General features: G+C 63.4%; 76 protein-coding genes and 1 riboswitch. Of the genes, 29 read left to right on the forward strand and 47 right to left on the reverse strand.

The features are described 5' to 3' along the window. Positions 1–7: 7 nt before the first annotated feature. Positions 8–436 carry a PaaI family thioesterase gene (locus tag ASU23_RS23410; RefSeq protein ID WP_003945020.1) on the forward strand — a complete coding sequence of 143 codons (429 nt, stop codon included), beginning with the start codon at positions 8–10 and terminating at the stop codon, positions 434–436. An 83-nt stretch (positions 437–519) separates the two neighbouring features. Here ASU23_RS23410 and ASU23_RS23415 read toward each other — a convergent pair whose 3' ends face one another. Further along, the gene (locus ASU23_RS23415; RefSeq protein ID WP_003944885.1) at positions 520–1,935 is read right to left on the reverse strand and encodes an NAD(P)/FAD-dependent oxidoreductase; all 1,416 of its coding nucleotides are present in this window, start codon (positions 1,933–1,935) and stop codon (positions 520–522) included. Positions 1,936–2,346: 411 nt separating this feature from the next. On the opposite strand from ASU23_RS23415, the gene ASU23_RS23420 reads away from it, so the two are divergent. After that, positions 2,347–3,144 carry a metalloregulator ArsR/SmtB family transcription factor gene (locus ASU23_RS23420; RefSeq protein WP_082661450.1) on the forward strand — a complete coding sequence of 266 codons (798 nt, stop codon included), beginning with the start codon at positions 2,347–2,349 and terminating at the stop codon, positions 3,142–3,144. A gap of 451 nt (positions 3,145–3,595) precedes the next feature. Here ASU23_RS23420 and ASU23_RS23425 read toward each other — a convergent pair whose 3' ends face one another. Further along, positions 3,596–3,841 carry a hypothetical protein gene (locus tag ASU23_RS23425; protein WP_058038791.1) on the reverse strand — a complete coding sequence of 82 codons (246 nt, stop codon included), beginning with the start codon at positions 3,839–3,841 and terminating at the stop codon, positions 3,596–3,598. A 52-nt stretch (positions 3,842–3,893) separates the two neighbouring features. On the opposite strand from ASU23_RS23425, the gene ASU23_RS23430 reads away from it, so the two are divergent. The 5 genes from ASU23_RS23430 to galE all read left to right on the forward strand — a co-directional run bounded on the left by ASU23_RS23430 (position 3,894) and on the right by galE (position 9,290). Next, complete coding sequence (locus tag ASU23_RS23430; RefSeq protein WP_047270411.1) at positions 3,894–5,981, forward strand: glycosyltransferase; 2,088 nt, start codon at positions 3,894–3,896, stop codon at positions 5,979–5,981. A gap of 46 nt (positions 5,982–6,027) precedes the next feature. Then, a complete protein-coding gene (locus ASU23_RS23435; protein ID WP_007732082.1) occupies positions 6,028–6,300 on the forward strand; it encodes a PqqD family protein in 273 nt (90 codons plus the stop codon). 64 nt (positions 6,301–6,364) lie between these two features. Continuing rightward, complete coding sequence (locus ASU23_RS23440; RefSeq protein WP_042450933.1) at positions 6,365–7,186, forward strand: hypothetical protein; 822 nt, start codon at positions 6,365–6,367, stop codon at positions 7,184–7,186. Continuing rightward, positions 7,165–8,295 carry a nucleotidyltransferase family protein gene (locus ASU23_RS23445; RefSeq protein ID WP_042450935.1) on the forward strand — a complete coding sequence of 377 codons (1,131 nt, stop codon included), beginning with the start codon at positions 7,165–7,167 and terminating at the stop codon, positions 8,293–8,295. The genes ASU23_RS23440 and ASU23_RS23445 overlap by 22 nt, the downstream gene beginning before the upstream one ends. After that, positions 8,292–9,290 carry a UDP-glucose 4-epimerase GalE gene (gene galE, locus ASU23_RS23450; protein ID WP_047270556.1) on the forward strand — a complete coding sequence of 333 codons (999 nt, stop codon included), beginning with the start codon at positions 8,292–8,294 and terminating at the stop codon, positions 9,288–9,290. Before ASU23_RS23445 ends, galE begins: the two co-directional genes overlap by 4 nt. A gap of 7 nt (positions 9,291–9,297) precedes the next feature. Here galE and ASU23_RS23455 read toward each other — a convergent pair whose 3' ends face one another. Next, positions 9,298–10,281 (reverse strand): hypothetical protein, encoded by a 984-nt coding sequence (locus ASU23_RS23455; RefSeq protein WP_058038792.1) that lies wholly within the window; start codon positions 10,279–10,281, stop codon positions 9,298–9,300. Positions 10,282–10,690: 409 nt separating this feature from the next. Between ASU23_RS23455 and ASU23_RS23460 the strand changes: the two genes are divergently transcribed. Continuing rightward, positions 10,691–11,935: a diguanylate cyclase gene (locus ASU23_RS23460; RefSeq protein ID WP_253741443.1), complete on the forward strand. Its 1,245-nt coding sequence runs from the start codon at positions 10,691–10,693 to the stop codon at positions 11,933–11,935. Here ASU23_RS23460 and ASU23_RS23465 read toward each other — a convergent pair. The 4 genes from ASU23_RS23465 to ASU23_RS23480 form a co-directional block, all read right to left on the reverse strand. Further along, a complete protein-coding gene (locus tag ASU23_RS23465; protein WP_003945009.1) occupies positions 11,924–12,397 on the reverse strand; it encodes a DUF5709 domain-containing protein in 474 nt (157 codons plus the stop codon). The two genes, ASU23_RS23460 and ASU23_RS23465, sit on opposite strands and share 12 nt — an antisense overlap. 73 nt (positions 12,398–12,470) lie before the next feature. After that, on the reverse strand, positions 12,471–13,676 hold the full coding sequence (locus tag ASU23_RS23470; RefSeq protein ID WP_030536368.1) for a lipase: 1,206 nt from the start codon (positions 13,674–13,676) through the stop codon (positions 12,471–12,473). 80 nt (positions 13,677–13,756) lie between these two features. After that, positions 13,757–40,333: a non-ribosomal peptide synthetase gene (locus ASU23_RS23475; RefSeq protein ID WP_058038858.1), complete on the reverse strand. Its 26,577-nt coding sequence runs from the start codon at positions 40,331–40,333 to the stop codon at positions 13,757–13,759. Between the two features lie 294 nt (positions 40,334–40,627). Beyond that, positions 40,628–40,984, reverse strand: a complete 357-nt coding sequence (locus ASU23_RS23480) for a hypothetical protein (protein WP_042450945.1) — start codon at positions 40,982–40,984, stop codon at positions 40,628–40,630. A gap of 189 nt (positions 40,985–41,173) precedes the next feature. Here ASU23_RS23480 and ASU23_RS23485 point away from each other — a divergent pair, with 189 nt between their 5' ends. Then, a complete protein-coding gene (locus ASU23_RS23485; RefSeq protein ID WP_003944971.1) occupies positions 41,174–41,512 on the forward strand; it encodes an RNA polymerase-binding protein RbpA in 339 nt (112 codons plus the stop codon). A 444-nt stretch (positions 41,513–41,956) separates the two neighbouring features. On the opposite strand, the gene ASU23_RS23490 is transcribed toward ASU23_RS23485, so the two are convergent. The 6 genes from ASU23_RS23490 to ASU23_RS23515 form a co-directional block, all read right to left on the reverse strand. Further along, positions 41,957–43,135: a PrsW family intramembrane metalloprotease gene (locus ASU23_RS23490; RefSeq protein WP_042450947.1), complete on the reverse strand. Its 1,179-nt coding sequence runs from the start codon at positions 43,133–43,135 to the stop codon at positions 41,957–41,959. Beyond that, a complete protein-coding gene (locus ASU23_RS23495) occupies positions 43,132–43,785 on the reverse strand; it encodes a hypothetical protein (RefSeq protein WP_228232700.1) in 654 nt (217 codons plus the stop codon). Before ASU23_RS23495 ends, ASU23_RS23490 begins: the two co-directional genes overlap by 4 nt. Positions 43,786–43,921: 136 nt before the next feature. After that, positions 43,922–44,752, reverse strand: coding sequence for a hypothetical protein (locus ASU23_RS23500; RefSeq protein ID WP_047270554.1), 831 nt, complete (start codon positions 44,750–44,752; stop codon positions 43,922–43,924). Positions 44,753–44,844: 92 nt separating this feature from the next. Next, the gene (lnt, locus tag ASU23_RS23505) at positions 44,845–46,413 is read right to left on the reverse strand and encodes an apolipoprotein N-acyltransferase (protein ID WP_058038859.1); all 1,569 of its coding nucleotides are present in this window, start codon (positions 46,411–46,413) and stop codon (positions 44,845–44,847) included. A gap of 37 nt (positions 46,414–46,450) precedes the next feature. Beyond that, positions 46,451–48,085 carry an amidohydrolase gene (locus tag ASU23_RS23510; RefSeq protein ID WP_003944830.1) on the reverse strand — a complete coding sequence of 545 codons (1,635 nt, stop codon included), beginning with the start codon at positions 48,083–48,085 and terminating at the stop codon, positions 46,451–46,453. Positions 48,086–48,097: 12 nt separating this feature from the next. Then, the gene (locus ASU23_RS23515; protein ID WP_003944915.1) at positions 48,098–48,658 is read right to left on the reverse strand and encodes an FxsA family protein; all 561 of its coding nucleotides are present in this window, start codon (positions 48,656–48,658) and stop codon (positions 48,098–48,100) included. Positions 48,659–48,908: 250 nt separating this feature from the next. On the opposite strand from ASU23_RS23515, the gene ASU23_RS23520 reads away from it, so the two are divergent. Then, positions 48,909–49,568: a hypothetical protein gene (locus ASU23_RS23520; protein WP_003944837.1), complete on the forward strand. Its 660-nt coding sequence runs from the start codon at positions 48,909–48,911 to the stop codon at positions 49,566–49,568. 37 nt (positions 49,569–49,605) lie between these two features. On the opposite strand, the gene ASU23_RS23525 is transcribed toward ASU23_RS23520, so the two are convergent. Together ASU23_RS23525 and ASU23_RS23530 are read right to left on the reverse strand one after the other, a co-directional pair. Continuing rightward, entirely contained in the window at positions 49,606–50,265 is a 660-nt protein-coding gene (locus tag ASU23_RS23525) for a response regulator transcription factor (RefSeq protein WP_003945024.1), read from the reverse strand. A gap of 57 nt (positions 50,266–50,322) precedes the next feature. Then, positions 50,323–51,450, reverse strand: coding sequence for a sensor histidine kinase (locus ASU23_RS23530; protein ID WP_082661459.1), 1,128 nt, complete (start codon positions 51,448–51,450; stop codon positions 50,323–50,325). A gap of 74 nt (positions 51,451–51,524) precedes the next feature. Between ASU23_RS23530 and ASU23_RS23535 the strand changes: the two genes are divergently transcribed. From ASU23_RS23535 to ASU23_RS23550, 4 genes are read left to right on the forward strand one after another with little or no spacing between them, the layout of a single operon-like run. Beyond that, a complete protein-coding gene (locus ASU23_RS23535; protein ID WP_030536361.1) occupies positions 51,525–52,292 on the forward strand; it encodes a TSUP family transporter in 768 nt (255 codons plus the stop codon). Between the two features lie 30 nt (positions 52,293–52,322). After that, complete coding sequence (locus ASU23_RS23540) at positions 52,323–53,843, forward strand: TldD/PmbA family protein (RefSeq protein WP_003944822.1); 1,521 nt, start codon at positions 52,323–52,325, stop codon at positions 53,841–53,843. Continuing rightward, positions 53,840–55,198, forward strand: a complete 1,359-nt coding sequence (locus ASU23_RS23545) for a metallopeptidase TldD-related protein (protein WP_058038795.1) — start codon at positions 53,840–53,842, stop codon at positions 55,196–55,198. The genes ASU23_RS23540 and ASU23_RS23545 overlap by 4 nt, the downstream gene beginning before the upstream one ends. Then, complete coding sequence (locus ASU23_RS23550) at positions 55,198–56,103, forward strand: TIGR01777 family oxidoreductase (protein ID WP_058038796.1); 906 nt, start codon at positions 55,198–55,200, stop codon at positions 56,101–56,103. Before ASU23_RS23545 ends, ASU23_RS23550 begins: the two co-directional genes overlap by 1 nt. A gap of 7 nt (positions 56,104–56,110) precedes the next feature. Here the strand turns inward: ASU23_RS23550 and ASU23_RS23555 are convergent, their stop codons facing one another. Beyond that, the gene (locus ASU23_RS23555; RefSeq protein WP_058038797.1) at positions 56,111–56,491 is read right to left on the reverse strand and encodes a PPOX class F420-dependent oxidoreductase; all 381 of its coding nucleotides are present in this window, start codon (positions 56,489–56,491) and stop codon (positions 56,111–56,113) included. A gap of 203 nt (positions 56,492–56,694) precedes the next feature. Between ASU23_RS23555 and ASU23_RS23560 the strand changes: the two genes are divergently transcribed. Then, positions 56,695–58,350 (forward strand): GMC oxidoreductase, encoded by a 1,656-nt coding sequence (locus tag ASU23_RS23560; RefSeq protein WP_082661451.1) that lies wholly within the window; start codon positions 56,695–56,697, stop codon positions 58,348–58,350. Positions 58,351–58,389: 39 nt separating this feature from the next. Here the strand turns inward: ASU23_RS23560 and ASU23_RS23565 are convergent, their stop codons facing one another. Next, positions 58,390–62,010 carry a cobaltochelatase subunit CobN gene (locus tag ASU23_RS23565; RefSeq protein WP_058038798.1) on the reverse strand — a complete coding sequence of 1,207 codons (3,621 nt, stop codon included), beginning with the start codon at positions 62,008–62,010 and terminating at the stop codon, positions 58,390–58,392. 63 nt (positions 62,011–62,073) lie between these two features. Further along, positions 62,074–62,159: riboswitch (cobalamin riboswitch) on the reverse strand. A gap of 74 nt (positions 62,160–62,233) precedes the next feature. On the opposite strand from ASU23_RS23565, the gene cobG reads away from it, so the two are divergent. From cobG to ASU23_RS23600, 7 genes are all read left to right on the forward strand, one after another. Further along, the gene (gene cobG, locus ASU23_RS23570) at positions 62,234–63,376 is read left to right on the forward strand and encodes a precorrin-3B synthase (RefSeq protein ID WP_058038799.1); all 1,143 of its coding nucleotides are present in this window, start codon (positions 62,234–62,236) and stop codon (positions 63,374–63,376) included. Between the two features lie 19 nt (positions 63,377–63,395). Then, a complete protein-coding gene (locus ASU23_RS23575; RefSeq protein ID WP_007729839.1) occupies positions 63,396–64,022 on the forward strand; it encodes a precorrin-8X methylmutase in 627 nt (208 codons plus the stop codon). Continuing rightward, a complete protein-coding gene (cobJ, locus tag ASU23_RS23580) occupies positions 64,019–65,506 on the forward strand; it encodes a precorrin-3B C(17)-methyltransferase (RefSeq protein ID WP_029255380.1) in 1,488 nt (495 codons plus the stop codon). Before ASU23_RS23575 ends, cobJ begins: the two co-directional genes overlap by 4 nt. A gap of 26 nt (positions 65,507–65,532) precedes the next feature. Next, positions 65,533–65,892, forward strand: coding sequence for an HNH endonuclease (locus tag ASU23_RS23585; protein ID WP_080961183.1), 360 nt, complete (start codon positions 65,533–65,535; stop codon positions 65,890–65,892). Continuing rightward, positions 65,889–66,293 (forward strand): hypothetical protein, encoded by a 405-nt coding sequence (locus ASU23_RS23590; RefSeq protein ID WP_007729842.1) that lies wholly within the window; start codon positions 65,889–65,891, stop codon positions 66,291–66,293. Before ASU23_RS23585 ends, ASU23_RS23590 begins: the two co-directional genes overlap by 4 nt. Continuing rightward, a complete protein-coding gene (locus tag ASU23_RS23595; protein ID WP_007729843.1) occupies positions 66,290–66,529 on the forward strand; it encodes a PLDc N-terminal domain-containing protein in 240 nt (79 codons plus the stop codon). The genes ASU23_RS23590 and ASU23_RS23595 overlap by 4 nt, the downstream gene beginning before the upstream one ends. Positions 66,530–66,606: 77 nt before the next feature. Continuing rightward, positions 66,607–67,197, forward strand: coding sequence for a dihydrofolate reductase family protein (locus ASU23_RS23600; RefSeq protein WP_042450962.1), 591 nt, complete (start codon positions 66,607–66,609; stop codon positions 67,195–67,197). A gap of 445 nt (positions 67,198–67,642) precedes the next feature. Here ASU23_RS23600 and ASU23_RS23605 read toward each other — a convergent pair whose 3' ends face one another. The 9 genes from ASU23_RS23605 to ASU23_RS23645 all read right to left on the reverse strand — a co-directional run bounded on the left by ASU23_RS23605 (position 67,643) and on the right by ASU23_RS23645 (position 74,936). Further along, positions 67,643–68,425 carry an alpha/beta hydrolase gene (locus tag ASU23_RS23605; protein WP_058038800.1) on the reverse strand — a complete coding sequence of 261 codons (783 nt, stop codon included), beginning with the start codon at positions 68,423–68,425 and terminating at the stop codon, positions 67,643–67,645. Between the two features lie 201 nt (positions 68,426–68,626). Further along, positions 68,627–69,142, reverse strand: a complete 516-nt coding sequence (locus tag ASU23_RS23610; protein ID WP_007729847.1) for a DUF1990 family protein — start codon at positions 69,140–69,142, stop codon at positions 68,627–68,629. Next, positions 69,142–69,501, reverse strand: a complete 360-nt coding sequence (locus ASU23_RS23615) for a VOC family protein (RefSeq protein WP_019748498.1) — start codon at positions 69,499–69,501, stop codon at positions 69,142–69,144. Before ASU23_RS23615 ends, ASU23_RS23610 begins: the two co-directional genes overlap by 1 nt. Before the next feature lie 10 nt (positions 69,502–69,511). Continuing rightward, positions 69,512–70,153 carry a ScbR family autoregulator-binding transcription factor gene (locus ASU23_RS23620; protein WP_019748499.1) on the reverse strand — a complete coding sequence of 214 codons (642 nt, stop codon included), beginning with the start codon at positions 70,151–70,153 and terminating at the stop codon, positions 69,512–69,514. A 159-nt stretch (positions 70,154–70,312) separates the two neighbouring features. Then, the gene (locus ASU23_RS23625; protein ID WP_225320034.1) at positions 70,313–71,212 is read right to left on the reverse strand and encodes a HAMP domain-containing protein; all 900 of its coding nucleotides are present in this window, start codon (positions 71,210–71,212) and stop codon (positions 70,313–70,315) included. Positions 71,213–71,378: 166 nt separating this feature from the next. Further along, on the reverse strand, positions 71,379–72,152 hold the full coding sequence (locus ASU23_RS23630; protein ID WP_058038801.1) for a cobalt-precorrin-6A reductase: 774 nt from the start codon (positions 72,150–72,152) through the stop codon (positions 71,379–71,381). Further along, the gene (cobM, locus tag ASU23_RS23635; RefSeq protein ID WP_003944967.1) at positions 72,149–72,898 is read right to left on the reverse strand and encodes a precorrin-4 C(11)-methyltransferase; all 750 of its coding nucleotides are present in this window, start codon (positions 72,896–72,898) and stop codon (positions 72,149–72,151) included. Before cobM ends, ASU23_RS23630 begins: the two co-directional genes overlap by 4 nt. Continuing rightward, on the reverse strand, positions 72,895–74,178 hold the full coding sequence (locus ASU23_RS23640) for a bifunctional cobalt-precorrin-7 (C(5))-methyltransferase/cobalt-precorrin-6B (C(15))-methyltransferase (RefSeq protein WP_058038802.1): 1,284 nt from the start codon (positions 74,176–74,178) through the stop codon (positions 72,895–72,897). Before ASU23_RS23640 ends, cobM begins: the two co-directional genes overlap by 4 nt. Further along, positions 74,175–74,936 carry an SDR family NAD(P)-dependent oxidoreductase gene (locus tag ASU23_RS23645; RefSeq protein WP_051649467.1) on the reverse strand — a complete coding sequence of 254 codons (762 nt, stop codon included), beginning with the start codon at positions 74,934–74,936 and terminating at the stop codon, positions 74,175–74,177. Before ASU23_RS23645 ends, ASU23_RS23640 begins: the two co-directional genes overlap by 4 nt. 30 nt (positions 74,937–74,966) lie before the next feature. Between ASU23_RS23645 and ASU23_RS23650 the strand changes: the two genes are divergently transcribed. Continuing rightward, complete coding sequence (locus ASU23_RS23650) at positions 74,967–75,392, forward strand: PPOX class F420-dependent oxidoreductase (RefSeq protein ID WP_058038803.1); 426 nt, start codon at positions 74,967–74,969, stop codon at positions 75,390–75,392. On the opposite strand, the gene ASU23_RS23655 is transcribed toward ASU23_RS23650, so the two are convergent. Next, positions 75,393–76,529, reverse strand: coding sequence for a Xaa-Pro peptidase family protein (locus ASU23_RS23655; RefSeq protein ID WP_058038804.1), 1,137 nt, complete (start codon positions 76,527–76,529; stop codon positions 75,393–75,395). Between the two features lie 37 nt (positions 76,530–76,566). On the opposite strand from ASU23_RS23655, the gene ASU23_RS23660 reads away from it, so the two are divergent. Next, positions 76,567–77,532, forward strand: a complete 966-nt coding sequence (locus ASU23_RS23660) for a 5'-3' exonuclease (protein ID WP_058038861.1) — start codon at positions 76,567–76,569, stop codon at positions 77,530–77,532. 4 nt (positions 77,533–77,536) lie between these two features. Here the strand turns inward: ASU23_RS23660 and ASU23_RS23665 are convergent, their stop codons facing one another. The 7 genes from ASU23_RS23665 to pafA all read right to left on the reverse strand — a co-directional run bounded on the left by ASU23_RS23665 (position 77,537) and on the right by pafA (position 86,142). Next, positions 77,537–78,361 (reverse strand): DUF4333 domain-containing protein, encoded by an 825-nt coding sequence (locus ASU23_RS23665; protein WP_003944884.1) that lies wholly within the window; start codon positions 78,359–78,361, stop codon positions 77,537–77,539. 52 nt (positions 78,362–78,413) lie between these two features. Next, positions 78,414–81,125: an RNA helicase gene (locus tag ASU23_RS23670; protein WP_003944907.1), complete on the reverse strand. Its 2,712-nt coding sequence runs from the start codon at positions 81,123–81,125 to the stop codon at positions 78,414–78,416. Between the two features lie 48 nt (positions 81,126–81,173). Continuing rightward, positions 81,174–82,202, reverse strand: a complete 1,029-nt coding sequence (gene tatC, locus ASU23_RS23675; RefSeq protein WP_058038805.1) for a twin-arginine translocase subunit TatC — start codon at positions 82,200–82,202, stop codon at positions 81,174–81,176. Between the two features lie 73 nt (positions 82,203–82,275). Beyond that, on the reverse strand, positions 82,276–82,551 hold the full coding sequence (tatA, locus tag ASU23_RS23680) for a Sec-independent protein translocase subunit TatA (RefSeq protein ID WP_003944836.1): 276 nt from the start codon (positions 82,549–82,551) through the stop codon (positions 82,276–82,278). A 134-nt stretch (positions 82,552–82,685) separates the two neighbouring features. Next, entirely contained in the window at positions 82,686–83,663 is a 978-nt protein-coding gene (locus tag ASU23_RS23685; RefSeq protein WP_030536343.1) for a YafY family protein, read from the reverse strand. Continuing rightward, positions 83,663–84,673, reverse strand: a complete 1,011-nt coding sequence (locus ASU23_RS23690; RefSeq protein WP_003944939.1) for a YafY family protein — start codon at positions 84,671–84,673, stop codon at positions 83,663–83,665. Before ASU23_RS23690 ends, ASU23_RS23685 begins: the two co-directional genes overlap by 1 nt. 110 nt (positions 84,674–84,783) lie before the next feature. After that, the gene (pafA, locus tag ASU23_RS23695; protein ID WP_007729869.1) at positions 84,784–86,142 is read right to left on the reverse strand and encodes a Pup--protein ligase; all 1,359 of its coding nucleotides are present in this window, start codon (positions 86,140–86,142) and stop codon (positions 84,784–84,786) included. A gap of 144 nt (positions 86,143–86,286) precedes the next feature. Here pafA and ASU23_RS23700 point away from each other — a divergent pair, with 144 nt between their 5' ends. Further along, entirely contained in the window at positions 86,287–87,705 is a 1,419-nt protein-coding gene (locus tag ASU23_RS23700; protein WP_172827081.1) for a bifunctional phosphatase PAP2/diacylglycerol kinase family protein, read from the forward strand. Between the two features lie 37 nt (positions 87,706–87,742). Here the strand turns inward: ASU23_RS23700 and prcA are convergent, their stop codons facing one another. The 4 genes from prcA to dop form a co-directional block, all read right to left on the reverse strand. After that, positions 87,743–88,510 carry a proteasome subunit alpha gene (gene prcA, locus ASU23_RS23705; protein WP_003945006.1) on the reverse strand — a complete coding sequence of 256 codons (768 nt, stop codon included), beginning with the start codon at positions 88,508–88,510 and terminating at the stop codon, positions 87,743–87,745. Then, positions 88,507–89,385, reverse strand: coding sequence for a proteasome subunit beta (gene prcB, locus ASU23_RS23710; RefSeq protein WP_058038807.1), 879 nt, complete (start codon positions 89,383–89,385; stop codon positions 88,507–88,509). The genes prcA and prcB overlap by 4 nt, the downstream gene beginning before the upstream one ends. After that, positions 89,382–89,576: a ubiquitin-like protein Pup gene (locus tag ASU23_RS23715; protein WP_003944925.1), complete on the reverse strand. Its 195-nt coding sequence runs from the start codon at positions 89,574–89,576 to the stop codon at positions 89,382–89,384. The genes prcB and ASU23_RS23715 overlap by 4 nt, the downstream gene beginning before the upstream one ends. 148 nt (positions 89,577–89,724) lie before the next feature. Next, positions 89,725–91,224 (reverse strand): depupylase/deamidase Dop, encoded by a 1,500-nt coding sequence (gene dop, locus ASU23_RS23720; RefSeq protein WP_003944852.1) that lies wholly within the window; start codon positions 91,222–91,224, stop codon positions 89,725–89,727. Between the two features lie 58 nt (positions 91,225–91,282). Here dop and ASU23_RS23725 point away from each other — a divergent pair, with 58 nt between their 5' ends. Continuing rightward, complete coding sequence (locus tag ASU23_RS23725) at positions 91,283–91,840, forward strand: NUDIX domain-containing protein (RefSeq protein WP_007729886.1); 558 nt, start codon at positions 91,283–91,285, stop codon at positions 91,838–91,840. Positions 91,841–91,875: 35 nt separating this feature from the next. On the opposite strand, the gene ASU23_RS23730 is transcribed toward ASU23_RS23725, so the two are convergent. Next, on the reverse strand, positions 91,876–92,553 hold the full coding sequence (locus tag ASU23_RS23730; RefSeq protein ID WP_003944961.1) for a TIGR00266 family protein: 678 nt from the start codon (positions 92,551–92,553) through the stop codon (positions 91,876–91,878). Positions 92,554–92,671: 118 nt separating this feature from the next. Next, positions 92,672–94,447: a proteasome ATPase gene (gene arc, locus ASU23_RS23735; protein WP_003944870.1), complete on the reverse strand. Its 1,776-nt coding sequence runs from the start codon at positions 94,445–94,447 to the stop codon at positions 92,672–92,674. A gap of 195 nt (positions 94,448–94,642) precedes the next feature. On the opposite strand from arc, the gene ASU23_RS23740 reads away from it, so the two are divergent. Beyond that, a complete protein-coding gene (locus tag ASU23_RS23740) occupies positions 94,643–95,167 on the forward strand; it encodes a hypothetical protein (protein WP_003944789.1) in 525 nt (174 codons plus the stop codon). Positions 95,168–95,231: 64 nt separating this feature from the next. On the opposite strand, the gene ASU23_RS23745 is transcribed toward ASU23_RS23740, so the two are convergent. Continuing rightward, positions 95,232–96,206 carry a tRNA (adenine-N1)-methyltransferase gene (locus tag ASU23_RS23745; protein ID WP_218960111.1) on the reverse strand — a complete coding sequence of 325 codons (975 nt, stop codon included), beginning with the start codon at positions 96,204–96,206 and terminating at the stop codon, positions 95,232–95,234. On the opposite strand from ASU23_RS23745, the gene ASU23_RS23750 reads away from it, so the two are divergent. Together ASU23_RS23750 and ASU23_RS23755 are read left to right on the forward strand one after the other, a co-directional pair. Next, positions 96,123–97,184, forward strand: a complete 1,062-nt coding sequence (locus ASU23_RS23750) for a RecB family exonuclease (protein WP_116058139.1) — start codon at positions 96,123–96,125, stop codon at positions 97,182–97,184. The genes ASU23_RS23745 and ASU23_RS23750 overlap by 84 nt on opposite strands. A gap of 1 nt (position 97,185) precedes the next feature. Continuing rightward, positions 97,186–97,995, forward strand: coding sequence for a thioesterase family protein (locus ASU23_RS23755; protein WP_003944950.1), 810 nt, complete (start codon positions 97,186–97,188; stop codon positions 97,993–97,995). A gap of 46 nt (positions 97,996–98,041) precedes the next feature. Here ASU23_RS23755 and hisG read toward each other — a convergent pair whose 3' ends face one another. The 6 genes from hisG to metH form a co-directional block, all read right to left on the reverse strand. Further along, positions 98,042–98,893 (reverse strand): ATP phosphoribosyltransferase, encoded by an 852-nt coding sequence (gene hisG, locus ASU23_RS23760; RefSeq protein WP_003944905.1) that lies wholly within the window; start codon positions 98,891–98,893, stop codon positions 98,042–98,044. 97 nt (positions 98,894–98,990) lie between these two features. Next, positions 98,991–99,254 carry a phosphoribosyl-ATP diphosphatase gene (locus tag ASU23_RS23765; RefSeq protein ID WP_003944933.1) on the reverse strand — a complete coding sequence of 88 codons (264 nt, stop codon included), beginning with the start codon at positions 99,252–99,254 and terminating at the stop codon, positions 98,991–98,993. A 59-nt stretch (positions 99,255–99,313) separates the two neighbouring features. After that, positions 99,314–100,228 carry a pseudouridine synthase gene (locus ASU23_RS23770; protein ID WP_007729895.1) on the reverse strand — a complete coding sequence of 305 codons (915 nt, stop codon included), beginning with the start codon at positions 100,226–100,228 and terminating at the stop codon, positions 99,314–99,316. 3 nt (positions 100,229–100,231) lie between these two features. Further along, positions 100,232–101,092 (reverse strand): rhodanese-related sulfurtransferase, encoded by an 861-nt coding sequence (locus tag ASU23_RS23775; protein ID WP_058038808.1) that lies wholly within the window; start codon positions 101,090–101,092, stop codon positions 100,232–100,234. Between the two features lie 12 nt (positions 101,093–101,104). Next, positions 101,105–101,803: an HAD family phosphatase gene (locus ASU23_RS23780; RefSeq protein WP_042450985.1), complete on the reverse strand. Its 699-nt coding sequence runs from the start codon at positions 101,801–101,803 to the stop codon at positions 101,105–101,107. Continuing rightward, positions 101,796–105,084: methionine synthase (gene metH / locus ASU23_RS23785; protein ID WP_058038863.1), on the reverse strand; the 3,289-nt coding region annotated here is incomplete at its 5' end. The genes ASU23_RS23780 and metH, both read right to left, overlap by 8 nt.

Genomic DNA, 105,084 nt, shown 5'->3' on the forward strand with positions numbered 1-105,084 from the left:
AGATGGCATGGTCGACACTGCTGAGACCGCAGAGATGATGAAACGGCTCGGAACGGGCTTCGACGCCACCATCGGCCTGGAATACACCGAACTGAGCCCAGATCGCGTGCGGGCGCAATGGACCGTCAAGCCCACGCTGCACCAGCCCGCCGGGATACAGCACGGGGGTGTGTACTGCTCGGTGGTGGAGTCTCTCGCCAGCGTCGGTGGCACCGTGTGGCTGGGTGAGCGAGGACACGTGGTCGGAGTCAACAACAACACCGACTTCCTGCGCGCAACGCGGGAGGGCACTCTCACCGCTGAAGCCACCCCGATTCATCGCGGACGCACCCAGCAACTCTGGGAAGTTCGCATCACCGACGAGAACGACCGACTCGTTTCCAAGGGACAGGTTCGCCTCGCGAACATCACCGAGGTGGCGAAGATCGGAAACTGACAACACGGCAGTCGATCGAATGACGGAGGGCAGCTGTGGAGTTGAACTCCACAGCCGCCCTCCGCCGGTCACTCAGGTGTTGATCAGCCGGCGGCCTTCTGCTGCTTGCCGGCAGCCTTCTTGGCTTCGCCATTCGAAGCGCTGCCGGACTCCGTCGCTTCCTTGTTTTTCTTCTCCAATTCGCCCATCGCGTTTCGCGCGAAGACCTGCTGCTCGGTGGACGCCATCTGAGCACGGCCACGCCCGAAGAACGTCACCGCCCATGACAACAGCGTCGAGGCACGGGAACGGAATCCGACGAGGTAGAGGAGGTGAATTGCCAGCCAGGCAACCCACCCGATGAAGCCGCTGATCTCGAGCTTGCCCACCTTGGCTACCGCGCTGAAGCGCGAGATCGTTGCCATACTGCCCTTGTCGAAGTACTTGAACGGAACTCGTTCCGACGGGGACTTGCCGTCCAGTGACGCTTTGATCTGCTTGGCCGCGTACTTGCCACCCTGCATGGCAACCTGAGCCAATCCGGGCAGCTTGTCGAGCGACATCATGTCGCCGATGACAAAGACGTTGGGGTGCCCGGGCAGAGACAAGTCGGGATTGACCATGACGCGGCCAGCGCGGTCGGTTTCTCCGCCGCTCTGTTCTGCGAGCTGCTTGCCGAGGGGGCTGGCCTGCACGCCGGCGGACCACACCTTGCACTGCGACTCGATACGGCGAAGCGTGCCGTCCTTCTCCTTGATGATCAGACCGTCGTTGTCCACGTCGGTGACCATCGCGTCGAGCTGGATCTCGACGCCGAGCTTCTCGAGCGTCTCGGCAGCCTTGCGGCTGAGCTTCCCGCCGTACACGGGCAACACGGCAGGGGCGCCGTCGAGGAGCACGACGCGCGCTTCACGAGGATCGATCTTGCGGAACGCGCCGTCCAGCGTTCGACGGGAAAGCTCGGCGATCTGCCCGGCCAACTCCACGCCGGTGGGGCCGGCGCCGACAACGACGAAGGTGAGCAAGCGCGCACGCTCGGCGGGATCGTCCGACAGTTCGGCCTGTTCGAAGGCCCCGAGGATTCGTCCGCGCAGTTCGAGGGCGTCGTCGATCGTTTTCATTCCGGGGGCGAACTCCGCGAACTGGTCGTTGCCGAAGTACGACTGACCGGCACCGGCTGCCACGATCAGACTGTCGAACGGCGTAACAGTGACGCGTTCGAGCAGGCGCGAGGTCACGGTCTGATTCTCGAGATCAATGGTCTCGACCTCACCGAGCAGTACCTGTGCGTTCTTCTGCTTGCGCAGCACCAGTCTCGTGGCGGGAGCGATGTCACCGACCGAGAGGATGCCGGTCGCAACCTGATAGAGGAGCGGCTGAAACAGATGGTGGGTTGTACGCGCGATCATCGTGATGTCGGCATCGGCTTTTTTGAGAGCCTGAGTGCCGAACAATCCTCCGAAGCCGGAACCGATCACCACTACGCGGTGGCGGTGCGGTTCAACCGACTGGATGCTCATTCCGTACTCCTCGAGTTCTAGGCGACAGTCCTACGGTAGTCCCACCGCGGCCGAGCTTCTCTGCGAGCAGTTCGACGCGCGCCGGTGTGTCCGAATCGATCAAGCGGCCTCGAGGGTGATCACTCCCGAGGTGATCGGCTTGGCCGGACCCCGGGGTGATCACCACTTTGTCGAGGTGTCGGCTACTGGCGGACGGACAAGATGAACAGTGCGATGCACCCGCCGACGAAAACCAGGATCGACAGGGCCACCGAGGCATACCCGACACCCACTCCAATTGCTGCCCAGTCCATGTGCCCAACCTCTCTTACGGTGTAATCCGGGATTCAGATCACATCTGCCTAGAGACATCACACCTCATCTGTCCCAACTTTCGAAACCCGGCACGCCCAACCGTTGACATGCAAGTAAATGCTTGCATATTGTGAAGTTGTGAACGACCGGATGAATGCAGCCTTCAAAGCACTGGCCGATCCCACACGAAGGCTTCTCCTGGACCGCTTGTTCGTAGCCAACGGTCAGTCGCTCGGCGAGCTGTGCGACAGCCTCGACATGAGTCGGCAAGCTGTCACTCAACACCTCACCATGCTCGAGGACGCCAATCTGATCAGCACGGTCCGACAGGGGAGGGCAAAGCTTCACTATCTCAATCCCGTTGCGCTCGAGGAGATTCGAGAGCGGTGGATCAACAAGTTCGAGGTACCGCGCCTTCGTGCGCTCAGTACCGTCAAAAAAATCGCGGAGGAAGCCATGACCGACAAGCCCAGTTTTGTGTACGTCACCTACATTGCGAGCACGGCGGACAACGTCTGGAAAGCGCTCACCGACGCACAGGCCACCGCAGAGTATTGGGGACACAGCAACGTCTCCGACTGGCAGCCGGGATCGACCTGGGAGCACCGCCGGATCGACGGTTCGAACATTGCCGATGTAGTCGGCACCGTAGTCGAGAGCAACCCTCCGTCGAGGTTGGTCACCACCTGGGCTGATCCGAACGGCGAACCGGGCGTCGACATCTCTCGGGTGAGTTTCGACATCGAAGCCTTCGGCGCGATCGTGCGACTGACCGTCAAGCACACCGATTTGGCGGACGAATCGGCTCGCATGGAGGTGGCCGGCGGATGGTCGGCGGTGCTGTCGAATCTGAAGTCCTACCTCGAGACCGGAAATACTCTTCCGGTGGCGCCGTGGGAGATGCCGGTCGGTTGACGGTTGTCGACCGGGACAAACGAGTCCCCTGAACAGGAGGAGATCGCCGTACGTTTGTCCGAACAGTCGGCCCAGTCCGGACTCAAATTCGCATAACCGTCAAATATCGGCGCGTTCAGTCTGTAAAGTTGCCAGAAGGATGCTAGCGTTTTGCCCGACATCGAGTGAGGACGACCTCGTCTCGGACGCATGGGAGAAACGCTATGGGCGGCGACGCTTTTCAGAATGTTCCAGTTGATCGACGCAAGTTCGTCAAGACAGTTCTAGCGGCCTCGGCGGTAACTGTGCCAGTCGTGACGTCGATCAGCCTCGGTGGTGCGGCGCCGGCCTTCGCAGCCGGTGACACGCCGAATCTTTCCGGAGCGCCAAGTCGTGGCCAGCAGAATCCGAATCAACCAGGCGGCGAGCAACCAGGCGGGAATCAGCCCGGTGGTAATACTCCGGGAGGGAATCAGCCGGGCGGAAACGAGCCGGGCAATCCCGGATCATCGGGAAGTTCGGGACCGTCCGGAAGTTCCACAGGTTCCGGATCAACCGGTAGCTCGTCAGGTTCGGGTGGAACGACGACCGCCAAGCCCACCGGGCCGACAGCGCCGACGGAGCCGACCGTCCCGACTGTGCCAACCGTACCGACGGTACCGACCACTCGCACCGAGCCGACCTTCCCGACCCCTCCGACCCAGCCGACGAATCCCACGGAACCTACGTAGCCGACACGACGCGACTGGTTCCGAGGGGGAACACCGACGATGACAGAGTTCGACGTCGCGCTACACCGCGCTCTGAAGAAGTTTCAGAGCGCGGGGTCGGTTCAGGTGAAGGAGACTCCGCCACACGGAGAACCGGCCGATCTGACTGTCGCTATCGCGACCTACGACGATTTCGACGGCGCGTACTTCACGATCCACTCGATCTTGGTCCATCATCGCGAGGTTCTGGACAGAGTCGAATTCGTCTTGTTGGACAACAACCCCGAGGGGTTGCCGGCGCCGATGCTCGAATCGTTTGCCGGTTACATCGGTCGGTTCCGCTACATCCCGTTCACCGACGTTCGATCGACTGCGGTGCGGGACGTCCTGTTCCGCAAGGCCACCGGAAAGTATGTCCTTGTCCTCGACTCTCACGTGATCTTGGCACCGGGATCGTTGTCGGCGTTGCTGGCGTATTTCGATGCGGACCCGGAAACCGACGATCTGATCCAGGGACCGATGCTCTCCCAGGATTCCTCGCACATCGCGGCCACCCACATGGACCCCAAGTGGCGCAACGGGATGTTCGGCTCGTGGGGAGTTGATCCGCGAGCGAAGCAACACCCTGACGTGCCTTTCGAGATCGTCATGCAGGGCCTCGGCTCATTTGCCTGCAGGCGTGAGGCATGGCCGGGATTGAACTCGCACTTCACCGGATTCGGCGGTGAAGAGGGATACATCCACGAGAAGTTCCGGATCAACGGCGGAAAGGTCGTCTGCCTTCCGACATTTGGTTGGCACCATCGATTCGAGCGCCCGGCCGGTGTCCCGTATCGAATAAACTGGGAAGATCGTGTTCACAATTACCTGCTCGGTTGGAGTGAGGTCGGATGGGATCTCGACTCACTCCATCGTCAGTTCTCCAGGTACCTCGGTGATTCGTATCCCGAGATTCGTCACCGTGCCGAGCTGAGCGTCCAGCGACCCGAGTTGGTCTTCGGTGGGGTGGTCGTTCTCAGCGACGACGGCCGAGTCGCTCCGTGGCGTTCATGCCTGGCGGAGGCCGAGTCGATCGAACTGACCGTTCACCGTGCCATTCCGGCGGAGGACGACGGTCCGGATGGGTGGAGGACGGCCTCTGCGTTCGTCGCCGGACTCGACAAGGCAATTCTGCTGGGCTGGAAGTCGGTGGTTTTTCTGGACGAGGCGCGCGTGATCGAACCCGCGGTTATGTACAAGCTACGGAACATCGTCGACGACCTCCCCGCCGAAGCCGATACGGCTGTCATCCACGCACACGGCGAAGATCTGGTCGGAGCTGCACTGATTGTTCGCGCGGCGACATACGGAACTTTGCGAGACGAACTCTCACGAAGGATCAACGGACCCGTGCCGTCCGACTTCTCACTGGCGGCTTATCTGCTCGAGCGAGGCGCAGTCGACGTTGTGCTCGATCGCCCACTGTCGCCTGTCCGAGTAGGGGGAGAACCCAACCCCGTTGTCGAGGATTCTCAGTCGGACCTCGGTGTTGCCGTCGTGAATCTCGATCTTGACATCGACAGATGGAAAGCGTCCTGGCATAGATTCATTCGCTTACCGCGCGTAACAGCGGTGGAAAGAGTGTCGGCTTTCGAGGACGCGATGAATCAGGACGCGGCCTTCACCGTCTCGTGGCGTCGTGCGCTCGCTCGGGCGACTGAGAAGGGCTGGGATTCGGTCCTCATCGCTGCTGACGACGTCAGTTTGCTGGATGCCGCCGCATCGATCCTTGGCCATGCCCGCGAAGAGTTGGATCACGGCGATTGGGATGTCGTCCACCTCGGACACGACCCGAAATCGAGGGACGGAGCTCTGCTCGACGGTTCGGCACTCTTGCGCACCAGTCCTGAGAACTGTGGCGTCCACGCCGTTCTCGTACATTCGCGCGCCTTCGAGCGAATTCTCGATGAGATTGCGGATCCGGAGTCAGATCCCGAAGCATTCGGACAATGGGCGGGTCACTACCGAACTCTGGGCGACTACCTGGTGGATGCGAGTGCCGGGGGAGCGCTCACGTGCCTGACGCTGTCGCCCGGCATCGCCTCCACACGCAGCCTGATTCGTTCGGGCGCAATCGAATCCGAATACTCACGACGCTTCGCACTGTGAGACCACCACCGAAACGAAATCGGATTCGCTGAATCAAGGAGATATCTTGACCGAACTACTCGAAGGTGTGAGACCGCAACGCTCTCAGACGGTGGAGAGCAACGATCTCACCGACGGTGTTGTGCTGTACGACAGTTCCAGCGAGGTTGCCCATCACCTCAACCCGGTCGCGACGTTGGTGTGGGAACTGTGTGACGGCCGGACCGTCAGCGAAATTGTCCAGGCCGTGGCAGAAGTGCTCGAGATCCCTGACGACGAGGCGAAGTCGGTAGTCAACGAGACGTACGGACAGCTGAGCACCTCTCGTCTGCTGGTGTGAGAATTCCGTGACAGGCAACCACGTACCACAATTCCGGGCGCATTACCTTTGGGTTGACGCGATTGTGCGCGGTTTCCGCATACCCGAGGTCGGTGTCGTCGAGCATCGGATTGCCAGCCCGTGGCCTGCGGACAACAACGTCGAAGTTCGGATTCAGCGGAATCGAGCGACATTCGGTCGCTGGGACGTCACCATCGAATCGACCATCAGCGGCAGCCGTGAAACGCTGATCGGTCTGGACGGTCTCCAGCTCGCGGAGAGCGTGTACCGCACGGTGCACCGGGATGTCATGACGGCCGCGCACGCCCGACATTGGACACGCCTGCACGCCGCTCTGGTCGACTGCAACGGTGTGAGAGTGGCGATCGCCGGGCATTCCGGGGCGGGCAAGACCACCTTGGCGCTCGCCCTTGCCTTACGGGGTGCACAACTGCGTGCTGACGAAGGCGTCTTCATTCGTGGTACCGAAGCTGTGGGCTTACCACGGCGGGTCCACCTCAAAGCCGGTACGTTCGACGTCCTCCCGGAGATCAAAGCGCACGATTCGCTGTATCTTCCGTACGCCCCGCCGGTGTGGGCGTTGGACCCGTCAACCTTGCCTGCTGAACGAAACGTCAGCTCGGCGGTTCGCGGAATCGATCTGGTGCTGATCCTCGATGGATGGGACGAGGGGCCGACTCGACTCGCTCCGATGCCCGTACCCCAAGCGATACAGTCGCTAGCCGAGCAATCCGCACTGTGGTCCGACAACCACGGATTGACCCTGAGAAACATCGCTGCTCTACTCTCGAATGCCCCGTGCTACAGACTGATTCGACATCACGGCGATACCGGCGCCGACACCGTGGAGGAACTGGTGGCGTCATGCGTGACACCCGGTACCTGATTTCCATGTTGAAACCCGAGTGTGGGGCCGACGTCATCCGCTTGTGTTCGCAGCAGGATTGGCCCAGAGTCATCGACGCCGCTGTAAGGCACAAGGTATTGCCGCTGCTCGCCTCCCGAGCGGTCGAGGCCGGCTTCGCATCGGTCCTACCTGCGAGCTTCGCGGAAATGCTGTCGGAATCCTCGGCCACCGCATCGAGTCCGGAATTGACGCTGAGCCTTGTCCATCACCGAAACACCATAAGGATCTCGGACCTCGACGCGCAGCGAGTGGAACTGCAAGAGTTGTTACACAGCAACGGATTTCCGACGGTTGCACTGAAGGGTGCCGCCCTTCTCGAGCGAAAAATCTGGCCGAACCCGGCAGCTCGACGGATGACGGACATCGACCTTTTGGTCGTCGACCCTGCACATGCCGTTCCGGCCAACGACGCGATCCTCGATTTCGGCTACCGAATGGTCCGCCCCGACGAAGTGGACTCCGACTCCATCGATCACGACGATCATCAGGAACCGGCACTCCTTCGCGACGACCGTCATGGCTCCGTCGAAATCCATTCGCACTTACTTCCGAGGTTCGCCCGTCACGCGCTGACCCGGGAGGCCGCAGTCCGAGGAATCAGCGCGGAGGCGGAAGAATCCCGCCTTGCGATGGCCGACGTGACGCTGCACGTCATCGCTCACGCGCGGCTTGCCGATCGGGCCTTGATTCGAGCCGATTTGTCGTTGAACAGTGTCTTCGACGTGGGGTACCTGCTCACTTCCGAACCGGAACTCGCTGTGACGCTCTCCAGACGCCAGTTGCCACGCGATGTCCGTCGGGCGGTGAACGTCCACTGGGCGGCGGTGGAATCGATCTTCGGCGTCAGTACCGGAATGACGACCATCTCGGCGCGTTGGTGGTGGCGATGGACGCTGTGGTTGGCGGATCGCCCACGCCTGCACTCGCTCTACCGCGATCTGGTCATGGTGCCGCTCTTTCTCGACCGTGATCGGCTTTCCATCCGGGACGGGCGCGACCTACGTGGATGGGACTTGGCCCGCTCACGCGTGTCCCACTTCGTCCGTCGTGCGAGGACTGCCGTCGAAGATGCCGGGGGAGCGGCGTGAAAGTACTGATCACGGGCGGAGCGGGATTCATCGGAAGCACCGTAGCGTCGAAGTGCGTCGACGCCGGGATCGATGTCGTGATTCTCGACAACCTGCTGACCGGCCGCGCCGAATTTGCGCACAGATTCCCGTTCTACTGCGGCGACATCGCGGACGAGAAACTGCTCGACAAGGTATTCGCAGATCATTCCGATATCGATGCGACAGTTCACTGTGCGGCCTTGATCGTGGTCGGAGATTCCGTGAGTAGCCCGGCACGGTACTACGAGAACAACGTATCCAAGTCGCTGACGCTGGTATCGAGTGTCCTTCGGAACGGGTGTGAGCGCTTCTTGTTCAGTTCCTCTGCGGCGGTGTATGCGCCGAGCGACGGTGGGTGTGTCGACGAACGCTGGGGGATCGCACCGCAGAGTCCCTATGCGCACAGCAAGGCTCAGTTCGAAACGATGCTCGACGACATTGCGGCGGCCACTGAATTATCGGCGATATCTCTACGCTACTTCAATCCGGTCGGGGCAGATCCGGAGCTGCGAAGTGGTACACCATCGGCACACCCGACCCACGCACTCGGAAAGCTGTTCGAATCATATTCGACAGGAACGCCTTTCAGGGTTACGGGAACGGATTGGCCGACGCGCGACGGATCCGGAGTGCGTGATTACGTTCATGTCTGGGACCTTGCAGACGCTCATGTTCGAGCACTGGAAAGGTTCGACCGGGTCACCGCTGAATCATCACGCATGACTGTGGTCAATCTGGGCAGCGGGCGGGGGACGACGGTGTGGGAATTGGTACACACATTCGAGAACGTGCTCGGTGAAGATATCGACGTGGTCGCTGCCGGCCGACGCACCGGTGACACTGCCGGCGCTTATGCGTCGAACGATCGTGCGTTGCGACTACTCGGGTGGGTTCCGACATTCACCCTGGAACAGGGGATCGAGGACACCGCGCGGTGGCTGGCAGTGCGGCCGCACCTGCTCAACTCGGTGTAGCCGAACGTCAGCCCGTCGGGTCGTCGTCAACGGTGATGTTGTTGCTACGTAGCCAGAAGGTGGCGTCCGGATTCCACCCGGCGAGCACAGTGGCCCCCGCGTTGGCCGAAAACGGGATCGCGACACCTGGCGTGGTCAGATAAGCCATCATGGTCAGGTGCACGGCGTCGTAATCCGCGGACACCGAAACCCAGTCCGGAATGAACCAGTCACGGTATTCACCGGTCGTGTCGTACCACACGGAGCGACGTGAAGCGGGCACTGGCAGGGGATAGGTATCGACCAGATTCGCCCAGTCCTGCGGACCGGTGATCTCGTAGATCCGGGGCGCGCCGTAGATCCTTACCGGCTGCACCCGCGCCTCGTTCGAGGAGCTGTCTTCTTCGAGAAACACCCCGAGGGCCCCGATACCGTCGCGGGCCCTGGTTGTTTCGGTTGTGCCGTTGGCAAACGGGATAGACCACCATTCGCCTCCGATGTGACGGTCCGGATCTTCGATCTGGTATTCCAGAAACCGGCGTTCGTAGTCGAGTGCCTCAGCACGCCACTGTTCGAGGCCGTCCTCTGCACGGTAAATCCGCAAGGGAAGGTCCGACCAGCCGTAAATAGGGTTTCGCTTTTCAACCAGATTCTGGTTCAGAAGGTCAGCAGGCTCGGCCCACCAGGCAGTGTGTGGCGAGTCGAGTAGTGCTTCGGCAATCGGTCGCAATGCCGCGATCACCTCAGGGCGGACGAAGATCAGATCTTCTTCGTCCGGCGGCTCCCAGTAGCGTGCAAAATCTACGGCATACGCAAGACAGTGCAGAATCTCGAGTTCGGACATCTCGCCGATTGCCCGGATATCAACAGCGCCGAGAACTTGGAGCGCATCGTCCGGCGATTGAGGCCAGTGTCCACCGGATGTGCGTGCGCCGGCGCGGCATGCGTAACCGACGTTCGCACAGAAGCGACGGCCACGTGGTGAACCGAGGACGAGTGCAACGGAATCCATGTGGGTAAAGCTAGCGGACAAGCTGACGGGGGACGTTCGAATATCCATTACTTGACATAATGTAGATTATCGGCAAATTCTCGACCTGGCGATATCCGGCTCACGCCTTGTTCGTGCAACCTTCCTTGTTTCCGCCCACCTATGTCTGTCTGCCGGTACATTTGCCGGCTTTCCTGCGTTTCCGTCCGAGATCTGCGACCGGCTTGCGCGACTCGACTATTGCGACTCCGCGATCGCCGGCTGAATTGCTGCCGATCACCGCCTGGCCTCGCCGGCGACTGCGGCTACGCCGCGCGACCTGGACATCAGGAACGACCAATAAGTGCTCTGATGTGGATTGATGCCGATAAACACGTCTCACCGACTTCCCGGCTACCCCACCTCAATTCGTCACTGTGACGTATTATGGTTGACAGGCTGGAGGCGAGTTCAGTTCCATTGTCATCGCCACGGACTACTATCGCCGCATGTGTTGTATTCGACCGGCCGCTTCTCATGGTCAGTGGCCGCGATGAGCGACACACCCAAGGTCGTGCATCGCTGGCTCGCAGTGCCAGACCAGTTTGACCGATTCACGCGATTCTTGCGCGACAACGGAATTCTCATGCCGACTCGGATAGGCATCGGCGTATTGGTTTTCCTCCTGGGTATCACGATTCTGCTGAAGCGACTGGGCACTCATTCGGTACAGACCATCGGATTTCCGTTGGACGTCGTCGTCGCAGTGCTTGTGATGATCGGCGGAATTGCCTTGCCTGTCATAGCGACCACCCGTGAAAGGTCGTATTTCTTCGTCGTTGCCGGGGACTTCGCTGTTGCGGTGATCGTGCTGGCCGAGGCGAATCCGGATCAGAGATTGCTTGGATGTCTCGTCTTCGGGCTCGTCGGCTCGTACATAGCCTTCTTTCACAATCTTCGAACTCAGCTGTGGCACCTGCTGTTTTCCGGGGCGGTCATCGTTGTTGCCAGCATCGGCGTGTTCACCGATGTACCTTCTGGCCTTCCAGACGTCCTGGGACGCATTGCCTTTGCCATTCCTGTCATCACTGTCATACCGGTGGTCACGCAGATTGCTCTGGCGCTCCTGAGCAACGACGCTCAAAGCTCAGAACTCGATCCGTTGACGGACCTGCTGAATCGGCGCGGACTCGCACGGCGGACTTCCGAATTACTACAAGCGAAATCCAGCCTCGACCAGTCCTTGCTGGTGGTGGTGATCGACATCGACAATTTCAAACACTTCAACGACACCTACGGTCACGACGTCGGCGACCGAGTCATACTGCGCACGGCCTATCGACTACACGACTGGGCCAGATCGGACGCGGCGATAGCGCGCATCGGCGGTGACGAGTTCGTCGTCGTTCAGATGATGCCGTTGCCGTACGTCGGCGATCTACTGGCCCGGATCGCGCCCATCATGAACTCCCCTACAGGCGAACCAATCTCGACGACAAGCATCGGCATAGCCATCCACAACGGCGCCTGGCCGGACGTACAAGCAGCAGAAAGTGGCGTTCACGATCTACATCGCCTCGCCGATTCGGCGATGTACGAAAGCAAGAGAATGGGTGGAAATCACGTCCACTCCATCGTTCTCACCGATCAACAGCTACAACAGCCACAACAGTCAGGCGGTCGTTCAGTCCTCTGAATCGTCGATCAGATGCATCGCGGCTTCCTCTGCCGACGCTGCGCCGCCGTCGATTCCGACGTCTCCGGCAATGAGTTCACTTTCCTCGTCCTCGTATCTGCCCTCGTCTTCGGCAACGAGACGCCCGACCCGACGGTTACCCACTTCGTCACCGTTCGGGAATTCTTCTTCCCGTTCGAATTCGTCGGCATCGGCGGGATCCTTCAAAGGATCTCCGAGCGACGCGTACGGATCGGGTTCTTCTTCGGCCAGGCGCTCGTCGAGGGTCTCCCCCGCTGATTCCTCGCTGCCGGTCAACCCGTGGGCATCAAGTCCCAGTGGGCGTTCCGGTGGTGAGATTCCCTCGTCGAGAATGTCGTCGACGCCTCGATCGATCAGAGTGTCTTCAGGTTGAAGCTGGTCGTCGGGATCGAGACTGTAATCGCCATTGCCGGCCGCGCCGGTGTCATCCGTGTCGCTCATACGATCAACGATGCCACGGGCACACCGAGTTGGCCATGTGCCGCGCCTGCTCGATACGTCACTCCGGAGACATTCAGCACGAACGCGGGGCCGGCACTCCGTCGAATCGGTCCTGTAGGTACTCGAATGCGGTGGGCAGACCGAGGACCGCAGTGGTGAGGTGGTCCGGGCTGGGGAACAGTTGGGATTGAATCGTGGCTCCGGCGGCGCAGTACCGCGAAATCGTGTTGACCACCGAATCGATGGGGATCAGAACGTCGTCGGGCGTGTGCCATTCGAACACCGGGGCAGTCGGCACACCCGGATAGAGTTCGACGCTGTTGTCGTCCATCACCTTTCGCACTTCAGGGCTGGACAGCAAGGATGTCGACGTCGACACCTGAGAGGCACTGCGCCCGGCACCGACCCTGAGGATGTCGTTGGTGCACGCGTTGGTGAGTTCGGCCCGCATCGACCGTCCGAGGTCGTTGAGTTGGTTGCTCAGCGGCAGTAGGTCGGGATACTCGCGTTCGAGGCCCATGGCTGCGGCGAAGGCGAGGCCGAATGCCGGGTGCGGATCCTGTCCGAGGCCGTTTGCCATCTTGGACAGATTCATCGGGACGCCGCCCTCGGCTACACCGACAAGGTTGACCTCGGGTGCGTAGCTCGGGGCCAGTGCGGCCGCCCACGCGGTGGCCATGCCGCCGCCGGAGTAGCCGGCAATACCGACAGGGCTGGCGCCACTACGCAATTCGGGGACTTTCTGAACGGCGCGGATACCGTCGAGCGTGATCTGTCCGCCCAGGCGCGCGGCGCCGTACGCACTGTTGGGTCCGAGATGGTCGGGAAGGGCAATGGTCCATCCACGTTGCAGCGCGACGTTGAGGATGGGCGCTTCACGGATGACGATGTTGGGATCCGATGCGTAAAGCGCGCGAGACGGCGCACATCCCGTACCGAGTGCATTGACGATGTGCTGATACGAGAGCAACGGGCCGTCTTGTGCTTGATTCGGCGGGACCAGGATCGTGCTGACCGCGGCAATAGGCTTGTTCTCGGAGTTCGTGGACCTGTAACTGACCTGCCAGATCGCGACGCCGGGAAAGGTCATCAGGTCAGGGGCCCGGCGCACGGAGATCGGCGTGCCGGCGGTCCCCTCGGCCGCTGCTTGCGAATAGAACGGGTCCGGGTCCGGTGCCGGATATGCGGGATCGGCCTGTGCAGTCCCCCCGGAGAGCAATGCGGCAGTCAGTGCAGCGGCAGTCAGCATCGATCCGGTAAACACGCGTGTGGTTCGCAGTTTCAACGTTTTCCCCTCGTCCGGACCCACCCGGGGTCCATCACCCTGTGTGTTTCACTCATACCCATGTCGAACCTGGTTCAGACACCCCACTGAGCGATAACTTCTCGCAATCGTACAGCTATGGTTGCCGCCGGACCCGGTTCGATCATCTGGTTGTGTTCGCAATCGACTACGGTGACTCGGATGTCCCCTTCTACAAACCTTCGCCATTCGGCGACATCGTGTCCGTTCTCCGTAGATCTTCCGGCTACGAAGAACTCGATGGCTCCAACGTGGACAGGCGGTTGGTGCCGATTCGTCAATTCGACGGAGTGGGAGTAACCGCGACTGATCCCCGCCAGATGCTCCGCTTCGATTCCGATTCCGGCACCCAGGGTCTGCTCCAGCAATTCCGCCGCTTCTTCGAAGGTCTCGACCGTCTTGGATCCCGCCGGCATCGCGAGCCCGGCCAGTAGTTCGGAGACCGAGAGTTCTGCGGGCTGATCGGAATCCGACGACGGATAGCTGTCGAGTATCGACAGAGTCACGTCACGTCCGCTCCGAGTGAGGCTGTGTGCCACGGCGTGTGCGATCACGCCGCCGAGCGACCAGCCGGCCAGATGGATCGGGCCGGTCGATGCCACGGCTGCAATGCGATTCGCGTAGTCGTCGGCGAGTTCGGTCAGCGAGTCGAAGCTGGGCCCGCCGCTCAGGGACGGTAGCTGAAGACCGTAGACGGGTTGATCCAGCTCGAGATGCTTGACGAATTCTGCGTAACCCCAGGACAATCCGATACCCGGATGGACGAAGAACAGTGGTGCACGATCGGATCCGGCGCGCAGCGTGATCATCGGGGCGAGAAGATCCGACGAATCGTCCGGCGAGTGTGCGTCCATTCCGTCGGCAGCCCGGGCGACTCCGGCAGGTGTCGGGTCCAGGAAAAGCGATTGCAACGGCACTCGCATCCCGAGACGCTTCTCGAGTTCGATGGTGATGCGAGTGGCCACGATCGACGTTCCGCCCAGTTCGAAGAAGTCGTCGTCGACGCCGATGTGCTCGTGCCCGAGCACGGTCTCGAAGATGTCGACGACCGTTCGTTCGGTGTTGTTTGTCGGCGGTGCGTACGGGACCGTGCGTCGCTCGAAGCTCGGGGTCGGCAGTGCCTTGCGGTCCAGCTTGCCGACCGGTGTCACCGGAATGCGGTCGACGACGACGATCGCGCCGGGAACCATGTGCGCGGGCAGGCGAGAAGACAGATGGCGGCGAAGCTCCCAGTCGTCGACGATCTGTCCTTCCACGGGCTGGATGTAGGAGGCGATCATCGTCTCCCCCGACGGCGCTTCGTGCCCGAGTGTGGCGGCGAAGTAGACGGATGGGTGTGCCATCAGGACAGAGTCGATTTCGCCGAGCTCGATGCGGAATCCGCGGACTTTGATCTGGAAGTCGCTGCGGCCCAGGTATTCGAGGGTGCTGTCGGAGCGCCAGCGCACCAGGTCGCCCGTGCGGTACATCCGCTGGCCTGGTTCGCCGAACGGATCGGCGACAAATCGGTCGGCGGTGAGGTCGGGACGATTGTGGTATCCGCGGGCGAGTCCGGGGCCGGTCACGTACAGCTCCCCGATGACTCCCACCGGCACGGGCTTGAGGTGCCCGTCGAGGACCAGTCCGGCGAAGCCGATGGCCGGTCGTCCGATGTTGATGTCCTTGCCCGGCCGCATGGGTTCACTGACGCTGGCCTGGATGGTGGATTCGGTGGGTCCGTATCCGTTGAACATGCGACGGTCGCGGCCCCAGATGTCCACGAGTTCGGGTGGGCAGGCTTCGCCGCCGACTGCGAGTACGCGGAGTTCGGGTAGCGCGGAGCTTTCGATCGAGCTGAGCGCGGTCGGAGTGATGAACGCGTGTGAGACGTGTTCGTCGGCAAAGATTTCGGCCAACTCGGATCCGCCGAAGACCGTCGGTGGGATGACGACCAGGCACGCTCCGCTGCCGAACGCCATCATGAGTTCGAAGACCGAGGCGTCGAAGCTCGGTGATGCCAGGTGAGAGATCCGCGAATAGGGCTGGACGTTGAATCTCTGATGTTCCTCCGCATTGAGGTTTGACAACCCGAGGTGGGTGACGATGACGCCCTTCGGCTTCCCGGTTGAACCCGAGGTGTAGATCAGGTACGCGGGATGCCCGTGATGCAAGGGGATCGTGCGGTCGCGATCGGTGATCGCGGCTGCGCTCTGGGCGTCGATCTCGTCGACGGTCTCGGCTTCATCGAGGACCATCCACTCGACCGTGTCGGGAAGTTGACTGCGGTGAGCGTCGTCGGTGATGCCGAGTACGGCCCGCGAATCGTCGAGCATGTGGTTGATGCGATCGTCGGGATAGTTCGGGTCGACCGGCAAGAATGCTGCACCGGTTTTCGTGACCGCCCAGATCGCGACGATCTCCGCGGTGGACCGCGGCAGACCCAGCGCCACAAAATCTTCGGGACCGACGCCGCGCCGACACAGCGCGCGCGCCAGCTTCGTCGATTCCTCGTCGAGCTCGCGGTAGGTCATCGACCTCTCGCGACTCGAGAGGGCTGGGGCATCCGGGTTCGAGGCGACTGCTTCGGCGAGGATCTCCGGCCACACCCGCGCTCGAGTCGCGGCGGCACCGGATGCCGGCACCAGGGCAGCTGTTTCGTCGGCGCCGAGGATGCCGATGTCGGCGATACGTGTTGCGGGTTCGCGTCCGACAGCGTCCAGGATCAGGCGCAGTCGGTCGGCAAACCGACGAATGGTGGCGGGTTCGAAGAGATCGGTTGCGAAGTCGAAGGCTGCGGACATCCCAGCCGGGATGCCGAACTCGTCGAATTTCTCGTCGACGATCAGCTCCAGGTCCTCCTTCGCGAATTTGGTTTCCACGGTCAGTCCGTCGATGTCGAGGCCGGGTAGGTGGAAATGTGCGGGTTCGTTGTTCTGAAGTTCGAGGGCGACCTGGAACAACGGTGAGTACGACGTGGATCTGGTTGGGTTGATGACGTCGACGAGCCGTTCGAATGGCAGGTCCGAGTTCTGGAATGCGGCCAGGTCGATTTCCCGGACGTGCTCCAACAGGTCGGCAAACGTGATGTCGGGATCGACGCTGGTTCGCAGGACCAGTGTGTTGACGAACATTCCGACGAGATGGTCGAGCGCTGCCTGACCTCGGCCGGCGATCGGTGTGCCGATGGTGACTTCGTCGGCGCCCGACAACTTGGACATCAGCACTGCGAGCGCGCCGTGCAGCGCCATGAACATCGTGACACCGTTTGCCCTGGTGAGGTCCGCGAGGGCGCGGTGGGTGTTCGCGTCGATGTCGAAGGTGAATCGGTCACCGTGGAAGGTCTGTTGCACGGGTCGCGGGTGGTCGGCGGGCAGTGCGATGACGTCGTCGAGTCCGGCGAGTTGCTCACTCCAGTAGTGCAATTGGCGACTGATGACGGATTCCGGGTCGTCTTCCGATCCGAGGACGCGATGCTGCCACAACGTGAAGTCTGCGTACTGCACCTCGAGTGGCGCCCACGTGGGCTCGGTCCCTGCCGTACGCGCCAGATAGGCCGTCATCACGTCGCGTGCGAGCGGCGCCATCGACGATCCGTCGGCGCAGATGTGATGGACCACGACAAACAGAATGTGAACGGGTTCAGCGGTGTCGAGTCGGAACAGTGCCACGCGCAGCGGCAGGTCCACCGACACGTCGAAGCCGGTCGTGGCGAGTCGTTGCATGCGCTCCGCGAGCTCGTCCTCCCCCAACGTCATTTCACGGACCGGCGGTACTGCCTCGTCGACGGTGAGCACTTGCTGAATCGGATCGCCGCCGACGGCGGGGAACACCGTCCGCAGTGTTTCGTGCCGCTCGACGACGTCGGCGATGGCCTGTTGCATGGCCGTGACGTCGAGGTCACCGGTAAGGCGAACAGCTAGTGGGATGTTGTACGCGGCTGAGCGTGTGTCGAATTGGTTCAGGAACCACATGCGCTTCTGCGCCAACGAGAGCGGGACGCTGCCACTGCGCTCCATGGGAGTGAGCGGCACAGCGCCGACGGCAGTGACAGCGCTGGAGAGCCGTTCGGCGAGCTGAGCCGTCGTCGGTGCCTCGAACAGCACGCGCACCCCGACGTCGATGTTCAGTGCGGAGTTGAGCCGCGAGACCACGCGAGTGGCGATCAGCGAGTTGCCGCCGAGCTCGAAGAAATTGTCGTCGACGCCGACCCGTTCGACGCCGAGTACGTCGATGAACGCATCGGCGATCCGACGTTCGAGGCTGGTGCCGGGCGCCCGGAATTCCACACCGGTTCCGGTGAACTCCGGCGTCGGCAACGCTTTTCGATCGAGCTTGCCGACCGCGGTGCGCGGTAGCTCGTCGACGATCATGATGCTGGCCGGAACCATGTGCGAGGGAACACGTCCGGCGAGGTGCGCGGTGATCTCTGCCCCGGTCAGCGTCGATCCTTCCTCGACGGTGAGGTAGGACGCGAGAACTGTGGCGCCGGCCGGTCCGTCGACGCCGAGTGTCACGCAATTCGTGACACTCGCCATTGCGGTGATCTGGGCGTCGACCTCGCCGAGCTCGATGCGGAATCCGCGAATCTTGACCTGGAAGTCGCTGCGCCCGACGTATTCGATGGTGTGATCGCTTCGCCAGGAGACGATGTCGCCCGTGCGGTACATCCGGTCGCCTGGCTTGCCGAAGGGGTCGGCGACAAATCGCTCGCTGGTCAGGCCGGGACGCCGGTGGTATCCGCGAGCCAGGCCGATGCCGGCGATGTACAGCTCACCGGGAGCTCCGACGGGTACGGGTTGCAGGCGCGAATCGAGGATCATCTCGTGCACGCCGCGGATCGGTCCACCGATCGTGATGGGTGCGCCCACTGTCATGGGTTCGCTGATGTCTGCCATGACGGTTGTCTCGGTCGGGCCGTAGGCGTTGACGAATTCTCGTCCGGGAGCCCAGAGGCCGACGAGATGCGGCGGTAGTGTCTCTCCCCCGACGACGACGTGCCGGAACTCGTCCAGGCCGGCCGGGTCGACGGTGGCGAGCGCTGCCGTGGTGACGAACGCGTGAGTGACGTGTTCGCGGCGGATGAGACTTGCCAGTTCGGCGCCGCCGTAGATGTCGGTCGGGACGATCACCATGGTGGCTCCGACACCGAATGCCTGCAGGTACTCGAAGACGGCTCCGTCGAAGCTGGGGGTGGCGAAGTGCAGGGTTCGAGAGTGGTGATCTGCGTGGAATCGACGCTGCTGGTCGAGTGCGAAGCTGTCGAGTCCGGTGTGGGTGACGACAACTCCCTTGGGTCGGCCGGTGGATCCCGAGGTGTAGACCACGTAGGCGGCGTTGTCCATGACCACCGGTGCACGCCGTTCGTCCTGGGTGATCGGCAGCGTGCAACTGGTGGCGACGTCGTCGTCGAATGCCTCTTCTCCGAGCACCAACCAGGACACGATGGGTGGAAGTGTGTCGATGGCGTCGACGACGGTCAACCCGAACAACACCTCGGAGTCGCTGAGCATGTGTTCGATTCGGTCAGCCGGATAGGTGGGGTCGACGGGGACGAACGCTGCGCCGGTCTTGGCCACCGCCCACACCGCGAGTACGGATTCGACGGACCTTTCGATGCCGATGGCAACCGACGTCTCGGGCCCGGCGCCGCGGCGAATCATGGCTCTGGCCAACTGGTTCGAGCGCCGGTCCAGTTCGGCGTAGGTCATGGAACGGCTGCCGGCCGAGAGCGCGATGCGGTCGGGATAGGTGGCAGAGACGTCGGCGAGAATCTCTGGGAGCGTTCGCGCGGAGCGCCCCGGGGAGCCGAAGACCGGCGCAAGATCACGGCTCTCGAACTCCGTGAGAACCTGCAGACGGGCCAGCGGCTGATCCGGTGCCGAGGCGAGTTGCCCGAGGACGATGCCCACGCGCTCGGTGATCTTGGCGACTTCGCGGGCGGAGAAGTGCGTCGGCAAGTACTCCATCTTCAGATTCAGCGTGTCACTTTCGGACGCCACCACGGCAATCGGATAGTGCGCCGAGTCGCGTCCGTCGATGCCGAGAACGTGCATTCCCGCGATGTCGGTTTCGGCGGTCAGGGCTGTCTCGTCGACGGGATACGACTCGAATACCGTCAGGGTGTCGAAGGAACCGGCGGCGCCGACTGCTCCGGCGATGTCCGACAGTCCGATGTGGTGGTGGTCGAGCAATGACGCTTGCTCGGATTGGATGCGAATGGCCAGTTCGGCGAGGGTTTCTCGGGCGTCGAGGCGGACTCGGACAGGCACCGTGTTGATGAACAGGCCGACTATCGATTCCACGCCGGGCACCTGTGGTGGGCGTCCTGAGACCGTTCCGCCGAAGACGACGTCGTCGCGTCCGAGAAGTTCGGCGAGCACGATTCCCCATGCCACCTGTACCAGGGTCGCCATGGTCAGACCGCGGCTTCGCGCGAACGCCCGAAGAGTCTCGGCTCGTTCGGTCGGCAGCGAGTACGAGTGGATTTCACTTGCCACGGTTTCGGCGGCGGTGTCTGCCCTCGAGAGGTGGGTGGACGTGTCGACGCCCCGTAGCGCTTCTTGCCACGCCCGTAGCGAAGTCTCGGGTTCTTGCTTCGAGATCCAGGAGAGATAGTCGCGATACGACTGAACTCGGGGCAGAATCTCGGGGTCACCGTCGGTTGCGTAGAGAGTGAGCAGGTCTCGAAGCAACAGCGGGGTGGACCAGCCGTCGAGCAGGATGTGGTGGTTCGTCACGACGAGGCGTGCTGTGTCCGGTCCGATTCGCACGAGCATGAAGCGGATCAACGGGGCTGTTTCCATGTCGAAACGATGAGCGCGATCGCGTTCGAGCAGCTGACCGAACGCGACTTCGCTGTCTTCGGCTCCGGACAGGTCGATCTCGGCCCAGCCGATGTCGACACCGGAACGGATCACCTGCAGTGCCCGCCCTCCCGGTGCGGAGACAAATCCCGCGCGCAGGCTCGGATGACGATCAACCAAGGCCTGCGCGGCGCGGCGCAGGCGCGGCGCCTCCACCCGACCCCCGAGCTCGAGGGTCAGTTGCACCATGTACGGGTCGATTTCGGTTTCGTCGAACTGGGCGTGGAAGAGCATGCCCGACTGCAGAGGTGACAGTGACCAGATGTCGGTCAGGTCGGGGAATCTGCGCTCGAGCTGTTCGATGCTCTGTTGATCCGCGGTGACGAGATCGAGATCGGTGGGCGTGAGCTCGCGCTCGGAGTGTTCCTCCACGTATTCACTCAGTGCGCCCAGTGCTCGGGCCCAGAGCTCCGCCAGTTCGGTGACTTCGGCCTCGCTGAGAATGCCGCGGGGGAAGGACCACGTAGCGCGCAGAATCGGACCGTGTGCGGTATCGGTCGTGACGGCGTTGATGTCGAGCACCGACGCGGCGGCCAATTCGCCGCTGTGCGCTTCGTCGAGGGTCACTTCCGAGATCGGCAGCCACGGCACTTCGCCGTGCTCGGGATCCGAGCCGGCAAATCGTCCGAGGTAGTTGAACGAGATCTGCGGCGTGGGCAGCTCACGAAGTTCCTCGTTTCGATCGAGGTACTTCAGGATGCCGAACCCGATTCCGTTGTCGGGCAGGCCGAGCAGCGTTTCCTTGACGAGTTTCACGGCGGAGGCGGCGGTTGATCCCCCGGCCAGTGCATCGACGACATCGAGTCCGGTGAGATCGATCCGGACGGGGAACAAGGTGGTGAACCAACCGACCGTGCGCGAGAGGTCGGCGCCCGGTACGGCGTTCTCCTCGCGGCCGTGCCCTTCGAGGTTGACGAGCACGTCCCCGCTGCGCTGTCCGCGCGATCGACGCCAGGCGGTGACGGCAATCGCGAGAGCAGCGAGCAGCCCGTCGTTCACCGAGCCTCCGAAATGCTGAGGCACCGTCGAGATGACGTTCTCGGTCACGGAGGTCGGAACGTCGACGCTGACGCGGTCGACGGTGGCTCCGACATCGACGGCTGGGTCGAGCCCGCGTGCCCCGAGCAATGGCTCGTCGGTCCGCATTCTCGACCACAGGTCGATCTCGTCGCGTCGCTGCGCAGCGGTCTCGGCGAGCGCTGTCGCCCAGCGACGTATCGACGTTCCACCCGGCGGAAGTATCGGTGTTTCTCCGTCGAACGCCGAGGCATAAGCAGTGACCAGGCCCGGGACGAGCATGCGCCAGGACACACCGTCGACCGCGAGGTGATGAAGGACCAGGAGCAACCGTCCGGCTTCGGCCCGGTTGCCGTTCGAGCTGACGGGATCCAACCAGACTGCGCTGATCATCTTCCCGTGCTCGGGATCGAGGCGGCTGGATGCGTCCTGCATCGCGGTTTCCGCAGCGGCGACGAATTCTTCGCCGCTGGTGGACACGATGGGGGTTCGGCGCAGGATGTCGGGGGCGGTGATGCTCCCTGGCTCGCGGATCTCGAGTTGGTGAGTCGCGGCGTCCAGGCGCGCCCGCAGCACGTCGTGACGATCGAGGATCGTTTGCAATGCTCGTTCCAGCGCGGGGCCGGAGACATCCGCGGGCAGTGCGATCAGCGCACTCTGGCTGTAACTGCGGATCGTGCTCAGGTCACCGCGACTGCGTTCGACGAGCCACTCCATGATCGGCGTGAGCGGTAGCGGGCCGGCTCCCCCGCCGGGTAGCTCCGTGAGAACCGGTGCCGTTTCCGATGATTCGATGAGGAGCACCTTGGTGAGGCCGGCCACGGTCTTCGCTTCGAAGACGTCCCGCGGAGTGAAGACGAGGCCTGCGGACTTCGCCCGTGAGACGAGTTGGATCGACATGATCGAATCGCCGCCGAGACCGAAGAAGGAATCGTCCACTCCGATACTGCCCCGACCCAGCACCTCCGCGAAGAGGTCCGCGAGGACCGCTTCGGTAGCGGTGGCCGGCGCCCGCGTCGCCTCGGTTGTTCCCGTGACGGTGAAGTCCGGAGCCGGGAGGCTGCGTCGGTCGAGCTTTCCGTTGACCGTCAGTGGAAGCGATTCGAGGACGACGATCGCGGTGGGCACCATGTACTCCGCGAGTTCGGCGGCGACGAAGTCGGTCACCGTCGCTGAATCGACGGTACTGCCTGTTTCGGCGACCACGTACCCGACGATCCGCGGTGACGCTCCCTCCGTTCGAACAAGTGCTACCGAGGCAGCGACGCCGGGGCAGCGGAGCATTGCGGCTTCGATCTCTCCGAGTTCGATGCGGAAACCACGCACCTTCACCTGGAAATCACTGCGGCCCACGTACTCCAACTGCCCCGCGTCGTTCCACCTCGCCAGGTCCCCGCTCCGATACATTCGATCCCCCGAACTACCGAATGGATCGGGAAGGAACCGCACCGAAGTCAATGCGGGTTTCCCGAGGTATCCCCGAGTCACCTGATCACCGGCGACGTACATTTCGCCGACGACACCTGGTGGTACCAAGTTCAGTCGCCGATCGAGTACGTAGACGGACAATCCCGGTACTGCTCGCCCGATGATGCTCGCCGACGCGTGCTCGCTGTCGTTGCGGTCGAGTGCGATTCGACTGACGTGCACTGTCGTCTCGGTGATCCCGTACATGTTGACCAACGTCGGAGCCGTGTCGGCCCGCCTGTCGTACCACTTGCGCAACTGCCCGAGGTCGAGCGCTTCGCCACCGAAGACGACGTAACGCAGTGCAAGGTCGGGACCGGTGCCGTTCGGTGAGTACGCACGGTCGGCTTCGGCGAGTTGGTAGAAGGCGGTGGGCGTTTGGTTCAGGACCGTCACTCGCTCACGGCGGAGCAGTTCGTGGAACATGTCCGGTGATCTGGTCGTGTAGTAGTCGACGACGACCAGTCGGCCGCCGTGTAGCAGCGGCCCCCACAACTCCCAGACGGAGAAGTCGAATGCGTACGAGTGGAACATCGTCCACACGTCCGTGTCGTCGAACCCGAACGTCGGGGCGGTGTTGTCCATCAGAGTCAGGACGTTTCGGTGGCTGACCTGGACACCTTTGGGGCGCCCTGTGGATCCGGACGTGTAGATGATGTACGCGATCGCGTCGGGCAGAAGTGGTGTCGTCCGGTCCGCGTCGGTGATGCGATGGGGCGCGGAGTGATCGAGGCGTACCGCGATCTCCGGCGATCCGAGTTCGACGACGTCTATGCCGGATTCGATGATCTCCGAAGGTAGGTCGCTTCGGAAGTCTCCGGTCGTGACCAGGCATACCGGCCGCGCGTCGTCGAAGAGGAACCGCATGCGCTCGGCCGGGTAGGTGATGTCGACCGGCAGGTATGCCGCTCCGGTTTTGATGACGGCGACGAGGGCGAGCACGAGATCGGTGGTTCTGGGCATTGCAACGGCAACCACGGATTCCGGACCGATACCGCGGCCGATCAGGAGTCGGGCCAGGCGGTTAGCGCGCCCGTCCAGTTCGGCGTACGTCATGGCGCCGTCGCTGTCGTTGACCGCGGTCGACGACGGATGTGCTGCAACAGCCTCGAAGAATCGGTCCGCGATGTTGTCCGCTGGAGCCGGTTCGGCGTGAGTGTTCCACTCGGTCAGCATCTGTCGACGCTCGTCGGCGCTCACGACGTCGATGTCACCGGTAGGAGTTGACGGCTCTCGGGAGACCGCCTCGAGGATGGTGAGCAGTCTGCGTGAGAACGAATCGATCAAGTCACCGTCGAACAGGTCTGTGGCGTAGATGAATTCGGCGTCGATGCCATCCGTTCCGCCATCCGCGTCGTAACGCTCGGTGACCGAGAGTTGCAGATCGAACTTGGCGACGGGTAGGTCGAACTCGACTCCCGAGACCGACAGCCCCGGCAATTCGAGTTGTGGGAGTGCATTGTTGCGGAACTCGATGAGGATCTGGAACAACGGAGTGTGCGAAGTCGAGCGTTCCGGGTCGAGTGCGTCGACCAACCTTTCGAAGGGCAAATCGGTGTGCTGGAACGCGCCGAGGTCGCCTTCGCGAACCTGGGCGAGGACGTCCTCGAACGACGCGTCGGGCGTGATCTGTGTTCGCAGCACGAGAGTGTTGACGAACATACCGACCAGGTGATCGAGTTCGGCCTCGCCGCGGCCGGCGACGGGTGTCCCGATGGCGATGTCCTCGGTACCGGCCAGGCGCGCCGCAAGTACCGCCAGTGCTGCGTGCATGAGCATGAACATGGTGGTGCCGTGCTCACGTGCCAGGTCGGTCAGCGCCCGATGGGTCTGCGGCGATACCGCGAACCGGTGGACCGAGCCGACCATGGACGGCTTTGCCGGACGTGGGAACGACGTCGGCAACGCGATCGGCTCGCCCAGTCCCGCGAGTCGGTCCTTCCAGTAATCGAGCTGACGGGTCAGAGCCGAGTCCGGATCTTCCTCGGAGCCGAGCACTTCGTGCTGCCACACAGCGAAGTCGCCGTACTGCACGGCCAGTTCCGACCAGTTCGGCGCACTGCCGGCACTGCGGGCCGCGTAAGCCGCTGCCACGTCCGCTGCGAGGGGGTTCATCGAGAACCCGTCGGCGACGATGTGGTGGACGACGATCACGAGTACGTGCCTGCGCTCGTCCCCGTCGACGCGCAGGACCGCGCAGCGGATCGGAACTTCGGCCGAGGCGTCGAAGCCTGCCGAGGCCAGCTCGAGGATTCGATCGGACACTCTGGCAGCAGTGACGATTTCCGGCTCCAGGATCGGCATGACCTCGTCGCTGGACATCACCTGCTGAACCGGCTGTCCGTCGATCGAGGGGAACTTCGTCCGCAAGCTCTCGTGGCGCCCCAGTACGTCCGCTACCGCGGCCTGCAATGCGGCGAAGTCCAGATCGCCGTCGAGGCGCACTGCCAGGGGAACGTTGTAGGCGGGGGACGTCACGTCGAACTGGTTGAGGAACCACATCCGCTTCTGTGCCAGTGATACGGGCAGTGGGTCCGGGCGGGATCGCCGAGTCAACGGTGGTCTGGGGTTCTCGCCGCGGCCGACGCTCTCCGCCAGACGAGACAGCTGCCGAACTGTCGGAGACTCGAACAATCCTCGAACGCCGATGTCGGTGCCGAGAAGTGCGTTGACGCGGGCGATGACGCGGGTCGCGGTCAGTGAGTTTCCGCCGACGTCGAAGAAGTGAGTGTCGATACCGATCGGAGACACTCCGAGCACGTCCTCGAAAACGCCCACCACCAGCCGTTCCAACTCGGTGGCCGGTGCAGTGAGTGTCTCGGCATCGGTGTCGAAACGAGGCGCCGGGAGAGCAGCCCGATCGACCTTGCCGACGCCGGTCAGCGGTAGTTCGTCGAGCACGACGACGCTTGCGGGCACCATGTGTGCCGGCAGTAGCTCCCGTGCCGCCGCCCGGATGTCCTCGGCGCTCACCCGGCGTTCGTCGTCGCAGACGACATATGCCGCCAAGGCCTGCTCGTCGGAGGGTCCGCGCACCGCCAACGTGACCGCGTACTCCACGCCGGGCAGCTGACCCAACGCCGTGTCGACCTCGCCGAGTTCGATACGGAAGCCGCGGATCTTGACCTGGAAGTCGCTGCGTCCGAGGTACTCGATGGTGCGGTCGCTGCGCCAGCGCACCACGTCGCCCGTGCGGTACATCCGCTCCCCCGGCTCGCCGTACGGGTTGGCGACAAATCGTTCGCTCGTCAGTGGTGAGCGCCCGTGATAGCCGCGCGCGAGTCCGACTCCGGCGACATACAGTTCGCCGGGAACTCCGACGGACACCGGTTGAAGTCTGCGATCGAGGACGACCTCGCTGAATCCGCGGTTCGGCGGTCCGAGATAGACCTTCTCGCCGGCCGGGATGGGGTCGCTGAGGTTGCAGGAGATGGTGGTTTCGGTGGGTCCGTAGACGTTGACGAACGATCTTCCCGGCGCCCAGGTGCGCACCAGGTCCGCCGAGGGCGCCTCGCCGCCCACCGTGATGGTGGTCAGTTCGTCGATTCCCTCGGGATCCACCGACGTCAGCGCTGCAGGCGTGATGAACGCGTGGGTGACATGTCCCTCGCGGAGAACGTCGGCCAGTTCGGTTCCTCCGTAGACGGTGGTGGGAGCTACGACCAGTTCGCCGCCGACGGCGAAGGCGAGCAGGTACTCGAGAACGGAGGCGTCGAAGCTCGGAGAGGCGAAATGCAGTGCGCGTGAATTCTCGGTGAGACCGTAGCGATGACGCTGTTCGTCGGCGAAGTTCTCGAGACCGGTGTGCGTGACGACGACGCCCTTGGGTCGGCCGGTCGAGCCCGAGGTGTAGATGAGGTAGGCAGTGTTCTCCAACCGCGGGGTTCCTCGACGCTCGTCCTCGCGTAGCGGCGCCGCGGATACTCCGGAGAGCCGAGCGCTGCTCGTCGGGTCGTCGAGTTCGAGCCACTTCGTCACACCGCCGTCGCCGGGTCTGTGGGCAGCCGTGGTCAATCCGAGCGAGGATGCCGAGTCCTCGAGCATGAACGAGATCCGGTCACTCGGGTAGCGAGGATCGATCGGCACGAAGGCGGCGCCGGTCTTGGTGATCGCCCAGACCGCTGCGACGGATTCGAAGGAGCGTTCCACACAGATCGCCACCCGTGAGTCCGGGCCGGCGCCTTCCGAGATGAGCACGCGCGCCCACTGGTTCGACGCCTCGTCCAGCTCTCGATAGGTCATCTTTCTCTCACCACAGGACAGTGCGACCCGTTCGGGGAATCTGCTCGCGGTGTCCGAAAAGATGCGATCGAGTGTCCTGACCGAGCGGCCCTGCCGGCCGCGCGCGGGAACCAATTGCTGCACTTGCGAATCCGGCATCAGGCGCAGTTTCGCCAGCGGGAGATCCGGTTGCGCGGTGATCAGCTCGAGGGTGCGGAGCAGCCGGTCGGCGATCGCGTCGATGTCGTGATCGCCCAGGACTCCCGGGAAATACTCGAATTTGAGCCGCAGTCGCCCGTCTGCCGCAGAGGCAACGATCGCGAGTGGATAGTGCGCGGCATCCTCGGCGTCGTGGACGTCGAGAACGTGCATTCCGGCTATGTCGGTGCCGGAGGAGAGTCCACCGCGGTCGACGGGATACGACTCGAACACAGTCAGCGTGTCGAACGATGCAGCGGACCCCACAGCCGAAGTGATGTGCGAAAGCCCGACATGATGGTGATCGGACAACCGCGCCTGTTCCGCTTGGACGCGAACGCACAGCGCCGCCAGGGACTCTCTTGGATCGAGGCGAACTCGGACGGGGACGGTGTTGATGAACAAACCCACCATCGACTCGACGCCGGACACCTGGGGTGGTCGGCCGGAGACGGTTCCACCGAAGACGACGTCGTCGCGGCCGAGGAGTTCGGCGAGCACGATTCCCCAGGCCACCTGGATCAAGGAGGCTGTCGTCAGGCCACGGGAGCGGACGAATCCACGCAGAAGTTCCGTCTCACGTTCTCCGAGCGCTGTGGTCGTCGAGCGTGAGGTAGCGCCGTCCTCGTCGACGGCGTGAGTTCCGGTGAGCAGCGTCGGGTCGTCGAGTCCGCGGAGTGCTTGGCCCCAGGCTTCGATCGACACGCTGTCGTCGCGAGTGCTGATCCAGCTCAGATAGTCCCGGTAGGGGTGTACGCGTGGGATGGCACTGTGATCACTGTCGGTCGCGTAGAGCGTCAGTAGGTCGCGGACCAGCAGCGGCATCGACCATCCGTCGAGGAGGATGTGGTGGTTGGTCAGGATCAACCGATACGCGTCGTCACCGGTTCGCAGAAGCAGGAACCGCAGCAGGGGCGGAGTGGCCATGTCGAAGCCGCGGACCCGATCCGCATGGAGAAGCTCGCGTATCTCGGTCGCCTGTTCGGTGGGGGCCAACGGAGAGATGTCGATCTCGGTCCACGGCACGTCAACGTCTGCGTTGATCACCTGCACCGATCGTCCACCGGTGTCGGTCGTGAACGCCGCGCGTAGGTTCTCGTGTCTGTCGAGCAGTGCCTGTGCGGCGCGGTGCAACCGGGACGCGTCGACGCCGTCGAGTTCGAGTGCGAGTTGGACGGTGTACGCGTCCACAGTGTGTTCGGCGTAGCGGGCGTGGAAGAGCAGTCCGGATTGCAGCGGTGAGAGGGACCAGACGTCGGTCAGTGTCGGGAACTCGCGCTCGAGGTGGTCGATGGACTCCTGGTCCAGTTCGATCAGATCGATGTCGGACGGGGTGAGTCCCCCGCGTTCGCTGTGTTCGGCATAGGTGGCCAGCGCGCGCAACGCCTGCACCCAGAGGTCGGCGATGGCGCGAGCATCGCGCTCTGCCAGCACGCCGGTGGGATAGGCGATAGTGGCACCGATGTGCGGTGCGCCCGAGATCTCGGTGGTGACGACGTTGACGTCCAGGACCGAACCCACTGGCATCTCGGACCGCGCTGCCGCTTCCAGATCGACGTCCCGGGCCAGTGCCCAGTCCCCCAGTGACTCTCCTGCTTCGGTGCCGGAGAAACGGCCCAGATAGTTGAACGAGATCTGCGGTTGGCGGAGGTCTTCGAGTTCCGCTCGACCCACCTCGTCGAGGTAACGCAGAACTCCGTAGCCGATGCCGCTGTCCGGAACACCCAAGAGTTCTTCCTTGACACGCTTGAGCACCACCGCTGCCTCTGGGGCGCTGCTCATCACTTCCGCGATGTCGATGCCGGCGAGGTCGATCCGCATCGGGAAGACGCTGGTGAACCAGCCGACCGTGTGCAGGACGTCCGCACCGGGCACCACGTGAGCTTCGCGTCCGTGGCCCTCCATCGAGATGAGTACGTTGTCGGTTCGTATGCCCTGTGCCTGCCTCCACTGCGTCAGTGCCAGTGCGAGAGCAGCAACGAGACCGTCGTTGACTGATCCACCGAAAAGCGCCGGAAGCGTGGTCAGGACTGTGTCGGACAGTTCGACGGGTACGTCGGCGACAACTCGGCCGACCGAATCGAACGTGTCGAGCCGCGGGTCCAGCGGCCGGGTTCCGATCAGCGGGTCGGCACCTTCGAGTATCGAACGCCACCGGGGCAATTCGACTCTTCGATCGGGCGCGATGTCGCGGAGCGCATGCGACCAACGACGAACCGACGTGCCCGAGTACGACGGCTCCGGTTCCTCGCCTGCATCGATGCGGTGGAAAGCCGACGCAAGTTCCGGCACGAGGACGCGCCAGGAGACACCGTCGACGGCGAGGTGGTGGATCACCAGGAGCAGCCGGCCGGTGTTGCGCACGCCGGACAACCAGACGACCCGCACCATCACGCCCCGGCCGGGGTCGAGTTCTCGACGCGCAACGCCCAGTGCGTCGACGATCGCCGCGTCGAACACCGCGGTGCCCGGCTCGGCCTCTACCTCGATCACCCGGCAAATATTCTCGGCTGCAACAGATCCCGGCTCGCCGACAACAAGCCTGCGCTCGCCGTCGAGCTCGAGGCGTGCGCGAAGGATGTCGTGACGATCGAGAACAACTTGAAGAGCCGCGGTCAACTGCTCCACACTGCGAAGCCCGTGCGGCGCGTTGAGAAGAGTCGCTTGGGAGAACGAATCGAGACCTCGGAGATCGGAGCCGAGCCGGTCGAGCCACCACTGAGCCACCGGCATCAACGGCACGTGGCCCACGCCGTCTCCGGGAAGTTCCTCGAGCACCTCGGGTTCGTCGTCCTTGGTCGATGCCAGCAAAACCGCAAGACCGGCGACCGATTTCACCTCGAAGACGTCACGCGGGGTGAAGACGAGCCCGGCATCGCGGGCACGGGCGACGAGCTGAATCGACATGATCGAATCGCCGCCCATCGAGAAGAACGAGTCGTCGACGCCCACCGATTCGACACCGAGGACATCGACGAACAAGGCGGCCAGCGTGCGTTCGGTATCGGATTCGGCGGCCCGCGAGCGTGCCTGGGTTGCTCGCAAGTCGGGAACCGGCAGGGCTCGGCGGTCGAGCTTTCCGTTGGCAGTCATCGGCAGTTCGTCGAGAACGACCACGACCGCAGGAACCATGTACGGGGCCAGAGCCGAGCCCGCGAACGCGATGACGGCCTCGGGATCCACAGTCTGAGCGTCGTTGGCAGGCACGACGTATCCGACGATCCGTGCGGCGCCTCCGTCACGTTCGAGCGTGGTCACCACGGAATGTGCAACGCCGGGATAGCGAGCCAGAACTGCCTCGATCTCGCCGAGTTCGATGCGGAATCCGCGAATCTTGACCTGGAAATCGCCTCGACCCTGGTACTCGAGTTCTCCGTTCTTGTTCCACCTGGCGAGGTCGCCGGTTCGGTACATCCGTGTGCCCGCACTGCCCGCGGGATTGGGCACGAATCGTTCGGCGGTCGTGCCGGCGCGGTTTCGGTAACCGCGGGCGAGTCCGTCGCCGCTGACGTACAGCTCTCCCGTCACTCCGACCGGGACGCGGTGCAGGCGATTGTCGAGGACCCACGCGGTGATGCCGGTCGACGGGCGACCGATCGTCACTCGATCGGTCGGGGACATCGGCTCGGTGATGCTGGCGACGACCGTCGATTCGGTTGGTCCGTAGGCATTGATCATGATCCGGTGATCGCTGACCCAGGCGGCGACGAGGTCCGGTGGGCAGACGTCGCCGCCGGTTCCGATGCACACCAGCTCGTTCAGTCCGCTCGGATCGACCGTGGCCAGTGCGGCTGGTGTGATGAAGGCGTGCGTGACGTGCTGGTCGGCGATCAGACTCGTCAGTTCGGTTCCGCCGATGATGCTCGGTGGGGCGATGACCATCGTGGCCCCGGCACCAACAGCCATCAGGAGTTCGAGAATCGAGGCGTCGAAGCTCGGTGAGCTGAAATGCAGCGTGCGCGAGGTCGACTCGACGCGGAAGCGGCTGCGTTCCTGCTCGGCGAGTGCCGAAAGCCCACGGTGAGTGACCATGACGCCTTTGGGGACGCCGGTGGAACCGGAGGTGTAGATGACATAGGCCGGGTTGTCCAGGGACACCGCAGCCAGCAGCTCCGAGGCATCTATCCGCTGATCACCGATCTGTTCGAGGGTTGCGAGTGTCTTTGCCTGATCGAGCAGAACGGCGTCTGCCTCGTCGGGGACGACACCCACATGCTCGGCGGTGGTGAGAACGACGCCCGCTCCCGAGTCGTTGATCATGTGGTGCACGCGGTCGACGGGATACGCCGGGTCGACGGGTACGAATGCAGCGCCGGACCGGGCAACCGCCCAGATCGCGACCACGGATTCCAGTGAGCGTGGTAATGCCAGGGCGACAACGGATTCCGGACCGACCCCGCGGCTGATCAACAGTCGTGCAAGCCGGTTGGCGCGGCGGTCCAGATCGGAGTAGGTCAGATGGCGGTCGCCGAAAATCAGTGCAGTCCTCTGCGGTTCGTCGACGTACTTCCGCTCGAGCAACGTCGAGAAGTGAACCTGCTCGGGAAGTTCCGGTGCGACGGCGCGAATCGTGTCGAGATCACTCACGAGATCGATGTCGCCGACCGGCGTGTGCGGTGATTCGGTGACAGCACCGAGAATCCGAACCAGGTATCGAGCGAAACCTTCGACGGTCGACTCGTCGAACAGGGCGCTGGCGTAGGTGAACCCGGCCTCGATTCCGGCCGGCCGGCCGTCGTCGTCGAAGGTCTCGGCAAGCGTGAGTTGCAGATCGAAATTCGAGACGGCGGATTCGAGTTCGAGGACCTCGACGTCCAAATCCGTCAGACGAACTGCTGGCCGAGTGGTGTTCTTGAACTCCAGCATCACCTGGAACAACGGTGAATGCGACGTCGACCGCTCCGGAGCCAGCGCATCGACGACGCGCTCGAAGGGGACGTCTGCGTGAGCGAAGGCGTCGAGGTCGGTGCTGCGAACTCTGGCCAACAGATCGGTGAACGAGGCGGCGGGGTCGACGTCGGCGCGCAGGACCAACGTGCCGACGAACATGCCGACCATCGGATCCAGCAGGGCATTTCCGCGCCCGGCGATCGGTGAGCCGATCGTGATGTCTTCCATGCCGGACAATCTCGCCACGAGCACTGCGTATGCGGCGTGTACCGCCATGAACATACTGCTTCGGTGTTCGATCGCGGTTTCGCTCAGACGGCGGTGGATGCCGGCATCGATGTCGAATCGAACGACGCCGCCCGAGAGATCCTGCACACGCGGACGCGGTCGATCTGCGGGGAGCGCAAGAAGTTCGGGAACACTCGCCAGTTGACGTGTCCAGTACTCGAGCTGACCGGCAAGAGTGCTGTCCGCTTCGTCGATCCGACCGAGAGCCCTTTCCTGCCAGATGGCGAAGTCCGCGTACTGGACCGGAAGAGGAGACCAGTCGGGCGCCTCACCTCGATGCCTTGCCGAGTACGCGCTCATCACGTCGAACGCCAACGGTGCCATCGAGAATCCGTCGGCGCAGATGTGATGGACGACCACGGTCAGGACGTGATCTTCTTCGTCGACCTCGATCAGTTCGGCCCTGATCGGTGGAGCCTGCGTGACGTCGAAGCCCCTCGAGGTGAGACGTTCGATCTCCCCGAGTACCGCTTCGGCGTTTGCGGCGACAACCGGCAGCGCGCCCAACGTTTCACCGGGTTCGACGATCACCTGCGCCGGCACTCCCTCGATCATGGGAAACAGCGTGCGCAGCGATTCGTGGCGAGTAAGCACGTCGGTGATCGCGCCCTCCAACACGGCAACGTCCAACCGGCCTCTCAGCCTGATCGCTATGGCGACGTTGTACGCCGCGGACGTGACGTCGAATTGATTGACGAACCACATGCGCTTTTGTGCCAGCGACAGCGGGATCGTCTGTGGCCGCGGCAATGCCTCGAGCGGAAGGACTGCCGCTCCCCCTCGAGCCGTGGCGCACTCGACCGCCAACTGCGCAACGGTCGGCGCGTCGAACAACTCTCTGATCGACAAGTTCAACGACAGCGAATCGTTCACGCGCGCCACAGCGCGTGCAGCGACGAGGCTGTTTCCGCCGATCTCGAAGAAGTTGTCGTGAACACCGACTGCCCCGGATTCGAGAAGTTCCTCGAAGATCGCCGCCAACTGCGCTTCGAGCGGTGTTCGCGGCGCCAGATACGTCTGCGAGCTGTCGAAGCTGGGCGCGGGCAGAGCCTTCCGATCAAGCTTGCCGGTCGAACCGAGAGGGAACACGTCGAGGGCGATGACCACAGCGGGAACCATGTAGGCCGGAAGGAGACCTCTCAACTCGGTGCGTAGGCCGTCCGTGTCGATCGAGGTGCCGGTCTCGGCGATGACGTAGCCGACCAAACTGTCACCGACCACGTCGTCGTGATGGACGAGAGCAGCAGCTTGCGCGACACCGGGCAGCCTGAGCAACGCTGCTTCGACCTCGGCGAGTTCGATGCGCTGGCCGCGGATCTTGACCTGGAAATCGCGTCGACCGACATAGTCGAGCAGCCCGTCGGCGCGCCACCGGACGACATCACCGGTTCGGTACATCCGGGTGCCCGAAGGGCCGTACGGATCGGCCACGAACCTGTCGGCGGTGAGATCGCTGCGCCCGAGGTATCCACGCGCCAGTTGCACTCCCGCCAGGTACAGCTCGCCGTGAACGCCGACCGGAACCGGATGCAGCCGCCCGTCGAGGACATAGAGCTGGGTGTTCCACACGGGCGCACCGATGGGAACGGTGACGGTCATGTCGGGGGTGAATTCGGCGGCGCTGACGTCGACGGCAGCCTCCGTGGGTCCGTACAGGTTGAACAGTCCCGCAGAACTCAGACGGGTGAACGCCTCCGCAGTGGTAGGCGCGAGGGCTTCACCGCTGCAGAACACCTGACGCAGGCTCGCACACTGCCCGGCAGTCGCGGCAGCGACGAATTCCGCGAGCATCGACGGAACGAAGTGCGCCGTCGTGACGCCTCTGTCGGCAATCAACGCCGACAGGTACCCGGGATCACGGTGCCCGTCCGGTTCCGCGATCACCAACTGCGCGCCGGTCTGCAGGGGCCAGAACAGTTCCCACACCGAGACGTCGAAGGTCACCGGGGTCTTGTGCAGCACCACGTCCGACGCGTGAAGGGGGTACGTGTCCTGCATCCACAGCAGGCGATTGACGATCGAACGGTGTGATACTGCAACACCTTTCGGTCGACCCGTCGATCCGGACGTGAAGATCACGTAAGCAGCATTGTCCGGGCGCAGGGGTCCGAGCCGATCAGCGTCGGTGATCGGCGCCGTCGTGGACACCTGACGATCGAGATCGACGTCCACGATCGGGACTCGCGCGGGAAGAGCGCCGTGGTCCTGGGGCCGGCTCAGCACGCAGATCGGTTCCGCGATGTCGAAGACGTACGCGATGCGCTCGGCGGGATGATCGGGATCCACCGGGACGTATGCCGCACCGGCACGGATCACGGCGTGGACCGCGACGAGTAGTTCCGGTGACCGTCGAATCGACACCGCGACGCGCATGTCCGGGCCGACCCCGCGGGCGATGAGGGTTCTGGCAAGTTCACCGACCCTCGCGTCGAACTCCGCATAGGTCAGTGTCCGCTCGCCGTAGACCAGCGCGGCCCCCTCGGGTGTCCGGGCTGCCTGCTCCGCCACCAGGTCCGAGAGGGTGGTGATCGGTACGGCGTGTTCGGTGGCATTCCAACGCTCGAGGACCAGTTCCGCCTCGCCCGGAGCTGTGAGATCGACGTCGCCGACGACGGATTCCGGGTAGGCAGCTACCGCGTCGAGGAGCATCGTGAAGCGATCAGCGAGGCCGGACATGGTGTCCGAGTCGAAAAGCTGGCTGGCGTAGTTCAACTGGCCGTCGAGATGGTCGCCGCGGTCGGTGAGAATGACCTGAAGATCGAACTTTGCCGCGCCCGTCGACAGTTCGTCGACCGTGACCTCGAGCTCGGGCAAAGTGACCTCGGTGGGAGCGGCGCCCTGCATCACCAGCATCACCTGGAACAGCGGCGCCTGGTTGTCTGCGAGGGATTCGACGAGTACGTCGTACGGCACTTCGGTGTGCTGCAAGGCCGCCACGTCGACGTCGCGGACGCGGGTGAGAACTTCACCGAAGGTGAGTCCCCCCTCGAGAACCGTCCTCAGCACCACCGTGTTGACGAACATTCCGACGACGTCGTCGAGAGCGCGCTCGCTCCGCCCGGCCACCGGAGTGCCGATCGTGATGTCGTTCGCTCCGGATTCTCGGCTGAGCAGGACGGCCAGCGCGGCGTGGATCACCATGAACACGCTGACATCGCTGCGCGCCGCGATCTCGCCGACCCGGCGGTACGTCGCGGAGTCGATCCGGAAATCGAGATCGTCACCGCGCAGCGAGACACCCGCAGGGCGCGGATGATCCATCGGCAGTTCCGCGAGCTCACCGCGTTCGGTGAGCGTGTGCGACCAGAACCGCAACTGCTCGGCAAGAATCGAATCCGGGTCGGACGCTTCACCGAGCGCTCCGCGTTGCCACTCGCTGAAATCGCCGTACTGCACTTCGAGTGGCAGCCACGCCGGCACGCGTCCGCTCGCCCGCGAGGCGTACGCCACCATCACGTCACGAGCCAGCGGCGCCATCGACAGGCCGTCTGCTGCAATGTGGTGCACGACGAGGACCAAGGTGTGCTCGCGTTCGTTCACCTCGAGCAGAGTCGCGCGGATCGGCACCGATTCGCTGACGTCGAATCCCTCTCGCGCGAGCTCACTCGCCCGCGCCGAGGTCGCTGCGGCAGGCACCGTTTCCACCTCGAGATGATCGAACATCTCGTCCACACCGAGAACGTGCTGGACGGGGCCACGCGCACTCTCGGGGAAAACGGTCCGCAAGATCTCGTGTCGAACGATGACGTCCCGCAGCGCGGTGAACAGTGCATCGACGTCGAGATCGCCGGTCATCGAAACCGCGATCGGAATGTTGTACGCCGGCGAACTCGGATCGAGTTGATTGGTCAGCCACATTCGTTGCTGCGCCAGAGATACCGGTATCCGGTCAGGGCGATCGATACGCGTCAGTGCCGGGGCACGTGTGTTCCGCGAGTCCGCGAGGTCGGCACGTGCTGCCAGAGCGGAGACGGTCGGCGCCTCGAAGAGGTCGAGAACGCTCAGCGTCGTTCCGAGAGCTCCGTTGACCCGCGACACGACGCGGGTCGCGATCAACGAGTCACCGCCGAGGTCGAAGAAACTGTCGTCTGCTCCCGCCCGGGTGATACCGAGCAGATCGCAGAACACCGCCGAAATTCGCTTCTCGGTCGAGGTCTCGGGGGCACGGTATTCCGCCGACCCGCCCACAGAATCGATGTCCGGTAACGCTTTCCTGTCGATCTTTCCTGCCGGAGTCAACGGAATGGAGTCGAGGACGACGATCCGCGCGGGAACCATGTGGGCTGCCAACGAAGATCTCGCGTGGGCGACCAGCTCGGAGTTGTCGATGTGTGTGCCCGCAGCCGCCGTGACGTACGCCGCCAACAGTGTTTCCCCACTCGGGCCCGCAACTCCGGCGGTGACTGCCTGTGCGACGCTCGGGTGGCGGCGCAGCACGTCGTCGATCTCGCCGAGCTCGACGCGGAAACCGCGGATCTTGATCTGGAAGTCGCTCCGGCCGAGGTACTCCAGCTCACCCTCGCCGTTCCACCGCGCGAGGTCACCCGTGCGGTACATGCGCTCTCCCGCAACACCGTTGGGGTCGGCAACAAATCGTTCGGCCGTAATCGTGGCACGCGCGTGGTACCCGCGCGCCAAACCGACACCGCTCACATAGAGCTCGCCGGCGACACCGATCGGCACCGGTTGAAGCCGCGAGTCCAGGAGGACGGTTGCGGCTCCGCGCATCGGCTTCCCGATGGTGACGGGAACATCGCTGCTCAGCGGTCCGGTCAGAGTGGCGACGACGGTGGTTTCGGTCGGTCCGTACGCGTTGAACATCGAGCGTCCGTGTGACCACTGATCCACCAGCGCGGGTGAGCATGCGTCGCCGCCGGTCACGACCACTCGTAGATCCGGTAGGCCGGCGGGATCGACTGTTGCCAGCGCGGCCGGGGTGACGAAAGCGTGGGTGACCCGTCCGATACGCATCACCTGTGCCAGTTCGTCGCCGCCGTACACGGTGGGCGGCGCGATCACCATCGTTGCCGCGCCCCCGAAGGCAAGGAGGAGTTCGAGGACCGAAGCGTCGAAGCTCGGCGAAGAGAAATGCAGGGTGCGGTCTCCAGGTTCGACTCCGAACCTGACTCGTTCTTCGTCGGCGAAGCTGCTCAGCCCGCGGTGACTGACCACGACGCCTTTGGGGACACCTGTGGAGCCGGACGTGTAGATGAGGTATGCCGGATCGTCGTAGCTCAGGCGCGTACGCCGCTCGGCGTCGTCGACCGGTGCATCGGAATGGTGCGAGGTGTCCAGTTCGTCGAGGAGCAGCCAATCCACCGAATCGGCGAGCCCGCCGTGGTGCTCCCCCACACTGATTCCGACTACAGCTCCCGAATCGGTGAGCATGTGCCGAACACGATCCTCGGGGTAGTGCGGATCGATCGGGAGGAAGGCACCGCCGGTCTTGGCCACCGCCCACGTCGCGGTCACCGATTCGAGAGACCTCGACAGCGCAAGGGCGACATAGGTGCCGGGGCCGACTCCCCTGTTGATCAGTTCACGGGCGAGTGTGTTCGACTCGGCGTCGAGATCCCGGTAGCTCACCTCACGATCACCGAAAACGAGCGCTGGGGCATCGGGGTTCACAGCCGAGGCCCGGCGGAGAATATCGGGGAGGGTCAACGGGGAGGACGCGGTCGCTCCCCGCGCCGGTACCAGGGACTCACGCTCGAAGTCGTCGAGGAGATCGAGGTCTCCGACCGGCGTTCGCGGGGCTGCTGCTGCGCCTGCAAGGATCCGCACCAGTCGCGAGAGGAAGGCTCGGACCGTGGATTCGGCGTAGTGCTGCGTGGAGTACGCAACCTCGAGGGCGCCGGTATCTGCGTGGACGTCGATCGCCACGTCGAGGCCGGCAATCGTGGTCTCCTGCGAGCCGTCGTTGAGGTGGACGTGCAACTCGGGCAGTGCGGGGACACCTGCCGCCGATCGAATCGACAACGTATCGCGTTCTCGAGCAAGAGAACTCACGAACTCGTCGAACGGTGCCGCCGGATCGACCTCGCAGCGCAGGGGCAAAGTTCCCCACTCGGTCCTCGTTCCGATCAGCACGTCCCGGCGCTCGGTCGATCTCGACAGCAACGAAGCAAATGCGGCATGGACAACGGCAAAGAGGGAGACGCCTTCCGTGCGCGCAAGTTCGGCGACCGCGGGATCGAGTGGGACGCTCAGCCGATTCGTACCGGTGGGCTCCGATTCGGCGTCGATTCGCTCGAGGCCCAGTGTCTCGAGGTCCAGTGTGGAGCCCTCGTCGGAGTCCCCCAGGTATCTCGCCCAGAACCGCTCGAGTTCCCTGCGCTGTGCACTGCGCGCCCCTACCTCGGCACTTGCCGGATGAATCCGGTTCATCGGCGTACCGGCCGGTGCTGCTGTCAGTTCTGCGACCAACTCGGTGAACGCCCGGTGGTGCTCGGCCAGTTCGTCGTGTCCGTAGCGATTGGGGTTTCCGCGAAAGTCGATCAACGTCTGCGCCGGATCGCCGCTCTGGTACACGTTGACCAGCAGATCCTCGACCGGACCCGACGTGACGATGTGATACTCACCGGTCAGTGGCCCGAGGGTTATCTCCTGCCGGAAGAGCATCACATTCATCATCGGGCCGGACAGACGCGCGTCGCCGACGGTCAGACCGGCATCACGCCGGATGTCCTCGAGGCTGCATCGCTGATGACGAAGCGCACCGAGAAGTTCGAGTTGCACGCGCCCGACCAGATCGTCGACACTTTCGTCCGGGTTTACGTGGATGTGTAGCGGCGCGACGTTGACCAGCATTCCGCCGGACCGCTGCAGCGGTGCCGTCGTCCTCGCGGAAACCGGCAGGTTGATCAGCACGTCGTCGTAGCCGGTACTGCGGGACAGGTAGCACGCCAGTGCCGAAATCAACACTGCGGCCGGAGTTGCACCGGAACGTGAATTCCACTCGTCCAAGGCAGCAAGGCTGTTCGTCGACATCGCGGCACTGACAAGTTCACTGCGTGCAGTCGGGGGTCCCTCACGGGTGGCCAACGTCGAACCGTGTTCGACGCCCGACACACGCTGGGCCCAGTACTCGCGGTCGGCTTCGAATCGACTCGATTCGCGGTACTTCTGGTCGAGCTCGGACAGCGTCGTGACGTCGAGCGCCTTGTTCACCGCAGGCTCTCGACCTTCGACGGCTGCGGTGTAGATCGCCGCAATCCGATTGACGATCGTCATACCGCTGTATCCGTCGAGAGCGACGTGATGAATCCTGGTGTACCACAGGTAATCCCGATCACCAGTTTGAAGAATTGTCATCTCGACGAGACGATCGCGAGTCAGATCGAGCGTCGTCGCGTAATCGTTGTCCATCCACTCCGAGGCAGCCTGCCGAGGGTTCTCACGCTCGCGGAAGTCGAAGTAGTCGATGCCCGGGTCGATCGTGAAGTCCACGATCTGGCAGGGCTCCCCATCCGGGTACATCAACCGTAGAAACGGTGATTCGAACTCGTGGGCAGCCTCCACCGCGGCGCGACTGAGCAGTTGCATGTCCAAATCGCCGTGGAACTCGATGTACTGCGCGATGAAGTACGGGACCGTCGGGTGAAGTTGCTGCGCAAACCACATGCTGCGCTGCACCGCTGACAGGGGGAACGCTCCTGCCGGCAGGCTTCGCGATCCGGTGAGCGGGTCGATCCTCTTGTCGGTATCCATCACGACCACCCCCACACAGCGTTGTGACGATCAGCGTTGCCACGATCAGCGCCGGGAAGTGTGGCTCGGGGAATGAAGAGAAACATCGCACCGCCTCGATATCGAGTGGAAACCATGTGGCGATCCTGCGAGAGCGCAGCCGAAGGTCATCGACCTCGACGAAGGGCCGCTTCGAAGTCCGAACCTCCCCGAAGGTCCGAACTCAGGATCAAAATTTGTCGTCGTCAGGCGTCAGGAGCACCGCAGTGTTGCAGTGCTCGACGCAAGGCTAGAAACCGGTTGCCCACACCTGCTCTACCGGAAACGTTCGGCTTCGCGGGCAAGCTCGGTCAACCGTTCACACAACTGTGTGAGCTCTGAACTCTCTGCGCCCTCGGCAACTGCTGTCGCCACATCTTCGGCAGCGCATCGGACCTCGAACATCCGATCCACGAGTTCGACCGCTTCGACTGCGGTCAAGATGACGGCGTCAGCCGGGATCGACGTGCCCTTGACGGCATTGCGCTGCTCGTACGCACGCTGTCGACAAGACTGGCTGCAGTACCGGCGTCGACGACCGACACCGGTCACCGCGACCTCTCGACCACACCACACACACGGGTTTCCCGAACGCGCAGACTGCGGTGATCCGACGCGTGTGCTCTCAGCCATGAATCGACACTGTACTCGAGATTCGGACGCCTTCGATGAACGCGCACGGTACCCGGTAAGATGGAGAGGTTGCGTCTTCTCGCCACACGGGAACCAATCGGGTGCTCGTGGCGTTGTAGATGAGTGTGAGCGTCTACTCCCCAAGTCAGGGCGCCCACCAGCGGTGACGAACGAAGAGAGGACACCACCATGGCAGATCGCGTACTTCGAGGTAGCCGACTCGGAGCTGTGAGCTACGAGACCGACCGTGACCATGACCTCGCGCCCCGTCGTATGGCCAAGTACAAGTGCGAGAACGGCGAGATCTTCGACATCCCGTTCGCGGACGAAGCCGAGATCCCCGGCACCTGGTTGTGCCGAAACGGCCTCGAAGGCACCCTCATGGAGGGGACTGCTCCCGAAGCCAAGAAGGTCAAGCCTCCCCGCACCCACTGGGACATGCTGCTCGAGCGTCGCTCGGTCGAGGAACTCGAAGAGCTCCTCAAAGAGCGTCTCGATTTGCTGAAGGCCAAGCGTCGCGGCGCATGAACTAGCACTTCGATCAAGACCGTCCGGTTCTACACCGGGCGGTCTTTCTCGTTCTTCGGGGAGTGATCGTTCACAAGTCGACGTCATACTTCGGCCCTTCTTCGACGTGGCAACTTCAGGATGCTTCGCGGTCCTCAAAGACACTTCAGGGCAACGTCATTCAGCATCCAGGCGCACTCGCGGGCCGACAGTGCGCAAATCCTGGACTTGCGCTGGAGAACCATCGGCACTGCTTCGTGCACCAGTGTGAGCTGTATCCCCCACCCCGCGACACACCAAACTTCGGTACACCAAACTTCGGTACACCAAACTTCGATACGGAGTGAACTGGTAGCCCAGTCACTCGGCCGGGTTGCTTGCCAAGTGACGATGGCAAGCAACCCGGCCGACTGGGGTGTGGGTGAATGTTTTGCGGTGCTGAACGGTTCTTCCGCTACTTCCCGGTCACCGAGTGATGCTCTGTGCCGCGGTTCCTTGGCGGAGGCGGGCGATTTCGTTGCGTGATTCGACGACCTGGGGGCTGTCGTCGCCCTTGCTGACAGCTAGGTCGCTGCACAGATCCAGCGCGGCACGAACGATATGTCGTCGTTGGCGACGTTCGGTGCGAGTGGGTGCGGCTTTCGCGTAAGTGCGTTGTTGTCGCCATCCGCCGGCGGCTGTCACCTCGGCGTCGGTCAGGACGCCGGACTCGATTTCCGGGGCGAGAATGTCACGGACGAAGTGGGATTCACGTGGGTGCGCCCAGACGAACGCGATCCACAAGGCAGTGAACGCGAAGACGATGTCGCCGATCATGATGACGAACACGAGCGAACTGCTGCCGCCGGCGATCGCGAGCATGGAATCCCACACGCCGTGGATCAGGATGGGTGCCACGATCAACGCCAATCCGCGTCCGATCCGCCGGGGCTGGGCCGGGGTGCCGATCAGATAGATCACGCCGGCGCAGAAAAGGGCGGTGAACAGGGGATGAGAGACGATGTCGGAGTAGGTGCGGGTGGCGATGGAACCGAGCAGGCCGTCGGTTTGGTGGGCGCCGAAGCCCTGTGTTGCGCCGGCAATCGAGTACAGAAAGTCTTCGCTGGTCTGAAATCCCAAGCCGATGAAAGCACCGAGGAGCAGGCCGTCGGTTGCGGTGCGCACCAGGCGTGGTGCAAGCGCGAGGAGGACTACGATGCCGATGCCTTTGGCGGTTTCCTCCACGAAGGGTGCAGAGAGGCCCGCATGCCAGTCCTGAGCCCATACCTGCCCGAAAATCTTCGAGTAGAGCGAACCGACTGCTCCGTTCGCGGGTACTGCGATAGTGAACGTTGCTGCGGTGGCGCCCCAGATGAAGCCGGTGACCACTAGTCCTACGGGTTGGCGTTCGTAGCGGTCGATGTGCCGGAACCACCATGTCCAGACCGCGGCGCTGATGACGCCGACGATGCCGGCAACGAGGAGTGCGCGCCCGAAGTATCCGGCGAAGGGAGCAAACATCTGCCAGCCTTTGACGAGGCCGAATCCGCACATCCACAGGTATATCCAGAACACGACGTTGCGTGGCTGGAAGAAGTGAAATTTCTCGCCCCAGGCCGTCGTATCGAATGCGCGGGAGCGGGTTTCGAGGAGATCGGTGCTCACTTGGTGTCTCCCTCGTGTGTGCCGATAGAGGCGATCATGTCGGTGATTTCTCGACTGCGGGCGGCGATCTGATCGGGTGGGCCGACTACCTGTACCCGAATTCCCTTGCCGTCGACGACGAATGTGGTTACCGATCCGGCGGACCGCGGAGTGTCAAAGCTGACCTGGACGCCGCTCAGACCCCCGGCGGTGCTGATCGGCTGGCGCGCACCGGAGACCGCAAGCACGGAACTGCCGTTCGTCGCAAGACTCACGGCATCTGTTTGGGAGAGGAGCTCGTCGGCAGTTCCACTGAATGTGTCGGCGTCGACGCTCACGGTGACGGTGCCATCGGTCAACGTCACACGTGGGAGCGAATCGGACGCGCCATGTTGGTCGGTTCGGAAACCACTGTCGACATTCCAGCCCGCAGGTACGGCGAAGGAGACCGTTTCGGTCACGGCCATCCGGTCTCCGGCGCCGGTTGGATCTTCGGAGGAGACAGCGGAATCGATGGCGGGCACGATCACGGTCCAGAGCATCCACACCGCCAAGATCGCGAGGGCGTGTGGGAAGACTCGTGTGTCGAATCCGAGGAAGCGGTGATCCGCTGGTGGACGTCTTCCGTGTAGGGGCTCGTGCTTGTGTGCAGTACTCGAAATAACGCTCAATTTCCCTCGTTTCCATTGCACGGCAGGTGCACTGACTATCGCAGAAACGGACAAATTCCGTGCATCAGCCGGCACCTGCCGGTCATCGAGACGATCGTGCACCAAGTTCCCGTAGGCGCGAGATCACCGAGAGCTCCTAGTCGACTGTGAATCTTCGCATCGCCAGATGTCCGAACACGCCGACCAGAATCAACGTGACGCCTGCGGTCACGGAAACGGAGTCGGTCACCAACCCCGCGATGCCGGTCACGGCTACGAACACCGGCAAAAAGTCGAACAGCCTGAAAATCGACTGCGGTGGTTCGGTTTCGAGGCCCTGAGCCTGAGCGGCCTTGTTCGGCGCATACTCGGGGTACCACTCGGTGAAGGAGATCGCGAAGAAGGTTCCGAGCAACTGCAGAATCCATCCGGTCCAGAAGTTGTCACCGTCGTGCAGCAGTGCGTCTCCGAACAGGCCCACTACGGCCGACCAGGTGAAGGCGAGAGCCCACACCGCCGTAATGACGTAGTTGATGCGCAGAAACAGTGGCGTCGTCCAATACTCTTCAGGCGTCGACTCTTTCGCGTACTGCAAAGTGAAAGGATTGCGGAGCAGGATCGATCCGAAGGCAAAGACCACCAGCGCGATGTTGGTCAGTTCGCCTCCCCAGAGTTCGAACCACCGAATCGTGTTCGCCGACGCGAGGAGGCCGATGGCCGCCAGAACGCCGAAGAACACGACGTCGAAGACCTCCAACAGCTTCACGGTGCCGCCGCGCCGGTGACTGGCCGCCAAGATCAGCAGCGACAACCCGAGGGCTGCGGCCGCGGATTCCTCGAACCTTCCCGGCCCGGAGAGCAAAGACAGCAAGATCCACGGTGACAGGCCGGCGAGCGGTGACTGCAGAACCGCGTCGACGACACTGGTTTTGTGAACTGCATCCCGGGGCTCGGACTTGTCTGGCTCGGTTTTCTCAGGCTCGGTCACAAGAAGCCGCCTTACGCAGGAACGGGTGGCACAGCGAGTACCCGCGTAGGCGCTCCTCGGAACATCGGCAGCCCTAATATCCGATGCTCGGCTCAGATTGCCGCAGTCTCCTCGGGTGAGTGCTCAGCCTGATCTCGGCGCCGGGCCAGCACTGCCATGGCAATCGCGCCGACCGCGCTGATGCTGAGCACGATCTCCGGCACCGGACCTACTCGGCTGGCAAGGGTGGAGCTGGTCGAGAGCGGCACCTTCGCCACCAGGGTCGCCGGCACGAACAGGTCGGTTTGCGAAGTCACCGCACCGTCGGGAGCGATGATGGCGCTGACACCACTGGTTGCGGCGACAACGACGGCGCGGCCGTGCTCGACTGCCCGCACACGCGACATTGCCAGCTGCTGATAGGTCATCTCGGTGTCCCCGAAAGTGGCGTTGTTGGTCGGTACCGCCAGCAACTGTGCACCGTTGCGCACAGATTCCTGGAACGCCCGGTCGAACGCCACCTCGTAACAAGTCGCGACACCGATGGGTACCCCCGCTGCATGGACAACGCCGTTGCCCTCGCCGGGAACGAAATTGCCCGCGCGATCGGCGTACGAGGAGAAGTTCCGGAAGAAGCTTCGGTAGGGCAGGTATTCGCCGAACGGCTGAATGATCTTCTTGTCGTGCTGTTCCTGAGGACCGTTGGCGCCGTCCCACACGATCACCGAATTGGTGGTCGTACGATCGGCGTTCACGAGTACGGTGCCGACAAGAATCGGCGCTCCGATCGCTTCGGAGGCCCGGGTGATGTCGGCAGCGGCATCGGCGTTTCGCAGGGGGTCGATGTCCGAGGCGTTCTCCGGCCAGATCACGACGTCAGGCTGATCGACGCGGCCCGCGTCCACCTCGGCAGCAAGTTTCACGGTTTCGGCGACATGGTTGTCGAGGACCTGCTTGCGTTGCGAGTTGAAGTCCAAGCCCAACCTCGGAACGCTTCCCTGAATGGCGGCGACGGTGATCGTTCGATCACCGGAATCCATGGTGGACAAGAACGGCGACACCACGAGAGCAATGATCACGGGCACGAGGGCAGCGGCAACAGCTCCGAAGAATCCTCGGTCCCATCGTTTGGCCGCGACAGCGACTGCAACTGCTGCCAAGCCGGTACCGGTCAGGGCCACCGCGAAGCTGAGCAGCGGCGCACCGCCGACACTCGCAAGAGGGAGGAGCCACCCTTCGGATTGACCGAATGCGAGCCTGCCCCAAGGAAATCCGCCGAAAGGAACGCTGGAACGAAGCCACTCGGTGAGCGTCCAGGTCGCAGCAATCCACAAGGGTGCCCATGGCAACCTCGCCACCAGAACCGCAAGCAGCCCGAACAGTCCGATGAACAACGACTCCACCGCGGCCAACGCGATCCACGGGACCGCACCTACGAACACACCGATCCACGGAAGCAACGGCACCAGAAATCCGAGACCGGCCAAGTATCCGTAACCGAAGCCGGCACGAAGGCGCAGTCCGCCGCGCCCGAAGTTCGTCAACACACACGTCAGAAGAGCGATCCCGACGGGCGCCAAGAACCACAGCGGGCGGGGTGGGAACCCTGCGAAGATCAGGAATCCACCTGCGGCCGCGTACAGCGAACGTAGCCATGCGGAACCGGTGAGCACAGCGCTCACACGGGAGCGATCACCGACAGACGCCTCTGCGCCGGCCTCACTCACTCGACGAGCCGCGCTGATAGACGACGCGTCCGCGATGCACCGACTTGATGCAGACCGGAATCGGCGCATCTTCCGCCAGCCTCGGCAGAGCGGGTACGCGCGAGCGCGGATCGGTAGACCATCGCTGAACCGAGTCGGCGGGTGCGCTCACTTCGAGTTCGCCTGCCTCCCACAACACGTAGGAGGCCGGTGCGCCCGGATTGAGGGTTCCCGCGGCGCCGTCCCGCACTCCGCCCGCGCGCCAGGCGCCGCGAGTTGCCGCGGAGAAGGCCGCACGCGGCGAGATTCCACTTCCGTCGGTGCGGTGCTGGACAGCGGCGCGCAGCATCGCCCACGGCTCGATGGGGGTGACCGGGGCGTCGGAGCTGAATGCGAGCGAGACACCCTTACCGGCAGCAGGTGCAAACGGATTCAACGCTGCTGCGCGCTCTACTCCCAGGCGCGTGGCGTAAAGACCGTCGGTGCCACCCCACAGTGCGTCGAACACCGGTTGGACGCTAGCGATGACACCCAAGGCGGCAAAGGTTTCCGCGTCGGCCATAGACATCATTTCCGCGTGCTCGAGGCGGTGACCCAACGCGGCGACCTTGGGGCCACCCAGTTCGTCGGCGACCCTGCGGAACGCGGCAGCTGCCGACGAGACGGCGCCGTCACCGATGGCATGGAACCCGGCCTGGACGCCCGCGAGGGTACAGGCCCGGATGTGTGCGGCGATCGCGTCGACGTCGAGGTAGGCATTGCCCGTCGAATCAGGTTGGTCTGCATAGGGTTCGAGCAACCACGCGGTATGCGAACCGAGCGAGCCGTCGATGAAGAGATCCCCGCCGAGTCCGTCTGCTCCGGTTTTGTCGAGGAGCGCGCGAGCATCCTCTTCGCTGTCGACACGCTCACCCCAGTAGCCCCGAACCTCCACGCCGTGATCGTGGGCCAACAGTTCCTGGAAATCGGTCAATCCCGAGATGTCCGGTCCCCCGCACTCGTGAACGGCCACGATTCCGCGTGAGGCGCAGAGATCGAGCGCAGCGGTACGAGCAGACGCGCGCTGAGTTTCCGTCAGCAGATTCCGAGCGGCATTGCGCGCCAGGTGGTGTGCGTCGAACGTCAACGGGCCTTCGGCTGAGTATCCAGCGGTGTCGGCGAGGCCGGAGATCCCGTCGCGCAATGCGCTCGAGCACGCGGCCGAGTGAACGTCGATCCGCGAGAGATACACCTTGCGGCCAGGGGCGGCCGCGTCGAGATCTGCGGTCGACGGCGGGGTCTGCTCGGCCCACTCGGTGTCGTCCCAACCGTGTCCCCAGATGACTGCGTCGGGATGGGCAGTTTCGGGGTTCGCGGCTGCGAATGTTCGTACTCGCGAGAGACATTCGTCCAGAGAGTTCGCGCCCACGAGATCGAGGCCGACGAGATTGAGTCCCAGTGCGGTGATGTGGACGTGGGTGTCGACGAACCCGGGAGTGACAAACGCACCACCCAGGTCTTCGATCTCCGCGGCGGGGTGCAACGCCCGTCCGGCGCGCTCGTCGCCGACCCACACGACGGTGCCGTCGGTGATGGCGATCGAGGTCGCGTCAGGTGCAAATGAACTGTAGATCCGGCCGTTGACCAGCAGACGAGTAGTCACGAGCACCCAGTCTGCCTGTTAGTACTGCGGCCCCCGCGAACGGGTGGGTGTATCCGTGTCCAGAATCTCACCCTCGAGCACCAGTTCCTTGCCGTTGCTGGCGACGTACTCGGTGGTTTCGGGTGTCTCGACGATGATCTCGCCGTCGATCACCTCGCCGTTTCCGCGCATCCGCGCCGCGTAGCCGACGGTTCCGGCGAAGGCGTCACCACCGGCGGCAAATGCGGCTGCGCGCTTACCTGCCAGGAGCACTGCAAGCGGGCGCAGCGCCCAGCGGGTCGGCGGAATCAGAAGCAGCAGGCCCAGAACCGAAGTCACGAGTCCGGGTACGAACATCAACGCGGAGCCCGCCGCGACCAGGGCGCCGTCGGCGACCGCCAGTGACGGCGATCCCTCACCCCGCGTGGCCTTACGGAACCCGTCCATGACCCGTCGCCACTGCGAGCGCATGAGGATCAATCCGACAAGCGATCCGGCGAGAAACAGCAGCACTGTCCAGGCGACACCGATGGCGTTGCCCACGATGACCAAGGCTGCGATCTCGACGATCACGTAGAGGAGAAATACGGCGGCGATCATGACGTCCCCTTTCAGACGGTCTATTCGTTCAACGCTCGAGAGGCCGGTTTTTCTCCCGACAACGACGCAGAGGTGCAAAACAGGTGGGTGCCGTGAGTCACACGGGCCTTCTCTCACGCACGTGCGACTTGCCTGGCGTTAACTAACGCTCCGCTAACGATTCTAAACCTCAAGTTGACGTTGAGACTCTGCGCATGGTCAAGTCACTTCGGGCCGCATTTCCCGGCCTCATGAAATGAAGGAGCCCGACATGAGCCGACTCCCCGGCAAGACACTCGCCCGACGCATTCCCGCTGCCATCGCCGGCACTGCCGCCGTCGTGGCACTCACCGCCGGCAGCGCGATGATCAGCGCGGGAACCGCGGCCGCAGAACCGGTGGTACCCGAAGGAATTGCCGCACTGATCGCGCAGGCCGCAGCCATCTCCCCCGAAGCCTCTGCTGCTGTTCAGCAGTTGATCGGCACGGCAGGCGCTGATCAGATCACGACCGCTCTCGATCTCCCGGACATCGGCGTCACCAAGCCGCAGTCGTTCATGTACCCCGCACCGACGGTCGGGTGTGGCGTGGCTGGTGAACCCGTCACCGTCACCCTCAGCTCCGCACAGGCCGGTCCGAACTTCCCGTTGCCGCCGTGGGTCGAGGCCGACCATCTCCGGTTCCAGGCAATCCCGGGTTACGTCGGCATACCCAAGACCTCAGGGTTGAGTGTTGCCTGGATCAACGTCGGCACGTTCAAGGGCGGCATCGTCCCGTTGGACGAGAAGTTGCCCGTACTCGATACGCCGTTGCTCTCGAAGGTCGTCGACACCGGTGACGGCAAGGTGTTTGCCGCTCTGTTCGGCAATGTCGATTACGCAGACGGGAAGACCTGCATCGTGCTGCCAACAGTGGGCGCTTTTGATGCTTGAGCAGAGCGAAACGCTCGCTGCCTGACAGACGGCTGGCCTACGCGCCCGGAGTCACCAGTCCGGTCTCGTAGGCCAGCACCACAGCCTGCACACGATCACGCAGATCGAGTTTGGTGAGAATGCGTCCGACGTGCGACTTGATCGTCGATTCGGACAGGTACAGCTGCTGTGCGATCTCGATGTTCGACAATCCCGTGGCCACGTGCCCGAGTACTTCGCGTTCGCGTTCGGTCAGGACGTCGAGAACCACCGGATCGCGTCGCGGCGCCGGACCGTCCACGATGAACCTCGACAGCAGACGACGTGTCACCTTCGGGGAAACAACCGCGTCACCGGCTGCCACGCTGCGGATAGCCGACACGAGGTCCTCGGGCGGGGTGTCTTTGAGAAGAAAACCACTCGCTCCGGCACGCAGGGCGCCGAGCGCGTGTTCGTCCAGGTCGAACGTCGTCATCACCAGGACCCTGGATTCGATCCCGGACGCAAGAATCTGCTCCGTCGCTTTCACCCCGTCGACAATCGGCATCCGCACGTCCATCAACACGACGTCAGGCTTCAGCGCCACCGCCGCTGCGACCGCCGCGGCTCCGTCACCGGCCTCACCGATAACCGAGATGTCTTCATGTGCTTCGAGCACCATGTTCAGGCCCATCCGCATGAGTTCCTGGTCGTCGACTAGCAGCACGGTGATGGGCACGGCGTAAACCTATCGGGCCTGAGACGTCGGTGCCAATGCGATTGCGGCGAGCCGGTATCAATCGTGGATCTCGAGCGGCAGCTCTGCGTACACACGCCAACTGCCGTCGGGGCGTCGTCCGGTCTCGAGCGTCCCGTGCAGTACCGCCACCCGCTCACGCATGCCGACCAGTCCATTCCCCGAACCGTGGGAGAAGGTCGAACTCGACGTTCCGTTGTCGACGACCTCGAGTAGTACCGCGGTGTCGGTGCGGCGCACGGTGACTCGTGCCTTCGGGTTTGCGCCGGCGTGGCGGAGGACATTGGTCAGTGATTCCTGAACGAGGCGATGAATTCCCAGGCTGACTGAAGGACTGACGTCGTCGAGCTCGCCGGTCAGCTCGAGGCGCACGCCGAGACCAGCGGCCCGCATCATCTCGACGACCTTGGCGATGCCGGCAGTTCCGTGTTGCGGCATCGCATCACTACTGACCTCGGTGCGCAGCAGCGAGACGGTACGGCGAAGCTCGGCAAGGGCGTCGCGTCCGGTGCTGGAGATGTTGCCGAGCGCCTTCTTGGCCAACGCGGGATTGGAATCGACCGCATACGACGCGCCGTCCGCCTGGACGATCATCACGCTGACCGCGTGGGCGACGACATCGTGGAGTTCGCGGGCGATTCGGGTTCTTTCCGTGGCCACCGCATCCTCGGCACGCCGATCCCGTTCGTATTCGGCCACTTCGAGTCTGGCGGCCACTTCCTCGTCGTAGGCGCGGCGGGCGCTCAAGAACTCGGCGGTGATCCAGGCGAGTGCATAGAGCAGGGTCGCAATGATGATCGTGAGGATCACGTCTTCGCGGATGACGAGCAACGAGAGTGTCATGTCCAGGGCAAGGAAGCACGCAAAAATCGCCCCGGTGCGTCGATCGACATACGCAACGAGTGTGTAGAGCGAGACCCCGAGCGCCAACAGGCCTGGATGTTCCGCAGCCGGATCCCCTGTCGCCCACATCATCAAGGTCGCGAAGTACGACATCGACAAGATCGACGCGGCGGAGATACGCGGATATTTGCGACGCCACACGACGGGAAAGCAGATCAGAAATCCGACGACGAGCTGAGGCCACCGCTCCTCACGCGGCGAACTGACGAACGTGACTACCTCGAGCGCGAAGAACACGAGCGCCAGCGCGCTGTCCGCGATCATCGGCTTTCCTCGCAGCCACAGGCTGAACCTCCGCATGTGCTCAAGAGTGTCACAGCTGTGAAAGAGTCACCGCCGTGGATATTGCTGATTGGGGACTGCTGATGACGGCAGCGACGGCGGCGGGTTGGGTCGACGCCGTGGTCGGCGGCGGTGGATTGATTCTGTTGCCGGCGCTCTTTCTGGTCGCCCCGCAATTGACCCCACAGGCGGCACTGGCCACCAATAAATTGACGGCATTCACCGGGACGAGTGCTGCGGTGTACACGTTCTCCCGTCGAATCCCGATGGAGTGGCGGCAGATGGCGCCGGCAGCCGCGTTGGCTGCGGTGACGGCCGCGTGCGGGGCGGCGGCCGTTTCGCTGATCGACAAGAAGTACTTCATTCCGATCGTGATGGTCGTCCTCGTCGCCGTCGCCGTATTCGTGACAATGCGTCCGACGCTGGGCACCACGATCGCGACTCATCGTCCGACGCAGCGCAAGACCGTCCTCGTCCTGCTGCTCTCCGCCGGACTCATCGGCCTCTACGACGGTCTGCTCGGACCCGGCACCGGCACCTTCCTCATCATCAGCTTCGCGACCTTCCTCGGAACCGAATTCGTTCGGAGCGCAGCGATGGCGAAGGTGATCAATCTCGGTTCCAATTTCGGCGCGCTCGCCTACTTCGCCGTCACCGGGCATGTCTGGTGGAGTTTGGGTTTGGCGATGGCGGTGTGCAACGTTCTCGGCGCGGTCATCGGTTCGCGGATGGCGCTGAGCAAGGGATCCGGATTCGTGCGGATCACGCTGTTGGTGGTCGTGATCGCCATGGTGATTCGCCTCGGATGGCAGCAGTTCGGCTGAGATCGGCGGTCGTCGGCTAGCGTCGTGTGCGTGACCGTCACCCGAGATGTCGATGCAGATTTCCTCGCCCTCCCGCTGCGAGCTGTCGCTGATGCGGCGCTGTCGGCAGCGAGAACGGCCGGCGCCCAGCACGCCGATGTTCGTGTCCACCGCGTGCTCACACAGTCGATCAGGTTGCGCGACGGCGTAGTTCAGGCGGTGTCCGACGGAGACGAGATCGGGGTCGCCGTCCGTGTGATCGTCGACGGCACGTGGGGATTCGCCTCGCACGCCGAGGTGTCCCCCGATGTCGCTGCTGCGCTGGCACGCCAAGCGGTCGAGGTCGCGAAGGCATTGCGCTCGCTCAATCGGGATCCGGTCACCCTCGCCGACGAGCCCGTCTACGCCGACGCGACGTGGGTGTCGCCGTACCTCGAAGATCCCTTCGCGACACCGACGGCCGAGAAGGTAGGCCTGCTGGTCGACTACTCCGGACGGCTTCAAGCCGCCGACGGCGTGGATCACGTCACGGCGAGTGTCCTCCAGGTCAAGGAGCAAACTTTCTATGCGGATCTGGCCGGTTCGTCGATCACCCAGCAACGGGTGCGTCTACACCCCGAGTTCGAGGCCACTGCCGTCGACAAGTCGGCCGGCAGCTTCGAATCGATGCGCACCTTGGCGCCGCCGGTAGGCCGCGGATGGGAGTACCTCGGGGCGGAGAGCACATGGAACTGGGGCGATGAGCTCGCGCAGATCCCGGAGTGGCTGGCCGAGAAGACCAAGGCACCGACCGTCGAAGCGGGTCCGACCGACCTCGTGATCGATCCGACCAATCTGTGGCTCACGATCCACGAATCCATCGGACACGCCACCGAATACGACCGCGCGATCGGCTACGAAGCGGCCTACGCCGGTACGTCGTTCGCGACGCCGGACAAGCTGGGAACGCTGAAATACGGAACGCCACTCATGCACGTGACCGCCGACCGAAACGAAGAGCACGGCCTGGCCAGCGTCGGATTCGACGACGACGGCGTCGCCTCTCAACGGTGGGATCTGGTGGCAGAGGGAACACTGGTCGGGTATCAACTAGACCGCGTGTTCGCGCCGAGGCTGGGGCTGACGCGTTCCAACGGTTGCTCGTACGCCGACTCCGCACATCACGTTCCCATCCAGCGAATGGCCAACGTCTCGCTCTCCCCCGACCCTTCTACGGACACCTCGACTGCAGACCTGATCTCGCGAGTCGAGAACGGCATCTACGTCGTCGGTGACAAGTCCTGGTCGATCGACATGCAGCGCTACAACTTTCAGTTCACCGGTCAGCGGTTCTTCAAGATCCGTGACGGAAAGCTCGACGGTCAGGTGCGCGACGTGGCGTATCAGGCGACGACGACGGATTTCTGGGGCTCGATGGAAGCCGTTGGCGGTGAGTCGACCTGGCGCCTGCAGGGGGCGTTCAACTGCGGCAAGGCGCAACCCGGTCAGGTTGCGGCGGTCAGCCACGGCTGCCCGTCCGCTCTGTTCCGCGGAGTCAACATCCTCAATACTCGTTCGGAGGCTCAGCAGTGATCGATCCGCAGCAGGTCGTCGAGCGTGCACTGGCCGCGAGGACGGTAGACGAATCGTTGGTGATCGTGACCGATGCGAGTGAGGCGTCGCTGCGGTGGGCCAACAATTCGATGACCACCAACGGAGTTTCGCTGTCCCGGTCGTGGACGGTGATCTCGATCGTGCGCGAGGGTGACATCGCGAAGGTGGGCACTGTCAGTTCCAGCAGTGTCGATCCGGAGCAGATTTCCGTACTCGTACAGGCAAGCGAAGAAGCTGCGCGCACAGCCACTCCGGCTGACGACGCGTCCGACCTGATCACGCAGTCGGCGGCAGAGACCGACTGGGACCTGCCGGCCGCCCTGACCGACATCGGTGTCTTTGCTCAGTTGGCTGCCGACCTGGCGAAGGGCTTCGACGGCGGCGACCAGTTGTTCGGCTTCGCTCACCACCAGTTGCACACCACCTGGCTCGGCACCTCGACGGGCGTGCGACGTAGAACGGCTCAGGCCACCGGCTCCGTGGAAATCAACGGCAAGCGCGGCGACGCCAGCGCCTGGGTCGGATCCGGAACTGTCGATTTCAGCGATATCTCGATACCGAAGCTCTTGTCGCAGTTGACCACTCGACTCGACTGGGCGGGTAACTCCGTCAGTCTGCCTGCCGGCCGCTACGAGACAATTCTTCCGCCGTCGGCTGTGGCGGACCTGATGATCTATCTGATGTGGACCATGGAGGGTCGCGGCGCCGAAGAGGGCCACACCGCACTGTCCACCACCGGTGGTACCCGGATCGGCGAGAAGCTCGGATTGCCACTGACACTCACCTCCGACCCCGGCGCCGAGGGCTTGCAATCCGCGCCGTTCGTGATCACGACGTCGTCGAGTGAATCCGTCTCACTGTTCGACAACGGTATGGAGATCGAACCCGTCGACTGGGTCCGCGACGGGGTTGTCAATGCGCTGGCGTACCCGCGCCACGCTGCGCGAGAATTCGGTCGACCCGTCGCAGTTCCCGGCGACAACCTCATCCTGACCGGTGGTGACGACACCTCGATCGAGGACATGATCGCAGGTACCGAGAAGGGTCTACTGCTCACAACCCTCTGGTACATCCGTGAGGTCGATCCCACGACGCTGCTGTTGACCGGACTCACCCGTGACGGGGTGTATTTGATCGAGGACGGCAAGATCGTCGGCGCCGTCAACAACTTCCGTTTCAACGAGAGTCCGCTCGATCTCCTGCGGCGGGTCACCGAGGCTGGACGCACCGAGATCACGCTTCCCCGGGAGTGGAAAGACTGGTTCACCCGCACGGCCATGCCGCCCATGCGGATTCCCGACTTCCACATGTCCTCGGTCAGTCAGGCGCAGTGATGGCGAAGGTCGTGATCGCCGGCGGCACCGGCGCTCTCGGCCGCCGAATCAGCGACGATCTCGCCGACCGCGGATATGACGTCGTGGTCCTGACTCGCTCACCGAAACTCGGCAAGCACAGGCAGGTTCAGTGGGACGGCGTCACGGTGGGCGACTGGGCGGGAGAACTCGACGGCGCATCGGTGATCAATCTGGCCGGCGAGTTGGTCGATCGCCGACCCACACCGGCAAACATCGCACTACTCACCAGTTCCCGAGTCGATCCGACCCGCGCGCTGGTCGAAGCGTCGAAACTACTGGCGAACCCTGTTCCGGTGTGGATCCAGGCGAGCACACTCGCGATCTACGGCGACGCCGGAGAGACCCGACTCGACGAGGCTTCCCCACTCGCTGACGGACCACCTCAGATGACCGACGTCGCAAAGGACTGGGAGGCCGCGGTCGAGGGAGCAAACACGTCACGAGTAGTGATCCTGCGAACCAGCGTCGTATTGGAGAAGGGCACACCGGCGCTCGAGCGATTGCTGTTGCTCGTGCGTCTCGGACTGGGCGGACGCGTCGCCTCGGGTAGGCAATGGACCAGTTGGATTCACATCGAGGACTGGCTGTCGATCGTTCGTTGGGCACTCGAACCCGTTTCGGCTGCCTCGGGCGTAGTCATCGCGACGGCTCCGGATCCCGTCCGAAACTCAGAACTGATGGCCGGGCTGCGCAAGCACCTTCACCGGCCACCTGCGCCGCCGACGCCCGCTTTCATGGTCAGATTCGGCGCGTTCCTTCTTCGCAGCGACGCTGCCCTGGGCCTGACGGGTCGCCATGCCGTATCGAAAGTGTTGGCGGACAAAGGCTTCACATTCACCTATCCGCGCTTCGACTCAGCGTTGGACGATCTGCTCGGCAACTGACGCGCGGTCAGGCTGCAGTGATGGCAAGTCCGATCGTTCCGGTCTTGCCGCGGCGCAGGAGACTGCCTTTCATGGTGATCCAGCCAAGGATTCCGTAGCGCCGCGCGATCGCGTCGCGGGCATGATCGGTGCCCGGCGCGTCGAGGATCTCGGCGACGGCGGCCACCGGTTCACCCTTCGGATTTCCCCGAGCGTCACACGCAGCGACGGTGACCGACGGGTTTCGCCTGATGCGCTTGACCTTGTAGGAATCGGTGACGGTCCACATCAGGAGCTTGTCGCCGTCCGGCGCGGCCCAGAGTGGAGTCGCCACCGGAGTTCCATCCTTGCGGAAGGTCGTGAGTAGGACGTACTTGGCCTCGGAGACGCGCTTGAAGTCGGAGTTCACTCCTCGAGGATAGGTGCGAGCGCCTCCCGTTGAACACCGACAGGCTTCCGCGACTATCTGGCGACCGATCAGTACCACCCAGGAAGTGCCACTTATGCACGTTTTATCCGGTTCTTCTTGACGTCGGACACGCCGTTTCGTCCCCGAACTCCATCTCGAGTTATTCTGAGGCAAACCGTCGAACTGGGGAGTCGAACTTACACATGCAGCGCCGTGACATGCAGCGTCGTGACTTTTTCAAAGCCGCCGGGGCGGGGGCAGCAGTTGCCGCCGCGACACCGCTCATCTCGACGTCGACCAGCCACGCCACCCCCGCACCACTGCGGGCGCTCCCGATGGGTGCTGATCACTACCGCGCGCTCGTCCCCGAGTTGTTCGCACCCTCTCCTACTCCCCCGGAGCATTCCGAAGCCATCGTCATCGGGTCCGGATTCGGCGCAAGCGCCACCGCCCTCAGACTGGCGCAGAGCGGCACCCAGATCACCATCCTCGAACGCGGACTTCGCTGGCCCCACGATCCGCAACGGGAGATTCACACCTCCGACATGCTGGCCGACGGCCGCGGAGTCTTCCGGCGAACATCGTTCACCAACCTCACCGGACTCCCCGTGGCGTGCGACTACTTCAGCGGCGTCCTCGATGCCACCGACTACCAACACATCTCGGTCTGGCGCGGCGCTGCAGTCGGCGGTGGTTCCATCATCTTCACCGGCGTGATGATCGCGCCCGAGCGCCGATTCTTCGACGCAGTCTTCGGCAACTCCCTCGACTACGACGAGATGGCGTCCACCTGGTACCCCAAAGTGCGCCAGATGCTGCGTCTGAGCCCGTTGCCCGAAGACATTTACCAAACCCCGAACTTCGGTCACTCGCGTCGTTGGGATCAGGACGCTCGTCGTGCCGGATTCGATCCGCAGCGGATCGACGGGATCTGGAACTGGGACGTGGTGCGCTCAGAACTCGACGGCCGAACCCGAGCCTCGGCCACTGTCGGTGACAGCAACATGGGTAACTCCAACGGCGCTAAGTTCGACCTCACACAGAACTACATTCCTGCCGCCGAAGCCACCGGACGAGCCACCGTCTGTTACGGACATCAGGTGCTCGCGATCAGTCGCGAACGTGATGGACGCTACGTCGTCGACGTCGAATCGACGGATCCGACGGGTGGCGTTCTGGCCCGGAAGACTCTTACCTGTGACCGTCTGTTCCTCGGCGCCGGTTCGATCGGCACGTCCGAACTGTTGGTACGCGCCCAGGCGACGGGCGCGCTGCCCAACCTCAACGAACACGTCGGTAAGGGCTGGGGAACGAACGGCGACGCCGGGATGGTGCGCTCGTTCGGCTTCAGTGACGGCACTGCGCAAGCCGCACCGTCGGCATCACGCATCGTCGACGAGTCGGGAATGCCACTCTCCCTGGAAAATTGGTACGTCCCCGGCCTACCCGTCAACATCGGCATGCTCGGAACATTGGGGATGACCCTCGACTCGCAGCGCGCCGACTTCGCCTACGACGGCGGCTCCGATCGGGTGGTGCTGAACTGGCCGAAGAACGGCAACGACGCCACCGTCGAGGCACTACGCGCCGTCCAGAACAAGATGGCCTTCGCCGGCACCACGCTGCCGTCGGCATTGCCGTTCGCGAAGGACGTCAATTCCTCGTTCACCGCGCATCCCCTCGGCGGTGCGGTTCTGGGCAAGGCCACCGACGGTTACGGGCGAGTCAAGGGCTACGACGGCCTGTACGTGATGGACGGCGCTGCCATTCCGGGCAGCACCGGCACCGTCAATCCGTCACTGACCATCACTGCTCTGGCGGAGCGGAACATCGCTCAGATCATCAAGTCCGGACGCTGACACACTTCAGCGCCCGGACCTGCCAGTGATTCTCGAGGTTTACTCCCCCTCGAGTTCGCCTTCGGTTTCGAGGTACACCTGACGCAAGCCGTCGAGTGTCTTCTGCTCGGGGTGCTCCCACATGTTGCGCTCGGCGGCTTCGAGGAGCCGCTCGGCGATTCCGTGCAAGGCCCACGGGTTGGACTGCGTCATGAACTTCTGGTTCTGCTCGTCCAGAACGTAGGTCTCGGCGAGCTTTTCGTACATCCAGTCCGCGACCACGTTTGTGGTGGCGTCGTACCCGAAGAGGTAGTCGACCGTGGCCGCCATCTCGAACGCACCCTTGTACCCGTGACGGCGCATCGCGTCGAGCCAGCGGGGATTGACCACGCGCGCCCGGAAGACACGTGCGGTCTCTTCCGAAAGTGTGCGTGTGCGAACCGATTCCGGTCGAGTGCTGTCGCCGATATATGCCTCCGGCGACTTTCCGGTCAGCGCGCGCACGGTGGCAACCATGCCGCCGTGGTACTGGAAGTAGTCGTCCGAATCGGCGATGTCGTGCTCACGCGTGTCGGTGTTCTTGGCCGCCACGTTGATTCGACGGTATGCACTGCGCATGTCGTCGGCTGCCGGGATTCCGTCGAGCCCACGGCCGTACGCGAAGCCGCCCCAGTTGGTGTACACCTCGGCGAGGTCGTCGTCACCGCGCCAGGTCTTGGAGTCGATGAGTTGCAGCAGGCCGGCGCCGTAGGTTCCGGGCTTCGAACCGAAGATGCGAGTGGTCGCACGCCTGGCATCGCCGTGCTCGGCAAGGTCGGCCTGCGCGTGGGCGCGCACGTAGTTCTGCTCGTCCGTCTCGTCCAATGCGGCGACCAACTGAACAGCGTCGTCGAGCAGTGCGAGCACGTGCGGGAACGCATCACGGAAGAATCCGGAGATGCGGACGGTGACGTCGATGCGCGGGCGGCCGAGCTCTTCGAGATCGATGACCTCGAGGTTGACGACGCGTCGGCTTGCTTCGTCCCAGACAGGGCGAACACCGAGGAGCGCGAACACTTCGGCGATGTCGTCGCCGGAGGTACGCATGGCGGCGGTACCCCACACGGACAGACCCACCGAGCGCGGGTACTCGCCGTGATCGGCGAGATATCGAGCGGCGAGCGACTCGGCCATCGCCTGACCGGTCTCCCACGCCAGTCGTGAGGGAACTGCCTTGGGATCGACGGAGTAGAAGTTACGACCGGTGGGAAGCACGTTGATCAGGCCGCGCAACGGTGACCCACTCGGGCCGGCGGCGATGAAGCCGCCGTCGAGCGCGTGCAGGACCTGCTTGATCTCGTTGTTCGTCTGTCGGAGGCGTGGAATCACTTCGGTGGCCGCGAACTGAAGGATCTTCACGACGGTCTCGTCGTCGCTGAGTTGTTCTGCCGCAGCGGGGTTCCAGTCGGCGTCGTACATGCCGCGAACCAGAGCGTGCGCCTTTTCCTCGACGTCGTCGACACGGTTGCGGGACTCGTCGCCGTCTTCGCTGAGCCCGAGAGCTTCGCGCAGACCAGGGACGCTCTGTTCGCCGCCCCACATCTGACGGGCACGGAGCATGGCCAGGACCAGTTCGATTTCGGCGTCGCCCTCGGGTGCGCGGCCGAGAATGTGCAGGCCGTCGCGGATCTGGACGTCCTTGATCTCACACAGCCACCCGTCGACGTGCAGGAGCATGTCGTCGAACACGTCTTCTTCGGGACGCTCCGCGAGGCCGAGGTCGTGGTCCATCTTGGCTGCCCGCATCAGCGTCCAGATCTGCTGGCGAATGGCCGGCAGCTTGGACGGGTCCAGTGCGGAGATGTTGGAGTGCTCGTCGAGCAGTTGCTCGAGACGGGAGATGTCGCCGTAGCTTTCGGCGCGGGCCATCGGTGGGATCAGGTGATCGACGAGCGTCGCGTGGGCACGACGCTTTGCCTGTGTTCCTTCACCCGGGTCGTTGACCAGGAAGGGGTAGATCAGCGGCAGGTCGCCCAGGGCTGCGTCGGTGCCGCAGTTGCTGGACATGCCGAGCGTCTTGCCGGGCAACCATTCGAGGTTTCCGTGCTTGCCGAGGTGCACAACGGCGTCGGCGCCGAATCCGCCGTTGTCCGGTGTTGCAGCGATCCAGCGGTAGGCCGCGAGGTAGTGGTGGCTCGGCGGCAGATCCGGGTCGTGGTAGATCGCGACGGGCTTTTCACCGAATCCCCGCGGCGGCTGGACCATGAGAACGATGTTGTTGAATCGCAGTGCCGCGATGACGATTTCGCCGTCGGGATCCTGCGAGCGGTCGACGTACAGCTCTCCGGGCGCTGCGCCCCAGTGCTCTTCGACACCGCTGCGCAGTTCCTCGGGCAGGGTAGCGAACCATTCGCGGTACTTCGCTGCCGAGATGCGGATCGGATTGCCCTCGAGCTGCTCGGCAGTGAGCCAGTCGGGATCCTGTCCGCCGGCCGCGATCAGGGCATGGATCAGCGCGTCGCCGTCCTTCGCCGCCAGGCCGGGAACTGCGTCCGGGCCGTCGACCGGACCGAGATCGTAACCGGCAGAACGCATTTCGGTGAGCAGGTCGATTGCGCTCGCCGGAGTATCGAGACCGACGGCGTTGCCGATGCGGGCGTGCTTGGTCGGGTACGCCGAGAGCATCAGAGCAACGCGACGCTCGGTGGTGGGAATGTGGCGCAGCTTGCCGTGACGGACCGCGATCCCGGCGACACGGGCAGCGCGCTCGACGTCGGGGACGTACGTGGACAGTCCGTCGGAGTCGATTTCCTTGAAGGAGAACGGGACGGTAATGATGCGGCCGTCGAATTCCGGCACCGCGACCTGGGTCGCGACGTCGAGAGGCGACAGTCCGTCGTCGTTCTCGTCCCAGGTGGCGCGGCTACTGGTCAGGCACAGGCCCTGCAGGATGGGGACGTCGAGCGCAGCGAGTGCGGCGACATCCCAGGCTTCGTCGTCGCCACCGGCGGACGCGGTCGCGGGCTTCGTGCCACCGGCAGCAAGAACTGTCACGACCATGGCGTCGGCGCGGCGGAGCGTGCTCAGAAGTTCGGCTTCTGCGGTTCGCAGAGATGCACAGTAGATCGGCAGCGCGGTGCCACCGGCCTCGGCGACCGCGTCGCACAACGCCTGGATGTACCGGGTGTTTCCGGCCAAATGCTGGGCGCGGTAGTACAGAACTGCGATGACCGGACCGCTCGCCGAGTCGAGATCGGGCGCGAAATCAGCGATGCCCCAGGAAGGCAGGTGGGCCGGCGGTTCGAACCCGTGGCCGGTGAGCAGGACGGTGTCGGACAGGAAGTGGTGCAGCTGTGCCAGATTCTGTGCGCCACCCTCGGCCAGGTAGTTGTGCGCCTCGGCAGCAACGCCGGCGGAAACCGTCGAGCACTCCATGAGGTCGGCGTCCGGCGCGTGCTCGCCGCCGAGAACGACTACGGGGAGTCCGGAGGCGAGGACCATGTCCAGGCCGTCTTCCCAGCTGCGACGGCTGCCGAGGATACGAACGATCACGAGGTCGACGCCGTCGAGCAAGGGCGGCAAGTCCTCCGAGACCAGCAAGCGTGAGGGGTTGGCCCAGCGATAGGAGACTCCGTCGCCGGCTTCCTGGCTGGCGCGGGCGCTCAGCAGATCGGTGTCGGACGTGGAGAGCAGAAGAATCACGGGTGAAGCCTTCCTGGGGTTTCGCGCCCCGTGGCACAGATCTGTCATCGACGGCGGTTGAGGGTCTGACTCGTGTTTCCGAGCGGAAACACGTCCCGCTCGAGCAACACTCACAGTGGCGCGACCGCACCGGACTTCCACCGGTTTCCTCAACTGCCGTCACTGGTGGTGGTGATGCTACCGGTCCGCAGAAGGCACTCATGACAGGTCGTACCCTGGAGCCATGCCCACGGACCGTTCACAGCCAGACGCGTGCCCGGGTGCACTGCAAGTTCACCACGCCGCCGACGGCGCACTGGCTCGCGTGCGCCTACCCGGCGGACTCCTCACCCCGGTCCAATTGCAGACGCTCGCCGACGCAGCGCGCGATCTCGGCAACGGGCAGATGGAACTCACCTCGAGGGGCAACGTCCAACTGCGCTCGGTCTCGGATCCCGAAGCCTTCGCAGCGCGAATCGCGTCGGCCGGCCTGCTGCCGTCCGCGACGCATGAGCGAGTGCGCAACATCCTCGCGTCCCCACTGTCCGGCCGTATCGGGGGCGTAGCCGACATTCGTGAACTGGTCCACCGTCTCGATTCGGCGATCCAAGCAGATCAAGCATTGGCGGATCTGCCAGGGCGAACCCTGTTCACCCTCGACGACGGGCGCGGAGACATCACCGGGCTACGGGGCGATTTCGGACTCCATGCGCGCAGCGCCACCGAGCATTCACTGGTGCTCGCCGGTCACCACACCACTCATCTCGTCCAGGCGGACGACGCCGTCGAATTGCTCCTCGAGGCGGCTCGATCGTTCCTCGACGTTCGCGACAAGCACTGGCGCCTGGCCGAGGTTCCGGACGGAATCGAACGCACCCTCGAGCAGCTGGGTCTGAGCGCCGAGTCCACCGTTGCGGCGGACCTCACGCCGGATGCACGGCCCACTGTCGGCTGGCTCGAGCAGCGCGACGGGACCGTAGCTCTGGGCGGCGGCCTGCGATTCGGACTGCTCGACGCTCGGCTGGCCGAGTTCCTCGCCGCCGTCGACAAGCCCGTCGTCGTGACGCCGTGGCGATCGGTGCATATCTTCGACCTCGACGAATGGGCAGCCGAGCAGGTAGTCCGGGTGCTGGCACCCATGGGGTTGATCTTCGACGAGAACTCACCGTGGCTCGAGGTCACCGCCTGCACCGGAAGTCCGGGATGCGAGAAGTCGCTCGCCGACGTGCGCGCCGACGCGATCACCGCCGTCGAGCAGGCAGAACTTCCGGTTGTCGGGCGCCAGCACTGGGCCGGGTGCGACCGCAGCTGCGGACGTCCCCGCGGGGACGTAGCGGATGTGATCGCGACGGGTGACGGTTACCGGGTGAATCCGCCCGATCGGTGATGCCTCTATCGTGTGGCACATGATCGAGTACATCCGTGACGGCGCGGAAATCTATCGCCAGTCCTTTGCCACCATTCGGGCCGAAGCCGACCTGAGCCGTTTCCCGGCGGATGTCTCGCAAGCTGTAGTGCGCATGATTCATGCAAGTGGCCAGGTCGATCTCGTCGACGACGTCGCCTTCACACCCGGTGTCGTCTCGGCTGCGCGCGCAGCTCTGCGCGACGGCGCGCCGATCTTCTGCGACGCCCAGATGGTGGCTGCCGGCATCACGCGCAAGCGTCTGCCCGCCGGCAACGACGTCATCTGCACCCTCGGCGATCCGCGGGTTCCCGTGCTGGCGTCGACCATCGACAACACTCGCTCGGCGGCTGCTCTCGAACTGTGGGGAGCCAAGCTCGAGGGCGCTGTTGTCGCGATCGGAAACGCACCCACCGCACTGTTCCATCTCCTGAACCTCATCGAAGCCGGAGCGCCCCGTCCGGCCGCCATCGTCGGAGGTCCGGTCGGCTTCATCGGCGCTGCCGAGTCGAAGGAAGCCCTCATCGAACACGCCAGCGGGATCGATCATCTCGTTCTCCGCGGCCGACGCGGCGGCAGCGCGATCACCGCCGCCGTCGTCAATGCGATTGCGAGCGAAGTCGAATGAGTGCAGGCAAGCTCTGGGGTGTCGGTATCGGCCCCGGCGATCCCGAATTGGTGACCGTCAAGGCCGCCCGCGTCATCGGCGAGGCCGATGTGGTTGCGTTCCACTCCGCGCGGCACGGCAAGAGCATCTCCCGCGGAGTTGCAGCGCCGTACATGCGCGAAGGACAGATCGAAGAACACCTCGTCTACCCCGTGACAACCGAGACCGTTGATCATCCCGGCGGATACCAGGGCGCGATGGACGAGTTCTACGAAGCAGCTGCCGAACGGCTGGCAGTTCACCTCGCGGCCGGTCGAACCGTCGCGTTGCTCGCCGCCGGCGATCCGCTCTTCTACAGCTCCTACATGCACATGCACAAGAGACTGGCCGATCGCTTCGACGCCGAAGTGATTCCCGGCGTCACCTCCGTCAGCGCGGCATCTGCTGCACTCGGAAAGCCGCTGGTCGAGGGTGAAGAGATCCTCACGATCCTGCCCGGAACGTTGCCGCAGGCCGAGCTGACCAGGCGGCTCAAGGAAACCGACGCCGCGGCCATCCTCAAGCTCGGACGTACCTTCCCACCGGTCCTCCAATCGCTCGAGGATTCCGGCCGCTTGGATGAAGCTCACTACGTCGAGCGCGCGAGCACCACACGTCAACGCGTCGAATCCGCTGCCGAGGTCGACCCGGACGGAGTTCCGTACTTTTCGATCGCCATCGTTCCGAGCCCGTCGAACAACCCTCGACCTGCGACCGAGTCTCGCGGCGAGGTGGTCGTGGTCGGACTCGGGCCGGGCGATACCGCCTGGACCACACCCGAAGTGGCGCATGAGCTTTCGTTGGCAACCGACCTCGTCGGCTACGGCCCGTACGTCGATCGCGTGCCGACGCGTCCAGGCCAGCGGCGCCATTCCAGCGACAACCGCGTCGAAGCCGAACGCGCCGCGATGGCGTTGGACCTGGCGAAGAACGGCGCCCGTGTAGCTGTCGTCTCATCGGGAGATCCCGGTGTATTCGCCATGGCTGCAGCAGTTCTCGAAGTTGCCGCCGAAGACCAGTGGCGCGGGGTCCCGGTCCGCATCCTTCCCGGCATGACGGCGGCAAACGCTGTCGCCAGTCGCGTCGGCGCTCCCCTCGGGCACGACTATGCGGTGCTCTCGTTGTCTGATCGCCTCAAGCCGTGGGATGTCGTCGCGCGCCGTATTTCGGCAGTTGCAGCCGCAGACATGGCATTTGCGGTCTACAACCCGGCGTCCAAGTCTCGGACGTGGCAGGTCCAAGCCATGAAGGACCTCGTGCTCGAGCACCGCTCCCCCGAGACTCCTGTTGTCATCGGGCGCGATGTTGCCGGTGCCGAGGAATCAGTTCGCGTCGTGACCCTCGGCGAGCTCGAGCCTTCCGAGATCGACATGCGAACTCTGCTGATCGTCGGCTCCTCGATGACGACGGTCGTCGAAACCGGTTCGGGCCGTCAGGTGTTCACCCCGCGGCGCTACCCGGAGTGAACGCCGCACGGCGATAGCATGGTCTCATGCCCGTCAACCGGACCCGGAAAGCCAGATACGCGCGTAGGCGCAAACGCCGAATGGATCTGATGGAGCACGACCTGTCCGTCGAGCAGTGGTCCGCGCTCAAAGCGGCCTGGGGTGGCTGCGCGTACTGCGGCGAGTCGGACGAGTCGCCGCAACGTGACTGCGTGCTGGCGATCTCCCGCGGTGGGCGCTACACACTCGACAACATCGCACCGGCGTGCCGCTCGTGCAATGCAAGCAAATGCAACAGCGAGGTCACTCTCTGGTTGCGGCGCAAGGGGTATGACGAGAAGGCCTTCCTCCTGCGACACGCGGAGATAGGGATCGAGATGAGGGCGCAGTTCTCGGAGCAGTCGTGACGACCCCACACGAGTTTCGCCCGATCCTCGACGAGTTGATGGAGTTCGAACCTCTGTTTCACCGAACTCGAGTAGCGATGTCACGAGACGAGTTCGATGCGGTCGTCGACCCGCAGTTCCGGGAGATCGGAGCCTCCGGCGCTCGATACACCCGCGACTACGTGCAGTCGGTAGTTGAGCGCCGACGCCTCCGCGGCGAGGTGAACGACGCCGCCGAACTCGGGTGGACGGCTGACCGGCCAGCGCTGAGCCGGATTGCGCCTGACACGTATCTGGTGACGTACCGGCTGGCGCAAGCGCAACGAGTTACCGAGCGATCATCCATCTGGCGGTTCACCGAGAATCGATGGAGCGTGTTGTTTCATCAAGGCACAGTCGTCGAAAGTGGTCTGGAAGCGTGAACGAATCGACCCCCAACCCCACCATTCCGCTTTGGATGGACATCACCTTCACCGTCTTCGTTCTTGCCTGGATCTTCATCACGATTAGCGCGCTCGTGGCGATCGTGCGCACCGATTTCGACCGCTTGGGGAGCAAATTCTGGTGGTCGGCACTGGTGATCGCGGTGCCTGTACTCGGTGCGCTCGTCTGGTTACTGTTCGGTCGACCCCCGCGTGACTCCAGGTCCCGAACCTGATCTACACCGACGGCCCGGCAGTAGTCTGAGTACGGTCCGGTGCTGTCACTCTGCGCGTATCAGGGGAGAACAACGAGATGAGACCACTTCGATACTCGATCAACGTCACCCTCGACGGCTGCTGCCATCACGAGGCGGGGCTTCCACCCGACGAGGAGTCGATGCGCTACTGGACCGCTCAGATGGAACGAGCCGATGCTTTGCTGTTCGGCCGGGTGACCTACGAGATGATGGAGTCGGCGTGGCGGCGGCCCGCAACGGGGGCGTGGCCCGACTGGATGGACGAGTGGGAGATCCCGTTCGCCGAGGCAATGGACCGGGCTAAGAAGTACGTCGTGTCGAGCACGCTGAGCGGGGTCGATTGGAATGCCGAACTCGTGCAAGGCGACTTGGGGTCAGCGATTCAACGGCTCAAGGAGCAGCCCGGCGAAGGTCTGTGGGTTGGCGGCGTGACACTCCCCCTGGCATTGGCAGACCTGGGACTGATCGACGAGTACGAGTTCGTTGTGCAACCGGTCCTTGCCGGACACGGACCGACGTTGCTCGCCGGTCTGCACGAGCGCATCCAACTCGAACTCGTCGATCGCCACGAGTTCCAGTCGGGTGCAGTCGCCGTGCGATATCGGCCCACTCAAGTACCGCCCCCAGGTCAGGTATCGGACGGTTAGTCGACGCATGGCTGGACATGCGCGGTTGAAAGACATGTCGTCGCCTCAGGTCGGACACGAGAAAGTTTCCAGTCTTGTTCGATGTTCGGTATTGACCGGACACTCGGCACAGCACGAGCATTAGCCACCGAAGTCTCCGGACAATCCTCAACGAGATCGAAGCATCGAACTGGATCACGAACAAGTTCTTTCCGCCCGGCGGACCGTAAGGACATATGTCGCCATCGAGCGCCTCAGCAAAAATGGCCAAGCTGGACGGCTACTAGCGAGCGAAGGATCGAAATCGCCACCATCGCGAGCGCCACAAAAATGATCATCTGAAAAGCTTCGGTCAAATCGATGCAGGATTCGGTGACGCCACTACTTCGGGTCTTGCTGAGAAACGAAACCTGGTCGAGATCGTATCGGCGTCCGACACAGGCCGGACGCCGATACGTGTTTCACGTCAGCTCATGGGAGCGCCGGCGCTCCCGCCGAGGTGGCGGGCGAAGAACCGAGCCGAACTGTCGCGCTCGTAGTCGGGCACCGGATAGTGCCTGCCCGAGTAGGCGTGCAGCGTCTTCTCCGTCGAGCCGAAGGCATCGAACAACGCTACCCCTGACGTGCGGTCGTAATCCTTGTCGTCCCAAGGGATCCGGTACTCGACCGGGACCGTGAGCTTTCGTGCCGCTTCGATGAGGGAGTCGTCCACAAAAACTCCACCGAAGCTCACGGCAGCGATCCTGGATTCGACCGGGGCCAACATCAGCCCGGTCACGACCCCTAGCGACACGCCGCCGAAGCCGATCGGAGCATCGGCGTCGACGGCGGGCAGCGTTTGCAGAGCGTCGATGGTCGCCTGCCATTCCGGCACTGCACGCTCCGCCAGCGATCGGTTGTACTCGACGACGATCGGGGCGATCGGCTCGTGGGCCGCCCTAGCCTGGTGGATCGCCTCGACCCACTGTTCGTCCTGTGTGTTCCGCGGCCGGTCACCGTGTCCGGGCGCGTCGATCGCGGCGACTGTGAACCCGTGGGAGCTCACGCTGTGGAGTGCGCTGGCAACCAGTCCCGGCGCCTTCTTGTACATGCCGCCGGAGTGCCCGGACAGCAGAAGTGGTGATCCGACGGATCCGGATGGCGGTGACCAGAGCACGCCGGTGATGTCGTCTACAACGAAATGGCGTTCGATGACACCGTTCGACGTTGTCTCGGAGGTGAATTCGATGGTCTGAGAATTGGATTGCATGGTGTTACCTTTCGGGATTGCCTACTCGAGGCGCTCCCGGCGACACCTACGTCAATCGCCGATCCGTGAACACGAGTGGGAGCACCCACATGGTTACAGCGTTCATGGGTCTCACCTCCTGGCGTGTTGTCACGGTCTCGCACAAGCTATCAACCCGAACCGAAGCTCGTCCAATCATTTTTCCAGCGCGCCCGGCAGCGGTCATACCCGCGATCGGGCGACGCTCTGGCGGACGGCACGGATGTAGCGGCGCGTGACAAACGCCTGTACTCGACGTCCGATCGGAGCGCCGAGACGCACCCACCACGTTCCGGGCTTGGAGAACGCAACGATCTCGATACGAACCGCTTGGCTGGCCTCGTCGAACTGGACGACAAACAATTCCTCCCCGCATTCGGGGTGGCCCGCGCGGGTTCCGTACGCGAAGCCCTTGCGATTGGGTTCGTCGACGACATAGACGATCCGAACGGGGATAGTTACCGGACCGAGTCCGAAGGTCGCATCCTGACCCGCCACGGCGGTCGGGGCTGCCGTCCGTACGGCCAGTCCGGCTCCGCGGTGCATTCCCCAATTCGCGACGGTTCGAGCGGCAACCTCGAAATCCTCCCGTCCGGATCCGACCGTCGCGCTCTCGTGAACGTGGTGATAGCCGGCGGGGAGAACGCCTGACGTTGCGCCCACCTCGAGGTACGTCAGCCCGCCCGGGCGGGACGCCATCATTGCTCGCGTCGGTGGCTGAGGATGTTGATCACGTGGCCGTCGGGGTCGGCAGCGAAGAACCTGCGGACACCCCACGGCTCCTCGGTGACGGGATAGACGATGGTGTCGCCGCGCTGCACCGCGGCCTCGTACGCCGCGTCGAGATCATCCACCTCGACGGAGACGTCCGGTACTACGGGCGCATGAGCGTCGTGCGTCATGACGCTGATCTGCAATGACGGATCCGTCGGCGAAGCCAACGTCACGATCCACCCGTGATCCATGACAACTTCGAGGCCCAGCACTTCGGTGTAGAAGCGCTGCGCGGCCTCGAGCGAGCTACTCGACAGATCCGAAACTATCCGCGTGACGGCCATGTCCCGCAGGCTACGCCGCCGCCGGAGTCCACCGCGACTTGACGAGGCGCTCGATGTCACCGGAAAGTTCGTCGCTGACGATTCCCGGAAGCAGGATCTGCCACATCTCGTCGACACGATCCGGAAGATCCGAGCGTCGGGTGAGGACGTTCGAAACCAGCTGTACCCCCGTGAATGCCGAGGGCATGAACCTGCCGAACGATTCTGCGCTGACCGATTTTCGGATTTCACCTTCCGCCTGAGCTCTGGCGGTGAGATCGGTGATTGCCGAGATCCATTCGGCGTACGGTTCCACCGGCCCCTCGTACGTGCTCAGTTCCAGCGTGAGGCGAATGCCCGCGCGAACGATCGGCTCGTCGACAATCTGGCGTGCCATTTCGTGCGTGAGCATGATCATCTGTTCCAACGGGTCCTTGCCCGTCGCGGAAATCGCCTGCACCGACTCGATCGAGAGCCGATGCTGTTCGGCAATGATGAACTGCGCGAGCTCGTCCTTCGACGCGAAATGGAAATACAACGCGCCCTTGGTAGTACCGGCCCCCGAGACTATGTCGGCCATGCTGGTGCTGCCGTAACCAGTCTTCTCGAACTGCGCGGCCGCGCCGGCAACGATTTGCTGCCGAGTCAGCTCGGCGCGTGCTTGCTTGACCACTGAATCCCTCTCGTCCTCCAAAGGCCCCCGCCCAGCAAACCCCACGGTTCGCGCCACATTCCAGCTATACCCAAAAACTTCACAATTGCCCCACATTACCAGCGCTCCTTCCATTGCTTCAATTACGAATGCAACAAAGTCGCTGGTCAGACGTCCGATTTAGAGGGAATCTCCTCTCCCCAACGTGCTTTCGTCAACCCGCGCACGGTCCACCAACTCTCCGACGAGGAGCGTCAACTCCATCATCTGGTCGGTGATTTCCTCACGCAGCTGCGTTGCATCCGCCTCGGAAATCGCGCCGGACTTGGTATCGAAAGACATCAACAACTCGATATTGGTGCGAAGTGCAGTCAAAGGAGCCAGAAGGTCCTGGCCCGCTTCGGTGATCAGACTTCTCTGGCGTGCCCGCGATTCCGACAACGTCCCGAGCATCCGATTGAAACTGACTGTCAACGACGCCAACTCGTCGTCACCGGTCACCGGGATCGGCGCAAGATCATCCGTTTCGGCGACCCGCCGCGTCGCCGCAGTAAGTCGCGCAATCGGCCGTAATCCTGTGCGTGCCACAGCATCTCCGGCCGCGTAAGCTAGGGCGATTCCGGCCGCCCCGAGTGCCGCCAACACCACTGCCAGTCGCTTGAGTACCGAACGCGTCGGCCCCAGGGATTGCGCGACAACCAAAGTCTGGCCCGCAACCGAGGGCTCGACAAGAATTCGATACGCATCAACCGTCGCGATTGTCTGCGACGAATTGCCGTCTGCGATCGACCTGATGGCGTCTGCGCTCGTGCTGAACGGCGGCAGACCGGGAGTCGCCGTCACCAAGGCGCCGTCGGCAGTAAGAAGCCCCACCGCCTGGATGACCGCTGTATCCGCGCCGGCCGTCAATCCCAGAACCGGTGTGACACCGCCGAAATTGACGGTGTCGGTGATCGCGTCACTCGTGCGCTCGAGTTGCCGATCGACGTTGCCTTGCAAATACGCGTTGAACACTATGTACACCGCCGACGCCGACACGATCACCGCGATCGCCACCAGGCCTGCAGTCAGCAATTTCACGCGAGCATGGAGCGTCCGCACGTGAATTCCCGATGGTTTTCGACGGCTCATTCCGGGAACCGACACTCTCATGCGCGGTCCCGCAGTGCGGCGTCGAAAAATCCCAACATCCCTCCAGTATGGTCACGGAACCTTAGACGAACCTGAAGCGAACGCGATGTCGGCCTCACAGCGCCGTTCCACGACCGAAAGCCGTGAGCCAGTCCATCGCCTCGGCTTCGGTATCGAATGCCGGGACGGTCGCCGGGATCGGTGGTCGTTCGACGACGATCACCGGGATCGACAATTGCCTGGCTGCAGCGATCTTTGCGTACGTCTGCTCGCCGCCACTGTTCTTGGTGATCACGACGTCGATGCTGTGAGTTCGCATCAGATCGACTTCCGCTTCGATGTCGAATGGACCACGTGCGAGCAGCAATTGCGAGTGAGGCGGCAATGTCCCTGAAGGTGGATCGATCGAGCGCACGAGAAACGAGACGCTCTTCACGCGGTCGAACGCCGAAACTCCTTGCCTCCCGATCGTCAGAAAAGCGCGTGAGCCGACCGTCGGCACCAACTCTGCGGCGTGATCGAGATCGTGTGCCGAAAGCCAAGTGTCACCGAGTTGCTCGCGCCAGGGCGGGCGTCGGTACATGGCGTACGGCACGGAATTCGCAAGGCACGCTTCGAACGCATTCTGGGTGATGCGAGCGGCAAACGGATGCGTGGCGTCGAGCACTGCACGAATATCATTGGCCGACAACCACTCCGACAGCCCTTCGGCTCCCCCGAACCCGCCGATACGCACTTCCCCCTCCGGCCATCGAGGATCACGAACCCGGCCGGCCAGCGATGTGACAACCTCGAGGTCGGCTGAACCGGCCAAGCGAGAAGCGATCACTCGACCTTCGCCTGTGCCGCCGAGCAGGAGTACGCGGCGACGAGTACCTGTCGAGGTCAGTGTGTGCTTCTCTCGCGCGCTGCCGAGTAGAGGTAGCTGTCCGGAAACCCCTCCGCAGTCAACACTCGGCCGACGATCACGACGGCCGTCTTCGTGATGCCGGCCGCATGAACAAGTTCGACGATCGTCTTCAAAGTGCCTCGAACAACGATCTCCTCGGGCCGTGAGGCGAAGGCGACCACCGCGACCGGGCAGTCCTCGCCGTAATTGTCGGCCAACTCGGATGCGATCTGTTCGATGCGATGAGCGCCGAGGTGAATCACCATCGTCGCGCCGCTGCGGCCGAGGGACCGCAGATCCTCGCCCTCCGGCATCGCCGTCGACAAGGTGGAGACTCGGGTGAGAACAATGGTCTGCGAGACGCCTGGGACAGTCAGCTCGCGCCCCAGCGCGGCTGCAGCCGCGGTAAATGCAGGAACACCGGGAATCATGTCGAAATCGACTCCTGCGGCGTCCAGGCGACGAGCTTGCTCTGCCACTGCACTGAAGATCGACGGATCACCGGAATGCAAACGCGCGACGTCCAGCCCAGCGGAATCCGCTTCGACAAGAATCGCGGTGATCTCGTCCAGGCTCAGCCGAGCAGTGTCCACGACCTGAGCTCCGACCGGGCACCACTCGAGCAACTCCGCTGGAACAAGGCTGCCTGCGTACAAGCACACAGGGCTCGCAGCGATGATCCGTTGCGCGCGGACAGTGATCAAATCTGCCGCACCGGGACCCGCACCGATGAAATGAACGGTCATTGTGTGGATTCCTCCGGCGTATCTGTGTCTGCGCCTGCAGACGGCTGACGTTTTGTGACGGACCATTGGACCACCGGAAGTTGCGGTCGCCAAACGTTGAACGTTCCCAACGGCTCGGCGCGCTGCACCTGAAAGCGTCGCAGCGTCCCACCATGGCGACTCATCCAGCCGAGCAGCAACGATTCGGACTCGGCGGTCACGGCGTTCGCGACCAGACGACCACCCACGCTCAACTGCTCCCAGCACGCTTCGAGCATTCCCGGTTGCGTGACGCCGCCGCCGACGAACACCGCATCGGGACGTCGGACTTCGTCCGCAAACGCCTCCGGCGCGGCCCCTTTCACATTCAACGCGGGCACGCCGAGTTTGAGCGCGTTGGCACAGATCTGCGACACACGGCTCGCCGCCTTCTCGAATGTTGTTGCAGTGCAACGTGGGTGAGTTCGCATCCACTCGATGGCGACGGTTCCCGACCCTCCGCCCACGTCCCAGAGGTGTTCTCCCGGCGCCGGGGCAAGCGCGCACAACGTCAACGCACGGATCTCCTGCTTGGTCATCTGACCGTCGCCGACAAAAGCAGCATCCGGTAGCCCCGGGATTCGAGTCAGCCGCAAGAGAGGATCGGCCGCGATGCACTCGACGGCCAGAACGTTCAACGCGTCCACGTCCTCGTCCGCGTGATCCCACTCGTCTGCGACCGTGACGGTCCGCGATTCCCCGGCCCCGCCCAGCTGGGCCAGCACGGTCACGATCGATCGACCGAAGCCCGCGCTGGACAACAGACGAGCCACCTCCCCCGGTGTCGAGCGCCCGTTGCTCAGAACCAACAGGCGCGCGCCATCGACCACTGCCGCCAAGACGGTCGCCGAGTCTCGGTTCACCAGGCTCACGACGTCGACCTCGGCCGATGCCCATCCCATTCGCGCGCTCGCCAACGCCACCGACGACGGGTGCGAGATCACTCGCACGTTGTCCGCGCCGAGCAGCCGGACCAACGTGACGCCTAGGCCGTGGAACATCGGGTCACCACTGGCGAGAACACATACTTTGCGGTCCGCGTTCTCGGCGAACATCGACGGCAACGCCGGAATCATCGGAGACGGCCAGGTCAGCCTGGTGGGCGCACGCCGTGCCCCGAGATGTGTCGCCGGGACCAAGTCCAATTGGCGCGGCGACCCCATCAGGACCTCCGCGCCCAGGATTGCGCCCTTTGCGCTCTCGGACAGCCCATCCCAGCCGTCGGCGCCGATGCCGACGATCACCACCGGGTGTGTGGTCATCGCGGCATCCGGCGCCAGATCGTCTGAGGTAGAAGCCGCATGACGAAGAACACCGGCTGCAGAATTCGCGGTACCCACACACGCGTCGCCCCGGAGTTCAGTCCCCGCACGACGGCGTCCGCGACCTGCGACGGAGTGCTCGACATCGGGGCAGGCGACATTCCCTCGGTCATCTTGCCGATGACGAACCCGGGCCGTACCAGCATCAATTGGACGCCCGAACCGTGCAGCGCGTCGCCGAGGCCGCTGGCAAAACCGTCCAAGCCGGCCTTTGCGCTCCCGTAGACGTAGTTGGCGCGGCGAACCCGGACGCCGGCGACGGACGAGAACACCACGATCTTTCCGGTTCCCTGTCCGCGCATGATCTCCGCGAGATGCGTGAGGATGCTGACCTGAGCCACGTAGTCGGTGTGCACCACCGCGACCGCGTGCGCCGCGTCGGTTTCGGCACGCGCCTGATCGCCGAGAATCCCGAAGGCCAGCACTGCAATCGAAATCCGGCCGTGCTCGGCCACTACGGCGCCCAGGAGGTCTCCGTGCGTGTCGACGGCGTCGGCGTCGAACTCGACGGTGGAGACGTCGACAGCGCCGGCGTTTTTGAGCATCTGCTCCTGCTCCGACAGCTCTCCGCTGCGTCTGGCAGCCAGAACGATGTTGCGGCCTGGCGCGAGCCTGACCGCGATCTCGAGGCCGATCTCACTTCGTCCGCCGAGGAGCAGTACCGTCTCGATGTCATTCACGTTCGCACCCGCAGTCACCGCTCCAGTGTCCTGGATTACCGTCGTGGCATGACGCTCACCCCCTCCAACACGCCATCGTCACAGCAGACTCTCACCGAAGACGGGCTGAAGTTCGTCGGTGAATACCACCTCGCGACACTCACGACGTTGCGTCCGAACGGCACCCCACACGTCGTTGCCGTCGGGTTCACCTGGGACCAGGAAGCCGGAAAGGCGCGCGTGATCACCAGCGGTGGCTCACAGAAGGCGATCAACGCAGCGCGTGGCGGATACGCCGCCGTCAGTTCGGTCGACGGTGGCCGCTGGCTCACGCTCGAGGGGCCGGCACGCGTGCTCACCGACGCGGACTCCGTGGCCGACGCCGTTCGGCGCTATGCCGAGCGGTACCGCCAGCCACGGGTCAATCCCGCGCGCGTGGTCATCGAAATCGACGTCACACGCATACTCGGGTCCGCTGCGTTCAAGAAAAGCTGATCAGGCGAGGACAGTCAGGCCGTGCGGACGGTTGTTGAACGACTCGCAACCGTCGGCGGTCACGACGACGATGTCCTCGATACGGGCACCCCAACTGCCGCGGAAGTAGATTCCCGGTTCGATGCTGAAGGCCATACCTTCGACGAGTTCGATGGTGTTGCCCTCGACGATGTACGGCTCCTCGTGCACGGACAGCCCGATACCGTGACCGGTGCGGTGAACGAATACCTCTGCAAGCCCTTGTGCGGCAAGCACTTCGCGGGCTGCAACGTCCACGGATTCTGCGGAGATTCCTGGCCGCACCGAATCGACCGCAGCCTGCTGCGCCGCCTCGAGTACCGCGAACTGTGCGGCAACCTCCGCGGACGGCTGCCCCATGCTGTACGTGCGAGTGGAGTCCGAGTTGTATCCGGGCTCGACCGGTCCGCCGATGTCGATGACCACGATATCGCCGCTCTCGATCACCCGGTCCGAAACCTCGTGATGCGGATCGGCGCCGTGCGGGCCCGAACCGACAATCACGAACGCGGCCTCGGTGTGCCCCTCTTCGAGAATCGCCGCCGAAATCGCTTCGCCTACTTCAGCTTCCGTACGTCCGACGACCAAGAACTCGGCCATGCGCGCGTGAACACGGTCGATGGCCGCACCGGCTCGCCGCAACGCCTCGATCTCGGCGCCGTCCTTGACCATCCGCAATTCGCGCAAGACGCCGGTGGCGAGAATCGGCAACGCGCCCAAGGTGTCTGCGAGCGGGATCAGATGCAGCGCAGGCATAGCATCCGTCACCGCCACCTTCGCGCCGGTCGGGAGTTGCGCCGCCACAATCGCATACGGGTCGACACCGTCGACCCAGTCGAGGACGGTCAACCCGAGATCGCCCACTGCCGATTCCTTCAGCGACGCCAACTCCAACCGAGGAAGTACGACGGATGCCTTCGCCGTGTCCGCGGCGATGACCAACGCGGTCAAGCGCTCGAACGAGTCAGCCCGAGAACCCGTCAGGTACCGCAGATCCGGACCGGGAGTCACCACCAGACCGTCGAGACCTGCTGATCGAGCCAACTCGGCGGCACGAGCGATACGTGCGCCGTACACGGCGCTGGAGAATCGGGAATCCTGTTCGGCTGGAGACGTCATGGCTTACAGGTTAGTGCCGACTGGCAGGATGGTGACCATGAGTGGGCCATTGCTTCTCCTCGACGGTGCCAGCCTGTGGTTTCGTGCGTTCTACGCACTGCCCGAGTCATTCGTCGATCCCGACGGAAGACCTGTCAACGCGGTGCGCGGATTCACCGACATGGTTGCTTCCCTGATCACCAAACACCAGCCGAGTCGTCTCGCGGTGTGCCTGGACTTGGACTGGCGACCGCAGTTCCGCGTCGACGCCGTTCCGACGTACAAAGCACATCGCGTCGAGGAAGGCTCTGACGGTGCGTCCGAAGAAGTTCCGGACACGTTGACGCCTCAGGTCGACATGATCATGGACGTGCTCGCTGCAGCGGGTATCGCGACGGCGGGTGCAGTCGGACTCGAAGCCGACGACGTACTGGGAACGCTTGCCGCCACCGAGCGCGAAGATCTCACCGTCGTCGTCAGTGGTGACCGAGACCTACTGCAGGTCGTCACAGACGAGTACGTGCCCGTCCGTGTCCTGTACGTGGGCCGTGGCCTGTCCAAGGCGGAACTCTTCGGACCGGTCGAGGTTGCGGAGAAATACGGAGTACCCGGTGACCGTGCGGGCGAGGCTTACGCCGAACTCGCGGTACTGCGCGGAGACGCCTCCGACGGTCTACCCGGCATCAAGGGTGTCGGTGAGAAGACTGCGTCGACACTGATGCTCCGTTACGGCTCGTTGGCCGGACTTCGGGCGGCCGCAGCTGATCCTGAATCGGATATGGCCAAGGGGATTCGCGCAAAACTGACCTCACCTGAGGCAATGGCTTACCTTGATGCTGCGTTGCCGGTCGTACGAGTGGTTCGCGACGCGGACGTTCAGTTCTCGAAGGACGACCGACTCCCGGCGACCCCCGTCGATCCCGCACGCCTCGAGGAAGTGGCGGCCTCGCTGAACATCGAGCGCTCGGCCGGCCGGCTTGCCGCCGCGCTCGAGGCTGCGGCGGCAAGCCGTTCCGACCAATAGGGCGTCAGCTCGGGCGGCTGACCTCGTACGTGCCGTTGTCGTCGACAAACGTCACGGTCACGTTCGACTTCACACCCGCGATCGAAAGCGTGCAGGTGAACTTGTTGCCTGACTTGACTTCCTGGTCCGCGGGGCACTGAACGTTGCTCACGTTCTTCGCCCCGTAGGACTCGGTGACGATCTTCTCGACGCCGGCCTGAGCCGCGCTCTGATCGAGTGTGTTCTTGCCGAAGACTCCGAACACCAGGGCCACCACGACAGCGGCAAGAACGACGAGAACGCCGATCGCACCGAAGATCAGGGGCTTCTTCGACTTACCCGACTGGTTTCCGGGCGCACCGGGACTCGGGAACGGCTGAGCCTGGTTCCACTGGTTCTGCTGTCCCGGAGTCTGCCCGGGGGCCGTGGCGCCCCACGCCTGCTGCGGTGCGGCAGCCGGAGGCTGACCCCACGCCTGGGTTGCGTCAGGTGACTGCTGTTGCCCGGGCTGACCCCACGGCTGTGCGGGAGGTTGTTGCTGGGGTTGTCCCCACGGCTGTTGCTGGCCGGGTTGTCCTTGTCCAGGCTGTTGCGGCTGACCGTACGCAGGCTGACCACCCGGCTGGCCGTAGGCAGGTTGTCCCCACGGCTGTTGCTGGCCGGGCTGCTGACCGGGCTGCGGTGTTTGACCAGGCTGACCCCACGGCTGTTGCTGGCCGGGCTGCTGACCAGGCTGCTGTTGTCCGCCCGGCTGCTGAGGATTCTGCCCCCACTGCTGCTCGTTCGGCTGCTGCTGATCACCAGGACCCCATTGCCGATTCGGATCGTTCGGTCCGTAAGGCCCGCTCATGTTCGCCTCCCACTCGAAATACCAGTCTGCGAATCAAACCACATAGTTGCGGTCATGCTGCGTCGACAGCAACTACCCCGCGACGAATTGCAGCTACCGCCCGCGCCGCAGTCTTCGCGACGTCGGCATCCGTCGAAGTCAGGCGGACCTGATCGAGGAGATCGATCACCTGACGACACCAACGTACAAAGTCACCCGCAGACAGCGCACGACCCTGCACTCCGGCCGCGATCAGTGCGTCGACAAGCGAGTTTTCGCTCGCCCAGTGATAAACGGCAGTGACGAATCCGAGATCCGGTTCCCGCGTCGGCGGCAGCTTGTGGCGAATCTCGTCCGACCGCAGTTCGCTCCACAATCGTTGAGTGTCGTTGAGTGCGTGACGAAGCGCCGCTGTCGGCACCCGATCGACGGTGTCCCCGTCCCGACGTGATTCGTAGACCACCGAGGACACGACGGCCGCCAGCTCGGCCGGGCTGAGACCTGTCCACGCCCCCGTCCGCAGGCATTCGGCGACCAGAAGGTCGCTTTCCGAGTAGATGCGGCTGAGTCGTCGTCCGGATTCGGTGACTTCGGGCGCTGCTTCGGCAGTCATGTACTCACGCTCTTTGAGTAGCGCAATGATGCGGTCGAACGTCCGCGCCAACGAGTTGGTGGTGGCCGCAGCCTTTTCCCTCATCGACTGCGTTTCCCTGGCCAGCCGGTTGTAGCGCTCACCGATCCGGCTCAGATGTTCACGATCGGGCCAGCTGTGGCACGGATGCGAGCGAATAGCACGTCGCAAAGTAGCGACCTCGGCATCTTCGGACGCGCCGGCCTTGTGGCGCTTCTTTCGCCGGGGGGCACTGATCCCGGTACTACGCAACGCCGAGGCCAGATCGCGCCGGATCCGGGCGGTGTGGTGATCGACATGCTTGGGCAGTCGCATCTTTCCCAGAACGTCGGCTGCTTCCGGGAAATCACCCGAGGAGAGTCGGCCGGCCCACTGATCGGCCGTCAGAACCAGCGGACGCGGGTCCTTCGGATCGTTGTCCGGGACGAGGACCACTGCCACCCCGGAATGACGACCGATGGGAATTGCGATCACGTCACCGCGGGCGAGTGCACGAAGGGACTCAACCGCATCTCCGCGTCGGTCTTCGCGGCCCTTACGTTCGAGCGCGCGCTCGCGCGCACTGAGCCGCTCACGCAACGACGCGTATTCGAAGTATTCGCCGTCCGCACCGCCGAGTTTCTCCTGCAAACCCTTCAGTGCTTCTTCGTTCCGCTCGATGCCACGCACCAGGCCGACCACCGAGCGATCCGCTTGGAACTGCGCGAAGGAACGTTCGAGCAGCTTCCGTGAATCCGCCGCGCCCATGCGCTCGACGAGATTGATCGACATGTTGTACGAGGGGCGGAACGAACTGCGGAGCGGGAACGTCCGTGTCGACGCCAAGCCGGCGACATCCGTCGGCTCGACCCCGGGCTGCCACAGGACCACAGCGTGGCCTTCGACGTCGATGCCGCGTCGGCCGGCCCGACCCGTCAGCTGCGTGTACTCCCCCGGCGTCAGTTCGGCGTGCGATTCACCGTTGTACTTGACCAGACGTTCGAGCACCACCGTGCGTGCCGGCATGTTGATGCCGAGGGCCAGCGTCTCGGTCGCGAAGACCGCCCGCACGAGCCCCTTGACGAACAGTTCCTCGACTGTCTGGCGGAATGCCGGCAGCATGCCGGCATGGTGAGATGCCAGTCCGCGTCGTAGTGCCTTGCACCAGTCCCGATATCCGAGAACTTCGAGATCCTCTTCGGGTAGTTCCCCGGTGTGTTTCTCGATGATGGTGTCGATCTCGCGGACCTGCTCCGGCGAAGTGAGATCCAGTCTGGACCGCAGGCACTGTGCAAGAGCCGCATCACAACCGGCGCGGCTGAAGATGAAAGTGATGGCCGGGAGCAGTCCGGACTGATCGAGCTGAGCGATGACGTCAGGTCGTGGCAAGGGCCGGAAATCGTTGGAACTCTGGTAGCTGCCGCGTCGTCCGCGGCCACGCGGCTGCCAGCTCTCGACGCGTTCGAGAGCCTGACGCTGCTTGACGTGGCGAACCAGATCCTGGTCGACGAGCACGGTCTTCGGCCCGGCAGCAGGATGACTACGACTGTCGAAGAGATCGAAGATTCGCCTACCGACCATGATGTGCTGCCACAGCGGGATCGGCCGAGTCTCGTCCACGACCACAGTGGTGTCGCCGCGGACGGTTTCCATCCAGGCACCGAATTCTTCGGCATTGCTCACGGTCGCCGACAAACTCACCAGGCGTACGTCCTCGGACAGGTGCAGGATCACTTCCTCCCACACCGCCCCACGGAACCGGTCGGCCAGGTAATGCACTTCGTCCATGACGACGTGCGAAAGCCCGCGCAGTGCCTCGGAGTTGGCGTAGAGCATGTTCCGCAGGACTTCGGTGGTCATGACGACCACCGGTGCGTCAGAGTTGATACTCGAATCACCCGTCAGCAGACCGACTTCGCCGGGGCCGTACCGCTCGACGAGTTCGGCGTACTTCTGATTGCTCAACGCTTTGATCGGCGTCGTGTAGAAACACTTGCGGCCCGCCGCCAGAGCCAGATGGACAGCGAACTCGCCGACCACGGTCTTGCCTGCACCGGTCGGCGCGCAGACAAGGACGCCGTGGCCCGCTTCGAGCGCAACGCATGCCTTCACCTGGAATGGATCGAGTTCGAACTTCAGGCTGGACGCGAACGTGCTCAGTTCACTCTTGTTCATAACCACCTCGTCAGGGTTTCACACGCCGCCGACGTGGTGGCACGGCGCTCAGAGAGTGTCAGTGAAATCCTGGCCGGGCGCGTTGTCGCCGGCGGTGTCGGATTTCTTCGCGACCGGAGCCTTGGACTTGGACTTACGTCCGAACAATCCACTCGATTCGGCCTTGGGTTTGGTCGGATTGTCGAAAGCCTCGTTCAGATCGGACGGAGCCGAGATGGAGGAAGCTTCCTCGTCGGACAGTGCGCCCCAGTCTTCACCGGCTCGCTTGGCCTTACGTTTGTCGTTGAGGCGAGCGATCTGGACCGCGACCTCGAAGAGAAGCGTCAGAGCCAGCGCGAGCGCCAACATCGAGAACGGATCCGACCCTGGCGTGGCAACTGCAGCGAATACGAAGAGCCCGAAGATCAATCCTCGACGCCAGGCCTTCAAACGCTCGTACGTCAGAATGCCGGCAAAGTTCAACACGACGACGAGCAGTGGGATTTCGAAGCTGACGCCGAAGATGAGCAGCAGATTGATGATGAAGCCGAAGTACTCCGAACCACTGAGCGCGGTGATCTGGACGTTGTCACCGATGGTCAGGAGGAAGTGCAAAGCCTTCGCCACGACGAGGTACGCCAGGATTGCGCCGAGAATGAAGAGAGCGGCACCTGCGGTGACGAATCCGACCGCGTAGCGACGCTCTTTGGCGTAGAGGCCCGGGGTGATGAATGCCCACAATTGGTAAAGCCACACCGGGCAGGCAAGAACGATGCCGGCGGTGAGCGCCACTTTGAATCGCAGCATGAACTGCTCGAACGGCCCGGTCGCCAGCAATCGGCACGCATCGTCGGTGCTGAGGTTGGCGCGACTCTCGGACGGAAGCTCACAGTACGGTCCGCGAAGCAGATCGCCCAGACTTTCGAGACCGAGTATCGAGTGTGAATACCAGAAGAAGCCAAACGCCGTGGTGATGATCACGCCGAGGAATGCGAACAACAAACGAGTCCGCAATTCGTACAGGTGGTCGACCAACGACATGGTGCCGTCTGGGTTGACCTTCCGCTTGCGGTTACGCGGGTCTAACGGAATACGCACTGTGCATCCTGGTCTTGGTCAGCAGACAACCGGGGTGAACGAATATTTCACCCCGGCTAGAACGCAGTGTGTACTAGAGCGGCTTGACTTCGGTCGGCTGCGCAACAGGTGCTGCTGCACCGTTTGCGACCACCGCGGTGTTGGCCGTCGGCAACTGTGCCGGAGCAGGCTGTGCGACCGGCGCGCTTGCGGGCGCCGCATCGTCGTTCTGCATTTCCTTGACTTCGCTCTTGAAGATGCGGAGGGAACGACCCAGACCGCGTGCTGCATCGGGAAGCTTCTTCGACCCGAACAGAATTACGACGACAACAGCGACAATCAGCCAATGCATCGGCTGCATTGCACCCATAACGACCTCCCATGATCAGATTCCTCGATGCTACCGGACACAACCGGCGCTCGGAGGTGCCAAAGCACTTACTTCAGCTACCTTTTACCTGTTTGTTTCCTGCGAACTCACTGAACGTGAAGTTTCCCGAAGTTTTACGAACCGATTACGTCATAGGCGTCGAGCGCCGCAACGGCTCGATCATGGACTTCGGAGACCAGTTCCGGCGGATGAAGGACCCGAACGCCCTCACCGAATCCCAACACCAGCCTTGCCATCCATTCAAGTGTTCCGAAACTCATCGTCGCCTCGACCGACCCGTCGTCGTTCACGTGCTCGACGTCCAACGGGTAGTAGTCGAGCATCCACACCCACTCTTTGGTGATGAACAACCGCGCTTCCGGAAGGGAACCGTCGCCGCTGAACAATTCGAGATTCGAATCCTCCTCGAGGGCCTGCGGCGGCGGGTCGGCGGGCTCGTCGAGTTGGACGGCGGCGTCGATCCGATCGAATCTGAACAACCGCACTCCCTCGGCTTGACGGCACCACGCCTGGAGGTAGCTGTAGTTGTCGACCAACACGATACGAACGGGGTCGACGATGCGCTCGGAGACCGCGTCGCGCGAGGCGGAGTAATACGTCAATCGCAGGGCGGTCTTGTCTGCGAGCGCGGCTCTGACCGTCGCTGCTATCGGGTCTTCGGCGATGTCCGGCGCCGGCGATGTGTCCCGGTCCTGACCGATGGCTCGTGCCGCGGCCGAGCCTGCTGCGTCCTCGATCTTCGCGATGGCACGCTGCGCCGAGGACGGATCGACCATGCCGGGCATTTCCACCAAGGACCGCAGGGCGATCAGCAACGCCGTCGCCTCCGTCGAGGTGAGGCGCAACGGGCGATCGATCCCGGCCGAGAACGTGACCTCGATACTTTCCTCGGAGAAGGACAGGTCGATGAGATCACCGGGACCGTAACCGGGCAGTCCGCACACCCACAATTGATTGAGGTCGGTCATCAGTTGAGTGGTGCTGACACCGAGCTCCTCGGCGGCCTCGGCGGGACTGATGCCAGGATTTGCGATGAAGTACGGCACGAGGTTGAGCAGCCGTGCCAACCGCGACGACAGTCGATTGCTCATCAGTGGTCCCCCTGTCCATTGCCGGTGATCGGGCTCGCCGCGGCGGCGCGCAGCTTCGCGACGACCTCAGCACGCAAATCCGGTGGGTCCAGCACCAATGCGTCCAACCCGTGACCGGCGATCAACCGAGCGGTCCATTCCCAGGATCGGACGGGGATGGCCAGCACGCTGCCGTCGCGATCGGTCAACCGCCGTTCGGACGACGACGTCGCAAGCCGCCGAAGCTCATGGGCGCGGCCGTCTGCGACCCACACCGTAGCCGTCCCGGTCACGACGCCCGAACCGGTCACGCGATCGACGACCTCGCGAAGGTCGACACCTTCAGGTTTGTGAACCGAACCGGCCGGGCCGAACTCCCTGACGTCGTCACCGATCCGTGAGAGCCGGAAGGTCCTCACCGCATCACGGTCGACGTCGTGCCCGACCAGGTACCACTTGCCGTTGTGCGTGACGACGCCCCACGGTTCGACGGTGCGCTCGGTGAACGGTTCGTTCAATGCACCGCGGTGCTGAAAATGAACTGCTCGGCCGGCGTCGACCGCTGCAAGAAGCTTGCCGAGCGCGGGCTCCGAACCGCGGGTGCGCGCGGGAATCGCGGTGACCGGGGCGGCACTGACTTCTGAGTCGACCTGGACGCCCGCCGCTCGGAGTTTGAGTAGTGCACTCTGGGCTGCCGAAATCAGTTCCGGCGACTCCCACAACTGCACCGCGACGGCGACTGCAGCAGATTCCTCGCTGGTGAGGTCCACGTCCGGAAGCTCGTAGGCATTGCGATTGATCCGATACCCCTCGACGGTCGAGAACCGTCCTGCCAGACCGGTTTCCAACGGGACACCCAGGTCACGAAGTTCGTTCTTGTCGCGCTCGAACATGCGACTGAACGCTTCGTAGTTCGCGGAATCGTTGTACCCGGCCACACTGTCACGGATTTTCTCCGCCGTGAGGAACTGTCTGGTGGACAGCAACGCGATCACCAGGTTCATCAACCGCTCGATTTTTGATGTCGCCACGCCGAAATCCTAGTGGCTATCCGATAACCGAACGCGCGCCGGACACTTTCGTGCCCGGCGCGTCGCCGCAAAACAGACCTGCCGTCTTGTACATCTCGAAATTGAGTGACCTACATCGAAGCGATCAAACGCTCGACACGCTCGTCGACGGAGCGGAACGGGTCCTTGCACAGCACCGTTCTCTGCGCCTGATCGTTGAGCTTGAGGTGAACCCAGTCGACTGTGAAGTCCCGGCCTGCTGCCTGGGCTGCGGTGATGAAGTCGCCCCGCAATTTGGCGCGCGTGGTCTGCGGCGGATTCTCGACGGCGTCGTCGATCGTTTCGTCCTCGGTGACCCGCTTGACCAAGCCCTTGCGCTGGAGAACGTCGAAGACACCCCGGCCGCGTTTGATGTCGTGGTACGCCAAGTCGAGCTGCGCGATCTTGGGATCGGACAGGTCGAAACCGTGACGGTCCTGGTAGCGCTGGAACAGCTTGCGCTTGATGACCCAGTCGATCTCCGTGTCGACCTTCGCAAAATCCTGAGCTTCGACGGCATCGAGGGTGCGACCCCACAGGTCGACTACCTGCTCCACCTGCGGGTCCGGTTCGCGGTTACGCAGATGTTCGACTGCCTTGGCGTGGTATTCGCGTTGAATATCGAGGGCACTGGCCTGACGTCCACCAGCAAGGCGAACCGGCTTTTTACCGGTCACGTCGTGACTGACCTCGCGGATGGCACGAATCGGGTTGTCCAGCGCGAAATCGCGGAACGACACCCCGGCTTCGATCATCTCGAGCACCAGTGCGGCAGAACCGACCTTGAGCATCGTCGTCGTTTCGGCCATGTTCGAATCGCCGACGATCACGTGCAGGCGGCGGTACTTCTCGGCGTCCGCGTGCGGTTCGTCGCGGGTGTTGATGATCGGACGCGAGCGAGTGGTAGCCGACGAGACGCCCTCCCAGATGTGTTCCGCGCGCTGCGAGAGGCAGAACGTCGCGGCCTTCGGAGTCTGCAGTACCTTTCCGGCGCCGCAGATCAACTGGCGCGTGACGAGGAACGGCAACAAGACATCCGAAATGCGGGAGAACTCACCGGCGCGCGCGACGAGAAAGTTCTCGTGGCAGCCGTACGAGTTTCCGGCCGAGTCGGTGTTGTTCTTGAAGAGATAGATGTCGCCACCAATACCCTCCTCGGCGAGTCTCGCCTCGGCGTCGATCAGCAGTTCTTCGAGCACACGCTCACCGGCACGGTCGTGATTGACCAGCTGGATGAGGCTGTCGCACTCGGCCGTCGCGTACTCCGGGTGCGAACCCACATCCAGGTACAAGCGAGCTCCGTTACGGAGGAAGACGTTGGAGCTGCGACCCCACGACACGACACGACGGAAGAGGTAACGAGCAACCTCGTCGGGGCTCAGTCTCCTGTGCCCGTGAAAGGTGCAGGTAACGCCGAATTCCGTCTCGATACCCATGATTCGTCTCTGCACACTTCGACAGTACAACCAGAATGCGAGGTTCACCCGTGTACTTCGATCGCGTCGTAAGTCACGACTCGACAACGTCGGGCGGCAGCATAGTGTGACGGTGTGAGCCTTATTCGCCGAAAAGTTGTCCGAAGCGACGTCAAAGTCATGGAAAGCACTGGAGCACTGCGCCCTTCCGTGCTCGACCCGACCATGCGGTTTCTCTCCAGAGCCGCCGATCACGGCGTTTTGTGGATGGTTGTCGCCGCCTTGCTCGCGATGATCGGCGGGCGGCCCCGTAGGGCAGCAGCACGCGGGCTGCTCGCACTGGCCGGTTCCAGCGCGCTGGCCAACGGCATACTCAAGCCCCTCTTTCCCCGCCGACGCCCACCGGCACGCGTCTGGCTGAGCCCGAAGCGAGGCGTCGACATTCCGACGTCGTCCTCGTTCCCCTCCGGACATTCGTCTTCGGCCGCGGCATTCACCGCGGCAGTGGCCATGGAGTCCCCGGTTGCTGGAGCTGCTCTGGCACCACTGGCCGCAGCAGTGGCGTACTCACGCGTTCACAACGGAGTCCACTGGCCGTCCGACGTCTTCGCAGGCCTCGCGGTCGGCGGTGCTATCGCTGCCGGCACGCGTCGTTGGTGGGCGGTGCGGGACGAAGAGCCCGCCGAACTCGGACCCGAGTGCGTGGTTCCCGCGCTCCCGCGCGGAGAAGGCTTGTTGGTCTTCACCAATCCTGGTTCAGGCTCCGAGGACGACGGGATCGTGGAATCGATTCGAGAACTACTACCTGCGGCGATCGTCTACGAGTTCGACGCGGACATCGACTTCGACATGCAGATCGATGCCAAGATCCCCGAGCTCTCGCCGAAAGCGTTGGGTGTATGCGGCGGCGACGGAACAGTGGTCACGGTCGCGACCGCGGCGACAAAGCACGAGCTACCACTTGCGGTTTTTCCCGGCGGAACATTGAACCATTTCGCCCGCGACGTCGGGGCGGTGAATGTCGAGGAGACCGCACAGGCAGTCGAGTCCGGTCAGGCGGCATTCGTCGACCACGCGGTGGTGCGCACGGATTCCGGAGTGACTGCACGGTTTCTCAACACAGCCAGCCTCGGTGGATACCCGGATGCTGTGCGCCTGAGGGAAAAATGGGAACCGCGTTTCGGTAAGTGGCCGGCCGCAGGAGCCGCGATGATCCGGGTTCTCGCAGCGGCGGAGCCGATGACGGTGACCATCGACGGGAAGCGGACCACAATCTGGATGCTGTTCGTCGGAAACGGGCGATACTCCCCCGCCGATCAGGTGCCGATGTCGCGTCCGGAGATGAACCGTGGACTACTCGACGTCCGCTATCTGCGCGCGGACAAGAAATTCTCGCGCTCACGTCTGCTGTTTGCGGCTGCCACAGGAACATTGGGCAGCTCGCGGGTCTACGTTCGCGAACTCGTCTCGTCGATGTCGGTTCGAGTCGCCGATTCACCGGTAGCCATCGCCACCGACGGTGAAGTGGTGGCAGACGCGCGCCGGTTCGATTTCGACACCGAACCGGGCGCGGTGGCCGTCTACCGAGTCACTCAGTAACTCCAGACCTGCAGTAACTCCCAGACCTACGGAGTATCTACGAGGGTGCGTCGCCGTTTGCCGGCGGCGCATCCTCGACTGCTGCCGGAGCTGGAAGCATCTCTTCCAAAACCGTTCCAGCGATCCGTTTGAACGCACGGCGTGGACGATTGCTGTCGAGTACGGCAACCTCGAGTGCACTCACATCGAGAGTTCGTGGTTCCGCCTCAGTGGTTCCGGCCGGTGCCGGGCCGCCCTTTTGGAGCGCCCCGACTGCAATCCGCACTGCGGATTCGAGGTCGAGGTCTCGCTGGTACGACTCGCGCATCGCCGTCACGATCGGTTCGGTCGTGCCGCCCATGACCACGAATTCCTGCTCGTCCGCGATGGATCCGTCGTACGTGATCCGGTAGAGCTGAGCCGGCGTACTGCTTCCGAAGCGACCGATCTCGGCAACACAGATCTCGACCTCGTACGGCTTGGGCTGCTCGGTGAAGATCGTTCCCAGGGTTTGTGCGTACGCATTGGCGAGCGAACGCCCGGTGACGTCCCGACGGTCGTACGAGTACCCACGCATGTCTGCGTGGACGATGCCCGCGCGGCGCAGATTCTCGAACTCGTTGTACTTGCCCACTGCCGCGAATCCGAGACGGTCGTACAGTTCGCTGACCTTGTGCAGAGCACGCGACGGGTTCTCGGCGACAAAGAGCACTCCGTCGCGGTAGGTGAGAACGACGACGCTGCGCCCGCGGGCAATTCCCTTGCGCGCCAATTCCGAACGATCGCGCATGATCTGTTCGGCTGATGCGTAATACGGCATCGTCATAGCGCAGACTCCCCTTCCGGACTCGCGGTCGCAGTGCGAGCCGCGACGATCTCCCTGGCGATCTCGGCAGCCCTGGTGGGCAACAACTCCACAGCGCCGGCCGAGGTGATGGTGACCGCCGTCGGATAGATCCCTCGTGTCAGATCAGGACCACCGGTAGCCGAATCGTCATCTGCCGCGTCGTAGAGCGCCTCGACGGCGAACCGAAGCGCGGTGTCCTCGTCGATTCCCGGTGAATACAGCTTCTTGAGCGCCGATTTCGCGAACAGGGAGCCGGATCCGACTGCGTGATAGCCCGCGCGCTCCTCGTATCGCCCACCGACGACGTCGTAGGAGACGATGCGACCGGCGGTGGACGGATCGACCGCGTCCAGGTCGTAACCCACGAGCAGTGGCACAACCGCCAAACCTTGCATCGCTGCTCCGAGATTTCCTCGAACCATCGACGAAAGTCGATTGGCCTTGCCGTCGAACGTGAGTGGGACGCCTTCGATCTTCTCGTAATGTTCGAGCTCGACCGCGAAGAGCCGGACCAGTTCGATTGCGATCCCGGCCGTACCGGCAATACCCGCAGCCGAGTAGTCGTCCGTGACGTACACCTTCTGCACGTCACGGCTGGCGATGAGATTGCCCATCGTCGCTCGGCGATCACCCGCGAGCAGAACACCACCCGCATAGCTGATCGCGACGATGGTGGTGCCGTGCGGAGCTACGTCTCCCCCGCCCATGACAACACCTCCTGTGTCGGCGAAGCGGTTCTGCGGAAGATGCTCCGGTGCATGCACCCGAAGGTATTCCGAGAATGACGACAGATTCGAGCCGAAGCTCAACCGTGTGTCCCCGTCTGTGATCCGGGGCGCGCGATCCACCGTCACTGGCCGCCCTTCTGGACGTAGGCACGGACGAAGTCCTCGGCGTTCTCTTCCAACACGTCGTCGATCTCGTCGAGCAGGTCGTCGGTTTCTGCAGCGAGCTTCTCGCGACGTTCCTGGCCGGCACTGCCGTCGCCACCAGTGGTTTCGTCGTCTTCGCCGCCACCGGCACGCTGCGTCTGTTCTTGAGCCATCGCCGTCGACCTCCTTGTGTGAAGGGAGCTCTCGCGAGCATCCTGTTCGGCCCAGCAGAGTCGGTAACTGATCCCGCTCGGACCTTCACCCTACCGAGCGGCACCGTCAGGTGTGGAGAGACGCGACGGCGAGCCGCATCGGCTGATTTCAGTGAGTGAGCTGATCAACCAGTTCCGCGGCGCTGTCCACGGAGTCGAGCAACGCTCCGACGTGCGCTTTGGTACCTCGAAGCGGCTCGAGGGTGGGGATACGGATCAACGATTCACCGCCGAGATCGAAGATGACCGAATCCCAGCTCGCGGCCGCGATATCGGCACCGAATCGGCGTAGGCACTCGCCCCGGAAGTATGCGCGAGTGTCGGTGGGAGGGTTCGTGACCGCGTCGAGAACCTGCTGTTCGGTGACAAGCCGCTCCATGGAGCCGCGAGCAACCAGGCGGTTGTACAGGCCCTTGTCGAGTCGCACGTCGGAGTACTGCAGATCCACCAGATGCAATCGCGGCGCCGACCACGCGAGTCCCTCACGATTGCGGAACCCTTCGAGCAGACGCAGTTTGGCCGGCCAGTCGAGGATGTTCGCGCACTCCATGGGATCGCGCTCGAGGAGATCGAGAACCATCGCCCACTTGGCGACGATATCGTCCGCTCGCGGATCACGATCGGTCTCACGGTCGAGGAACTTCGAGACACGTTCGAGGTAAATGCGTTGCAGCGCAAGCCCTGTCAGTTCACGTCCGTCGGCCAGCGCAACGGTCTTGCGCAGAGTGGGGTCGTGACTGATGTGGTGGACGGCGGTGACCGGACGCGCCAGTTGCAGATCGGTGAGGTCGACACCTGCCTCGATCAGGTCGAGTACCAGCGCCGTTGTTCCAACCTTGAGGTACGTCGACATCTCCGCGAGGTTCGCGTCACCGATGATGACGTGCAGGCGGCGATACTTGTCTGCATCCGCGTGCGGTTCGTCGCGGGTGTTGATGATTCCGCGCTTGAGAGTGGTCTCGAGGCCTACTTCGACCTCGATGTAGTCGGATCGCTGCGAAAGCTGGAATCCGGCCTCGTCGCCGGACTGACCGAGACCCACACGACCGGAACCGCAGATCACCTGCCGGGACGCGAAAAACGGCGTCAATCCGGTCACGATCGAGGCGAACGGGGTCTCACGTGAGCAGAGGTAGTTCTCGTGCGTGCCGTACGAGGCACCCTTGCCGTCGACGTTGTTCTTGTACAGCTGGAGCCGAGGCGCACCCGGCACGCTGGATGCGTGCCGCGCAGCCGCTTCCATGACGCGTTCGCCGGCCTTGTCCCAGATCACGGCGTCGAGCGGGTCGGCGACCTCGGGCGCCGAATACTCCGGATGTGCGTGGTCGACGTACAACCGTGCCCCGTTGGTGAGAATCATGTTCGCGGCGCCGATCTCGTCCGCGTCGATCACCGGCGCGGGACCGCTCATTCGCCCCAGATCGAAGCCTCGGGCATCTCGCAGCGGAGATTCGACCTCGTAATCCCAGCGTGTGCGCTTGGCCCGTGGCACGCCCGCTGCGGCGGCGTAGGCAAGCACCGCCTGGGTTGAAGTGAGAATCGGATTCGCCGACGGCTCACTGGGTGAAGATATTCCGTATTCGACCTCGACACCGATGATCCGCTGCATGACACAAGAGCCTATGTGATTGCGGCGCGGCACCCACAGGCGTGGCACAGTTGGAGGAATGCACCAACCTCTCACCGCAGACCTGAATCCCGCGGACGAGGTAGTCGCCGTGTACGACCGGACGGGTAATCCGATCGGCCGAGCACCACGTTCGGTCGTCTACTCGGGTGGGCTCTGGCACGCGAGTGCGGGCGTCCTGGTTCGTACCGGGGACGGCTCCCGCATCTACGTCCATCGCCGAACCGACACGAAAGCGGTGTTCGGGGGCTATCACGACTGTCTTGCCGGAGGTGTCGTCGATCCAGGTGAGACGCCGCAGGAAACTGCGATCCGTGAAGTCGGTGAAGAACTCGGAATCTTCGGAACGGCAGACCAGCCACTCCGACTGACGGAGATCGCTCGAAAATCCTGGGACGGCGAGTGGAACAACTCTCCGTTGCGCTGTCACCTGTTTGCGTTCGAACTCAGATACGACGGGCCGATGGCACATCAGCCCAGCGAGATCGCCGAAGGTTGGTGGTGGACGCCGAAAGAACTCGGCGCCCACCTGCAGGACCCGTCGTGGCCGTTCGTTCCGGACTCACGCGCGCTGCTGGCCGACTATTGCTGGAGCTGAACACCGCTGGGACTGAACACTGGTGGGACCTGTGATCAGCCCGGGGTGATCGCCGAGAGCCACGCAGCGAACGCGCTGGGGTTGCGGGTCTGCGCGAGAACGCGACCGGGTCCGGTGAAGTCGAAGACAAATCCTTCACCGGACTTCATCGACTGAATGGTGCGCCCCTGAACGGCGCGCCGCATGTTGAAATTCATGCCGAGGTCGTAGGCGACCACGTGACCGGTATCGATCGTGACTGTCTCGCCTGGCTGCAAGTCGATGACGTCGATCGCGCCGTAGACGGCCAGCACTACTTCACCGTCGCCACTTGCCCGCAGGCCGAAGCCTCCTTCACCGCCGAAGAGGTTGGACATGCCGCCCCACTTGGACTCGACCGTCACACCGTAGGAGTTGGCCAACCAGGTTCCACGGTTGAGGAAGAACGGGCGATCAGAGGTGATGGTCAGCGGGATCAGATCTCCGGGAAGCACACCAGTCACGTCGACCCAACCACCTTGCGGCGGAGCGGTATACGTCGTGACGAAAAATGATTCGCCGCTCAGCATCGACCGCTTGAGTCCCTGCAGGACGCCGCCCTGCGCCTTCGCTTCGAGAACTACGCCGGCAGAATGCGCGAGCATCGCCCCGCTCTCCACGCGCAGCGGTTCGCCGGGCGCGAGGTAGCAGCGAGCGACTGTGGACGACGGATTGTGTCGAAGATGTATCTGCACGGCGGGACTCTAAACCAGCGCGACCGACCGGTCCAATCACAACGAAGTCAACGGCAGCGACGCAGAGATCGGGCCGACAACTCTCGCGGAGTGGCCGGCCCGATCGATGTTCGTTTCGTTACAGGTACTGGCCCGTGTTCGACTCCGTGTCGATCGCGCGGCTCGCACTGGCGTTCTTGCCCGTGACGAGAGTGCGGATGTAGACGATCCGCTCACCCTTCTTGCCCGAAATACGTGCCCAGTCATCAGGATTGGTGGTGTTGGGCAGATCCTCGTTCTCGGCGAACTCGTCGACGATGGAATCGAAGAGGTGCTGCACACGCAAGCCCGGAGCACCGGTGTCGAGCACAGACTTGATCGCGTACTTCTTGGCGCGGTCGACGATGTTCTGGATCATCGCCCCCGAGTTGAAGTCCTTGAAGAACAGAACTTCCTTGTCGCCGTTGGCGTACGTGACCTCGAGGAAACGATTCTCTTCGCTCTCCGCGTACATGCGATCGACGACGCGAACGATCATCGCCTTCAAGCATGCAGTGCGATCTCCACCGAACTCGGCGAGGTCGTCTGCATTGATCGGCAGACCGTCCACCAGGTACTTCGAGAAGATGTCCTGAGCGGATTCCGCGTCGGGGCGCTCGATCTTGATCTTCACGTCCAGTCGGCCGGGACGCAGGATGGCCGGGTCGATCATGTCCTCACGGTTGGAAGCGCCGATGACGATGACGTTCTCGAGCCCTTCCACACCGTCGATCTCGCTGAGCAGCTGCGGAACGACCGTTGTCTCCACGTCGGAGGAGACTCCCGAACCACGGGTACGGAAGATCGAGTCCATCTCGTCGAAGAAGACGATCACCGGAGTGCCCTCGGACGCCTTCTCACGAGCACGCTGGAAGATCATCCGGATGTGACGCTCGGTTTCGCCGACGAACTTGTTCAGAAGTTCCGGGCCCTTGATGTTCAGGAAGTAGGACTTGGCGTCCTTGCTGTCCTGACCGCGGGCTTCGGCGATCTTCTTGGCCAACGAGTTGGCGACGGCCTTGGCGATGAGCGTCTTGCCGCAACCAGGCGGACCGTAGAGCAGCACACCCTTCGGCGGCCTCAGTGAGTACTCGTGGAACAGATCCTTGTGGAGGAACGGGAGTTCGACGGCATCACGGATCTGTTCGATCTGACGCCCGAGACCACCGATGTCGTCGTAGTGAACGTCCGGAACTTCTTCGAGAACCAGATCTTCGACCTCGGCCTTCGGGATGCGCTCGAAGGCGTACCCGGCCTTGGTGTCGACGAGCAACGAGTCGCCCGGACGCAGTTTCCTGGTCGGAGAATCGGCGTCGTACGCGATGATGTCGGCTTCGGGGTCGGCGAAGACGGCTGCCAACGGCGCTGCGAGCCAGACGATGCGCTCTTCGTCGGCATGGCCGACCACCAGTGCGCGCAAGCCGTCGTCGAGTACCTCACGGAGCGTGCTGATCTCACCGACCTGCTCGTAGGTGCCGGCCTCGACGATGGTGAGTGCCTCGTTGAGGCGAACCGTCTGCCCGAGGGCGAGGGTGTCCGTGTCGATGTTCGGTGAGCACGTCAACCGCATCTTGCGACCCGACGTGAACACGTCGACGGTCTTGTCCTCGTGTACCGAGAGAAGGACTCCGTAACCGCTCGGCGGTTGACCGAGTCTGTCGACTTCTTCACGAAGCGCGATGAGCTGCTGACGGGCCTCTTTGAGGGTGTCCATCAACTTGCTGTTTCGGATGGACAACGAGTCCACCTTCGACTCCAGCTCACGCACCTGCTCCGGCGATTGTGCAAGTTGTCGGCGCAGTACTTGTGCTTCCACTCGTAGCGCGTGGAGTTCTTCTGCTGCCGCAACCGAATCCGGGTTCTCTGTCGAGCTCATGTGCGTCTCCTCCCAGTGCGATCCATCAACGCTACCGGCATAAGGCCCCAACTGTCGCCAGACACGGTGCGCGAGTGCGAATTCACACCTGCGCGCGGACCGTGCCGACTGGTCTCGAGCCAGAATTTGGTCATGTTAGCCTTGCCTACAAGATGGAGACAGCGCCTGTCTCTCTTTACAACGAAAGGTAACGCTGTGATCATCCGCAAGACTCTCATCAGCGCTTGTGCTGTCGCTGCCGTCCTGACCATGGGTGCATGCAGCTCGGACGACAACAAGGATTCGACGGCTGCAAGTTCTACTTCCGCCGCCGCCTCGAGCACCACGGCCAAGGCCTCGGCTTCCGCCACGACGTCAGCTGCCGCTGCCGCAGCGGCTCCGACGGCCGAGGAGCTCAACGCTTCGCTCGTCGCGCTGATCGATCCGGCCAAGCCGATCGAGGAGAAGACCGCTCTGGTGGTCGACGGAACCAAGCGTCAGGCCAACATCGAGACGATGAGTGCTGCACTGGGCGGTAACCCGGCCTACGCGATCACGTTCAACGTGGACAACGTCAAGGTCGACGGTCAGACCGCAACTGCAGACGTCGCCGTCGTCAGCCCGCACGGCGCCGCCCCGGCCACCCCGTGGACCTGGGAGCTCGAAGACGGCTCCTGGAAGCTGTCCGACACCTCGGCTTGCGTGCTCCTGGAAATGGGCCGCGCTTCCTGCACCGCATAACTTCCAGCTACGACAAGAGCGGCGATCCGGATACCGGATCGCCGCTCTTGTTGTTTTCGTGTGACTACTTGGCCGCGGTGTTCGAGCCCTTGCCCGCACGCCGCTGCGGCTTCGGGGTGACGGTTCCTTCGGCGAGACGACGAGCGCTCACGAGGAACGCGGTGTGGCCCTGCATCCGATGTTCGGGGCGCACCGCCAAACCGACGACGTGCCAACCGCGCACGATCGATTCCCACGAGCGGGGCTCGGTCCAGCATTCCTGCTCCCGCATCGCCTCGACGACCTTCGAGAGCTGAGTAACGGTCGCAACGTAGACGATCAACACGCCGCCCGGCACGAGTGCCTTCGAGACGGCGGGCAGGACGTCCCACGGGGCCAGCATGTCGAGGACGACGCGATCGACCTTGCCTCCGTGCGCTTCCGGATCGAACTCGGCGAGATCGGCGATGGTCAGTTCCCAGTTCGGCGGACGTTCCCCGAAGAAGGTCTCGACGTTGCGAACCGCATGTTCGGCATGATCGTCGCGGACCTCGTAGGAGATGACCTTGCCCTCGGGTCCGACGGCACGCAGCAGCGAACATGTCAGTGCGCCGGAGCCGGCTCCGGCCTCGAGCACGCGCGCTCCGGGGAACACGTCGCCTTCGTGGACGATCTGAGCTGCGTCCTTCGGGTAGATGACCTGGGCACCGCGCGGCATGGACAGCACGTAGTCCACCAGCAGGGGGCGCAGTGCGAGATAGGGCGTGCCGTTGACCGACTTGACGACGCTGCCCTCGTCGGCACCGATCAGATCGTTGTGAACGATTCCGCCCTTGTGGGTGTGGTATTCGCGGTTCGCCTCGAGAACGATCGTGTAGTGGCGTCCCTTACCGTCGGTCAGCTGTACTCGGTCGCCGACGCGGAACGGACCTGACGGCCGCTTGCCCGGCGCAGTGAGATCAGCTTCTGGAAGCTCTTGTTCGGGAATCTCGGCGACAGCGGACTGCGCAACCTCATCCACTTCGGTCGTGCCTTCTTCTGGTTGCAGCTCGTTCGCCATGCGCAGATGATCCCTGTTCGCTTGTTTCCGGTGTCCTCGCCACCGGCTCCGACGGAGTTGTCGGACCAACCGCATAGCCTGCCAGGTGTGAGCTCTGTCGAATTGCCAACCCCCACTCCAACGGGTGCAACATCACACGAGCGCCCGCGTAGTCGGCCGGCGCTCTCTCCGTCTCGGGCGGGTGACTACAAACAATGCCCCCTGCTCTATCGCTTCCGAGCAGTCGACAGAATTCCGGAAACGCCAACCAGAGCCCAGGTCAGAGGCACCGTCGTACACGCGGCACTGGAAGCACTGTTTGCACTCCCGACCGGTCACCGGGTTCCCGATCGCGCAGCCGAACTCGTCCGTCCCGCGTGGGAACGTGTCAGTGCCGAGTCTCCCGAGGCCGCTGACCTTGTTCCGGAGGGCGAGCTGGATTCGTTCCTCGACGAAGTCGGCAAGCTCGTCGCGACGTACTACACGCTCGAAGATCCCACTCGATTCGATGCCGAGGCGTGCGAGGTCTACGTCGAGACCGAATTGGAGAACGGCGTTCGACTCCGCGGCTTCGTCGACCGGATAGACGTTGCACCGACGGGTGAGGTGCGGGTGGTCGACTACAAGACCGGAAAAGCGCCTCGCGAGTTCACCGAATCCAAGGCGCTCTTCCAGATGAAGTTCTACGCGCTCGTACTGCTGCGCACTCGCGGAATCGTTCCCGCACAACTGCGCCTGATCTATCTGGCCTCCGGCTCGATTCTCACGTACGCCCCGGATCACGACGAGCTCATCCGATTCGAGCGAACCCTCTCCGCCATCTGGAAAGCGATCCTCGCGGCAGGTGCGACCGGAGACTTCAGACCCAAGCCTGGCAAACTGTGCGACTGGTGCGATCACAAGTCACTGTGCCCCTCGTTCGGCGGAACACCTCCGCCGTATCCAGGTTGGCCGGACCTACTGAGCACCGAACCTGTTGCCGCAAAGGAGAATTCATAACATGACGGACAGTTCGTACTACCGCTACCTCGGAACGACGGAGGAAGGGCACGAGCGGTTCGCGAGCACGCAGGCAACTGTCAGCATCTGGGGCCCGACACTGCAGCACGGCGCTCCCCCGTCGGCGCTGTTGGTACGAGCCCTCGAGCGGTGCGGTGCGCGCGACGAAACCCGTCTGACGCGCGTCGTCGTCGAGATTCTCGGACCGATTCCGATTGCCGACCTCGAAGTCCGGTCCTGGATCGAACGACCCGGTCGCCGAATCGAATTGATCGTCGCCGAACTGTGGGCAACCACCGCCGACGGATCTGCACGCGCGGTTGCGCGCGGTACGGCGTGGCGGATGGAGACGGTGGATACCGGCGACGTCGTCCACGTAGTCGATCCCCCGCTCGAACCCCGCGACAGCGGCACCCCGGGCGTTCTCGAGGGTCTGTGGAGCGTCGGCTATCTCAAGACCCTCGACTGGTCCTGGATTGCTCCGATCGGGTGCGTGGGAACCGGCAAGGTATGGGCGCGCCCCAAGCCAGAGCTGGTCGAGGGTGAGAAGATGTCTGCTCTCGAGCGTTTGTTCGCGGTGGCCGACATCTCAAACGGGGTCGGCGCCAAGCTCGACCCCGAGCACTGGACGTTCCTCAACACAGATCTCACGGTGCATATCTTCCGTGTACCCGAGGGAGAGTGGGTCGGTGTCGCCGCCGAAACCACAACGGGTCCGGACGGCGTCGGCATGTGTGCGGGCGTGCTCTACGACGAGCAGGGTGCCGTGGGCCGTATCGCCCAGACTTTGCAGATTCGCGCCCGTTCCTGATTTCCAGGAACGGGCGCGAATGCGCGTAAATCTATTCAGGCAGTGATCAGAAAGCGCGTACCGAGCGGATGTTCGACGCGAGGATGGCCTTGGCACCGAGTTCGGCCAAGGCATCCATCACCTGGTTGTGTCCCTTGATCGGGACCATCGCGCGAACCGCGACCCAGTCGGGATCGGCCAACGGTGAGAGGGTCGGCGATTCCATTCCGGGAGTCATCTTGATGGCGTCGTCGAGGATGGTGCGCGGGCAGTCGTAGTCGATCATCAGATTCTGCTGCGCGAAGACAATTCCGCGTACGCGTTCGATGAGCTGGTTGCGGGCGGGATCGTCCTGCGGAGCGCCGGTGCGCTCGATCAGGACACCTTCGGAATCGCAGAGCGATTCACCGAAAGCCACGAGGTTGTGTTGGCGGAGAGTACGACCCGATCCGACCACGTCGGCGATCGCGTCGGCGACGCCGAGCTGAATCGAGATTTCCACTGCTCCGTCGAGACGGATGACGGTGGCGTCGAGTCCGCGATCTGTGAGGTCCTTACGGACCAGGTTCGGGTACGACGTTGCAATGCGCAGGCCGGACAGATCCTCGACGGCCCAGTCCTTGCCGGCCGGTGCTGCGTAACGGAACGACGAACGGCCGAAGCCCAGTGACAGACGCTCGGATACGGGAGCACCCGAGTCGCCGGCGAGATCACGACCGGTGATGCCGAGATCCAGCTCACCGGAGCCGACGTAGATCGCAATGTCCTTGGGGCGCAAGAAGAAGAACTCGACCTGATTGGCCGGATCCAGGACCGTCAGATCACGGGAATCGGTGCGTCGACGGTAGCCGGCCTCGCTGAGAATCTCGGCGGCGGACTCGGACAGTGAGCCTTTGTTGGGAACTGCTACGCGCAGCATGGTGGATGTCCTTTCGGAAGGTGTGGGTGACGTGAGACGACATGAATCGGAAGCCCTGGACGAGCGAGACGGAGTACACCTCGCTGGTCAGCTCCGATCACAGATGTCGGTACACGTCCTCGAGGGTCAGTCCGCGACCGACCATCAACACCTGCGTCCAGTACAGCAGCTGGGAAATTTCCTCGGCGAGCTGCTCATCGCTCTGGTATTCCGCAGCGATCCACACTTCACCGGCTTCCTCGATGACCTTTTTGCCCTGAGCATGCACACCGGCGTCGAGGGCGGCGACAGTGCCGGACCCCTCGGGGCGAGTAGCAGCGCGCTCGGTCAATTCGGCGAACAAGGATTCGAAGGTCTTCACGGGTAGCTATTCTTTCACGAGGACGGAAGCGGTTTTCACACGCCCACGAACAGCGGTGTTCACAAGCCTGCGTCGAGGCTGCGCGAACTCACGAACCTGCGGGTCTGCCCGGTGATCGGATCCGGGTACTCCAACGCTCGCGCCAACAATCGCAACGGAGTCGAGAAGTCACCGGGCACTGCGGGCAGATACTCCGGATAGTAGTTGTCACCGACGATCGGGACGCCCAGCGAGTTGAGGTGCAGCCGAAGCTGATGGGTCCGGCCGGTCCGTGGGAGCAACCTGTATCGCCCGAGCGTCCGGCCAGCCGAGTCGGTGATCACCTCGATCAGTTCGATCGAGGTCTCACTGTTCGGCTCGCCCGCGATTTCGGTAGCCGTCATCTCGCCGTGAACTTTGTTGATGCGGCTGCGCACCGTGCGAGGGAAAGTCAGTTCCGGATCGAAGCCCGCAATCGCCTCGTACTCCTTGACGATCCGCTGCTCGGCAAAAAGTTCCTGGTACGGCCGTCGTAGGTCCGGTGTCACGGTGAACACGATGACACCCGCCGTCATCCGGTCGAGGCGGTGAACTGGCGCAAGATCCGGAAGGTCCAGGTCACGACGCAGGCGCACGACTGCGCTTTCGACGATGTGCGCTCCCCGTGGAATGGTCGCCAGGAAGTGCGGTTTGTCGATCACGAGAATCGAGTCGTCGCGGTACAAGATCTCGATCTCGTGCGGAACCGGAATCTCGGGGGCCGGCTCGCGGTAGAAGTACACGAACCGGGTCGGCTGATAGGGCGTTCGGCTCGTGATCTTCCGCCCGTGCTCGTCGACGACGTCCCCGGCGCTGACGAGGTCCGCCCACAGGTCCCGCTCCCCGGGATGCTCGCCGACCAGGTGCTCGAGGACGGTCCGCGCCGACGACTCCGCCGGCATCCGCAGCCGGTCAGGTCCGAGACCGTTTCGGATCGGCAACGGAGCCTTGGGCACAGCTCAGTCCTGCTCGAGGTCTGGTGAACAACTCTCGCAGAGCAATTCGAGGGTTCGGCCGTCGCCGTCGATCCGGTTGCGGTACCGCGGGGTCGGAGTACCACAATCGACACACACGCCGAGTGTCTTGGCTTCGGATGAGAACTCGACGTTCATCCGCTTGTCGAACACGTACAGGGAACCGTCCCAGAGGCCGCGGTCGCCGAAAGTCTCGCCGTAACGGACGATTCCGCCGTCCAACTGATAGACCTCGTCGAAGCCACGTGAGCGCATCAGCGAAGACAACACCTCACAGCGCACTCCGCCGGTGCAGTACGTGACCACGGCTTTGCCCTTGAGATGGTCGTATTTGCCACTGTCGAGTTCGTTGACGAAATCCCGAGTGGTGGCGACGTCCGGAACTATCGCATCTCGGAAACGGCCGATCTCGGCTTCGAAGGCATTGCGCCCGTCGAAGAACACGACGTCGTCACCGCGAGTGTCGACGAGTTCGTGTAGTTCCTTGGGCACCAGGTGAACTCCTCCGCCGACCACACCGTTCTCGTCGACTTTCAGCTCGTCGGGGGCACCGAACGTCACGATCTCCGAGCGTGCCTTGACACTCAGACGAGGGAAATCGTTCCCGAGGCCGTCCGACCACTTGATGTCAGCGGTACGGAAGGGTTCGTAACCACGCGTACCACGGACATATCGCTTGACATCCTCGATGTCTCCGCCGACCGTCGCGTTGATCCCGTGCGGCGAGACGATGATCCGGCCCGTCAGGTTGTTGGACTCGGCCAGGCTGTGCTGCCACAGCTTGATCGCTTCCGGGTCCGCCAACGGCGTGAACTGGTAGAAGAGAACAATTTTCGGAATAGCCACAGCAAATCCAGCCTAACGTGCCGCGCTCGAGTGAACGTCGTGAAGATCGTGAATGGACAAGTCCACCAGAGACTCTCGAAACACGCGTCCAGGGCCGGCCGGGACGTCGACCTCACACGGAACGACGAGCACCGCGCAACCCGCAGCGCTGGCCGACGCCGTGCCGGTCGGCGAGTCCTCGATCGCGAGGCACTGCGCCGGCTCGAGTCCGAGCAGATGCGCGCCGCGCAGGTACGGATCCGCTGCCGGTTTCCCGTTGGGGACCTCGTCGCCACACACCGAATGGTCGAAGAACTCACGGCCGAGCATGCCGAGTGCCCGATCGACCAGAACTCGCTCGGTGTTGGTGACCAGTGCAGAACGCAAACCACCGTCACGCACGGTCGACAGTGCGTCGCGAGCACCCGGCCGCCAGGTCACGCCGTCCTCGAACAGATCGCCGACGCGGGTGTACATCCAGTCCTTCGCCTCGGCGATGGCATCGGGATGCTTCTCCAGGCCGAGCGCGTCGAACACCGTCGCAAGGGCGAAGGGACTCGACGCACCGATGACGGCAACGCGTGTCGCTTCCGTCATCGGTCCGCCCAGGCGTAGGGACAGCTCACGAAGCGCGATGTCCCACAGCTTCTCCGAATCGAGCAGGGTGCCGTCCATGTCCCACAGGACACCACCGAGCGTTGATTCGGATACTTCGGTCAACAACTCAGACATTGAAATACTTTGCTTCCGGGTGGTGCAGGACAAAAGCGTCCGTGGACTGCTCGGGATGCAGCTGCAGCTCCTCGGACAATTCGACGCCGATTCGTTCGGGTTCGAGCAACGCCACCAACTTGGCTCGATCCTCGAGATCCGGGCACGCGCCGTATCCGAACGAATAACGAGCGCCGCGGTACTCGAGATCGAAGTAACCGGCAACCTCGGTGGGATCCTGCTCCGCGACGGTGTGACCCTCGGGGAGCACTAGCTCTTCACGGACGCGTCGATGCCAGTACTCGGCCAGAGACTCCGTGAGCTGGACACCGATTCCGTGAACCTCGAGGTAATCGCGGTACGAGTTCGATGCGAACAACTCGTTGGCGAAGTCCGCGATCGGCTGACCCATCGTCACCAACTGGAACGGAAGAACGTCGACCTGCCCGGTGGCCTCGGCGTCCTTGCGCGAGCGAACGAAGTCCGCGATGCACAGAAAGCGGTCGCGGTGCTGGCGCGGGTAGGTGAACCGGAACCTTTCGGGTGCATCCGGTTTCGGCTCGGTGAGCACGATGACGTCGTCGCCCTCCGAGATCGCCGGGAAGTACCCGTACACGACCGCGGCATGCGCGAGGATGCCCTCGGACGTCAACCGATCGAGCCAGTACCGAAGTCGCGGACGGCCTTCCGACTCGACCAGTTCCTCGTACGTCGGACCGTCGCCCTTGCGCTGACCGCGAAGGCCCCACTGGCCGAGGAAAAGAGCGCGCTCGTCGAGCAGCCCCGAGTACTCGGACAGCGAGATTCCCTTGACGATGCGCGAGCCCCAGAAGGGAGGTGTCGGCACCGCGATGTCGGCTGCGACATCGGAACGCTCCGGCAGGACCACGGGAACCGCTGCAGCCTTGCGCTTTTCGGCGATGCGCTTGGAACGCTCGTGACGTGCCTTACGCTCGGCAGCCTTCTCGCGAGCAGCGATGGCCTCCGGGCTGTCCGGCGCCGGGCCGCCACCACGCTTGGTCGTCATGATCTGGTCCATCAAGTTCAGACCCTCGAAGGCGTCGCGGGCATAGCTGACGTCGCCCTCGTACACCTCCTGCAGGTCGTTCTCGACGTAGGAGCGCGTGAGCGCCGCACCACCGAGCAGAACCGGGAACTTCTCGGCGACTCCGCGTGCGTTGAGTTCCTGGAGGTTTTCCTTCATCACGACAGTGGACTTCACGAGCAGTCCGGACATGCCGATCACGTCGGCTTTCTTGTCCAACGCGACGTCGAGGATGGTCGCGATCGGCTGCTTGATACCGATGTTGACGACCTCGTAGCCGTTGTTGCTCAAGATGATGTCGACCAGGTTCTTGCCGATGTCGTGAACGTCGCCCTTGACGGTCGCGATCACGATGCGACCCTTGCCGTCCTCGTCGCTCGCTTCCATGTGCGGTTCGAGGAATGCCACGGCAGCCTTCATGACCTCGGCCGACTGCAACACGAACGGCAACTGCATCTGTCCGGAGCCGAACAGCTCGCCGACGGTCTTCATGCCCGAGAGCAAGGTCTCGTTGATGATGGCCAGTGGAGGCTTGATCGTCATCGCCTCGGTGAGGTCGTCGTCGAGGCCGTTGCGCTCGCCGTCGACGATGCGGCGTTCGAGCCGGTCGAACAACGGAAGTCCCGCCAGTTCCTGCGCACGGGACTCGCGCGCCGACGCAGCCGAGACACCCTCGAACAGAGCCATCAGCTTCTGCAGCGGGTCGTACCCCTCGCTACGACGGTCATAGACCAGGTCGAGTGCGGTTTCACGCTGCTCGTCAGGAATTCGGGCCATCGGCAGAATCTTGGACGCATGAACGATCGCCGTGTCCAGACCTGCCTCGGTGCACTCGTGCAGGAACACCGAGTTGAGGACCTGACGAGCTGCCGGGTTCAAACCGAACGAGATGTTCGAGATACCCAGGGTGAAGTGCAGTTCCGGGTACGCAGCCTTGAGCTGACGGATCGCTTCGATGGTCTCGATGCCGTCGCGTCGTACCTCTTCCTGACCGGTCGAGATGGGGAAGGTCAAGGCGTCGACGATGATGTCGGACTCGGCGAGTCCCCAGTTTCCCTTGATGTCCTCGATCAGACGCTTGGCGATGGCGACCTTCGTCTCGGCGGTGCGAGCCTGGCCCTCTTCGTCGATGGTCAGGGCGACGACCGCCGCGCCGTGCTCCTTGACCAGAGTCATGATCTTGTGGAAACGCGATTCGGGGCCGGCGCCGTCTTCGTAGTTGACGGAGTTGACGGCGCAGCGGCCACCGAGGTGCTCGAGGCCGGCCTGCAGGACGGCAGGCTCGGTGGAGTCGAGCATGATCGGCAGCGTCGAGGACGTCGCCAGGCGGCTGGCAAGTTCCGACATGTCGGCGGCACCGTCGCGGCCCACGTAGTCGACGTTGAGGTCGAGCATGTGTGCGCCGTCGCGGGTCTGGTCCTTGGCGATGTCCAGGCACTTCTGGTAGTCCGCGGAGAGCATCGCCTCGCGGAAAGCCTTGGAGCCGTTGGAGTTCGTGCGTTCGCCGATCATCAGGATGCTGGCGTCCTGCTCGAACGGCACCGCCGAGTACAGCGAAGAGGTGCTCGGCTCGTGGATCGGCGTGCGCTGGGCCTTCTCGACCTGACGGACCGCGTCGGCGACCGCGCTGATGTGCTCGGGCGTCGTACCGCAGCAGCCACCGACGAGGCCGAGTCCGAACTCGGAGACGAAACCACTGAGGGCTTCGGCCAATTCGTCGGCAGTCAGCGGATACTCGGCGCCCTTGGGACCGAGCTGCGGCAGGCCGGCATTGGGCATGACCGACACCGGCAGCGTGGAGTACTTGGACAGATGACGGAGATGTTCACTCATCTCGGCCGGCCCGGTGGCGCAGTTCAGACCGATCATGTCGATACCGAGTGGCTCGAGTGCCGTCAGCGCCGCACCGATCTCACTGCCGAGGAGCATCGTTCCGGTTGTCTCGACCGTCACGTGAGTGATGATCGGCAACCGCAGTCCGAGTTGCTCCATCGCACGCTGGCTGCCGAGGATTGCAGCTTTCACCTGAAGCAGGTCCTGGCAGGTTTCGACGAGGATGGCGTCGGCGCCACCGTCGATCATGCCGAGCGCAGCTTCGGTGTACGCGTCACGCAGGACTGCGTACGGTGCGTGTCCCAGGCTGGGGAGCTTGGTTCCCGGTCCCATCGAGCCGAGTACGAATCGGGCCATGCCGTCGCGGCCTGGTCCCATCTCGTCCGCTACTTCACGGGCGAGAGCAGTGCCTTTTTCCGCGAGT

The organism is Rhodococcus sp. KB6 (assembly GCF_001445685.1).
Lineage (GTDB): Bacteria > Actinomycetota > Actinomycetes > Mycobacteriales > Mycobacteriaceae > Rhodococcus_F > Rhodococcus_F qingshengii.

Bases quoted from the DNA above. Each gene is read 5' to 3' on its own strand.
- prcA (WP_003945006.1), bottom strand. From the start codon at position 88,510: ATGACGATGCCGTATTACGCATCAGCCGAACAGATCATGCGCGATCGT.
- ASU23_RS23480 (WP_042450945.1), bottom strand. From the start codon at position 40,984: ATGGCTGAGAGCACACGCGTCGGATCACCGCAGTCTGCGCGTTCGGGA.
- ASU23_RS23655 (WP_058038804.1), bottom strand. From the start codon at position 76,529: ATGACGTCTCCAGCCGAACAGGATTCCCGATTCTCCAGCGCCGTGTAC.
- ASU23_RS23610 (WP_007729847.1), bottom strand. From the start codon at position 69,142: ATGGCGTCCCGCCCGGGCGGGCTGACGTACCTCGAGGTGGGCGCAACG.
- ASU23_RS23575 (WP_007729839.1), top strand. From the start codon at position 63,396: ATGATCGAGTACATCCGTGACGGCGCGGAAATCTATCGCCAGTCCTTT.
- ASU23_RS23585 (WP_080961183.1), top strand. From the start codon at position 65,533: ATGCCCGTCAACCGGACCCGGAAAGCCAGATACGCGCGTAGGCGCAAA.
- ASU23_RS23550 (WP_058038796.1), top strand. From the start codon at position 55,198: ATGGCGAAGGTCGTGATCGCCGGCGGCACCGGCGCTCTCGGCCGCCGA.
- ASU23_RS23430 (WP_047270411.1), top strand. From the start codon at position 3,894: ATGACAGAGTTCGACGTCGCGCTACACCGCGCTCTGAAGAAGTTTCAG.
- ASU23_RS23715 (WP_003944925.1), bottom strand. From the start codon at position 89,576: ATGGCTCAAGAACAGACGCAGCGTGCCGGTGGCGGCGAAGACGACGAA.
- ASU23_RS23640 (WP_058038802.1), bottom strand. From the start codon at position 74,178: ATGACCACACACCCGGTGGTGATCGTCGGCATCGGCGCCGACGGCTGG.
- ASU23_RS23520 (WP_003944837.1), top strand. From the start codon at position 48,909: ATGAGCCGACTCCCCGGCAAGACACTCGCCCGACGCATTCCCGCTGCC.
- ASU23_RS23420 (WP_082661450.1), top strand. From the start codon at position 2,347: ATGCTTGCATATTGTGAAGTTGTGAACGACCGGATGAATGCAGCCTTC.
- ASU23_RS23780 (WP_042450985.1), bottom strand. From the start codon at position 101,803: ATGTCTGAGTTGTTGACCGAAGTATCCGAATCAACGCTCGGTGGTGTC.
- cobG (WP_058038799.1), top strand. From the start codon at position 62,234: ATGCCCACGGACCGTTCACAGCCAGACGCGTGCCCGGGTGCACTGCAA.
- ASU23_RS23660 (WP_058038861.1), top strand. From the start codon at position 76,567: ATGAGTGGGCCATTGCTTCTCCTCGACGGTGCCAGCCTGTGGTTTCGT.
- ASU23_RS23415 (WP_003944885.1), bottom strand. From the start codon at position 1,935: ATGAGCATCCAGTCGGTTGAACCGCACCGCCACCGCGTAGTGGTGATC.
- ASU23_RS23455 (WP_058038792.1), bottom strand. From the start codon at position 10,281: ATGGATTCCGTTGCACTCGTCCTCGGTTCACCACGTGGCCGTCGCTTC.
- ASU23_RS23615 (WP_019748498.1), bottom strand. From the start codon at position 69,501: ATGGCCGTCACGCGGATAGTTTCGGATCTGTCGAGTAGCTCGCTCGAG.
- ASU23_RS23410 (WP_003945020.1), top strand. From the start codon at position 8: ATGGTCGACACTGCTGAGACCGCAGAGATGATGAAACGGCTCGGAACG.
- ASU23_RS23475 (WP_058038858.1), bottom strand. From the start codon at position 40,333: ATGGATACCGACAAGAGGATCGACCCGCTCACCGGATCGCGAAGCCTG.
- ASU23_RS23465 (WP_003945009.1), bottom strand. From the start codon at position 12,397: ATGAGCGACACGGATGACACCGGCGCGGCCGGCAATGGCGATTACAGT.
- ASU23_RS23755 (WP_003944950.1), top strand. From the start codon at position 97,186: ATGACGGACAGTTCGTACTACCGCTACCTCGGAACGACGGAGGAAGGG.
- cobJ (WP_029255380.1), top strand. From the start codon at position 64,019: ATGAGTGCAGGCAAGCTCTGGGGTGTCGGTATCGGCCCCGGCGATCCC.
- ASU23_RS23515 (WP_003944915.1), bottom strand. From the start codon at position 48,658: ATGATCGCCGCCGTATTTCTCCTCTACGTGATCGTCGAGATCGCAGCC.
- ASU23_RS23665 (WP_003944884.1), bottom strand. From the start codon at position 78,361: ATGAGCGGGCCTTACGGACCGAACGATCCGAATCGGCAATGGGGTCCT.
- ASU23_RS23700 (WP_172827081.1), top strand. From the start codon at position 86,287: ATGGAAAGCACTGGAGCACTGCGCCCTTCCGTGCTCGACCCGACCATG.
- ASU23_RS23530 (WP_082661459.1), bottom strand. From the start codon at position 51,450: ATGATCGCGGACAGCGCGCTGGCGCTCGTGTTCTTCGCGCTCGAGGTA.
- ASU23_RS23725 (WP_007729886.1), top strand. From the start codon at position 91,283: ATGCACCAACCTCTCACCGCAGACCTGAATCCCGCGGACGAGGTAGTC.
- ASU23_RS23650 (WP_058038803.1), top strand. From the start codon at position 74,967: ATGACGCTCACCCCCTCCAACACGCCATCGTCACAGCAGACTCTCACC.
- ASU23_RS23670 (WP_003944907.1), bottom strand. From the start codon at position 81,125: ATGAACAAGAGTGAACTGAGCACGTTCGCGTCCAGCCTGAAGTTCGAA.
- arc (WP_003944870.1), bottom strand. From the start codon at position 94,447: ATGAGCTCGACAGAGAACCCGGATTCGGTTGCGGCAGCAGAAGAACTC.
- tatA (WP_003944836.1), bottom strand. From the start codon at position 82,551: ATGGGTGCAATGCAGCCGATGCATTGGCTGATTGTCGCTGTTGTCGTC.
- dop (WP_003944852.1), bottom strand. From the start codon at position 91,224: ATGCAGCGGATCATCGGTGTCGAGGTCGAATACGGAATATCTTCACCC.
- ASU23_RS23605 (WP_058038800.1), bottom strand. From the start codon at position 68,425: ATGCAATCCAATTCTCAGACCATCGAATTCACCTCCGAGACAACGTCG.
- hisG (WP_003944905.1), bottom strand. From the start codon at position 98,893: ATGCTGCGCGTAGCAGTTCCCAACAAAGGCTCACTGTCCGAGTCCGCC.
- ASU23_RS23685 (WP_030536343.1), bottom strand. From the start codon at position 83,663: ATGAGCAATCGACTGTCGTCGCGGTTGGCACGGCTGCTCAACCTCGTG.
- ASU23_RS23485 (WP_003944971.1), top strand. From the start codon at position 41,174: ATGGCAGATCGCGTACTTCGAGGTAGCCGACTCGGAGCTGTGAGCTAC.
- ASU23_RS23600 (WP_042450962.1), top strand. From the start codon at position 66,607: ATGAGACCACTTCGATACTCGATCAACGTCACCCTCGACGGCTGCTGC.
- cobM (WP_003944967.1), bottom strand. From the start codon at position 72,898: ATGACCGTTCATTTCATCGGTGCGGGTCCCGGTGCGGCAGATTTGATC.
- ASU23_RS23745 (WP_218960111.1), bottom strand. From the start codon at position 96,206: ATGGCGAACGAGCTGCAACCAGAAGAAGGCACGACCGAAGTGGATGAG.
- ASU23_RS23560 (WP_082661451.1), top strand. From the start codon at position 56,695: ATGCAGCGCCGTGACATGCAGCGTCGTGACTTTTTCAAAGCCGCCGGG.
- ASU23_RS23445 (WP_042450935.1), top strand. From the start codon at position 7,165: ATGCGTGACACCCGGTACCTGATTTCCATGTTGAAACCCGAGTGTGGG.